At 49.3% G+C, this 88,585-nt stretch carries 77 protein-coding genes and 1 tRNA gene (1 of these 78 only partly in view); 30 read left to right on the top strand and 48 right to left on the bottom strand.

Going from position 1 to position 88,585, the window contains the following annotated elements:
- Positions 1-382: 382 nt before the first annotated feature.
- On the bottom strand, positions 383-919 hold the full coding sequence (locus tag Q1B04_RS06285; protein WP_299756941.1) for a hypothetical protein: 537 nt from the start codon (positions 917-919) through the stop codon (positions 383-385).
- A 182-nt stretch (positions 920-1,101) separates the two neighbouring features.
- Positions 1,102-2,556, bottom strand: coding sequence for a tyrosine-type recombinase/integrase (locus tag Q1B04_RS06280; RefSeq protein ID WP_299756939.1), 1,455 nt, complete (start codon positions 2,554-2,556; stop codon positions 1,102-1,104).
- A 154-nt stretch (positions 2,557-2,710) separates the two neighbouring features.
- On the opposite strand from Q1B04_RS06280, the gene Q1B04_RS06275 reads away from it, so the two are divergent.
- Positions 2,711-3,049 (top strand): hypothetical protein, encoded by a 339-nt coding sequence (locus Q1B04_RS06275; RefSeq protein WP_299756936.1) that lies wholly within the window; start codon positions 2,711-2,713, stop codon positions 3,047-3,049.
- A gap of 20 nt (positions 3,050-3,069) precedes the next feature.
- Here Q1B04_RS06275 and Q1B04_RS06270 read toward each other — a convergent pair whose 3' ends face one another.
- The 6 genes from Q1B04_RS06270 to mltG form a co-directional block, all read right to left on the bottom strand.
- A complete protein-coding gene (locus tag Q1B04_RS06270) occupies positions 3,070-4,284 on the bottom strand; it encodes a site-specific integrase (RefSeq protein ID WP_299756933.1) in 1,215 nt (404 codons plus the stop codon).
- Positions 4,285-4,535: 251 nt separating this feature from the next.
- Positions 4,536-4,620: transfer RNA gene (locus tag Q1B04_RS06265), tRNA-Ser, on the bottom strand.
- Between the two features lie 117 nt (positions 4,621-4,737).
- A complete protein-coding gene (locus Q1B04_RS06260; RefSeq protein WP_299756930.1) occupies positions 4,738-6,564 on the bottom strand; it encodes a DUF4153 domain-containing protein in 1,827 nt (608 codons plus the stop codon).
- An 84-nt stretch (positions 6,565-6,648) separates the two neighbouring features.
- A complete protein-coding gene (locus tag Q1B04_RS06255) occupies positions 6,649-7,623 on the bottom strand; it encodes a YihY/virulence factor BrkB family protein (protein WP_299756927.1) in 975 nt (324 codons plus the stop codon).
- Positions 7,623-8,033, bottom strand: coding sequence for a thioesterase family protein (locus Q1B04_RS06250; protein ID WP_299756924.1), 411 nt, complete (start codon positions 8,031-8,033; stop codon positions 7,623-7,625). The genes Q1B04_RS06255 and Q1B04_RS06250 overlap by 1 nt, the downstream gene beginning before the upstream one ends.
- 150 nt (positions 8,034-8,183) lie before the next feature.
- Positions 8,184-9,260, bottom strand: a complete 1,077-nt coding sequence (mltG, locus tag Q1B04_RS06245) for an endolytic transglycosylase MltG (protein WP_299756921.1) — start codon at positions 9,258-9,260, stop codon at positions 8,184-8,186.
- Positions 9,261-9,601: 341 nt separating this feature from the next.
- On the opposite strand from mltG, the gene Q1B04_RS06240 reads away from it, so the two are divergent.
- The 3 genes from Q1B04_RS06240 to Q1B04_RS06230 all read left to right on the top strand — a co-directional run bounded on the left by Q1B04_RS06240 (position 9,602) and on the right by Q1B04_RS06230 (position 13,304).
- The gene (locus tag Q1B04_RS06240; protein ID WP_299756918.1) at positions 9,602-11,161 is read left to right on the top strand and encodes an acyl-CoA carboxylase subunit beta; all 1,560 of its coding nucleotides are present in this window, start codon (positions 9,602-9,604) and stop codon (positions 11,159-11,161) included.
- Positions 11,162-11,271: 110 nt separating this feature from the next.
- Complete coding sequence (locus Q1B04_RS06235) at positions 11,272-12,342, top strand: M42 family metallopeptidase (RefSeq protein WP_299756915.1); 1,071 nt, start codon at positions 11,272-11,274, stop codon at positions 12,340-12,342.
- 164 nt (positions 12,343-12,506) lie between these two features.
- Entirely contained in the window at positions 12,507-13,304 is a 798-nt protein-coding gene (locus Q1B04_RS06230) for a helical backbone metal receptor (protein WP_299756913.1), read from the top strand.
- A 23-nt stretch (positions 13,305-13,327) separates the two neighbouring features.
- On the opposite strand, the gene Q1B04_RS06225 is transcribed toward Q1B04_RS06230, so the two are convergent.
- From Q1B04_RS06225 to Q1B04_RS06210, 4 genes are all read right to left on the bottom strand, one after another.
- Positions 13,328-13,846 carry a hypothetical protein gene (locus Q1B04_RS06225; RefSeq protein WP_299756910.1) on the bottom strand — a complete coding sequence of 173 codons (519 nt, stop codon included), beginning with the start codon at positions 13,844-13,846 and terminating at the stop codon, positions 13,328-13,330.
- 5 nt (positions 13,847-13,851) lie between these two features.
- Positions 13,852-15,081 (bottom strand): 3-phosphoshikimate 1-carboxyvinyltransferase, encoded by a 1,230-nt coding sequence (locus tag Q1B04_RS06220; protein WP_299756908.1) that lies wholly within the window; start codon positions 15,079-15,081, stop codon positions 13,852-13,854.
- Positions 15,078-16,118, bottom strand: a complete 1,041-nt coding sequence (gene aroB, locus Q1B04_RS06215; protein WP_299756905.1) for a 3-dehydroquinate synthase — start codon at positions 16,116-16,118, stop codon at positions 15,078-15,080. The genes Q1B04_RS06220 and aroB overlap by 4 nt, the downstream gene beginning before the upstream one ends.
- Positions 16,119-16,245: 127 nt before the next feature.
- A complete protein-coding gene (locus Q1B04_RS06210; protein WP_299756902.1) occupies positions 16,246-17,334 on the bottom strand; it encodes a bifunctional 3-deoxy-7-phosphoheptulonate synthase/chorismate mutase type II in 1,089 nt (362 codons plus the stop codon).
- Between the two features lie 223 nt (positions 17,335-17,557).
- Between Q1B04_RS06210 and Q1B04_RS06205 the strand changes: the two genes are divergently transcribed.
- The gene (locus Q1B04_RS06205) at positions 17,558-18,745 is read left to right on the top strand and encodes a proline dehydrogenase family protein (RefSeq protein WP_299756899.1); all 1,188 of its coding nucleotides are present in this window, start codon (positions 17,558-17,560) and stop codon (positions 18,743-18,745) included.
- Positions 18,746-18,912: 167 nt separating this feature from the next.
- Here the strand turns inward: Q1B04_RS06205 and Q1B04_RS06200 are convergent, their stop codons facing one another.
- Entirely contained in the window at positions 18,913-19,101 is a 189-nt protein-coding gene (locus Q1B04_RS06200) for a hypothetical protein (protein ID WP_299756896.1), read from the bottom strand.
- A 146-nt stretch (positions 19,102-19,247) separates the two neighbouring features.
- Between Q1B04_RS06200 and Q1B04_RS06195 the strand changes: the two genes are divergently transcribed.
- The 7 genes from Q1B04_RS06195 (at position 19,248) to Q1B04_RS06165 (ending at position 24,862) form a co-directional block, all read left to right on the top strand.
- Positions 19,248-19,820, top strand: coding sequence for a sigma-70 family RNA polymerase sigma factor (locus Q1B04_RS06195; protein WP_299756894.1), 573 nt, complete (start codon positions 19,248-19,250; stop codon positions 19,818-19,820).
- Positions 19,821-19,853: 33 nt separating this feature from the next.
- Positions 19,854-20,942 (top strand): S1C family serine protease, encoded by a 1,089-nt coding sequence (locus Q1B04_RS06190; RefSeq protein ID WP_299756892.1) that lies wholly within the window; start codon positions 19,854-19,856, stop codon positions 20,940-20,942.
- A 159-nt stretch (positions 20,943-21,101) separates the two neighbouring features.
- Entirely contained in the window at positions 21,102-21,842 is a 741-nt protein-coding gene (locus tag Q1B04_RS06185) for a fasciclin domain-containing protein (RefSeq protein ID WP_299756889.1), read from the top strand.
- A gap of 283 nt (positions 21,843-22,125) precedes the next feature.
- Positions 22,126-22,791 carry a fasciclin domain-containing protein gene (locus Q1B04_RS06180; RefSeq protein ID WP_299756886.1) on the top strand — a complete coding sequence of 222 codons (666 nt, stop codon included), beginning with the start codon at positions 22,126-22,128 and terminating at the stop codon, positions 22,789-22,791.
- 162 nt (positions 22,792-22,953) lie between these two features.
- Positions 22,954-23,490, top strand: coding sequence for a hypothetical protein (locus tag Q1B04_RS06175; protein WP_299756885.1), 537 nt, complete (start codon positions 22,954-22,956; stop codon positions 23,488-23,490).
- Between the two features lie 292 nt (positions 23,491-23,782).
- Positions 23,783-24,214, top strand: a complete 432-nt coding sequence (locus tag Q1B04_RS06170) for a response regulator (RefSeq protein WP_299756883.1) — start codon at positions 23,783-23,785, stop codon at positions 24,212-24,214.
- Between the two features lie 51 nt (positions 24,215-24,265).
- A complete protein-coding gene (locus Q1B04_RS06165) occupies positions 24,266-24,862 on the top strand; it encodes a DUF4142 domain-containing protein (RefSeq protein ID WP_299756881.1) in 597 nt (198 codons plus the stop codon).
- On the opposite strand, the gene Q1B04_RS06160 is transcribed toward Q1B04_RS06165, so the two are convergent.
- Together Q1B04_RS06160 and Q1B04_RS06155 are read right to left on the bottom strand one after the other, a co-directional pair.
- A complete protein-coding gene (locus tag Q1B04_RS06160; RefSeq protein ID WP_299756878.1) occupies positions 24,849-25,481 on the bottom strand; it encodes an arylesterase in 633 nt (210 codons plus the stop codon). The genes Q1B04_RS06165 and Q1B04_RS06160 overlap by 14 nt on opposite strands.
- Before the next feature lie 106 nt (positions 25,482-25,587).
- Positions 25,588-26,040, bottom strand: a complete 453-nt coding sequence (locus Q1B04_RS06155; RefSeq protein ID WP_299756876.1) for a PA2169 family four-helix-bundle protein — start codon at positions 26,038-26,040, stop codon at positions 25,588-25,590.
- Between the two features lie 246 nt (positions 26,041-26,286).
- Between Q1B04_RS06155 and Q1B04_RS06150 the strand changes: the two genes are divergently transcribed.
- Together Q1B04_RS06150 and ggt are read left to right on the top strand one after the other, a co-directional pair.
- Positions 26,287-28,395: a carboxy terminal-processing peptidase gene (locus Q1B04_RS06150; protein ID WP_299756873.1), complete on the top strand. Its 2,109-nt coding sequence runs from the start codon at positions 26,287-26,289 to the stop codon at positions 28,393-28,395.
- 233 nt (positions 28,396-28,628) lie between these two features.
- Positions 28,629-30,218 carry a gamma-glutamyltransferase gene (gene ggt / locus Q1B04_RS06145; protein ID WP_299756954.1) on the top strand — a complete coding sequence of 530 codons (1,590 nt, stop codon included), beginning with the start codon at positions 28,629-28,631 and terminating at the stop codon, positions 30,216-30,218.
- Here ggt and Q1B04_RS06140 read toward each other — a convergent pair.
- Together Q1B04_RS06140 and Q1B04_RS06135 are read right to left on the bottom strand one after the other, a co-directional pair.
- On the bottom strand, positions 30,215-30,619 hold the full coding sequence (locus Q1B04_RS06140; RefSeq protein ID WP_299756870.1) for a hypothetical protein: 405 nt from the start codon (positions 30,617-30,619) through the stop codon (positions 30,215-30,217). The two genes, ggt and Q1B04_RS06140, sit on opposite strands and share 4 nt — an antisense overlap.
- A 129-nt stretch (positions 30,620-30,748) precedes the next feature.
- Entirely contained in the window at positions 30,749-33,805 is a 3,057-nt protein-coding gene (locus Q1B04_RS06135; RefSeq protein ID WP_299756867.1) for an Ig-like domain-containing protein, read from the bottom strand.
- Between the two features lie 408 nt (positions 33,806-34,213).
- On the opposite strand from Q1B04_RS06135, the gene Q1B04_RS06130 reads away from it, so the two are divergent.
- Positions 34,214-35,242 carry a hypothetical protein gene (locus Q1B04_RS06130; protein WP_299756864.1) on the top strand — a complete coding sequence of 343 codons (1,029 nt, stop codon included), beginning with the start codon at positions 34,214-34,216 and terminating at the stop codon, positions 35,240-35,242.
- Between the two features lie 298 nt (positions 35,243-35,540).
- Positions 35,541-37,085, top strand: a complete 1,545-nt coding sequence (lysS, locus tag Q1B04_RS06125) for a lysine--tRNA ligase (protein ID WP_299756861.1) — start codon at positions 35,541-35,543, stop codon at positions 37,083-37,085.
- A gap of 72 nt (positions 37,086-37,157) precedes the next feature.
- Here lysS and Q1B04_RS06120 read toward each other — a convergent pair whose 3' ends face one another.
- The 3 genes from Q1B04_RS06120 to Q1B04_RS06110 all read right to left on the bottom strand — a co-directional run bounded on the left by Q1B04_RS06120 (position 37,158) and on the right by Q1B04_RS06110 (position 38,762).
- Entirely contained in the window at positions 37,158-37,601 is a 444-nt protein-coding gene (locus tag Q1B04_RS06120; protein WP_299756858.1) for a YtxH domain-containing protein, read from the bottom strand.
- 237 nt (positions 37,602-37,838) lie between these two features.
- On the bottom strand, positions 37,839-38,180 hold the full coding sequence (locus Q1B04_RS06115; RefSeq protein WP_299756855.1) for a YtxH domain-containing protein: 342 nt from the start codon (positions 38,178-38,180) through the stop codon (positions 37,839-37,841).
- A 153-nt stretch (positions 38,181-38,333) separates the two neighbouring features.
- Positions 38,334-38,762, bottom strand: a complete 429-nt coding sequence (locus tag Q1B04_RS06110; protein WP_299756852.1) for a YtxH domain-containing protein — start codon at positions 38,760-38,762, stop codon at positions 38,334-38,336.
- A gap of 185 nt (positions 38,763-38,947) precedes the next feature.
- Here Q1B04_RS06110 and Q1B04_RS06105 point away from each other — a divergent pair, with 185 nt between their 5' ends.
- A complete protein-coding gene (locus Q1B04_RS06105) occupies positions 38,948-39,184 on the top strand; it encodes a Kazal-type serine protease inhibitor domain-containing protein (protein ID WP_299756849.1) in 237 nt (78 codons plus the stop codon).
- Between the two features lie 24 nt (positions 39,185-39,208).
- Positions 39,209-39,580 carry a cupin domain-containing protein gene (locus Q1B04_RS06100; protein WP_299756846.1) on the top strand — a complete coding sequence of 124 codons (372 nt, stop codon included), beginning with the start codon at positions 39,209-39,211 and terminating at the stop codon, positions 39,578-39,580.
- A gap of 212 nt (positions 39,581-39,792) precedes the next feature.
- Here Q1B04_RS06100 and Q1B04_RS06095 read toward each other — a convergent pair whose 3' ends face one another.
- The 9 genes from Q1B04_RS06095 to Q1B04_RS06060 form a co-directional block, all read right to left on the bottom strand.
- On the bottom strand, positions 39,793-40,605 hold the full coding sequence (locus Q1B04_RS06095) for an SDR family oxidoreductase (RefSeq protein ID WP_299756843.1): 813 nt from the start codon (positions 40,603-40,605) through the stop codon (positions 39,793-39,795).
- An 80-nt stretch (positions 40,606-40,685) separates the two neighbouring features.
- Entirely contained in the window at positions 40,686-42,383 is a 1,698-nt protein-coding gene (gene recN, locus Q1B04_RS06090) for a DNA repair protein RecN (protein WP_299756840.1), read from the bottom strand.
- Between the two features lie 642 nt (positions 42,384-43,025).
- Positions 43,026-43,256: a hypothetical protein gene (locus Q1B04_RS06085; protein ID WP_299756837.1), complete on the bottom strand. Its 231-nt coding sequence runs from the start codon at positions 43,254-43,256 to the stop codon at positions 43,026-43,028.
- 72 nt (positions 43,257-43,328) lie between these two features.
- Positions 43,329-44,234: a DUF4835 family protein gene (locus Q1B04_RS06080; protein ID WP_299756835.1), complete on the bottom strand. Its 906-nt coding sequence runs from the start codon at positions 44,232-44,234 to the stop codon at positions 43,329-43,331.
- Complete coding sequence (coaBC, locus tag Q1B04_RS20000) at positions 44,227-44,889, bottom strand: bifunctional phosphopantothenoylcysteine decarboxylase/phosphopantothenate--cysteine ligase CoaBC (RefSeq protein WP_366524635.1); 663 nt, start codon at positions 44,887-44,889, stop codon at positions 44,227-44,229. Before coaBC ends, Q1B04_RS06080 begins: the two co-directional genes overlap by 8 nt.
- Positions 44,870-45,430: a flavoprotein gene (locus Q1B04_RS19995; protein ID WP_366524634.1), complete on the bottom strand. Its 561-nt coding sequence runs from the start codon at positions 45,428-45,430 to the stop codon at positions 44,870-44,872. The genes coaBC and Q1B04_RS19995 overlap by 20 nt, the downstream gene beginning before the upstream one ends.
- Positions 45,431-45,439: 9 nt before the next feature.
- Complete coding sequence (locus Q1B04_RS06070; RefSeq protein WP_299756833.1) at positions 45,440-45,769, bottom strand: DNA-directed RNA polymerase subunit omega; 330 nt, start codon at positions 45,767-45,769, stop codon at positions 45,440-45,442.
- A gap of 11 nt (positions 45,770-45,780) precedes the next feature.
- Positions 45,781-46,605 (bottom strand): outer membrane protein assembly factor BamD, encoded by an 825-nt coding sequence (gene bamD, locus Q1B04_RS06065; RefSeq protein WP_299756830.1) that lies wholly within the window; start codon positions 46,603-46,605, stop codon positions 45,781-45,783.
- Between the two features lie 70 nt (positions 46,606-46,675).
- The gene (locus Q1B04_RS06060) at positions 46,676-48,304 is read right to left on the bottom strand and encodes an OstA-like protein (RefSeq protein ID WP_299756828.1); all 1,629 of its coding nucleotides are present in this window, start codon (positions 48,302-48,304) and stop codon (positions 46,676-46,678) included.
- A gap of 124 nt (positions 48,305-48,428) precedes the next feature.
- Here Q1B04_RS06060 and tilS point away from each other — a divergent pair, with 124 nt between their 5' ends.
- Complete coding sequence (tilS, locus tag Q1B04_RS06055) at positions 48,429-49,760, top strand: tRNA lysidine(34) synthetase TilS (RefSeq protein WP_299756826.1); 1,332 nt, start codon at positions 48,429-48,431, stop codon at positions 49,758-49,760.
- A 152-nt stretch (positions 49,761-49,912) separates the two neighbouring features.
- On the top strand, positions 49,913-50,851 hold the full coding sequence (gene mdh / locus Q1B04_RS06050; RefSeq protein WP_299756825.1) for a malate dehydrogenase: 939 nt from the start codon (positions 49,913-49,915) through the stop codon (positions 50,849-50,851).
- Positions 50,852-51,496: 645 nt separating this feature from the next.
- Here the strand turns inward: mdh and Q1B04_RS06045 are convergent.
- The 4 genes from Q1B04_RS06045 to mutL form a co-directional block, all read right to left on the bottom strand.
- Positions 51,497-54,091: a BamA/TamA family outer membrane protein gene (locus tag Q1B04_RS06045; protein ID WP_299756822.1), complete on the bottom strand. Its 2,595-nt coding sequence runs from the start codon at positions 54,089-54,091 to the stop codon at positions 51,497-51,499.
- Between the two features lie 165 nt (positions 54,092-54,256).
- Complete coding sequence (locus Q1B04_RS06040) at positions 54,257-55,165, bottom strand: rhomboid family intramembrane serine protease (RefSeq protein ID WP_299756820.1); 909 nt, start codon at positions 55,163-55,165, stop codon at positions 54,257-54,259.
- Between the two features lie 6 nt (positions 55,166-55,171).
- The gene (locus Q1B04_RS06035) at positions 55,172-55,957 is read right to left on the bottom strand and encodes a rhomboid family intramembrane serine protease (RefSeq protein WP_299756818.1); all 786 of its coding nucleotides are present in this window, start codon (positions 55,955-55,957) and stop codon (positions 55,172-55,174) included.
- A 127-nt stretch (positions 55,958-56,084) separates the two neighbouring features.
- Positions 56,085-57,950 (bottom strand): DNA mismatch repair endonuclease MutL, encoded by a 1,866-nt coding sequence (gene mutL / locus Q1B04_RS06030; protein WP_299756816.1) that lies wholly within the window; start codon positions 57,948-57,950, stop codon positions 56,085-56,087.
- Between the two features lie 428 nt (positions 57,951-58,378).
- Here mutL and Q1B04_RS06025 point away from each other — a divergent pair, with 428 nt between their 5' ends.
- The 4 genes from Q1B04_RS06025 (at position 58,379) to Q1B04_RS06010 (ending at position 65,765) form a co-directional block, all read left to right on the top strand.
- Positions 58,379-61,327 carry a glycoside hydrolase family 3 N-terminal domain-containing protein gene (locus Q1B04_RS06025; RefSeq protein ID WP_299756814.1) on the top strand — a complete coding sequence of 983 codons (2,949 nt, stop codon included), beginning with the start codon at positions 58,379-58,381 and terminating at the stop codon, positions 61,325-61,327.
- A 73-nt stretch (positions 61,328-61,400) separates the two neighbouring features.
- Positions 61,401-62,537: an N-acetyl-alpha-D-glucosaminyl L-malate synthase BshA gene (bshA, locus tag Q1B04_RS06020; RefSeq protein ID WP_299756811.1), complete on the top strand. Its 1,137-nt coding sequence runs from the start codon at positions 61,401-61,403 to the stop codon at positions 62,535-62,537.
- A gap of 121 nt (positions 62,538-62,658) precedes the next feature.
- Positions 62,659-64,551: a phosphoglycerate dehydrogenase gene (gene serA, locus Q1B04_RS06015; RefSeq protein WP_299756808.1), complete on the top strand. Its 1,893-nt coding sequence runs from the start codon at positions 62,659-62,661 to the stop codon at positions 64,549-64,551.
- Between the two features lie 119 nt (positions 64,552-64,670).
- Positions 64,671-65,765 carry an aminotransferase class V-fold PLP-dependent enzyme gene (locus Q1B04_RS06010; protein ID WP_299756806.1) on the top strand — a complete coding sequence of 365 codons (1,095 nt, stop codon included), beginning with the start codon at positions 64,671-64,673 and terminating at the stop codon, positions 65,763-65,765.
- Between the two features lie 76 nt (positions 65,766-65,841).
- Here the strand turns inward: Q1B04_RS06010 and Q1B04_RS06005 are convergent, their stop codons facing one another.
- Positions 65,842-66,384, bottom strand: a complete 543-nt coding sequence (locus tag Q1B04_RS06005) for a hypothetical protein (RefSeq protein ID WP_299756804.1) — start codon at positions 66,382-66,384, stop codon at positions 65,842-65,844.
- A gap of 158 nt (positions 66,385-66,542) precedes the next feature.
- On the opposite strand from Q1B04_RS06005, the gene Q1B04_RS06000 reads away from it, so the two are divergent.
- Entirely contained in the window at positions 66,543-66,890 is a 348-nt protein-coding gene (locus Q1B04_RS06000; RefSeq protein WP_299756802.1) for an iron-sulfur cluster assembly accessory protein, read from the top strand.
- Between the two features lie 171 nt (positions 66,891-67,061).
- Here the strand turns inward: Q1B04_RS06000 and Q1B04_RS05995 are convergent, their stop codons facing one another.
- From Q1B04_RS05995 to Q1B04_RS05945, 11 genes are all read right to left on the bottom strand, one after another.
- Positions 67,062-67,943: a ChaN family lipoprotein gene (locus tag Q1B04_RS05995; RefSeq protein WP_299756800.1), complete on the bottom strand. Its 882-nt coding sequence runs from the start codon at positions 67,941-67,943 to the stop codon at positions 67,062-67,064.
- 96 nt (positions 67,944-68,039) lie between these two features.
- Positions 68,040-69,398, bottom strand: a complete 1,359-nt coding sequence (locus Q1B04_RS05990; protein WP_299756798.1) for an ABC transporter permease — start codon at positions 69,396-69,398, stop codon at positions 68,040-68,042.
- A complete protein-coding gene (locus tag Q1B04_RS05985) occupies positions 69,391-70,302 on the bottom strand; it encodes an ATP-binding cassette domain-containing protein (RefSeq protein ID WP_299756795.1) in 912 nt (303 codons plus the stop codon). Before Q1B04_RS05985 ends, Q1B04_RS05990 begins: the two co-directional genes overlap by 8 nt.
- A gap of 193 nt (positions 70,303-70,495) precedes the next feature.
- Positions 70,496-71,644 (bottom strand): molecular chaperone DnaJ, encoded by a 1,149-nt coding sequence (gene dnaJ / locus Q1B04_RS05980; RefSeq protein ID WP_299756792.1) that lies wholly within the window; start codon positions 71,642-71,644, stop codon positions 70,496-70,498.
- Between the two features lie 3 nt (positions 71,645-71,647).
- Positions 71,648-72,226: a nucleotide exchange factor GrpE gene (locus Q1B04_RS05975; protein ID WP_299756790.1), complete on the bottom strand. Its 579-nt coding sequence runs from the start codon at positions 72,224-72,226 to the stop codon at positions 71,648-71,650.
- A gap of 234 nt (positions 72,227-72,460) precedes the next feature.
- On the bottom strand, positions 72,461-73,453 hold the full coding sequence (obgE, locus tag Q1B04_RS05970) for a GTPase ObgE (protein ID WP_299756787.1): 993 nt from the start codon (positions 73,451-73,453) through the stop codon (positions 72,461-72,463).
- Positions 73,454-73,471: 18 nt separating this feature from the next.
- Positions 73,472-74,068 carry an adenylate kinase gene (locus Q1B04_RS05965; protein WP_299756784.1) on the bottom strand — a complete coding sequence of 199 codons (597 nt, stop codon included), beginning with the start codon at positions 74,066-74,068 and terminating at the stop codon, positions 73,472-73,474.
- 125 nt (positions 74,069-74,193) lie between these two features.
- On the bottom strand, positions 74,194-74,736 hold the full coding sequence (gene hpt / locus Q1B04_RS05960) for a hypoxanthine phosphoribosyltransferase (RefSeq protein ID WP_299756781.1): 543 nt from the start codon (positions 74,734-74,736) through the stop codon (positions 74,194-74,196).
- A gap of 136 nt (positions 74,737-74,872) precedes the next feature.
- Positions 74,873-77,089, bottom strand: a complete 2,217-nt coding sequence (locus tag Q1B04_RS05955) for a sodium-translocating pyrophosphatase (RefSeq protein ID WP_299756779.1) — start codon at positions 77,087-77,089, stop codon at positions 74,873-74,875.
- Between the two features lie 255 nt (positions 77,090-77,344).
- Positions 77,345-77,770: a hypothetical protein gene (locus tag Q1B04_RS05950; RefSeq protein WP_299756776.1), complete on the bottom strand. Its 426-nt coding sequence runs from the start codon at positions 77,768-77,770 to the stop codon at positions 77,345-77,347.
- Positions 77,771-77,816: 46 nt separating this feature from the next.
- A complete protein-coding gene (locus tag Q1B04_RS05945; RefSeq protein WP_299756774.1) occupies positions 77,817-78,731 on the bottom strand; it encodes a M20/M25/M40 family metallo-hydrolase in 915 nt (304 codons plus the stop codon).
- A 109-nt stretch (positions 78,732-78,840) separates the two neighbouring features.
- Here Q1B04_RS05945 and Q1B04_RS05940 point away from each other — a divergent pair, with 109 nt between their 5' ends.
- Complete coding sequence (locus tag Q1B04_RS05940; protein ID WP_299756771.1) at positions 78,841-80,088, top strand: tol-pal system protein YbgF; 1,248 nt, start codon at positions 78,841-78,843, stop codon at positions 80,086-80,088.
- A 75-nt stretch (positions 80,089-80,163) separates the two neighbouring features.
- On the opposite strand, the gene Q1B04_RS05935 is transcribed toward Q1B04_RS05940, so the two are convergent.
- Both Q1B04_RS05935 and Q1B04_RS05930 read right to left on the bottom strand, forming a co-directional pair.
- Positions 80,164-81,126 carry a UDP-glucuronic acid decarboxylase family protein gene (locus Q1B04_RS05935; protein WP_299756768.1) on the bottom strand — a complete coding sequence of 321 codons (963 nt, stop codon included), beginning with the start codon at positions 81,124-81,126 and terminating at the stop codon, positions 80,164-80,166.
- A 3-nt stretch (positions 81,127-81,129) separates the two neighbouring features.
- Complete coding sequence (locus tag Q1B04_RS05930; protein ID WP_299756766.1) at positions 81,130-82,485, bottom strand: UDP-glucose/GDP-mannose dehydrogenase family protein; 1,356 nt, start codon at positions 82,483-82,485, stop codon at positions 81,130-81,132.
- Positions 82,486-83,228: 743 nt separating this feature from the next.
- On the opposite strand from Q1B04_RS05930, the gene Q1B04_RS05925 reads away from it, so the two are divergent.
- Together Q1B04_RS05925 and Q1B04_RS05920 are read left to right on the top strand one after the other, a co-directional pair.
- Positions 83,229-84,122: an alpha/beta fold hydrolase gene (locus Q1B04_RS05925; RefSeq protein WP_299756764.1), complete on the top strand. Its 894-nt coding sequence runs from the start codon at positions 83,229-83,231 to the stop codon at positions 84,120-84,122.
- A 111-nt stretch (positions 84,123-84,233) separates the two neighbouring features.
- Positions 84,234-84,422 carry a hypothetical protein gene (locus Q1B04_RS05920; protein ID WP_299756762.1) on the top strand — a complete coding sequence of 63 codons (189 nt, stop codon included), beginning with the start codon at positions 84,234-84,236 and terminating at the stop codon, positions 84,420-84,422.
- Between the two features lie 83 nt (positions 84,423-84,505).
- Here Q1B04_RS05920 and Q1B04_RS05915 read toward each other — a convergent pair whose 3' ends face one another.
- Complete coding sequence (locus Q1B04_RS05915; protein ID WP_299756760.1) at positions 84,506-85,909, bottom strand: FAD-linked oxidase C-terminal domain-containing protein; 1,404 nt, start codon at positions 85,907-85,909, stop codon at positions 84,506-84,508.
- Between the two features lie 74 nt (positions 85,910-85,983).
- On the opposite strand from Q1B04_RS05915, the gene Q1B04_RS05910 reads away from it, so the two are divergent.
- Both Q1B04_RS05910 and Q1B04_RS05905 read left to right on the top strand, forming a co-directional pair.
- The gene (locus Q1B04_RS05910) at positions 85,984-86,613 is read left to right on the top strand and encodes a C40 family peptidase (RefSeq protein WP_299756757.1); all 630 of its coding nucleotides are present in this window, start codon (positions 85,984-85,986) and stop codon (positions 86,611-86,613) included.
- 136 nt (positions 86,614-86,749) lie between these two features.
- A protein-coding gene (locus Q1B04_RS05905; RefSeq protein WP_299756754.1) for a TonB-dependent receptor crosses the window boundary here: on the top strand, positions 86,750-88,585 show its 5' portion. Its footprint extends 1,353 nt past the window's final position; 1,836 of the gene's 3,189 nt are visible here — the first part of the coding sequence; the start codon lies at positions 86,750-86,752; its stop codon lies beyond the right edge, outside the window.

The raw sequence follows: 88,585 nt of genomic DNA, 5'->3' as shown, positions 1-88,585 counted from the left end.
TAGTAGTGGTGATAGAAGTGATTTGAAATATGTTGAATACTCTACTCCTAAACGGTTCTAAAACCGGGGAGCCGACAATAGCATGCTGATCACCCCAATAGGGAGTATTAAAATTGGCCAAAAACCAATAGAATCTATCAGTGGAATTGACACAACAAGCAAGGTTATAAGAGAAGCTGTTGCCAAAAGAATAAACCGAATCATTGCATCCCGCTTTACATACTCAAACCTATATACAGCCATACCATCTGGAATCATTGTTTATTTTTTTTAAGTTCACTTCTTGTTTAGACTTACTGCCAACGGATTGGTACAGGCTGTGAATGAGGCAAAGCCGAGTATGGAGCCTGTGCCTTGTTAGCAAGGGATATTCTTTGGTATTCTACAGTTTTCCATCAAACCTGCCTTCGGTAACGTGGATGACTTCACATCCATTCTTAGACAGTGTAAATGAGAACTTCCCTGCGATGATACCATTTTCTAAATCAAGTTTAGTAACTTCAAGTGTGCCGCTGCGTGTTACATCTGGACTCTTGTCGTAATCGCAATACTCGTTATAGAATCTTACTCCGCTTATCTCAGCATTATCGAATGTATAAACTCCTGCTTTATTAACTTGAGCCATAGCTATAACAAAATAATCGTACTCTGCGGGACTTTCTTTGGTTTCCCTGTAGGCTGCTATATTTAAAGTGCCACCTTTATAAGCAGGGTCGTAAATAACATTAAAATTTGACTGGAACGTACTTGGTCTGCCCTTTGGCAACCACACCTTTCCATTGACCATGGCTCCAAATGTGTTCTTGCCTTCCATGGTAACGGCTGGAAGTTCTTCCTTTGGATTTGCGTCCTTCTTCTTACAGGAGGAAAAAGATAGAAGAGCAAACAGGAGAAGAAAAGGTAAAGCTTGAGTTTTCATATAGTAAGGGTTGATTTATGATTTTATTCTTTGCTAACTATAGTGTATAAGGAGTTATTCCGGTTATTGGCCCTTTAGCTGGAGTGTTCGAAGCATTTTCTTTACTAGATCCGAGCATAATTTGGCAGGGTGTAGTGTCGGTTTCATCTTCTATACATTTTAAAGCTAAATATAGAACATTCCTATAAATTATCAAGCGGGCTGACGATACTTTCCAGCCCGTGGCTGGTGATGTGGGTGTAGATCTCGGTGGTCTTGCTGCTCTTGTGCCCCAGCAGCGACTGGATGTAGCGCAGGTTCGTGCCCTGCTCCAAGAGGTGCGTGGCAAAGGAGTGGCGCAACGAGTGGGGAGTTACCTTCTTTTGTAGACCAGCCTTCTCCATGCAGGCCCTAAAGACGTTGCGGATGCTGTCGGTGGTGTACTGCCCCCCGTACTGCCCTTCAAACAGCCACACTTTCGGCCTGTACTCCCTGTAGTAGGCCCTCAGGCTCTCCAACAGCTTCTGCGAGAGCAGCGTGGTGCGGTCCTTCTTGCCCTTGCCCCCGCGTATGAGCAGCAGGTTCCTGTCTGACTGCACATCGCTAATTTTCAGGTTGATCACCTCGCCGATGCGCAGCCCGCCCGCGTAGAGCAGCTGCAGCAGGCAGCGGTGCTTGAGGTTGGCGGTAGCGGAGAGAATCCGCTGCACTTCCTGCTTGCTGAGCACGGTGGGCAGCCGGTCTGCCTTCTCGGGCCGCTCCACCTGGCTCAGGTCCATGGTGTGCCGGCCCAGCACCCGGTGGAAGTAAAATTTCACGGCGTTGATGCTCTGGTTTACGAAAGAGTAGGAGTACTGCCGGCTCTGCACCATCTGCCGGTGGTAAGCATTGATTTCATTCACAGAAAAAGTGTTGATTGTCTCCAGTCCCTGCACGCTGTGCCCGTTAAGAAAGCGCAGCAGAAGCGAGTGGTACGTGCGGATCGTGTTTACGGAGTAGTTAAGCAGGTACAGCTTCTCCAGGTAGGGCAGCGGGCAGGTGACATAGCCGGCCGCCTTGCTATAGGTCTGCTCCCAGAGCCTGCGCATGACGGTCATGTCGTTTACCTTCATGGTGCCCGCGAGCCACACCTGCGCCGTGCCCTGCACATCGTCTAGCAGCTGGTGCAGGCTCGTGGCATCGGTGCCCACAGCAAAGCACCTCGGCTCCTGCAGCCACCGGCAGCAGGAGCTGCATCGCAGTGTTTTATAAATCAACTCATTATAAGGGAATGAGATTTGGATGAGCGTTTTGCCCCCGTGCTCCAGCGGCTGCAGGCGGATGATGGGGAGCTCCGGCAGCTTGGCCAGCGGATCAGACTGCAGGCTGCCGGATGTGACCACGGCCCCCATGGCTGGCCGAATTCGTCTGGGCCTGTTTAGATAACGCGTGTCCACCAGCGCCACCCCCTGAAAGTGCCTGTGCAGCAGCTCAATTGCCTGTGGCGTTTTGTGCGTCACATAGCACTTATACGTCTTGCTATACTTAACCATTTCGGCGCCTTTCAATAGTTTTGTAATGCGGTGATCCGGCCTGTACCACAGGCGGATGAACGGCTTCCCCTCGTGCTCGAGCGAGTTCAGGTACACGACGGGGGCGGTATGGTAAGTCTGCTGCATGGGGTCCGATGGTATTTTTGATCAAATGTAAACCCCGCAGGCAACTCATCCGTTTTTTGAGACACATAAATGCGTTTATAAACGCAACTATACGTTTCAAAAAACGGATGTTCTCATGAAGGAGGAAAAACTGTGCGAGCAGTGCGGCAGCAAAATGACCGGAAGACTCGACAAACGCTTCTGCTCCAACCAGTGCCGGGCAAATGCCCATAACGCCAACAGGCGTCAGAACAGCGGCGAGCAGCTAATCTTAAACATCAACTCCATCTTGCGTCGCAACCGCACCATCCTGCGGCAGGCCAGCCCGCTGGGCAAAACCACCACCTACCGGCAGGTGCTCGAGATAGCCGGGTTAGACTTCCGGTATTTCACCCACACCTACCGCACAAAGGGTGGCAACACCTACCACTTCTGCTACGACTACGGCTACCTCCTGCTGGAAGACGAGAAGGTGCTCATCGTCAACTGGCAGCCCTACATGGAGAAGAGCTAACTCCTCCACCAACAAGTGAATCACAACTTCAGCCGCTTCCGGAGCAGCCGCATATCCTCCCCCACCTTCACATCCAGGATCTTGGCATAGTGCTGGGTAGTCCTCAGGTTGGTGTGCCCCAGCATCTTCGAGACGCTCTCCATCGGCACCCCGTTGAGAAGCGTGACGGTGGTGGCAAAGGTGTGGCGGGCGGTGTGGAAGGTCATCTGCTTCTGGATCCCGCACAGGGCGGCGATCTCCTTCAGGTAAGCGTTCATCTTCTGGTTGCTCGGCACCGGCAGCACTCTCCCTTCATGCAGGCACTGCGGGTGCAGTCTGTATTTATTAATGATCCGAAGGGCTGTCGGCAGCAGGGGAATTCGGGAGGGCGTATCCGTTTTCTGTCTCTGCTTGCATAGCCACTGCTCCCCGTCAATACCCTTTTGTACGTCTGAGCACCTTAGTTTCTGCACGTCCACGTAGGCCAGGCCCGTGAAGCAGCTAAACAGGAAGATGTCCCGCACCTGCGCCAGGCGTTCTGTAGGGAACTCCTTTTCCGCCAGCCGCTGCAGCTCCTCCTCTGAGAGGAACACCCGCTCTACGGTCTTTATCTTGGACTTGTAGTTGGCGAAGGGATCCGAGGAAATCCACCCATTGGAAAGGCAGATGCGTATGATCTTGCCGAAGTTCTTGATGTACTTGACAGCCGTGTTGTTGGAGCACTTGCGTACGCTGCGCAGGTAGAACTCGTAGTCGGTGACAAAGGCGTGGTTTATCTCCCTGACCTCCATGTCCTCCACCCCATACTTCCATTGCATAAACTCCTGCGTGTGCTTGAGCGAGGTGGTGTAGCGCTCCAAGGTGCCGGGGGCAAACTCATCCCCGACCAGGGCCGCTACTTTGCTGTTGTGCTCGGAGAAGACCTCCACCAGCGTCCTGCCCTTCTCCACTTTCCCCAGAAACTTATTCTTGATGGCCTCTGCAGTCAGCGGCAGTCCTGCCTCCACGAGTTGGCGGTGTGCCTCGTACACCTTGGCCTGCAGGTTATCCAGGTAGGCGTTCAAGGACTTGGCTGCTGCCTTCGTGCCCTTTGCGCGCCCCGCGGAGGAAATCCACCTATCCGGCTCAACGGAACGGCTTGTGGTTAATTCGGCCCGCTTGCCGGCCACAGTGACACGCAGGTAGATCGGCACGGGGCCTGTTTGGTAGTTCTTCGGCTTCTTGAGGTAGAAGAGGATACTGAAGTTGATGCTCATAACAGTGACTTGAAAGGTTAAACAAAAGTAGCCTTGCAGTCAACCGCAGTCAAGATGTACAGCTTTCGTACACCTTGTTAATCAATTAGTTACACCCTTATTCGGTGAGTCATTGGAGGCGTTGGAGGAACTCACCGGACAACTCACCTAAAATACCTGAAAAGGGGCAAAATTAAGGAGTCCGGTAAAAACAAAAAAGCCTGCAAACTCTTGATTTGCAGGCTTTTAGCTGATTTTGGTATTCCTACCAGCAGAGAGTGAGGGATTCGAACCCCCGGACCTGTTACAGTCAACGGTTTTCAAGACCGCCGCGTTCGACCACTCCGCCAACTCTCTGTCTTATTTCGTGTACAAAAGTATGGGCTTGGCTTGATTTTACCAAATATCCGGCTAATATTTTTCACTAAACACTACCAACAAGTACGCAACCACCTGATTTACAAAGATAAAATTTTACTGATTCAGGCTAATTAAAAGTAAAACCTCCAGGTTTTGTATTTCATTGCCGGCTTTTCGCTTATTCCCGATCAGTTCTTTAAGTATGATTTTGACCTCTGCCTCCTGCCCTGCTAAAGTATAAGTCAGTTCTTGCTGGTTGCTGCTGATTCTTTCTGTCTCGGCTAATTTTTTAATGATCGGTGCTAAATCAAGCTGCAGTGTTTCCTTTTCCAAGGCAATAAAAAGTACTTCTTTTTCTAAAGTGAGCACGAGCGGGGTAGCACCTAACTTCAGTTCCTGCTTTTGCAAGTCTTTATGAAAAGCGGCTTCCACAGCATAATCATAACCGGCTATGGCAAATACTTGGCTGTAGGCAATGTAATCGTTAAGCCTGTATCCAAAGTATAATTCGGAATCAATTTTTACATTTAGGGTATACTCCAGACCCATCTGTGCAAGCACAGCGTTTCGCATGTTGGTTGGCCTTTGCCACACATCCCATTTCCCGGAGCTATCAACTTCAGCAACCTCGCTTAAATCAGAGGTAAACCAATCTTCTATTTCTTCAAAGCCGTGGTGGCGGGCCAGATAGTCAGTAATAGCGCTCACCTCTACCAGCGACTCTTCGGTTACTTTTTCCGCCATCGGCTTAATCTTGCCATCCACAAGTATGCCTTCCTGTAAAAGCAGCGTGCGCAGGCGTCTTACCTGGCTCCACTCCGACACCTTAAACATATTTACCGGCCCAAAAGCGGCTACCAACGCAATTATACTTAAAGTAACAGGTATAAACTTGATATTCTTGGCCTTGCTAAAAAGAAAGTATAAAGCAGTTAAGAAGAGCCAAAGAGCCAATGCCAGCACAATATAACGCTCCTCTGTGATGCCATACTCCGTCACGCGCCGCCAAATGGCCAGCCCTAGCAGGATTATCAACGGGAACAGCGCACGGAAATACCACTTCGAGAAGGTTCGTATCCAGGTGTTGCCCTCCTCGTTGCGGATAGGGTAAATGAGCAGCAGCGACAGGATACCGGCAATAGAAAAACACAGCACCAGCACCGACACCCAGCCTTCCGGCCATTCCCACTGCACAATGATTTTACCCAGGTATGCATACAAAATAAGCAGGTAAACAGTAACGAGCGGCAGCAGCACGAACTGCGTAAAAACTTTGAGACTTTTCGGGTAAGTATGCGCCTGCTCCAGTTCGGCTACGTTGGTTGGTACACCTGCCAAGAAAAACCAGGTATTAAACACCCCCACCATAAAGAACCAAAGCTGCCCGTACACTTCACCATCAATATCCATAGAGAAAAGCTGGTCAAGTGCCACGATGGCTACCACTAAACCCAAGTAAAGCACCCCGGAATAAAGCACAGCGGTGAGAATGCGCAGGAAGAGGTTTTTATTGAACTGCCAAAACGCATTCTCTATCCGTCGGTTTGCAAACATGGCATAGGAGGCAGCCAGGTGCAGCACCAGCAACAACGCAAACAGGCGCTGGTAGTGCCGCTGCTCCAGGTACTCCGGAAGCAGCCAGTAGTAGATCGTTAAAAAGGCCAATCCGCCGACCCAACTCAGCCAACGCAGTGGCTGCGCCCATTTATACTTACGCCCGAGCAACTCCAGCGTAAAGAACAGGATAAGGCCGAGTACGCTTACAAGTATGATTTTGGTCAGCCACAGGTTTTGCTCCCGCTGCTCATACTCTAACCCGACTTGGTAAATAGCCGCAGCCGTACCCACAAAAGCAGACAAGAGCACCAGCGGGAAGCGCAGAAATGTACTTGCGGCACCCTGCCACAGGTTTTGGAGAGATATGTTTTTGAAGAAGGCCATATATTATCCGGTTTGCAGCCACCGCTTACACGCAGCAGCCATACCCAAGGTAAGTATAAAACCCTAAAAGGTATAGTATAAAAGCTATACTTTAGCTCTTGCCATTTTACCCGAATGCGATGTGGGTATGCGCACCAAGCGTTTTGTCACGGTATCGATGCTGACGTTTATTTCGAAGCCAAGTATGAGGATCATGGAAACAAAATCGAGCCAGATCATCAAACCGATAAGGGCTCCGATGGACCCGTAAAACTTGTTATAGGTATCGAAAGCGCTGATGTAGAGCGAAAAGCCCATCGAAACCAGAAAGATAAGCCCTGTAGCCACCACGGCTCCCGCAGAAAAAAACGGCCACTTATCCTCAATGGCAGGCACAAAGTAATAAATAAGCGAGGTGGCCAGCAGAAACAGCATAATGATGGCGATATACTTCAGCACCACCAGCAAAGTATAAGTATAGCTTTCGGTTACGATTTCATAGAACACCAGCACATCCAGAATCCACTGCCCGAAGAAGATAGCCGCCACGGCTGTAAGCAGAATCAAACTGAGCACAACCGTCAGGATGGTGGCGATCATACGTTTGCGGAGGTAGGTACGCTTATAAAAAGTATGGTATTTCTTATCGAAAGCATCCATCAGCGACATAATGCCGTTGGTGGACAGCACCAGCGCAAATAGAAAACCGAAAGAAAGCAAACCACCGCGCGGCTTGTTTACGATGTCCTCAATGGTGCTATAGGTTACCGTATACATCTCCTCGGGCATAAAGTCTGCCAGGAAGTCCAGGATGCTCTCCCCCAGATCCAGCGAAAGAATGCTGGGAATGTACGGGATGAGCGTGAAAAGGAAGATGATGGTAGGAAAGGTTGCCAGCGTAAAGTTGAAGGCCATGTAAGAAGCCCGCTTGGTGATGGAGTCCAGGCGCAGCTCCCCTATCAGCACATCGGCCACATCATACACCGAAGACCTGCCACTGTTAAACCGCCATCGTTTCAGGAAAACGATGAACTTGCGATAGGCGCGGCGGCGCTTCAGGTATTGCTGGTTCAGCCTCATTAACTAAAATGCTCGTCTAACTTACCGTGTATGAGCGCTGGCACCTCTGTCGGTCGGCCGGTCTTCATATCCACGAAAACCATGATCGTTTCCCCGATCGTAAGCAGAGTACCTTGCTCGTTATACACTTCGTACTCAAACTTTATACGTGATCCGTGCGGTTTGCTTTTAAGCAACAATTTGATAGTCAGCAGGTCATCATACTTAGCAGGGCGAATAAACTTACTCTTCAACTCCAGCACCGGCATCATGGTGCCCGTGGCCTCCATCTCCTTATACTCTATGCCCAACCGGCGGAAAACCTCTGTGCGCGTTACCTCATAGTAGGCGGCGTAGTTGCCGTGGTATACATAGCCCATCTGGTCGGTTTCGGCATAGCGCACGCGTATCTGTACTTCTGATTCAAACACTGGTTTAATGGTTAAATTGTTGGATTGTTGATTGTTTGATAAATATACCCGCTGTGTAATTGATACTATGGTGAGGGCAACGGCATGTAAGATATTCTATGCGATTACCTTTTATAGAAGCCCAGCAATAAGCAATCAACACTTAAAAGTCTACTTCATGATATTACGCTCGTTTAGCGCACGATGGAAACGGCGAGCGTTGGCCTGATGCTCCGCTACGGTAGTGGCAAAGGCATGGTAGCCAGAGAAATCCTCCTTCGCGCAGAAGTAAAGGTAGTTATGCTGCTCCGGGTTTAGCACGGCATCAATGCTGGAGATAACCGGCACGTTTATAGGGCCCGGAGGCAAACCTTTATACTTGTAGGTGTTGTAAGGCGAATCGTGGGTGAGGTGCTTGTTAAGCACACGGCGAATCGTAAAGTCACGCACTGCAAAAACAACCGTAGGGTCAGCCTGCAGCAGCATACCGCGTTTCAGGCGGTTGAGGTACACACCGGCTACACGCGGTTTTTCATCGCTCTTCAGCGTCTCGGCCTGCACAATAGAGGCCAGTGTAGACACCTGCTGCTGCGTCATGCCGAGTTGCTCGGCTTTGGCTATACGCTCCGGAGTCCAGAACTTATCGTACTCGGTTTTCATGCGCTGCATCAGTTCCGGGGCCGTGGTGGTCCAATACACTTCGTACGTGTTCGGGATGAACATGCTTACGATACTGGTCGTGTCGAAACCCAGCGTTTGCAGGTAAGCGGCATCGTTGAGCAGGCTATCAAGCTCCTGCTCGCTTGCCTCCAGGTCGGTGGCCAGTTTGGCAGCCAGCTGGCTGCGCAGGCGCACATTGCTGAAGGTGAGGTTTAACGGCATTTGCTGCCCCAGGCGCAGCACCCCGATCAGCTGGCGATTGCTCCAGCCATGCTCCAGTTTGTAGCGGCCCGGCTTCACCAGTTCATCGTAATCCATTAGTTTAGACATAAACCGAAGCGATAATCTATCGATGATCACGCCGCTTGCCTCCACAGAATCCATTGCCTGCTCATACGTAGCGCCCGTCGGGATCAGCACGTATACTTCCCGCTCCTTTGTATCCACGTTTGCCGTGTACACGATCTGGTATGCGTAGTAAGAAAAGCTCACAAACAAGAACATAACCAGCGCAATAAGGCCGGGCACCACCATGCTTTTCGGCTTCCGCTTTCTGATAATTTTAGGGTTTTTGACTTCGTTGGCCATAGTTTAAATAAAAGGCTCGGAACAGAGTTTAGGTTCCGTTACCTTCTGTTCGAGATCCCAAAAATAGCACATCTGCAGTTAATTAAGAATCGAAGCGGCATAAATAACGCGATAGTGCTGCCACCGGTGCCTTAAAAGTATAAACTAAGCCTGCACCAGCTTCTCTGGCTGCACTTTTTCACGCAACCCGGAAGCATGGCAGCGCATCTGCAAAGCAGCATTATGCTGGCAGCAGCAGCCTGATATTCAAAAAATGCTACAACTGTACCGTAATTAGCGCCAGAGTTTATAAATTTGAGGAAACTAACATTCAGAACTGTATATATATTTATACCCTTCATATGGCAGGAGACATCAGACAGGCTCAGATAGAAACCCTAGAACGCAAAAACGCCGAAGCCTTACTTGGCGGTGGCAAAGAACGAATAGAGGGACAGCACAAGAAAGGAAAATTAACCGCACGCGAGCGTATTCACCTGCTGATGGATGAAGGCTCTTTCGAAGAAATCGGCAAGTTTGTAATGCACCGCTCCAAAGACTTCGGGCTGGATAAGCAGTATTACCTAGGCGATGGCGTGGTTACCGGCTATGGCACTATTAACGGCCGTTTGGTTTATGTTTTCTCGCAGGATTTCACTGTTTTAGGCGGTTCGCTCTCTGAAACGCACGCCGAGAAGATCGTAAAGATCATGGAACTGGCCATGAAAAACGGCGCGCCTATTATCGGCCTCAACGACTCCGGTGGTGCCCGTATTCAGGAGGGTGTGGTATCCTTGGGCGGGTACGCTGATATTTTCTACCGCAATACGCTGGCATCTGGCGTTATCCCTCAGATTTCGGCTATCATGGGCCCGTGTGCAGGTGGGGCAGTATACTCTCCGGCCATCACCGACTTTATCATGATGGTAGAGGATACCTCGTACATGTTCGTGACTGGCCCGAACGTGGTAAAAACCGTAACGCACGAAAACGTAACCTCCGAGGAACTGGGCGGCGCAAGCACCCACAGCACCAAAAGCGGCGTCACGCATTTCTCCTGCGCCAACGAGGTGGAGTGCATCACCTACCTGAAAAAACTGCTGAGCTATATTCCGCAGAACTGCGAAGAACTGCCGCCATCGCTGCCCTACGAGGCGCAGGCCGACGAAACCCGCCAGGTACTCGACACGATCATCCCTGAAAATCCGAACCAGCCTTACGACATCCGTGAGGTGATTGAAGGCATTATTGATGCGGACACTTTCTTTGAGGTACACAAGAATTTCGGCGATAACATTGTGGTTGGCTTTGCCCGCCTTGGTGGCCGAAGTATAGGTATTGTGGGTAACCAGCCTGCCGTACTTGCCGGTGTACTGGATATTAACGCCAGCACTAAGGCAGCCCGTTTCGTGCGCTTCTGCGATAGCTTTAACGTGCCATTGCTGGTTTTAGAGGATGTCCCAGGCTTCCTGCCGGGCACCGACCAGGAGTGGCGCGGCATCATTACCAACGGAGCTAAACTGCTTTATGCTTTCTGCGAGGCCACTGTGCCGCGCATTACCGTTATTACCCGCAAAGCTTACGGCGGCGCTTACGATGTAATGAACTCCAAGCACATTGGTGCGGATATGAACTTTGCCTGGCCAACTGCCGAGATTGCCGTAATGGGCGCCCAGGGAGCCGCGGAAATCATCTTTAAGCGTGAGATTGCCGCCGCCGAAGATCCGGAAGCTAAGCTGGCGGAGAAGGTGCAGGAGTATAAAGAGAAGTTCGCCACGCCTTACCGTGCCGCTCACCGCGGTTTTATTGATGAAGTGATCATGCCATCAGAGACAAGATCCAAATTAATCAAAGCATTTAAGATGCTGGAAAACAAAGCTGTAACACTTCCTCGTAAGAAGCACGGCAACATTCCGCTTTAAAAAATTATAGATTCAGAATTAGAAATCAGAAACGGCCCGTATACTTTAAAAGCTTTTTCTGATTTCTTCAGAATCATGATTTTTAATTTCTAATTCATAATTAGCAGCATATGCGTCAAGAATCTTTTGATTTTTTACAGAAATACCTGAATAACTCCGCCCCCACTGGTTTTGAGGCTGAAGGCCAAAAGCTTTGGCTGGAGTACCTGAAACCATACATTGATGAGTACTTTGTAGACACGTACGGCACGGTGGTTGGCGTTATCAACCCGGAGGCGGAGTACAGAGTGGTGATTGAGGCTCATGCCGATGAAATCAGCTGGTTTGTAAACTACATTACTCCGGAAGGCTATATTTACCTGAAGCGCAACGGCGGCTCAGATGCCCTGATCGCGCCTTCAAAACGCGTAAATATCTACACGGCAAAAGGCATTGTAAAAGCAGTGTTCGGGTGGCCTGCCATACATGTGCGCAAAGTAGAAAACGACAAAGCGCCAACGCTGGACACCGTTTTCCTGGATTGTGGCGCCAGCAACCGCGAGGAAGTGGAGAAGATGGGTATTCATGTAGGATGCGTGGCTACTTTTGAGGATGAGTTTACCGTCATGAACGACCGCTACTACGTAGGCCGTGCGCTGGATAACCGTATCGGTGGCTTTATGATTGCCGAAGTGGCACGCCGCCTAAAGGAAGAGGGTAAGCAGTTGCCGTTCGGCCTGTACATTGTAAATTCTGTGCAGGAGGAGATTGGCCTGCGTGGCGCAGAGATGATCGCGCACTGCATTAAACCGGACGTGGCTATTATTACCGACGTAACCCACGATACGCAATCTCCGATGTACGATAAGAAAAACAGCGGCGATATTCACTGCGGCAAAGGCCCGGTGATTGCTTATGGCCCAGCGGTACAGAACAACCTCCGCGATTTGATTATCAGAACGGCGCAGGAGAAAGAGATTCCGTTCCAGCGTTCAGCTGTTTCACGTGCAACAGGCACCGATACCGATGCCTTTGCCTACTCTAACGCTGGCGTGGCCTCTGCCTTAATCTCGCTGCCGCTTAAGTACATGCACACCACCGTAGAAACAGTACACAAAGACGATGTGGAGAACGTAATCAACATGATTTACGAAACAATACTTAAAATTGAAGATAAGCAGGACTTCCGCTATCTAAACTAATCTAGAATAATACTTTTAGCCAAGTATATGCAAACCTCACAGCGCGCTTTTTAAGGCCTGTGAGGTTTTGTTTTTCCAGCCGTAGTATATTAAGAGATACACGGCAGCCAAACAAGAACTTCCTTTACTTCAAGATTTTGAATTTGTAACTGAGAACTGACAAAATGATTTTTACCGACCAAATGGGCTATCAGGTTACGCTGCCGCACCCGCCGCAGCGAATTGTGTCGCTGGTACCTTCCCAGACAGAGCTTTTATTTGATTTAGGGTTAGCCGAGCGCACGGTGGGTGTCACTAAATTTTGCATCCACCCAAAAGAGCAGGTAAAGCACCAGGTAAAGGTTGGCGGCACCAAGAATTTCAACTTCGAGAAGATAGACGAACTGCAACCCGATCTGATCATCGGCAATAAAGAGGAAAACTATAAGGAAGGCATTGAGCAGCTGCAGCAAAAGTACCCGGTGTGGATGAGCAATATTTATACTTTGGCAGATGCGCTGGAGATGCTGCGGCAGGTTGGCCAGGTAACAGGCACAGAGGCGAGAGCCGCAGAACTGGAGCAACGTATAAAAACTGGCTTTAAGCAACTGCAGCCGGTGCAACCAAGTATAAAAACAGCTTACTTTATCTGGCGAGAGCCTTATATGGCTGTGGGCAGCCACAACATAATAGACCACATTCTTGGGCGCTGCGGCTTTACAAACGCCTTCGCTGACCTGGCACGTTACCCGGAAACCACTCCAGAGCAATTACAAGAGGCTAATCCGCAGCTTATACTTTTATCTTCAGAGCCTTACCCTTTTAAAGCAAAGCATATACAGGAATTTCAGGAAATATGCCCGCAGGCAAGTATAAAAGTGGTGGATGGCGAGATGTTCAGCTGGTACGGCAGCAGGTTGCTGCATGCTCCGGCTTACTTGCAGCAGGTAGTTGATGAGGTGAAGCGGGAGCTAAAAGTATAAGTATGAATGTGGCAGATCTGGAATTACAGCTGCAGCAGCCGCCGCGCCCTTTCGGACACCACCTCAAAGTATAACGTATCAGCCTGCACTTCCGCGGCAGTTTTCCCCAGCACCTCCCGTTTGTTTAGGGGGTCTATCAAGGAAGTTAGCGTGATTACTTTTCGCAGGCGCTGCTTTTGCTCTGTTCCCATACTTTGCAGGTCTGTTTCCTCCAGCCGCTGCACCAGCTGCTCCCTGAAATCCTTCTTCTCCACTGCCTCCTCCTCCAGCAAGCGCATGACAGCCGCCACAGCCTCGTCTTCAAAATCAGACGTTATCGCAGCTGTAATCAGCTCATCAGTGGTGGGCAAAGGCAGCTTTATAAGGAGTTGGTAGCCGCCGCCCTGCTCGCCTGCAGTGGTAAAACACTTCATCCAGAACCTTCCTGCAGCAGCATCCTTGTACACAGCCGCCCAGCCGCCAGCGGCCTCTTCCATCAGCTGCATCTGGCTCAGGCGCTCCTCTATCAGTTTGGCATCTCCATATAGTTTCCGGTCCTGCATTGGCGCTACTCTTTATACTTTACATCAAAACCAACTTTCTCCAGATCTTCCCAAAAACGCGGGTACGACTTGCGCACCACTCCCGGCTCCTGAATTTCGACGGGCTGCAGCAACCCAACCGGTGCAAAAGCCATCGCCATACGGTGATCCTGATACGTGCGGAACGACAAAGGTTTTTTCTGCATAATATCCGGCTTCAAACGAAATATGCCCGGTGTAATCTCTTGCAGCGACGCATTTAAGCTCAAGACCTCTATTTGCAGCGCCTGAATACGGTCCGTTTCCTTTATCCGCAGACTCTCCAGGCCTGTTATATCCACCGTTACACCTATGGCAGCGCATAAAGCCACCACCGTTTGCGCCAGATCTGGGCAGTCAGAGAAGTCTAAGGAAATGTGCCGCTCGTGCTCTTTTTTCAGCAGCCTAACGCCGTCTTTGGCAAATTCGGTATATACGCCTAATCGGTACATGATGTCCACTGCAGCGCGGTCGCCCTGAAAGGATTTCTCCTTTAGCCCCAGCAGCGTAACGTCAGCCTCCTGGGCCAAAGCCACCAAACTGTACCAGTAACTTGCCGCAGACCAATCAGACTCTACCGTAAACGCAGCGGATTTATACTTCTGAGGCTTTACAGTGATCATGTTTCCGGAGAAATCAGCGTCTACTCCAAAGTGCTTCATCAGCGAGAGCGTCATCTCAATATAAGGTCTTGAGCCGATCTTTCCCTCCAGCTCCAGCTCCAGCCCTTCGGGGAGCAGGGGCGCTATCATCAGCAAAGCGGAAATATATTGGCTGCTAATGTCGCTGCGCACTTTCAAGCGCTTCTGTCCGCTGCCGTTAAAGTCGTTTATTTTCAGGGGCGGATACCCTTCCTCGCCTACATATTCTATACTTGCGCCCAACTCACGCAGCGCCTCCACCAGTATTTTAATCGGCCGCTGGCACATCCGATCTGTTCCGGTTAATGTCTTTTGCTGTCCGGTTATAGCATAATAAGCCGTCAGGAACCGCATTACCGTACCAGCATCCGCTGCATCTATGGTTTCCGCATCGCTCTGCAGCAGGCGCTGAAGCAGCTGTGTATCGTTGGCCTCAGAAAGGTTGTGCAGCTGCGACTCCTGCCCCGACAGCGCCGCGATAATGAGGGCGCGATTGGCCTCACTTTTAGAAGCAGGCAATTTTATACTTCCGGCCAATTTGCCGTTAGGGTGACTTAGGGTGAGGCTCTGGCTCATAGTAAAGTATAGTAGCGTAATGATTCAATAATTTCCTGTACCGTTATTGGCTGGTCGTACACAGCTTTGCCGATGCCTTGCAGTAACGTGCAGTTGATAGTGGAGCGGGTGTTCTTTTTATCCTGAAGCGCCAGTTGGGCAATGTGCTGTATATCATCTTCCGATAGCCTTACTTTCTCATACACAGACACCAGAAAAGTTTCGATCTTATCCAGTTCCTCAGGCAAGAGCAAGTCATGTTTTTTACTGATCCAGGCTTCGCAGAGCATCCCAACTGCCACAGCCTCGCCGTGCAGCAACTTCCGCTCCGGCTGCTCCAGCAGATAACTTTCCACGGCATGGCCTACGGTATGCCCGAAGTTCAGGATCTTGCGCAAGCCGCCCTCCAGCGGGTCCTGCTCCACCACACCGGATTTTATACTTACCGAATGGCGAATTAACCCATCCCAATCCTCTGTGAACAGGCCAATGTGGCGCTGCTCCATAAAAGCGTTTTTGTCCGCTATCAGCCAGTGTTTGATGATCTCCGCATAGCCCGACTTTAGCTCCCGCTGTGGCAAAGTTTGCAGAAAAGCCGGGTTGATGAACACCGCCTGCGGCTCCTGGTATACCCCGATGTGGTTTTTAAGGCCATGGAAATCGATACCGGTTTTGCCGCCCACACTGGCATCTACCTGCGCCAGCAGCGTTGTGGGCACCTGCACAAAGAATATCCCGCGCTTAAAAACTGCCGCACAAAAACCGCCCATATCCCCAATCACACCGCCACCCAGGTTTACCAGCACCGACCAGCGGTCCAAGTTCAGCTCCGTCATGCGCTGCCAGATTTGCTCGCAGGTCTGCAGGGCTTTATGTTCCTCGCCGCTCTCAATTTGTATCAGGTCGTGCTCGGGTAAGTATGGCTTTAGTGTTGGGTAGCAGTGGTGCAGTGTGTTTTCATCTACCAGCACCGCCACTTTGCTGAACGCGCGGTTCTTCAGCAGTTCTGGCAGCTGCTCCTTTAGCGTATCCGGGCCTATATGTATAGCTTCAGTCATTTTGAGTTAGAAAGTTAGAGAGTTGAAAAGTTAAAAATTGTGGAGGTAGTAGTTGTTTGGCTTTTCTGTCAATTAATCCAATAAACCATCCATTTAACATTTAACAATACAGCAATTCAATAATTAATTAAACGCCGTCCAGGATCTGGGTTTGCTTACGGATAGATTCCACGTGGATCAGCTTATAAAGCTCTTCTATAAAGGCAGCATGCAGCCCGGCATCTTCGGCCCACTCGCCTCGGCTTCTGAAAATCTCCTTCCATCGCTCCAACTGCAGCACTTGTACGTTATTCTGCTTTTTATAATCACCGATCTGCTCTACCAAGGCCATGCGCTTGGCCAGCGCAGCGATAATATCATGGTCCGCAGCATCTATTTGCAGGCGCAGCTCTTCGGCGCGGTTCTCTAGCTCAACATCGTCGTAGTGGCTTTTGCGCACTTGCAGTTGGCCCAGTATTTCAGCTAGTCTGGCTGGGGTTACCTGTTGCTCCGCATCGCTCAGGGCCTGCTCGGGGTTAGGATGTGTTTCTATCATCACGCCATCATACCCCAGGTCCAGCGCCTTCTGCGATACCGGGAAAATCAGCTCCCGCTTGCCCCCGATATGGCTGGGGTCCACAATAACCGGCAGGCTTTGGTAACGGGCCTTCAGCTCAATCGGGATCTGCCACACCGGCACATTTCTATACTTTGATTTTTGATAAGACGAGAAACCACGATGGATAGCCGCCATATCACTCACGCCAGCATGGTAAATACGCTCTATTGCCCCAATCCACAGCGCCAGGTCAGGGTTTACAGGGTTTTTAATCATCACCGGCACCTTTACACCTTTCAAGGCATCGGCAATTTCCTGCACGGCAAAAGGGTTTACCGTGGTACGCGCGCCTATCCAGAGCACATCTACCTCCTGCTTCAGCGCCTCCTCTACATGGCGGGCAGTGGCGACTTCGGTGGTTACTTTCATGCCCAACTCCCGCTTTACACGGTTAAGCCAAAGCAGCCCTTCAGACCCCACGCCTTCAAAACTGCCGGGGCGGGTACGGGGCTTCCAGATGCCCGCCCGGAATAAATGTATACGCTGCTGCTTCAGCGCCTGTGCTGTCTGCATCACCTGCTCTTCAGTTTCGGCGCTGCACGGGCCTGCTATTACCAGCGGTTGCCCCTGCCCTGCCAGCAGTTCTGTAAAAAAAGAATGTTTCTGATTAAACTTCATCAATTGCGTGTATTGTTACAAAGGTAGCCGATGCGGCGCAAAAAGGCAGCAACAAAGTATAAATTACCGAGGCATATGCTCCAAATCGCCCTTACAGCTAAACAGCAAACCTGGGCCGGGTGTTTATACTTTGGGCAAAGTATAAATTTAGCTAACGCTCCTCTCCTTTAGGGTTGTGTACTAGGCCCGAAGCGCTATCTTTGCACCACTAATACTACCTTACATGAACCTGATTACCAAAGTGTCTTTCGACGATACAGCTGTCGCTTTCTCATCTAAATCCGACGCTGAGCTATATAAGATGTACCTGCTGTTTAAATCCATGAACAGCAACGTGTTTGTAAAGGCCGGCGGCGCTCTGCTAAGCACAGCCCTTACCCTGCACCTGCCGGTTAAGTTTATTATCAAGCCTACTATTTTTAACCACTTCTGCGGCGGCGAAACGATTGAGGAGTCGGAGCGTGCGATACAGGAGCTGGCAAAGTATAACATCGGCACTATTCTGGATTATTCTGTGGAGGGCGAGGGCGACGAGAAAAGCTTTGACGCTACCCGCGATGAGCTGCTGCACGGCATTGAAAAAGCACACGGCAACAAAAATATTCCGTTCTCAGTGTTTAAGATCACCGGCCTGATCGACATCAACCTGCTGGAGAAGGTGCAAAAGAAGCAGGAGCTTTCGGCAACCGAGCGCGCCGCTTTCGAGCGCGGCCGCGACCGTGTAAATGAAATCTGCAAAAGTTGCTACCAGCGTGATGTGCGCGTATTTATTGATGCCGAGGAAAGCTGGATTCAGGAGACGATTGACAACCTGACCTATGAGATGATGGAGCTCTATAACAAGGAGAAAGCCAACATCTATAACACCTACCAGCTCTACCGCCACGACAGGCTGGATGTGCTGCAGCAGGATTATGAGAATGCCATAAAGGGTGGCTACTACCTGGGAGCCAAGTTGGTTCGTGGTGCTTACATGGAGAAGGAGCGAAAGCGTGCGCAGCTGGAGGGCTACCCAAGCCCGATCAACCCTACAAAAGAGGCTTCAGACGAACTGTTCGATAACGCCCTTCGCTTCTGCATAAAGCACATAGACCGTATTGCTTTTTGCAACGGCACACACAACGAGGCCAGCTGCTACCTGCTCATGGATCTGATGGAAGAGTATAACATTGCCCCGAACGATCCGCGCGTGTACTTTGCACAGCTTTACGGCATGAGCGACAACCTATCTTACAACCTGGCAAACGCCGGCTACAATGTGGCCAAGTATGTGCCTTACGGCCCGGTGGTGGAGGTAATGCCATACTTGCTGCGCCGCGCCAACGAAAACACAGCCATAGCCGGCCAGAGCAGCCGCGAGTTCAGCTTAATAAAAAGCGAAATTGAGCGACGCAAAAAAGTAAAGCGCTAGCCACAGAATATAACAGGAGGGCCAGCTAAAGTATAGCTGGCCCTCCTGTTTTGAGGAAGAAGCATACTTTAGCTGGCCCATAAAAAGCAACGGGCCTTGCGCGTATGCACAAGGCCCGTTGATGTGTTTCAGAACTATAAGCTATTCGCTGTAGTTCTTAGCTATAACTACTGGATAACAGTAGAGTCAACCTCAACAGCAGCAGAATCTTCTACTACTACTTCTTCCTCAACAACTGGAGTTTCTTCTACAACCTCAGTCTCAACAGCTTCAGTCTCAGTAGTTGCTTCTTCGTTGCACGCAGTGAAAGTAACAAGAGCAAGAGCTACGATAGCGAATTGGAATAAATTTTTCATTTTTGTGTTTGTGATTAAGAGTTTTGGTTTCGATTTTGACCTTCATACCGAAAACGGGAAGAGGTAACCCTGCTTTCTGAAAGTTTTTAAAAATATTTTTTTGATGGGTTACAAAACGCCCGCTAGCGTATTAAAATTTGACTGGAATGAAGAAGAGTTTGTATGAGACGGATGAGGCGGTGATAGAGGGCATCCGGCGCAGCGACGAAAGAGCGCTCGCCCACCTGTACAAACTATACTTCCCGATGATCTCTCACTTTATTTTGAATAACAGCGGAACCGATGACGAGGCCAAGGACATTTACCAGGAGGGCGTCATCGTGTTTTACGAAAAGATTCGGGATAACAGCCTGGAGCTTACCTGCCAGATAAAAACCTACCTGTACTCTGTGTGCAGAAGGCTCTGGCTGAAGCGACTGGCAGAGAAAGGCCGCTTTGCCACCAAACTAGACGACTCAGATAGCTTTGTGCCCGTTGAGGATGATACCTTGCAGCACGAGGAGCAGGAAAGGCAGTTTGGCGTGATGGGCGACGCCTTGGAGCAGCTCGGGGAGCCGTGCCGCAGTTTAATTGAGGACTATTACATACGCATGCAAAACATGCAGGACATTACGGATAAGTTTGGCTATACCAATACAGATACAGCCAAGAACCAGAAGTATAAATGCCTGCAGCGCCTGAAGAAGATATTTTTTGCTACCTATAAGCCTGAGGTTTAATCAGGTTAACACTATTCTGGGAGAAAGACTAAGATGTTAGAGTACCGCGCATACGAAGAGATTGAACGCTACCTGAACGGGCAGATGGCCGCTGAGGAAAGGGCTGGCTTTGAGGCACTGCTGCGCACTGATGCACGCCTGGCTGAGCAGGTGCGCGAGCACAGGCAAATGCTACAGGCCCTAAAAGCCTTTGGGCAGCGCCAAGACCTGCGCCAGCAACTGAACACCATTCACAGCCAGATGGAAGTTGAGCAACAGCCGGCCACGCCAAACGGTTGGAAAGTGTTCTGGAACCGCCACAGGCAAACAGTTGCGGTAGCGGCCAGCGTTTCGTTGCTTTCGGTATTCGGTACGCTTTGGAGTGTGCAGCAGATGAAGGCGCCGGTGCAACAGCAAACTGCACGCTATGTAGAGCTGCGCCGCGAGGTGGAGCGCCTCAAAAAAGCGCAGACTGCCATCATCAATGGCATAAACGACGCCAGCAAACCGGCAACCCCACGCCCTGCAGCCTTTAGCGGTACTGGCTTTGCTATTTCTTCCGATGGATATGTGGTAACCAGCTCACACGTTGTGGAAGGCGCAGATTCTATTATGATAGAAAATAAAGCCGGCTCAAAGTATAAAGTTACCGAAGTTTACCGCGACGAGATTCACGACCTTTCTATACTTAAAGTTACTGAAGACACTTTTGAGGGCTTCGGAAAATTGCCTTATACTTTTAAAGATACAGAAAGCGAGCTTGGCGAGAAGGTGTTTACACTTGGCTACCCTCGCGAGGATATCGTGTTTGGAGAAGGCTCACTCAGCTCCTCCTCCGGCTTTGAAGGCGATACTACAGCCTACCAGATATCTATACCGCTTAACCCCGGCAACAGCGGCGGCCCTTTACTTGATGACAGAGGCAACCTGATTGGTGTAATCAGCGGCAAGCAGGCAGGTCAGGAAGGAGCAGCCTTTGCCATTAAATCAGCTTACCTAATGCAGCTGATTAACGAATTGGCTATTACAGGACAAGTGCAGCCTTTAATTTTACCAAAGAATAATACACTTTCTGCTCAAAACAGGCCACAGCAACTCAAAAAACTGAAAGAGTACGTATTTGTGGTGAAGGTGTATAATTAATTAGCGTAAGGCGGTAACCTTTAAGCCCACTTGCTTCTCAGCACACTTTAACACACACAAAATAAGCATCATAGCTCAACATTTTCAGCGCAATTCAGTTATATAATAGTTGAAATTATTACTCAACTATTTTGAGCAACTAATAAAAAACTGAAAGCTATGAAAAAGAGAATGATTATACCAATGGCTCTTGCCGCTACTATGCTGTTTGGCTTTGGCTGCGCGAGTTCAAATGATGCGATGAATGACACTACCGCCATGGACGATAACATGACCATGAGCGAAACCCAGACAATGGCCGGTACAACTTCCGACATGGAAGGAACAGATGATATGCGTACCGATAATATGGCTACATCTGATATGACGGCAACAGCAACATCAGCCGCTGCCTTATCAATGCAAAACACAGGCTCTATAGACGATATGTTCTCTGATATAGATGATACTGAGCAATACGATGTGCTATCGCTGGCGAAAATGGACCCTAACTTATCCACTTTTGTAGCGCTCATTGAGAAGAGCGACTTAGTAAGCGACCTGCAGCGACTAGACGAATATACATTGCTTGCCCCTACCAACGAGGCCTTTTCTAAAGTTCCGAAAGAAAAATTGGAGTCTCTTCTAAAAGAGGAAAATAAAGCCGTTCTGATGAGCGTACTGCAGATGCACGTTTTACCAAGTGAGGTATCCTCGCTACAGTTCCAGAACAACTCGCAAATTCAGGTTGGTGAAGATTCCTACATACCGGTACAGGTAGGTGTGAACAACACAGATATTCGTATTGGTGGAGCCCAGATTGTAAAAAGCAATATTGAAGGTTCTAACGGTGTTATTCATGTTATTGACAGTGTTATACTTCGTGAAAACACTCAAGACACCGATGCTATCGGATATTAATCCAGAGATTGATTTTATTTAATAAGCACGAAAGCCTTCTTTTAAAAGAGGGCTTTCTCTATTTACAGCGGTTATGCCTCCTCAAGTATAAATCAGAGTATTTCTAACGCAGTGATTTATACTTGCTATACATACCTGATTAGACCATCAGCTCAAACCACATTTCATACTAAATACCAGAGCATCAATCGCTTTTTATACTTTCATTTTCTAAAGTACAGTATAAACTGATTAACATTTAGCGGCACAATCATGTAAAATGACTGTACCATACTTATTTACTATGAAAACAATAAAACTACTCTCGGTCGCTTTTATGGCAGCATTGTTACTTTCGGGCTGTGCCAGTTCTGACACCAACGCCACTATGGATAATACAGTGAATGCTCCCGGCGATGCGACAGGCTCAACTACGGAAGATCAATCAGGGCTTGAATCATCCGATTCGCAGTCAACCATGGACCCTGACACAGATATGCCTGCTGAAGACCAGACAAGCGAAATAGTTTCGGCGGATAACCCATTGGGGCGAAAGCCAAATATTGTAGCGCTGGCACAACAAACCCCTGAGTTGTCTACTTTTCTGGAGCTAATTAAAGCGGCGGACATGGTAACTGTACTGGAAAGCCCTGCTCCTTATACAGTATTTGCACCTACCAATGATGCTTTTGCGGCTTTACCTGCGGGCACTGTAGAAGCGCTGAAGCGCCCCGGCAGTAAACCGGAGTTAAGGAGAATACTTCAGGCGCATGTGCTTCCAAACCGCGTACCTTCCAGCGAGATGAAAAACGGCATGCCGATGATAACAGCTCAGGGGGATGAAATTATAGTATCCAGGCAGGGCGATAATATTAGCGTAGGCGAAGCCTCTATATTGGTAATGGATGTGCAGGCATCCAACGGAATAGTACATATTGTTGACCGCGTGCTTGGGCCGCCTGCAGAATGAGCTTAATACAGCCGCTAATCAATACAAAACAGCTTATTAAGCATTCATTGGCTCATATTCGTAACTAACAGGAAAGCTTACCCGTTATACATTACAAAGTTGGCAGACACTAAAATAAGCTTGTCGGCTTTACATGATTATAAAACCAAAACTAAAAAAGCTATGGTAAATAAAACTGATAGTGCGGGCATGATGACCGTAATGTTTAGAGACAGAGAAAGTGCAGAACGTGCCTATGATGAATTAAGAGCACGTGGCTATGATAAAGACGAAATCAATGTGGTAATGTCTGACGAAGGCAGAAAGCGCCACTTCGGCGATGACGACGCTGATGACACTACTGAATTAGGAAATAAATCATTGGAAGGCACAGGAGCCGGTTCAGCAATTGGCGGTACGCTAGGCGCTATTGTAGGTGCTGTGGCAGCTATTGGTACTTCAATAGCAATCCCTGGCCTTGGCTTGGTAGTAGCTGGTCCGTTGGCGGCTGGTTTAGCCGGTGCTGGCGCAGGTGGCTTAACAGGTGGTCTGATTGGCGCACTGATTGGTGCCGGTATACCTGAAGAAAGAGCCAAAGTATATGAGACAGGCGTAAAAGAAGGTAATATCGTGCTTGGTTTCAAACCACACAACGCAGAAGATGCACGCTATTTCGATACGCATTTCCAGCAAAACAGAGGCGAGCATATTTATTATTAATATTTTTAAATAAATCGCTTAAAACCAAAGCGCCTGAAGCTACAAGTAGTAGTTTCAGGCGCTTTTTTTATGCATAAAACAAAAAGCTTTAAACATCCTTCATCCTAAGCATCTAATTTATTTTAGTATCTATTCAAGTATAAATATGCTGCATTGAACACTATTCTCCTTAACTTTGACGTTATAACACAATACCACCGCTACTAACCTTGAGCATTCTAAGTATGGCTTTGCTATTACTTTGTACTACTCAACTATAACTAATCATTAGAAAGCCCAATAGCAGCCAAAAATGTATAAACTGCAACATATTTTAATTATTGATGATGATCAGATCAATAATTTATTTTCTCAGATCATATTGGAGGATGCTGATGTCAGCGATTTGATATCTGTTTGCCACAGTGTGCCGGAAGCGCTGGAATTTCTTCATTCTATTGAGGTTACTAAAGATACTGCTTTTCCGGATCTTATCTTGCTCGATATCAACATGCCTTCTTTGGATGGGTTTGATTTTCTGGACCGTTACCATGCTTTAGGCTTTGCCCAACGCCATGATACGTTCATCTCGATGTTTACTTCCTCTGAGGAGGAAATGCACAAACAAAGAGCACGCAACTATGATGTGGTGGTTGGTTTCATTGCAAAACCTCTTTCCATTCCGTCACTTTCTAACATACTTGCCTTGCACAGCCACACCCGCACAGAAAACAATTTGCCATAGTTTCGTATGCACTAGGGTATAACATTTAATATTCTAATATAACAGCAAACTATGAAAAATGCGATGATAGCCATTTGGTGTGCGGCAGGCACTTTACTCTTTGCCTCCTGCGACTCCGGATCCGGCGAACAGAACACTGACACCAGCGCACAAACAGCCACCATAGCCGGCACTGATTCTACGCTTACAGAAGACAGGCAAGAGTTAATGGCCTTTACCGCCCGCAACAATATGCTGCAAATGGAGCTTGGTAAACTGGCTGCGGCCCAGGGCACATCAGAGGTACTGAGAAGCTACGGTCAGAACCTGGTAGACTGGTACTCCACTAAACAGGAAGAGCTACAAGAACTGGCGCAGGAGTACAAGGTAACGCTGCCTCAGCAGATAGAAGAGGAACATACAGAGCATCTCAACGAACTTCGCGAAGCCGAAAATTTTAACGAGGCGTACTGGGAGAGGTTAACAGAAGCTCAGCAAGATGCCATAGACGAACTTGACGGAGAGCTGAAAGATATGGATGAAGCCGAGGCAACGCCTTTCTCGTTTTGGGCGCGTAATACTTTAAAAGAGCTTCAAGCTCAGTATGAGCAAGCAAAAGGCAGAGAAGTAGAGCTTAAAAGACGCGACACCGGCATTACCCCCGAGTAGACAAGCATCCGCTATACTTATAAACAGAAAGCAGGAAGGCGAGGAGAAATCTCCTCGCCTTCCTGCTTTTATAACAGTTTTTCAGTTTGCCCCAGGTATGCTGTGCCAGCAGCTTCTGCCCCTCCGCGTTCGGGTGCACGCCGTCTGGCAGGTTCAGGTGCCGGTTGCCAGCCACGCCCTCTAGCAGAAAAGGTATAAAATGAATGTTGTTTTCAATAGCCAACTCCCGGAACAGCTTTCGAAATTCTGCGGCATAGCGCCCCGGCACAATATCAGGTATTTCCATGCCAGAAAGTATAATTTTCGCCTCCGGGTTTTTATGTCGCACTTTATTGATGATCTCCTGCAGGTTCTGCGTTGTTTCGCGGGCAGGTATGCCCCTAAGTCCGTCGTTAGCGCCTAAGGCAAGTATAAAAATAGCCACGGGTTCGTTTAGCCAACGGTCTACCCGGTGCACGCCGCCAGCAGTAGTATCGCCGCTGAGGCCACCGTTAAGCACCTTATAATCAGTATACCCCTCCTGCCGTAGCCGCTCCTGAATAATGCTGGGGTAGGCATGGGCGGCAGGCAAACCATAGCCAGCGGTCAGGCTATCCCCAAATATAAGTATGTTCTTCATCTAACTTCTATCTTCTAAAACAGCAAACTCGTTGTGCCACACTTCTTAAAACAAAAAGGGCTGCCATTAGTTGGCAACCCTTTTCAATCTTATGCTTGAACTACTGTTAATCAGCTGATTTTTCCATTTGGCGTAGGCGCTCACAGGTGGCAAGTGAGGCTTGTTTTTGCTTCTCAACCATCTGTACTACATTTTGCGGAAGCTCGGTTCTGTGGTCCAGCGCATCGTTATAAGCTTTCTGAGCCCACTCCTCGCCGGTAAGGTTAGCCTTTATCAGTGCTTCCTCGTCGTTGCCGGTAATTGTTGACTTTACGTCCATCCAGCCACGGAACACCTTACCCTTTGCGGTTGTACTGCTTTGCGTGTCTCCGCCCATGCTGCTAATGGTACTGTTTATCTCATTAGAGAACTGGCGGCTTTGGGTTTTCAGGTCGTTATAGTAAGACTGGTGCGCCGGGTCTTTTGTATGGTTGGCGGCACGCTCGTAACCTTCAATTCTATCGTTCACAAACTGATTCAGTTCCTGTAAAACATCTATGGTTCTTTCGTTGTTATTCATAGTTTTAAGTTAATGGTTTTATAATTTGTACATTATACTATCGGAAACGAAAAAAGCCCGCAAGGAGTTATAATATTAATTGCTGTACCACGTATGTAGTATTTTAAGCACTTGTTTTGTAGGATGCTGGCTTGCGCCACTATGATAAAATATTTTTTTCTCTTACATTACATATTAAATCCATGCGTAAGCCTGTAAGCGGCACCACTTTTGCAATCTAACCTTTAGTTCAACTTATTTAAATAGATGATATCATTGACAACTCGTTTCAAAATAATACTGTCGGTATTGGCTGTCATCCTTGTTACAGGATCATTCATACTCTATAAAAACGGTGCTACGCCAGAGGGTAAGAACGAGATTCTGATCAAAGCTTTGATGCAGGGTTTGAACTCAGGCCACTATCAGCCAGAGAAAGTAGACGATGCCTTTTCTAAAAAAGTATTCAAACTTTACCTGCAGCGGCTAGATTTCAACAAGAAATTCTTGCTAGAGCCAGATGTGCAGCAACTGCAGAAGTATGAAACTGCGATAGACGATGAGCTGAGACAAGGTACTTTTCAGTTTTTTGATCTGTCTGCAGACCTATATGAGCAGCGCATAAAGGATTCTGAAGGATACTACAAAGAAATTCTGGGCCAGCCGTTCGACTTTACCCAAAATGAGCAGATTGAGCTGGACGGCGAGAAGCTTCCATATGCCAAGAACAAGGAAGAGCTGAAAGAAGCGTGGCGCAAGCAACTGAAGTACCAGACACTGATACGACTGGTAGACATGCAGGAAGAGCAGCAGAAGCAGCTGGAGAAGGACCCTAAAGCAGAGCAGAAATCTTTTGAGCAGCTGGAGAAAGAGGCGCGTGAGAAAGTGCAGAAAACATACAGCGACCTTTACCAGCGCTTGGCTAAGATAAACCGCGAAGATCACCGTGCTACTTATATTAATGCGGTTACCAACGTGTACGACCCGCACACAGGATACTTCCCGCCTAAAGCCAAAGCTGATTTCGACATTAACTTTACCGGCCGCCTGGAAGGTATTGGAGCCTCTCTGCAGGAAAAAGATGGCCAGATTAGAGTAATGGAGATTGTGCCCGGTAGCCCCTCATACTTACAAGGTGAGCTAAAGCCAGGCGACATTATCCAGAAGGTTGGCCAGGGTGCAGAAGAACCAATCTTGGTGGAAGGTATGCGCCTGGACGATGCAATCCAGTTTATCCGTGGTAAAAAAGGAACTGAAGTACGTCTGACCGTGAAAAAGCCGGATGGTTCAAATAAGATTATCCCAATCGTGAGGGATGTGATTGTATTTGAGGAAACATATGCTCAGTCTGCCCTGATTGAGGATAAAGATAAAATCGGTTACATTAAACTGCCAGGCTTTTACGCCGACTTTGAGAACAAGAACGGACGCTTTAGTGGTGCTGACGTAAAAAAGGAAGTTGACAAATTAAAGTCAGCCGGCATGAAAGGCCTTATCCTAGACCTTCGCAATAACGGTGGCGGCTCTTTGGCCGATGCCGTGGAAATGGCTGGTTTGTTTATAGAACAAGGCCCGGTAGTGCAGGTTAAAACAGCCTCCGGCAAAGCCGTAGTACTTGATGACCGCGACACGCAAGTGCAGTACGGCGGCCCGCTGGTAATACTGGTAAACTCTAACAGTGCCTCGGCCTCAGAAATTTTGGCAGCAGCCATGCAGGATTATAAGCGTGCTGTAATTGTGGGCAGCTCTACTTTTGGCAAGGGCACCGTGCAGCAGTTCTTTGAACTGGATGAGGCGTTACCTGCACAATTTAACCCTTATAAGCCGTTTGGAGCACTAAAACTGACAACGCAGAAGTTCTACCGAATTAACGGCGGCACCACACAGCTGCGCGGCGTTACGCCAGATGTTGTGCTTCCGGATGCCTATGCTTACCTGGAGTTTGGCGAGAAGGAGCAGGATTTTGCCCTTCCGTTTGATGAAATATCTCCGGCAAAATATAAGCCATGGAACAACGGCAAGCTAAACCTGACGCAGGTAAAATCTCATAGCCAGCAGCGTGTATCAAACAACAACAGCTTTGGTCTTATAAAAGAAAGTGCGGAACGCCTGAAGAAGCAGTCAGACAACACTACCCGCTCACTGCAGCTGGAGAAGTATAAAACGGAGCAGCAAAAGGCAGAAGCAGAAGCCAAACGTCTGGAGGAAGCGCAGAAAGAGGTGCCAGTGCTTGATGTGAAGCGCCTGCAGCAGGATATGCAAGCCTTAGGCAGCGACACAGCTAAACTTGCCCGTAACAAAGAGTTTATTAAGAGCTTAAAGCAGGATGTATACGTGGAAGAGGCCGTGGCCATCATTCAGGAAGATCTGAAATAAGCGAAACCCATCTAGAAGAGAAACGCCAGCTATGTGCAATAGCTGGCGTTTTTTTATATCTTATGTGCCCAAACATCAACACGAACATCATGCACCTGACATCTCCTTTAACTGCTACGGCTAAAGTATGGCTGCTGCTTATAGCGCTGCTCCCTACCCTTTTCAGCGGCTGCGCCACCCTACCACCCAAGGAAACGCCTGAGGCCGCGCGTGGTTATACTTCTGAGAAGGCCATGGTGGTATCGGCACATCCGGATGCCTCACGCATAGGTATGGAGATTTTGCGCAAAGGAGGCAATGCTTATGATGCGGCCATAGCAACCCAGTTTGCCTTGGCAGTGGCTTTTCCGGTGGCAGGTAACATAGGCGGCGGCGGTTTTATGGTTGCCCGTAGCGCCTCCGGCGATATCGTAACCCTCGACTTTAGGGAGACAGCCCCTGGCGCAGCTACGGAAAGAATGTATCAGGATAGTATTGGCAAAGTAGTAGATGGCCTGAGCACTGACGGCCACCTTGCAGTAGGTGTGCCGGGAGCGGTGGATGGCATGGTGAAGATACACCAAAAGCTGGGTTCTCTGCCTTGGGCAGATTTGGTGCAGCCATCCGTAGACCTGGCCCGCAATGGCGTAGTACTCACTCAAAAAGAGGCGCAAGGCCTGAACAACTCAAAACAAAGCTTTATCAACAACAATAAGCACCTGCCTTACCTGGTGCAGGAACAGGAGTGGCAGGCCGGAGATACGTTGCGCCACTCAGACCTGGCCCGTACACTGGAGCGTATCCGCGACAAAGGCCGCGAGGGTTTCTATGCCGGTGAGACAGCTGATCTGTTCGTGAAGGAAATGCAGCGCGGCAACGGCATCATCTCGCATGAAGACCTGGCAAACTATACTTCTGTCTGGCGGGAGCCTGTCACGGGCAGTTACAAAGATTATAAAGTGATTTCAATGGGCCCGCCCTCCAGCGGAGGCATTGCGCTGCTGCAGCTTCTGAAAATGGTAGAACCTTACAACCTGCGCAAGTATGGCTGGCAGAGCACCGAAACCATCCAGCTTATGACAGAGGCAGAAAGACGTGTGTATGCAGACCGCGCTACTTACCTCGGCGATCCTGATTTTGTGGATGTACCGGTAAACGAACTGCTGGACGAGGAATACTTAAAAGCACGTATGGGCACCATGAGCCTGGCGCAGGCCACACCTTCCTCTGCCGTAAAAGCTGGTGAGCTGCCTGTGTATGAGACGGAGCAAACAACCCACTTCAGCATAGTAGACCCTGCAGGCAATGCCGTTTCTATCACCACCACACTTAACGGCGGATACGGCTCTAAAGTAGTGGTAAAGGGTGCTGGTTTTGTGCTAAACAACGAGATGGACGACTTTAGCGCGAAGCCGGGCGTGCCGAACATGTTCGGGCTGGTAGGCGGAAAAGCCAATGCCATTCAACCGAACAAGCGTATGCTCAGCTCCATGACACCCACTATACTTGAAAAAGACGGCAAGCTGTTTATGGTTGTCGGCACGCCCGGCGGCTCCACTATCATGACCTCGGTTTTCCAGACAATCCTAAATGTGGTAGAGCATAACATGGGTATGCAGCAGGCTGTAGCCGCACCGCGCTTCCACCACCAGTGGCTGCCCGACGAAATACAGCACACCGCCGATGCCATACCTGCCGCAGTACGCGCTGAGCTGGTAAGCAAAGGCTATATTTTAAAGCAGCGCGGTCAGTTTGGCCGTGTGGATGCCATACTTGTTTTGCCGAACGGTAAACTGGAAGGTGGCGCTGACCCGCGTGGCGACGATGCCGCAGCCGGTTTCTAGCCTTTGCTTTCGGCCTGCTTTCGCTTCTGAATAAAGCCTGCCACATATACGCCCACAGCGGCTATACCTGTTAACGTCATCAGCCCGAATATGCCGGCCCTGCGCTGCCGTACTTCGGGCTTAAATTTTTGCTTTGCTATTTCTGATGGCGCAATGGCTTTGGAAAAAAGCACACCCGTCATCACGCTCAGCAGCGAAGTCAGGCCAACTGCCGCATGCGCCACACTCTTATCCCCGGACTTGATTCTGGAACTGAGGAGCAGCAAAGTTCCGCCTGCCAACGGAGGAATAAGAGCGGTTTTAGGCCTGTTCTCGTTTAGGAAGTAGCTGGTTAGCCCTGCCCCTACAAGTACGGTGGCGTGTGTATTATTGGCAATTTGTGGTCTGTCTACGATGTTCATCTCAAAATAAATTTATACTTGGTTTACCGCCTTCAGCCCTACTTGGTTTCTCTTTGATTTTGCTGTAAAAACAAAGAAGCCCGCCACATTAGTGGCAGGCTTCTCCTGTAAGTATGGTAATAAATTAGCTTACTTTTTCAGCATTCGGGTTACAAATACCTCTTTACCAGCCTCAATTTTCAGGATATACATACCTTGCTTTAATGTAGCAGCCTCAGCGCTCAGCACCTGCTGCACACCCTCCTGAGAACCGTTTGCTGTAAACAGCACACGCCCATCTATGCCATAAGCAACCAAGGCGATGTTCTTGAAGCCGCGCACACGCTCCGGCAACGACAGTCTCACAAAGTTCTGCACCGGGTTAGGATACACACTAAACTGGCCTTTAGTGGCATCAGCAATGCCAGTTGGCGTTTCCTGCTCAGGGTCGTTGGTCACCAGCTGGAAGCGGGCCATTACCGGCAAGTGGTCTGACGTGGTGCTGCCATAGTTAGCAATGCTGTTCAGGAAATCGTTACGGATAACAATTGAGTTAGCAATGTACTCATCCTCCAGGCTCTGCGAAATCAGGATGTGATCCAGGAAGCTCTTATACGAGCCAACCAGGTTGTAAGCCCCTGTCAAGCTCAGCTCATAGGTGAGGGCTTTGTAGTTGCTATCGTCCACAAAAACTTTGTAAGACGACGGGCCGGCACCGGCCACTACAGATTCGTCAATATCATCATTGAAGTCGCCGAGCATAACCAGGTTGGTGTTGCCGTACTGGGCATCAAGCGAGTCTTTCAGCACCTGCACATCATACTTGCGTCTGTCGTACTGCGTAATGTCATCGCCGCTGTTGGCTTTGGCATGTATGTTAACTACGTTGATGTACTGGCGAACTCCGTTGATGTTGGTTTCGAACTGCACCAGGTACGGCAGACGGCCGCTTGCCCAGAAAGTTGAGCTACTAGAAGGATACCCTGGCAATGTTGTTCTACCGGCTTTGATATCAGCATACAATTTAGAAAGCAGCGTTTTCTCTTTTCTTACAGTAAGTATCTCTGGCCTGTAAAGTACTCCGGTGCGCTGTGAGTTGCTGTAGAGCCACTCCGTATCCATATCCTCATACTTATAGCCAAGCTCCTCTGCCAGTTGCTTGATTAGGTTAACGTCTACAATCTCCTGCACCGCAATTATATCAGCGTTCAACGCAGTTATGCCTTGTTTAGCGTTTTCGTACTGCAATGCCTCGTTGCTCGGCCCATTGCTGGTGGAGCCAAACCACTCCAGGTTCCAGGTGGCAATATCCAATGTGTTGTCGTAGCTTAATGCCGAACCCTGCAGCATACCGTGCTCCTTGTTCAGCTCGTTGCCGCTGGTAAAGGTAATAGCACCTGCAAACACTGCCGCCGAAGACGGTTTAAAGCGCACGTATACTTTGTTTTGGGCTGCAGCCTCCTCAGCAGTATAAGACAGGCTCTGCTGGAAGGCAACGTTGTCTTTGGACAGCTCGAAGCTGGCCGGAGCGGTAAGCACCACCTCCTGCGCATAGCCAATGGCGTTAAAAGTAAACTCCTGCGCCTCTGATGTGTTACCAACCGCCACAAGGCCAAAGTTGATATTCAGCTCATCCACAGAGAATATTGTGGAAGCATTTTCTATTTTGAAATTGTCCAGCGTCCAACGAGAAGCACCGGCATCGCTGTCAGAAAAGTATACAAAGGCAATGTGCGTACCTTCTGATTTATAAGCTGTCAGGTTGATGTTCTGCAGCAGTTTCCAGGTATCCGTGTTGTCCGACGGAAGCGTCAGCAGCTCTGTCCAGGTGGCCGCTGATGGGTCGCCGGTGCCGCTGTAGTTTGTTGATACCTTTACCTGCAGCGCAGCGCCGCTGTATTTGGTTGCGTAATTTACTGACATTGCCGGCAGCTCAAGGCCCTGCAGGTTATAGGCAGGAGAGATCAGCCAGTCTTCGTTTACTTTTACGCCGCCGTTGTAGCCGTTCATCTGCACACCGAAAGAGTTGTCAGCGCCATACTGGGTACAAGCCCACGTCTCAGATCCGGTTACGCTGTAGTGCATCCAGTTGCCTGATAGCGTTGTGCTGGCATCCGGAGAGCAGTTGTCAAAACTCTCAAAGTAGCTATCAGCCACAGGCATCCCTACTCCTTGCGTTGTGAAAGCCCAGTTGCCGGCTGCTATTTCAGCTGTAGAATTACCGGCTGCATCTTTAAAAGAATTTGCTGCCAGGGCTATACTATAGCTGGTTTCTGGTGCTAAAGTATAATTAACGGTAACGGCTCCGCCATTTATACTTACTTTATCAGCATCATTGGCAGCTATTTGGGTAGTAGTACCAGCTGTTACGTTGGTGATAATGATAACGCCTACCGCGTCTGCCACTACAGCTTCGTCGAACGTGAGCAACAGTTTACTGTTAACCGATACACCTTCGCCGCCATTTACCGGAGAAAGGCTTACCACTGCTGGCGCTGTTTCGTCTACGGGAATCGGCTCGTCGCTAGATGTAATTGAAAAATCATCCAACGCATACATACCATCACTTCCTCCATCATTAGCATCAGTCCAACGGATCCAGAGAGTAATACCTTCATTCCAGGTAACGCCTGCCAGACTTGCGGCAATACTGGTTTTATTTACATTGCCATCAACTCCTTCAGCTGTTGATGATGTTGTTAATATCTCAATTAGATTTAGTGCAGGCACAGGCACCCATGTAGCTGTCTCGTCATTGATAGAAGACGCATTCAGGCTGTATTCGAAAACAACCACCTCATTCACATCGCTACTACTGCCACTTCTCCATTGTTCTGCTACGCCAGTTAATTTAACTCCTGCTAAAGCAGCACCAGTATTATTAATAAAGCTGGCTCCAAAGCGAGGAACAGTCGATCCAGAGGCTAGCGTAGCCAAGGCACGGTCTGAACTGTTAGACGAACCTACGCTATATACAGATCCAGAGTTGTCTGATCCATCTGACTGCTTGGGAGTCAGTTCTGCTCCTGCTGTGCCACTACCTGAGAAACGAACAGCATTCCATCCGGCAGGTAACGAGGTAGTCATGCCGTCAAAATTCTGGTTGTAAGGGAGGGAATTAACGGAAGCCTGCCCCAGCACTTGTGTACTGCCAAGCATAGCAAAGCCCGCTACAAGAGCTCCTAGCTTTTGTAAATGTTTACTCATAAAATATTTGATTGATTTGGGTTGACAACAAATATGGCAACAGGCGCTGCTGCTGCAAAAAAAGGAAGTGCAAGACTGTAGGTATGGCGCCTGACATATCCTGCAAAATTAGAAATGTAAATGGTATGTTGTGTTATTAAATTCTTAACAAACCCCTGAGTACAACCTTTGCCCGCCTCAGCAGCTAATAAAATTATAAAAGTACAATTATTCAGCAATCTATAATAACAAGTTCAAGCACTAGAGCGGCTATAGTTAAGCAGCATCCAAAACGCTGCTGCAATGCTTTATTACGAACATTTCAACATCCCATACAACCAGCTGTAAACCAGTAATTTAATATCACCAAAACAGCCGTTATTTCCTGATTTTATGCAACTGATGCTGCCTCATATTTGTTTATTATATATGAAAGAGAGAGATGAAGAAAAGGTGCTTCCCCTGTATCAGGAGGAAACACAAAACACAGATAAAGTATGGCAGAAATCCATACCTGCACAGGTGTTTCTGAACTACTTTTTTGCGATAAACTACCACATCCAAAACTCTGGCACCGTGGCGCCGGGCCAACTGCCGGTGCTGCATGAGCAGAAGCCGGATCTAAACGAACAAGACTTGGAGGCTATAAAAAAGCTGTTGCTAAATAGCTGGAGCACTGAGTATGCTTTGCGTGCCACCGCCGAGCTTGGCGATGAGGAATACATGCGTAACGCGCTGCACTGGACTTTTCCGCAGGCTTATTATGCTGTGTTTGCGGGCTTGCAAGCGTTCCTGTACACGCGCGGCGTAAAAACAAATAATGAGGCTTGGGTGCTACGTGAAGCCGGGAGGTTGGTAGTAAAAAATGCGTACCCGCGGGCAATGGGCTTCTACGCATCAGGCCATTATGATGATTTTAACGTACACCGCCTGCCGCTGGCGCACTACAAGCCGGGCCTGCAGATTGCGGGAAAAGAGCTGGAAGCGCAGTCGCAGATAGGGCAGTTTTTGCGCACCACCCGCCGCCAACGCGCCAAGGCTGTAAGGCAGCAGGTGCAGGCCAACACCGCCACAGCTATCCGGAGCAGCAAAACCGGCGAGGTACTCCAGAAATTCGGGCCGCAGCACTGGCAGCAGCTAACCTGGCGCATAGGCTATACTACACTGTTTGACCTGATGGCGCGCCTGCGCATCTCCTCCTCTCATCGTGAGATTGAACGTTTCGTGCAGGCTGAGATCGACTTTAAACTGTTTCATGAGTCGCTGCTGCAGTTGGTAAGCTACCTGAACGGAATACACGAGTGCTATGTGGCGCAGGCTGTCGGCTTGCAAAAGTATGAGTCTTCTGTGCGGGAATTGCCGAAGCACCTGCAGGGTAACTTTGTAGAGGCAAGACTGCAACAACAGATAAAGCCGCTGCTTGGCAACGAAGACTACGAACTAGGTCAGGCGGCATAAAGCATACTTTCCTTCCTTGGCCCCAGCAGGTTTATACTTGCTGGGGCCTTTTTTTGCCTGCTGCTATAAGTATAAGTATCGTTTTCTGCACCTGAGCTTACACCTTAACTTGCTCTGCTATTTAGTTCTCACAAAGCATAGAATATGATGCGCCTCAGCAGATTACACGCATTATCAAACATAAAACCTGCTACAGCACCTCAGCAATTTAACAATCAGCAATTAACACTTTAAAAGCTGCCGATTATTTCCGAATTTTGCAGCTTGATTTGAACTTACCACATATAGTATAAATCGCATGCAACTGAGCGAACAGGAACTACGCAGACGCCATGAGCGCGAAGAACTGGAGAAAATGGGCATTAACCCATATCCGTCTGAGACATTTGAGGTTACGGCCACTGCCAAGGAGATAAAGGAAAATTTTGATAAGGAGAAAAACAACTTCCAGGAGGTAACGCTGGCTGGCCGTTTAATGAGCCGCCGTATTATGGGCAAAGCCTCTTTTGCGGAGTTGATGGACAGCACTGGCCGTATCCAGATCTATGTGTCGCGCGATGACATTGCGCCTGGCGAGAACAAGGACCTGTACAACACGGTATTCAAGAAAATGCTCGACATCGGTGACTTCATCGGTATTAAAGGCTATGCTTTTGTAACGCAGGTAGGTGAGATTTCTGTACACGTAACAGAGCTGAAGGTACTGACCAAATCACTGAGACCGCTGCCAATTGTGAAGCGCGAAGTAGATGAGAACGGCGTGGAGCACGTATACGACGCGTTTAACGACCCTGAATTACGTTATCGCCAGCGTTACGTAGACCTGATCGTGAACCCGCACGTGCGCGATACTTTTAAGAAGCGTACCAAGCTTGTTAACACCATGCGTAACTTCCTGACAGAGAAAGAATACCTGGAGGTAGAAACGCCTATACTGCAGCCTATACATGGCGGTGCCGCAGCGCGTCCGTTTAAAACGCACCACAACACGCTGGATATGACGCTGTACCTGCGTATTGCCAACGAGCTTTACCTTAAGCGCCTGATTGTAGGTGGTTTTGACGGTGTGTTCGAGTTTGCCAAAGACTTCCGTAACGAAGGCATGAGCCGTTTCCATAACCCGGAGTTTACTGTAATGGAGCTTTACGTTACCTATAAAGACTACAACTGGATGATGGAGCTGGTAGAGGAAATGGTAGAGAAAGTGGCTTTAGCCCTGCACGGCACTACAGAGGTTAAAGTAGGCGAGAACATCATCAACTTTGCCCGCCCATGGAAGCGCTACACAATGTATGAGGCCATCGAGCATTTCACTAAAATCGATATTTCTGAAATGGGTGAGCCAGAGCTGCGCCAGACGGCAGAGAAGTTGGGCATCCATACAGACCCAACAATGGGTAAAGCCAAGCTGATTGATGAGATTTTCGGGGAAACATCAGAGCCATACCTGATTCAGCCGACATTTATTACAGATTACCCTGTAGAGATGAGCCCACTTGCTAAGAAGCACCGCAGCAAGCCAGGTTTGGTAGAGCGTTTTGAGGCTATTTGCAACGGCAAGGAGATTTGTAATGCCTTCTCTGAACTAAATGACCCTGTAGACCAGCGTGCCCGCTTTGAGGAACAGCTGGAACTGGCCAGACGCGGCGACGTAGAGGCCATGGCTCTGGATGAGGACTTCTTACGTGCGCTAGAGTATGGCATGCCGCCAACAGCAGGTTTGGGTGTAGGTATAGACCGGCTGACCATGATCATGACAGACTCTAACTCAATTCAGGATGTACTGTTCTTCCCGCAGATGAAGCCGGAGAAGCAGGATAAGAAAGAGGACGAGCAGAAGTAAAACTCTCAGTATAAACCATAAAAAAACCGCCTGTTAATATTAACAGGCGGTTTTTTTATGGTTTATGTTCACCTACAGTCCAGGTGTGTTTCTGGCAGTGTTGGTCATATTTTTATTTTCCTGATCATCCCATTTATTAGGATCTGTGTATGGGCTTTTCTGTACTTTGCCTTGCATCTGGTTACCAGACTTATCGCCTTTAACCTTACTTGTCCAGTCGCTAACTTTGCCTTTGGTGCTGCTGTAGCCTTTGTTTACCTGCTCACCCAGCTTGCTTGCCTGGTTAGATACTTTTTTACGCATCACAGTGCCCTTGTCCGGGGCAAGCATCATTCCTGCTATAACACCTGCGGCTGCACCAGCAATTAGTCCTGCTACCACTTGGCCGCCACTGCTGCTCTTCGCTTTACCGGTTTTGTGCTCTGTTCCTTTCTGCTTAATCTGGCGTACAGATTCGTGTGTGCTATAATTAGATTTGTGCTCGCCAAGTGAGCGGCATTCCATATGGGTTCTCATAGTTTATTTCTGTTTTAATATTGATTTTTAAAAGACCTCTCTTCGGAGGCATTACTATATCAATTATAACGCGAACAAGCGTTTTAGGTTAACATAGCTGCTGCTTAAAGCAAAATCGCCTGCCCAGTTAAGGGTAGGCGATTTTTTAGATGACGCACTACTGGCCTCCTCAGCAAACAGCGGCACAAGGCCACAGTTTTGGCTGTAGTTTGTCTGAATTTAAATCTTTTACAGGGACTAAGCGTTTCCGCCTGTGCTGCCGGTTGCAGAGCTGCCACCTGTTGTAGCTGATCCTGCAGAGGCTGATGATGAGCCGGAAGATGCAGAGGTGCCGGTATTATCGTTACCGCCTTTGTTGCCTTCCGCAGACTTACCGAATGTATCGCCGCTCATCTTTTTAATCTCTTCCAGGCCGTCCTGAAGGTTTTTCTCAAGATCTTTGCTCATTTTGCCCGCCCATTTTTTAACGCTGCTACGGGTAACCTCACCTGTATCTGGTGCCATAAGTAAACCCGCAATAACACCGGCACTGGCACCAGCCAGCATAGCAAGCAAAACTTTTCCGCTATTGTCTTTCATAGTTTTTGTCTAATTTTTATGATCTTTAATCCTTAAACTCTTGTGTGCTGTTATAACGGCTACAACAGCATTAAGTTATACCTATACTATAAGATTCTATTATAGTTGCCGTATAAGCAACAAATTTATGAGAAAATAACAATTCTCAAAACCTTATAGTTTAAAGTTAAGGTCAGACAACATGCGCTTTAACTCATCTTTGGTTTTACCTATTCTTTGCTGCAAACGATCTAGCAGTTCGTTTTCTTGCCCTTGCTTGTAATCCAGGTCCTCCTCTGTCAGGTCGTCGTAATTATTGCGGAGCTGTCTCTTTACATCATCCCAGGAGCCGTGCATCACAAAATCATAGTCTTCGTCGGCTTGTGCGCCTGTTTTTTTGCTGCGTTTATTTTTGAGATCAGCCGTCCAGCGTTTCACATTATTATTAACATCTTCGCTGGCCTTGTTCAGTTGGCGCATTAACTCTTCGCGGGCGTCACGTCCTGTCTTTGGAGCTAGTAACACTCCTGCAGCCACACCTACACCAATACCGGCTAGCGTGGCTATCAAAATTTTATCACTGTCTTTATTGATCTGATTCATAGTTTTATATTAACGGTTGTTATAAGAAAGAAAAGGGTTTAAACAGACCATACCAAAAGACAGGCTGAATCCGTTCTTATTTCTATATTTTTGTAATTGCAGATACATACGCACTCAGCCTTTACAGGTTAGTGCTTGTGTGCTTTTCTGCCTTTTACGTAACTATTTTTAACCAACCAGAAACTATGAAAAAAGTACTTATCGCCTCGTCCTTCATACTTGCCAGCCTCGCCTCCTGCGTTAACAACAATACGCCGCAAACCACCTGCATCGATCCGGCAAAAATAGATCCCGAAGCTATCTGCACCATGCAATATGAACCAGTATGCGGCTGCGACGGCAAAACATACAGCAATTCCTGCATGGCCGATAAGGCTGGCGTTACCTCCTACACGCAGGGCGCATGCGCAGACAAGCAATAGCCTTATACTTAAACAGCGTTAACTATGAGCCAGAAAAAATATTTTAAGCAGACGAAGCCGTTTCAGGTACCAACCACCGATGGCAAACTGATAGAAGAGCATTTCGGAAACGCCTCCACGCAAACCAATGCCTTTAGCGTGGCGCACATGGTTGCGCCGCCGCAATGGGGAGAGCCGCACCAAACTCCGGAGTTTGATGAGATAACGATTGTTACCCGCGGCAAAAAACTGATTGAAATTGACGGTGAGGAAGTGGAGGTGAACGCCGGTGAATCTATACTTATAAAAGCCGGAGCCCGCATCCGCTACTCCAACCCCTACAATCACGAAACCGAGTACTGGTCTATCTGCATCCCCGCTTTTGATTTTAACGCGGTGCACCGGGAGGAGGAGTAAGTATAACCGGAGCTCAGCCGTAGGATGAAACATAGCTCCTCTCTCCGGCCACTACTTCAGTTTAGTAAACATAGGGTAGCTAAGTATACCTTTTACCTCTGCAGAAACTCCTCCTAAAGTAGGGAGAGTATTGGTTTCTCTAAAACAAAATAGCCTCTGCTACATCAGCAGAGGCTATTTTATATTTTATAAGTTGAGTATCCTGCTCAAACTTATTTAGAGATCATATCCACGATATCCTCAGAAACGCCCATGTAAGAGAATCCGCCATCGTGCATCAGGTTCTGCATTGTTACCATGCGGGTAAGGTCTGAGAACAGCGTGATAGCATAGTTGGCGCAATCTTCGGCAGAGGCATTGCCCAGCGGAGACATCTTATCAGCATAGTCGTAGAACGCGTCGAAACCACCCACACCTGTACCGGCTGTCGTTTTAGTCGGAGACTGAGAAATGGTATTTACACGTACATTCTTCAGCTTACCAAAACGGTAGCCATAGTTACGGGCAATAGATTCCAGAATAGCCTTGGCATGCGACATGTCAGTATAATCCGGGAATACGCGTTGCGCCGCAATGTAAGACAGCGCTACAATAGAACCCCACTCGTTCATGGCGTCCTGCTTCTCAGCCACGTGCATCACCTTATGGAAAGATAGCGCCGAGATATCCAGCGTTTTCTGGAACCAATCATAATTCAGGTCGCCGTACGCTTTGCCTTTGCGGATGTTCGGGCTAGAGCCGATAGAGTGAAGTACAAAGTCAATTTTGCTGCCCAGGATCTCCTGCGCCTTTGTGAACAGGTTTTCCAGGTCCTCTACCGATGTAGCGTCAGCCGGGATGATCTGCGCATTGCAGTGCTCGGCCAGTTTGTTGATCTCACCCATACGCATAGCGATCGGTGCGTTTGTAAGAACAAACTCCGCACCTTCTTCTTTGGCACGCATGGCTACCTTCCAGGCAATAGATTTCTCATCCAGCGCACCGAAAATGATCCCCTTCTTTCCTTTTAAAAGATTATAAGACATGTCTTTTGTTATTTTATTGATTGCCTAATCCAATGTTACCGGCAAGCCCGGAAACGAAGCAGCAATATAGCAATTCCTATTTAGAGTGAAAGCAACTCTTTGGCACTTTGATAGGCATTATCGCTTGGGTTGGCACCGGCAATCATGTGGGCAATCTCGTTGATGCGCTCCTGATTATCCAGCTTCTTCACCCGGCTGATGGTGCGGTCTTCCGTGTCGTGCTTGTACACAAAGTAATGCGAGTTGCCTTGTGCCGCTATTTGTGGCAAGTGCGAAATAGCAATAATCTGGTGCTTCTGCGCCATCTGCTGCATCATTTTGCCTACCTTCACGGCCACCTCTCCGGAAATACCTGTATCTATCTCGTCGAAAACGATGGTTGGCAAGGCAGTTTTGTCGGCCAGCATATACTTTATACTTAGCATCAGGCGAGAGAACTCACCACCCGAGGCGGCCTTGATCAGCGACTGCGGCTGCGCACCTTTGTTGGCGCTGAAAAGTATACTTATATCATCGGTACCGGTTGCCGATGGCGTTACCTCGTTGTGCTGAATTACGATGCGAGCGTTCGGCATGCCCAGCTCCGCCAGCAACTTGTACAGTTCTTCCTCAAAAGTGCAGAATGATGCTTTCCGGCGCTCCGAAAGTATGGCTGCCTTCTCCAGCACCTCCTGCTCTGCGGCCTTCATGGCCTTTTCAGTGTTGGTGATAGCGGTGTCCAGGTTAAGTACGCTGCCAACCTTCTCCTCCAGTTCCCGCTGAATTTGCAGTAGCTCTGCATTGCTATGTACCTGGTGCTTGCGCTGCAAAGTATAAATCAGGTTCAGGCGCTCCTGTACCTCCAGCGTGCGCTCCGGATCGGCTTCGGTGTTGCGGTCGGCGTCCTCCAGTTCTCCGGCAATGTCGTTCAGCTCTATCATGCAGCTTTCGGTGCGGCTGCGAAGCTCCTCATACTTAGTAGAGAAAGCCGACAGTTGGCTTAATGTATGCACAGTGTCTTTTAGTGCAGAAGTGATGTTAAACTCCGATTCTGTAAGACTCTGTACTGCCTGCGTCAGCTTTAGTTTGATGTCCTCAGCGTTTTCCAACTGCTTTAGCTCTCCCTCCAGCTCCTCCTGCTCGTTCTGCTGCAGGCCAGCCTCGTCCAGTTCGTTCAGCAAAAAGGCATGGTAATCGTGCTCCTTCTGCGCCTGCGCCAGTTGGTCGGTCAGCTTTTTATAATCACTTTCCAGCTTCTTGTACTGGCGGTAGCTCTCGTTATACTTGCGCAGGTACGATAGATTTCCGGCATAAATATCGAAAGTAGTATTGCCCATAGAGGACGTATTGCCTGCATAAATATCCAGGATGTTTAGCTGATAGCTGGTGTCGCCGAGCTGCAGTGTATCGTGCTGCGAGTGAATATCCATCAGGTTCTCACCTATTTTGCGGATTACGTCCAGCGTTACCGGCGTGTCGTTCACAAAGGCACGGCTCTTGCCGCTCGGGCTGATCTCGCGGCGCAGAATGCACTGGTTATCAAAATCCAGATCCTCCTTAGTAAAAAGCTCCTGCAGGTTATAGCTCGAGATATCGAACACGCCCTCAATCACACACTTTTCCGCTTGGTTAAAGAGCAGCTTGGTATCGGCGCGGTTGCCCAGCAGCAGACCAATAGCGCCCAGCATAATGGACTTACCGGCACCTGTCTCGCCCGTAATAATGTTGAGCACCGGCGACGGATTCATCTCCAGTTTCTCGATCAGGGCGTAATTCTTTATTTTAAGATCTATCAGCATATACTAATCACACATGACTATAGACATAAGAAGTATTTTGGCCTATGCTAAAGTTCGTTAATTCTGTTCTTTTTTTGAAGTATGGAATCTGACTTTTACTGTTGCTCCTGACGCAAGCATTTCAACACTGACCTGCCGCTGGCGCGAGTTTGCAACTCGTGCCTTCTATGGTGTAGGGTTTGCAACCCGACTGCCTTGAAAAGCCATATTTTATACTTTGATTTAGTATTGAATTCAAGCTATACTTATCAAACTACTGCTGATCCTCCAGCCCCACGAGCGTCTCATTTCATTTCCGGCTTTGGCGCTCTCAAGGCCGAGTAGGCTCATCCTTGGGCATCGCGCTGGGAGCTTTTCCTGCCCTCGTACCTCGGGCTGCCTGCGGCACCGTAAAACCTCGCATAGGCGCTCAACCCAAGGATTGGGATTAGTTTTCTTTTTCCAGCAATATTACGGTAAAGCATACTTCTATACTTGCACGAACTGTTACTTCCAGTAATTCCGCTCTTTCGGATTTGCAATCCGGAAGTATGGAGCCGCGGATTATAAATCCGGAACAGCAGTTCTTTTATCTTCAGCATTTATACTTTCCCATTTATTTCTAAAGTATAAGCTCCCAGTAAGCTGGCTATACTTCATACTTCAGTACGGAGCCTCCACATCATAGATGATCTCCTCCACCTGCTCCAACGGAAAATTGTGGTAGTTGAAACGCAGGTCCTGCAGTTCTGCCCCACTTTCATCTAAACGCTTCAACTTGCCGGTCAGCACTACTTTGGAGCGCAACACTACCTGCACGGCAGGGCTTTGCAACAGCTCAAAACGGTGGTTTAAAAGTTTAGTTTTGAAAATGCGGATCTGGCGTTTTCCCATGGGCGCAAGTATAAAGTCGGCAACAAATTTTGCTCCGTGAAGATACGCGCTTTTAGCGAAATTCTAAAAATTTTAGCGTTTTAGCAAAATCTCGTATTTGCTGTTGTTGGTAGGGTCTACCTGCGATAGGATGGAGAATGCCTGCTGCTTCTGCGCCGGTGCGGCGGTCTTGAACATATTGGCTAGCTCATCGGCCTTCGCATCGAAGAAGGCACGAAGTATGGCGGCGTTTGGTTTCTGCTGCTGCAGGCGCTGTATGCTGGTGAGCATGCCGAGCACGTTCTGCCGTGCCTCCTCCGGCTTCTCAGCCATTTGGTCCAGCCCCTGGCGGTGCATGGTATAAAGTCCTTCCCGGAACGGCAAAAACTGCGGGTCCTGCACATTGTCGATCAGCCAGTAGCGATTGCGGTTGCTATCGAATGCTTTCCAGCCTGGGTAGCCAGCACCCTGCGAGGCAGCGATGTTAAGTATGGCCCTGGCTTTATCAAAAGACGGCGAGCCTCCTAAACGGCCAAAGCTGTCGTTATCCATCCCGATGATCATGTAGGCATAAAAAGCCAGCATCGAAGACAGGTTGGATGTATAATTGTTCTCGGCAAACTCTAGTGGTTGGGCGGCATTAAACTGGAAGGTCCAGTCTTTATCAATAAAAGAGAAAAGTACGGATTCGTAGCCGGTGCCATACGCCGGCCTTACCGACAGTACCTGCACGTTTGCCCTAAAAGAGCCGATTTCCGGCATCTCCGTCAGGTTGATGAGGATGCGGCATTTGATTCGTTCATCAGAGCCATAAGGCTGGCTGGTCCAGCGGCGGTTATTCATAAACTCAAAAATGCGCGTCTGCATTTCTGTAAATAATTGCCGGTCTGTGTACTGTACTTGCTCACTGTTTACCACCACATCGCACTGCAGTTCCTGCGCCTTGGCACTCCAGGCAGTAAAAATCAGCATCAGCAAAACAAGTACTTTCTTAGCCATGTATTCGCTCCAAAATTAGGTTTACAATATCCTCTGCCACCTCGCTTTTCTTTTTGAGGTCAAAAGCATGCGTGGCGTTTTCTTCTATGATGGTGATTTTGTTGGTGTCATGCGCGAAACCTGCCCCAGGGTCGTTGAGCGAATTCAGCACGATCATGTCTAGGTTCTTCTTACGGAGTTTTCCGCGTGCGTTATCGCTTTCGTTATCAGTTTCCAGGGCAAAGCCTACCGAATACTGCCACTCCTGCTTCTGCTTGCCTAGCGCTGCCGCAATATCAACGTTTTTCACCAGCTCTATTGTCAGTTCGTCGCCATCTTTCTTGATTTTTTTAGCGGCAACAGTTTTGGGGCGATAGTCTGCCACGGCAGCCGCAAACACCCAAATATCAGCAGCATCGGCATACTTTAGAACTGCCTTATACATTTCGCTGGCTGTGGTTACCCGCTTTACCTGTATGTTGGCGTGGTGCGTGTGCAGGTTGGTTGGCCCCGACACCAGCACAACTTTTGCCCCGTACGCAGCAAACTGTTCTGCTAATGCGTAACCCATTTTACCTGTAGAGTGGTTCCCGATAAAGCGTACCGGGTCTATGGGCTCGTGCGTAGGCCCTGCCGTGAGCAGGACTGTTTTACCTTTAAACGATCTTTCTGTCACCTGAAAAAAAATTCTGAAGCACCTGCACTATCTCCTCCGGCTCTGCCATACGCCCCTGCCCTACCAGCCCGCTGGCCAGTTCGCCGTAGCCCGCTTCTATAATGCGGTTGCCGTAGCCCTGCAGTTTGGTAAAGTTGTTTTGCACCGACGGATGGCGGTACATATCCAGGTCCATGGCTGGGGCTACAAAAACAGGGCAACGCGCCGACAGGTAAATGGCGCTGAGCAGGTTATCGCAGAAGCCGTTTGCGAATTTGGCCACTGTGTTGGCACTGGCCGGGGCCACTACCAGAGCATCGGCCCAAAGCCCAAGATCCACGTGATTGTTCCACGTGCCGGTTTCGTCTTTCACAAACTGGCTTAGCACTGGCCGTTTGGAGAGGGTGGCCAGCGTTAAAGGGGTTATAAACTCAGAAGCAGAAGCAGTCAAAATGACCTGTACTTCTGCTTCTGCTTTTATGAGTTGGCGGACGAGTATGGCAGCTTTGTAGGCTGCTATACTTCCGCAAACTCCCAATATGATTCTTTTACCTTTCAGCATCCGCCTGTTTTACAGGTTGATGTCCTCCTCGGTTTCTTCCTCTGGCTTTCTTACGTATACCTTTCCTTCTAAAAACTCCTCGATAGCAAGGTTGGTTGGCTTAGGCAGACGCTCGTAATACTTGGAAATCTCGATCTGCTCGCGGTTTTCGAACACCTCCTCCAGGTTGTCTACCGTAGTGGCAAACTCAGCCAGCTTGGAGTTCAGCTCTTCTTTCAGCTTTACAGAAATCTGGTTTGCTCTTTTAGAGATAACAGACACAGACATGTACATGTTGCCGGTTTGCTCTGCAAAGTCGGCCATGTTGCGGGTAACGATTGATGATGGAACTGATGCCATATATGTATACTTTATGAATTCTGTTGTTTTGATTTTCTCATATCTGCCAAAGCCGATTGCACTGAATCGAACACACGCTCGGCATCGCGCTTATACCTGCTCTCCGGATACATGTCTACAAAAGACTGGAAGTAATCCAGTGCCAGGTCATAACGCTCTTCCTGCTTGCTCGGCACGCTTTCCAAAGCAAAGCGGTACTGTGCGTCAAACCTTAGGTAAGCTGCTTCCTCGGCATAAGGCGAAGAGGCGTGCTCCTGCAAAAAGTTGTTCAGAGCTACTGCAGCTGAGCGCCAGTAACGCAGTTTATAGTATAGTTGGGCTTGGTTAAAGTCTTTTCTATCGAGTTTGGTGTACAGTTCTTCCAGTACTCTGTTTGCCTCAGTAGCTCTTTCGCTGGTTGGGTAACGGATCAAAAACTCCTCGTACGCCTCAATGGCCGTTATGGTTGGCGTCTGGTCTTCTTCGTAGCTCGGCGACTGCTCATACAGCGACTGTGCCTGCAAAAACATAGCTTCCTCGGCAAAAGGGCTGCGTGGGTAAACCGTGTAGAAGTTTCTGAAATAGGCATCGCTCAGGATGTAGTTGCCTTGCATAAAGTGAGACTTAGCACGGTAAAACAGTGCCTTTTCAGCCTCCTCCGTACCAGCCAACAGATCGGTTACCTGGTCAAAAAGCTGAGAAGCGCGGTAAAACTCATCCTGCTCATAATACTCCAGCGCAGCTTTATACTTCTTGCTGACGTCGTTGCTTTTCAGCAATTGCTGAAAGTTACTACAGCCAGTGGCCAGCAGCAACAGGCAAAACAGTGCGATACTATGGAAAAAGCCTCTATTCATGAACAGGCAAAATTATAGAATATCCGTTTGATTTACAAAAGAGATTAGGCAATGGCGACAGCTTTCTTTCTTACTGCTTGTTTTTCTGCCTGGCCGCACGTTTTTTAGCCTTAGCAGACGGAACAGCTGGTGCTTTTTTAGGCGCTGCGGTTACGGCAGGCTGCAGCTGTTTTGCCAGCACCTGCTGCTTTGTTGGCCGCAACTCTGCCATCCAGTTGAAACCCTCTAAGCGCCTATCGGCTTCGTTTAGCTCATGGGGCGGCACGAAACTGGCATCCGGCTGTACCAGAAACGAGATTGTCTGCAGTTTATTTTCCGCGAACTTCAGAATCATATCGCTGCAGATGGCTTTGTTCATTCCCGTCAGCACCGAGTCTCCCTCCAAGGCAAAGTATAAGCTCTCGCCGTTGCCGTTCACGTTTACCCGCTTAATTTTCCCATCCTGAAAATAGGCTGTCATGTCGCGCCCCTTTACCTGGTTGTAATTTTTCAGCGAGTCTTCAGAAGTAATAAAAGCATTGCTGTACATGTACATGCGGTCGATGGTTTGGTTGCGCAACTGTATATGGATGGTATCAGACACCAACTGGCTCTGCTCGTTCCAAAGTACCGGTTTCACATTCATGTGCATTACAGAGTCGGTGCGGTTGTAGCTCAGCGAGTCGGATTTGCCCTGCAGGTCCGATTTAAATATTTTAACGTCGGGATAGGCGTAAATCATACTTGCGGTTCTGGCTCCCTTTGTCTCCTGAGAGTATAGCGTATCTGCAGACAGAAAAAGCGTATCGCCTTCCATGACCGTTTCCATGGTCGGGCTGCCGTATACTTTGGCCTCGCCCCTGTCGCGCCAGTAGCGCCCGATTTGGCCGCGTATGGTTACATCATCCTTCAGGGCGCGCAGCGACACGTTTTTCTCTGCGTAGCCATAGCCTTTGCTCTGGTCATAATACAACTTATCACCGCCCAAACGATACTCCGGGGTAAGTATGTAAGCGTTACGGCCAAAGTTCGATACCTTCGTGATAGTGTTGTAGGTGCCCTCTTCAGCATAAAGATCCCCCTGCTCGCCGTCTATAAAGGTTGGCCCCTGAAAGTACACCACTTTTGTGAGCGTGTTGTACCTCATATTCTGAGCCTTGATAGTATAATCAGCAGTTTTTACGTTCACGTCCTGCTGAAAGTCAAACATTTTAGTCTTGGTATTGTAGGAGCCGCGTTTACTTACTAGTCGGTTTTCAGGGTCTACAATGGTGCCGCCCTCAGTATAGGTTGCGGTGCGGGTATTTAGGTTATAATCCAGGCTTGGTGTGGTCAGGGTCATGCGGGGGTCGCGCATCACTACGTTACCGATTATTTTCGCTGAGCGGGTGTCGCCATTATAGGTAGCTCGGTCTCCGGTAATGTTTACCGTATCAGCCTGATTGATACGCACATTACCAAAAGCCTCCAGCACGTTTTGCTCTTTATACTGATACACAGAGTCAGCGTAAAGCGTGCCGTCTTTCTGCTTAAAGATCACGTTGCCGATGAGCTTATCGATGCGCTGCCCGTTAAAGGTACCGCCGATCAGGCTGTCGGCCTGCTGCAGGTCTACAGGCATTTTCTCTGCCTGGCCCTGCCTCGGGCGCTGCTGTTGCCCGAAAACAGTGAACGCAAGCAGGCTAAAGACGAGAGAAAAGAGTAGTTTTGTATAGTTCATTTAGATTGTAGACAAAGTACTAGAGACATCACGACAAAGGATTCCGATTCTATTGTCCTTTGCTTAACAGTCTTTCGTCTATTTTATACTTCAAAATTAGAAAAAAATTACCAGCCGCTGCTTTATGCTACAGAAAGTTTCAGGTTTCATACAATCGCAAGGCCTTTGTGCGCCTACGGATAAAATTTTAGCAGCCGTTAGCGGCGGCATCGACTCAGCGGTGCTCTGCGAAATACTGCACCAGCTTAAGTATGACTTTGCGGTGGCGCACTGCAATTTCGGGCTGCGCGCCGAGGATGCCGAAGCCGACCAACTGTTCGTCAAAAAACTGGCCAAAAAGTATGATGTGCCGTTCTTTACCGAAAACTTCGCCACCCGTGCCTTTGCCGAGCAGGAGAAGCTATCAACCCAAATGGCTGCCCGCACCCTGCGCTACCAGTGGTTTGAGCAGGTGCGCCAACAGGAAGGCTATCAGTATATTGCCACAGCCCACCACAGTAACGACCTGACCGAAACCATATTGCTACACCTGACCAAAGGCACCGGCATTGCGGGTCTGCACGGCATTCCGGCCAAGAACGGCCACATTATCCGCCCCATGCTTGCGGTTACCAAAGACGATATTTACGAGTACGTGACGGAGCGCAAGATCATCTGGCGCGAAGACAGCTCTAACGAAACCACCAAGTACCAGCGCAACAAAATACGCCACGAGGTGATTCCGGTGCTGAAGGAGATAAACCCGAGCCTGGAGGAAACCATGCAGCACACCGCCGAGCGTGTAAGCCATGCCGAAAGCATTGTAGCCGCTTACATTGAGAACCTGCGCGAGCAAAGTGTAAAAGAGTATGAGAATGCCACCTACATCTCGCTGGTGCCGCTGCAGAACGTGACGGGCCTGCCGGTGGTGCTGCACGAGCTGCTGCGGCCTTTCAACTTCAGCTATAGTGTGGTGCTGGAGCTGGTGGAGGCGCTGGAGGGTATTTCGGGCAAGCAGTTCGACTCGCCGAGCCATACGCTGGTAAAAGACCGCGACCAGCTGGTAATTACACTGCGTAACCTAAGCAGCTTCGGAAGTATACTTATACAGGAAGGCGACACGGAAGTTGAAGCCGGAAACCATACTTTCAGCATTAAATACATTGATGCCGACAAGTATAAACTCAACACAAAACCATACGTGGCTGCCCTGGATGCCGATCAGCTGAGGTTCCCCCTGAAGCTGCGCAGTTGGCAGGAGGGCGACTGGTTTGTGCCGCTGGGCATGAACGGTAAGAAAAAAATCAGCGATTTACTGATCGATAAGAAAGTACCCGCCAACCTAAAGGGCCAAACGCTTGTATTAGTCTCTGACCAGTCTATTGCCTGGGTAGTGGGCCAGCGCCTGGATAACCGCTTTAAAGTAAATGAAAAGACTGAGCGGGTGGTGGAGATTTCGCTAAAAAGCATCGCATAGCGCGTATCAGGTATCACGCGCATTTTGAAGTCAAAAAAGCCGTGGTGCGTGTGTCGTGATACTTGATACAAAAACGAAGTTTTTTACAATAGATTTTTCTACTTTTACAGGACTTAAACGAATCTCAAACTATAATAAAACTATATCCGAACATGAAAGTAACCGTAGTTGGAGCAGGTAACGTTGGGGCTACATGCGCCGATGTGCTGGCTTACCGCGAAATCGCGAACGAAGTAGTACTAGTGGATATTAAAGAAGGATTTGCTGAAGGCAAAGCTCTGGATATCTGGCAGAAGTCGCCAATCAACCTTTACGACACACGCACTGTAGGTGTAACAAACGATTACAGCAAAACCGCAGATTCTGACGTGGTGGTAATCACATCGGGCCTTCCTAGAAAGCCAGGCATGACCCGCGACGACCTGATCTCTACCAACGCAGGTATTGTGCAGTCGGTAACCGAGAACATTGTAAAGCACTCTCCTAACGCCATCATTATTGTGGTTTCTAACCCACTGGACGTGATGACGTACGCAGCCCATATTACCTCTAAGTTGCCACGCACCCGCGTAATGGGCATGGCCGGCATCCTGGATACGGCGCGTTACCGTGCGTTCCTGGCTGAGGAGCTGAACGTATCTCCAAAAGATATCCAGGCAGTACTGATGGGTGGCCACGGCGACACCATGGTTCCGCTTCCGCGTTACACAACTGTTGGTGGCATCCCGGTAACTGAGCTGATCGAGGAAGATAAACTGAACGCAATCGTAGACCGCACCAAGAACGGTGGTGGCGAGCTGGTAAAACTAATGGGTACTTCTGCCTGGTATGCACCGGGTTCCGCAGCTGCTCAGATGGTAGAGGCTATCGTGCGCGACCAGCGCCGTGTGTTCCCGGTTTGCGTGAAGCTGGAAGGCGAGTATGGCATTGACGGCGTATACTTAGGCGTGCCGGTTATACTTGGCAAAAACGGTATCGAGAAAATCATCGAGCTGCAGCTGAACGAAGACGAAAAGCAACTGCTTGAAACATCGCGCGGCCACGTAAAAGAAGTTATGGATGCTTTAGACAACATGTCTGCCAAAGCATAAGTAACGCATACTTATTGATACTGAAATCGCCGCTTCTTTTCAGAAGTGGCGATTTTGTTTTTACAGGCCTCGCAGTGTGCGAAGCTTCTGCAAGTGTCAAAATATATAAGTTAGAGTAGATTACCCTCCTGGCGCAAGTATTTATACTTGTGCCTTTTTATGATGTTGAGTTTGTAACTCAATTGGCTTGAAAAGCCATATTTTATACTTTGGCTATACTTAATGCCTGTCATCTATACTTTAGCCACGGCTTCCATTAGCTTAAAATAGGCTATAATTGCTAGCTACTTTTCATTCACGGTTTTACAACCTGCTCGTTTCATTTCTGGCTTTGGCTCCCTCCAGGCCGGGAGGCCTCGTCTTCCCGCATCGCGCTGTGTATTGAAGCTGCCATCGCTCCGCTGCAGGCTGCCCCTCGGGCACCGCATCAATACAAGGCGCTCAACGGAAAGACTGGGATCAGATCGATAGCCCCTGCTGATGCAACTAGAACCGAACTCCTTCCCCTGTTTTTAGAGGAGGGCCGGGGTGAGGTGAAAATGCACTCGCCTTAGACTACCTAGAACGAGAGTTAGAAGGTGGCGAGCATAGCTCTGGGCCAGGAGTGATTGGACTCAGTGCTTCTCACCGCATTTCTAAATAGGCTTAAAACCTAAACCCTACCGAAAAGTATGGCAGCACGCCATCTTCTGAGAAGCCGACAACGCCGTGCAAAAGTATAAGTTCGGCAGGCAAGACATAAAAGCCTCCGCCAAAGCCATGATGCAGACCGCCGCCGTCTTCGCCTCCCTCTGCCCAAACACGCCCTACATCATTGAACCCGATCAGGCCAACAGAACCCGGAAACAAGTATGATTTAAAGTCGAATAGTTTGAGGCGCAGCTCCAGGTTATGAAACAGCATCTGCTCCCCCGCAAAGCGATAGTTTCTGTAGCCGCGAAGGTTATCCGTGCCGCCCAAGTATAAAAGCTGGAAAAAAGCAGGGTCTCCGTAGGTGGTGCCGCCGCCAACCCGATTGGCTACTACAAAGTTTTCGCTCAGTTTAAAGTATATACCTACCTCAGAGCGTAGCTGCGTGTACTTTTCCTTTTCGTTGTTTAGCTGCCCTACACTGCGCAGGTTTGCACTCCAGTACATCCCTTTGGATGGCTGTATACTATTATTGCGTGTATCTAATGTAAAGCCGCCAACCAAACCGCTGTAGTATTTGCTTGTAAACAGGGTTTCGTCCGGGTTTTGCTCCTGATACAGGTTAATAAAGCGCCCTTCATTGTCGCCGGGTTGCATGCTGAAAAACTGACCCGTAAGGCCGCCATATACCTGAAACCGTTGCGTAAGCTGCCGCCGTAGCACCACCTGCGCCTCCACAAAATCGTAGCGGGTGCGGTAATAGCGTATAGGCCGGCTTCCGGTGTCTATAAAATCGGTGTTGTTGCCCACACCGAAAAAGTTGCTGGTGTTGTTAGGAGCCTTGGCATCAATCTTTACGCCTAAGTCCAATTTGCCCAGCAGTTGCGGAAAATCGCCTTCGTAGCTCCCGAAAAAAGCATTGGTTGCCAGCGCATGGCCAACCATAAGCTTATGCTGCGCCGCATAGGGCTCTTTTCTGAAACCGTGTTTGGTGTACCTAAATCCCAACCCCAGCAAAATACCGTCGTCAAAGTTATACCCTACAGTACCTAGCGGCATGAGCTGGTTATACTTAAAACTGCGCGGATCATAGTTGTTTACACTTGTATCGGTAGATACCCGCAGCTTTGCCATACTTTTATTAGGCAACGTATTTTCCTGGTCAGATCGGTCGTAGATCAGCAGCTTGCCTTTGTTCCGAAAATCACTGGCTATGTTAAATGTATCGGCACTTCCGCCCCCGATTAACCGTGTTTTTATACTTGATTTACCGTTACCCTGCACCGTGAAGACATCCTCATCGCCACGCCCGTACAAACGCAATTCATCGGTAACCTTTGGGTTGAAAGTACGATCCAGCAGCAACCGGTCGCGCGTGCCTTCTTTCAGTATCTTGTATACTTTAAGGTTGATGTCGCCGTTTGGCAGGTAGTTCAGCACAAACTCCTCGTGCTTATCAGAGCCTGGTATATCCACAGCCTTTGCCAGAAAACGATAGTAAGTAACTGCCTGCTCCTGCAAGTTATCGCGACGGGCCTTTATAATGCGTGCTATTTCCGGCCCGCTTTGCTCATATACCGGAGATGGCATACTGCGCACGGCCCTGTCAATTAGATTATCAGTTAGCTGCTGCTGCACAAAACGCACCTGCTCTAACCAGTCTTCCTCACTCAGGTGCGACATAAACATGCGGTCGAAGTAGCGGGCATTAAAGTTAAAGCCCTCAATACCGCGTATCTCCTCATCAAATCCTTGAAATTTGGGCATAATCCACTTCCGTGAGCCGATCTTTGGGATAACACCTTCGTTTTTAAAGAAAATCTGATCGCGGTCTCTGGGAATAGGATCGTAAAGTTTTCCGATTTCATCCTCCAGATCGCGCCAGCGCCACTGATCCTCATGGCGGTCCCAGTCGCCGACCACCATATCCAGCAGCCTTGCCCGCAGCACGGCGTGTTGGTTTACACGGTCATCATTGTCATCTTCCAGCTTCTCCAGCACTGTTTCTGTGTTGTCGGTATCCACACCGTTGCGAATCGGCTCCCGCTCCTCAAAAAGGTATACGGCATTGGCATAATAGGCCAATGAGTCTGCTGCTAGCGCTGGGCTATCGGGCAAGTATACTATCTCAGGGTTGGTGTGCAGCACATTCAGCGCCTCGGCCAGCGGGGGCACAACCAGGGCTCCAAAAGGATGTGACGCAGAAATCTGGTCCTGCACAATATCTTTGGCCACAGTTTCGCGCAGGTTCTCCGGCAGGGCTTTTTCCGGATCTTTCTGCACCGTGCGCAGCACCCATTCTCGGCCTGTTGCGTCCTGCAGGCGCAGTGATTTGGTTTGCTGCCCACCACCGCGCTTTAGAATCCTCATTCCGCCCTGCTCCTCATCAAGCCTGAATACCCGCATTTTTACAGGTGTAGCCCAGAGGTTACGGTAATTGTAGCCAAACCAGAAACGGTGGCGCTTGGTCACATCATCGTACTCAGGGGCGATGGCTACCGTAATGCTATCCTGTTGGGGTGATATGTTTTGTGCAGCGGCCACATGGCAGCACAGCCAGCAGCTGAGCAGCAGGCCCCAAAAATTGCACTTCTCTATACTTGGTTTCATAAAATCTTTGTGATTGCAAGATTATACTTAACTGCCGCTGTAGGGTTTTACCTAATGCTGCAGTTGCAGCAGCTATATCGAGCTAACACGCCTATACTTACCTACTCACCAAGTATGTGCATAAAAAAAACGGCACCACTTTGGGAGCGGTGCCGATTTTAAAATTTAGTCTTTCTGACTTGCCTGGAAGAGTTTCTGTTTTTCCTCTTTGGAGAGGCTCTCGTAACCAGAGCTGGATATTTTATCTAATATGCGGTCTATTTCGTGCTGGTCTGGCGTGCCGGGCCGGCTGCTGCTCCTGCCGTTGGGTTTGGTTTTAGCCCCTCCGGTAAAGCGGCTATGGGTAACCCTGAGCGTAGGCTTGCGCTTAAACAGGTTGGCGAAAAAATCGAAAACAGCCATTATTGGGCGCCCCATATCGTTGCCGCGCTGCAGCTGCTTAATAAACAGCCAGCCTATCACGGCCCCGCCAATGTGTGCAATATTACCTCCTGCGTTATCGCCTACAGCGCCTGATATAGAGAGCAGCACCAGAAAAGCCGCAATATACTTTATCCTGACAGGGCCTATAAGTATAAGGTTGAAGGCAAAGTTAGGCAGCAGCGTAGCCGCACCTACCACAATAGCCAACACACTTGCCGAGGCCCCGATCATAAACGAAAAAGCCGCCCGGTCTGCAAAGTATGGTATAAAGTTGTAGCTCAGCATGTACAGCACACCACCCGCTATACCGCCCAGAAAGTAGAGGCTCAGCAGCTTTCTATCGCCCAGGTACTCGCGCAGCAACTGACCAAACCAGTAAAGGTTCAGCATGTTAAAGATGATGTGCAGAAAACCCTCGTGCGTAAAGAAATACGTTATGAGCGTCCAGGGGCGGGTTATAAACAAGAGCGGGTCAGAGTTAAGCGCCATAAAGCGCATGATCAGATTATAGACCCAGGTGCCGCTCGTCAGGATCAGGATGGTGCGCGTCACGATCAGCACCACAAACACAATCACGTTGATGAGTATGAGCTGCTTGAGCGTGTTGTTGGGCTGCCGGAAAGCGTTTTTTATATCGTTGGTTATACTCATTATACCTTAGTAGTTACTGTAATCGTTGCGCTGCCACATTCTTACAAGTATATACGCGAACAGCATGCCGCCGAGGTGTGCAAAGTGTGCTACGTTGTCGCCGGGTACTCGGTTGAATCCGGCATACAATTCATAGGCCCCGTAGAACAGCACAAAGTATTTGGCCTTTATAGGAATGGGCAGAAAGAGCAGGAACAGCTCCAGGTTCGGGAATAGCAAGCCGAAAGCCATCAGAATACCGAAAACAGCCCCGGAGGCACCTACAAGTGGACTATTATAGATAGCAACGTATACTTCCTTTACCTGATCTATAGTTGCTTCTATGTATCGCGGATCGTTAACATTCTTTTTATAGGCTACAGCAAGGTCACGTCTAAAGCCTTCATCTACGTGTTCATCCATATAATTAGCAAATGCCAGGGGAGATGGATTTTCAATATAGTATACTGTTTCTTCTTCTAATTTATTTAACTCATACGCTCTTACGCCTGTGTAGAGAATACTTGCTCCCAATCCTGTTATTAAATAGAAAATCAAGAATCTCTGCGCTCCCCAAAACCTCTCAAGCATTGGCCCAAAAATAAAAAGGCTAAACATGTTGCTGAAGATATGTCCCCATGAACGTGTGTCATGCATAAACATATGAGAAAGCAACTGAACAGGCTTGAAGTAGTCTGATGCAAAATAGTGCAGTGCGAAATCGCGTACGCCTATTACTCCGCTAAGCTGCAATAAATAAACGACCACGTTGATGATCAGGAGGTTCCTGACCATAGGGGTGATATTGAACATGCTTTTATCGTTAGTTAAAGTATAAACCCTGCGTTAGCTTAACTTCAGGTTTGCACTTTAGATCAATAGTAGATTCGGATACCCAGCCTTTGCCGGAAAAACAACCTTTTAACAACCAGCTGTCAAGTTAGTTTTTCAGGAAAAGATCATGCAGCTGGCTCAGCTCCATAATAACCAGTGTCTTTTGCCCGCCAGGCGTATAATTTGGCACCTGGCACGCAAAAAGCTTGTCTACGAGCGAATTCATTTCAAGGTCGCTCATACGTGCCTGCGAGCGTGTCGATAACCTTTTTGCCATGGCGCGGGCCAGATTTTCCCGTTTATCAAGCTTTAACGTAGCCGAGTTGTTTTTGTATTGCTCAATCAGCTCCTCCAGCAACTCTTTCTCGTCAGCGGCATGCACATCGGCAGGTATACCGTTCAGTATGATGGTGTTGCCGCCAAAATCCTCGAACTGAAAACCCATATCCTTAAACTCTGCCGCCAGTTCTTTTATCAGCACAGCATCCGTAGCCGAAAGCTCCACGGTTTGCGGAAACAGCAGCGCCTGCGAGGCCCCGGTTTTTTTCTGAAGCGACGCGATATACTTTTCGTAAAGTATACGCTCCTGCGCCGCCTGCTGGTCTATCACCATCATACCCGACTTTACCTGCACCAGCAGGTACTTCTGGTGTATCTGAATTGCTTTTTTAGTGGAGGCAGGCGCTGTGTCAGCAAAGGCATCGCTCAGCAAGCCTGTTTCTGAGCTGGCCATACTTATACGCTCCTCCTGCTGCGCCTCCTTTGGCGGCTCGTACAGCTGCTCCCAACCCCTGGAGGTGGCGCGCTTTGTAGTAGTGGCCGGAGGCGTAAACCCCGGAAACGAGGTACTGCCGCCACTGCTCCTGCCGCTACCTAAAGATTTGCGTTCCGGCTCAAACTCGCTGTTAAAGCCGCCCTGAAGGCGTATAGGCTGTAACGGTGCATAATTTACGTCCTGCTCAAAATCCAGCGAAGGGGCAATATTGTAGGCTCCGAGGGCGCGCTTTACGGCTGCATGCACAATGGCATACACGGTTTTTTCATCCTCAAACTTTATTTCTGTTTTGGTAGGATGTACGTTGATGTCGATCTTCTCCGGGTCGATGTCGATGAAGAGCACGTAGAACGGGTGATTGTCCTTAGCCACTAGTCCTTCAAAGGCCGTCATCACGGCATGGTTCAGGTATCCGCTCTTCACGTAACGGTTGTTCACGAAGAAAAACTGCTCTCCGCGTGTTTTCTTAGCATGCTCAGGTTTACCCACATAGCCTTTTACCACCAAAAAGCCTGTGTCCTCCTCGCAGTATGCCATCTGGTTTTTATAGGTGCTGCCAAAGATGCTTACAATGCGCTGGCTCAGTTTGGTGGCCGGCAGGTTAAACACCTCCATTTCGTTGTGGTGCAGCGTAAAGGTAACATCCGGGTAGGCAAGGGCTACTCGCTGGAACTCCTCCAGAATGTGGCGCATTTCCACTGCGTTGGATTTCAGGAAATTACGCCGGGCAGGCACGTTGTAGAACAGGTTCTTTACAGCAATAGAGGTACCCTCGGGCGTTACCACCGGCTCCTGCAGCACCACCTCTGATCCCTCTATCAGCAGTTTTGTACCAGTATCGGCACCGTGCGGCATTGTTTTAAGCTCTACCTGCGCTACCGCACCTATAGAAGCCATGGCCTCGCCCCTAAATCCCATCGTCCGGATCCGGAAGAGATCTTCTGTGCTCCGGATCTTGGAGGTGGCATGGCGCTCGAAGCACATGCGGGCATCCGTCTCGGTCATACCTAAGCCGTTATCCACCACTTGCACCAACTGCTTGCCCGCCTCCTTCACAATCAGCTGCACGGTAGTAGCCTGCGCATCAATCGCGTTCTCCAGCAGCTCCTTCACCACGGAGGCAGGGCGTTGCACCACCTCACCAGCTGCAATCTGGTTGGCAAGGAAATCAGGCAGTAAATGTATGATATCAGGCATCCGCTTTTCTAACTCCTTATTACTATATAGTTTTTTTCATTCTAAATCAGCCTGTTCTGCCATTGTGGCTAAATATTTGCTTATACTTATTTGTAAATACAGAACTAATTTAGGATTAAAATTATTATTAAATTACAGACTGCTGCCAGTCAGAGGCTGGGGCAGCTGCTAACTGATTCGCCTCTCCTTTCATCTTAAAAAGTATGGCGATAAGTTGTATCATTGCCGGGGCACGTGGCGTTAGCAAAACAAGGCTACCCTTTGAGGCCACAATAGCTGCAGATAGGCTGTCAGGAAGTTTTCCTTCTTCTTATCAGGCCAGTTAATAAAAAAGCCGGCTATCAGACTTTTATTTCTGTATTTCCGAACCGCCTAATGCAAAATTAGGCTTAATTTTGACTTGTTCCAATTAATAAATAGTAGCGTAGATGTTGAAGAGTTTTAGTGTAGGTGTGTTGATTCTTGTTTTCCTTGTCATGGGGCCCCTGATGTCATTTAATCCATCAGAGGAGATTATTGCGCCCCCTCGGGAACAGCAATGGGTCGACAGTGTGATGACCTCGCTTACTCCTTCACAACGCATTGGCCAGCTGTTTATGGTGGCCGCCTACTCCAACAAAAATCAGCAGCACATAAGTGAGATAGACTCGCTGGTGGGCCAGTATGGCATTGGCGGCATTATGTTTATGCAAGGCGGACCTATGCGCCAGGCCAAGCTTACCAACCGCTTCCAAAGCCAGGCTAAAGTACCGCTTTTAGTGGCCATGGATGCTGAATGGGGCCTGAACATGCGTCTGGACAGCAGCATGCACTTTGCCCGCCAGATGACGCTCGGAGCCATGCATGACGACCGCTATGTATACTTAATGGCCCGTGAGATTGCTTTGAAGATGAAGCGCCTTGGCGTGAACGTGAGCTTCTCCCCGGTTCTGGACGTAAACAACAATGCTAACAATCCTGTTATCGGTACCCGCTCCTTTGGGGAGACTAAAGAAATTGTGAGCAGGTATGGCATCGCCTATATCCGTGGTTTACAAGACCATGGTGTGATGGCTGTGGCCAAGCACTTTCCCGGACACGGAGACACCGATACCGATTCCCACTACAACCTTCCTGTTATCCAGCACAACATGCAGCGCCTGACAGATGTGGAGCTATACCCGTTTAAGCAGTCTTTCGATGCCGGTGTAATGGGTGTGATGGTGGCGCATTTATACTTGCCTTCCGTAGACTCCACCAAAAACCAGGCTGCCACGCTTTCTAAACCCATAGTTACCGGGCTCTTAAAAGATAAGATGAAGTATAGAGGCCTTGTTTTTACCGATGCCTTAAATATGCAGGGCGTTAGCCGCTACTATAAACCAGGCGAGGTAGACTTAAAAGCGCTACTAGCTGGTAATGACGTACTTCTGTTTCCGGAAGATGTTCCCACTGCCGTAGATAAAATATCAAAAGCTGTAAAAAAAGGACAGATTACCCAAGCTGAAATAGACCAGCGGGTGCGAAAAATCCTGCACGCTAAGTACTGGGCCGGCTTAAACAAGTATAAACCAGTAAAGCTGGAGAACCTGCAGGAAGAGATTGACCGCCCAACCAGCCGAGTGATTCAGGAGCAACTTTACGAGCATGCTGTTACGGTAGTAGAAAACAAAAGCAACCTTATTCCTTTCCGCAACCTGGATACGCTCAGCATTGCCTCTGTGGCCATAGGCACTTCAGCGGATAATACTTTTCAGGAGGCAATGGCCAATTATGCACCTGTTAACCGTTTCAGCATTCCGAACCGCTACGCCCCTGATTCTGCCTTTACCAACATTATACCGCAACTGCAGCATAACAATGTGGTGGTGGTAAGCATCCATGGCATGAACAACACGCCTGCCAAAAACTTTGGCATCGGAACAGGCACACTCGCTTTTATCCAGTACCTGCGCGAGCGCACCAACAAAAAAGTAGTGGTGGCCGTGATGGGCAACGCCTATAGCCTGAAACTTTTTGAGGGCAATGAGTGGCTGGTAAGCGGCTACGAAGACAATCCTGTGTCGCAATCCTTGGTGCCGCAGGTGCTGTTTGGTGCCCGTGCCGCACAAGGCAAGCTACCTATCTCGGCCTCCGCGAAGTATACTGCTGGCACAGGCCTGCCTACCGCTACGTTAGGCCGCCTGAAGTATGGCGTTCCGGAAAGTGTGGGCATGGACTCCAACACACTTGCTCAGATTGACAACATTGCCACAGAGGCTATTACTTATGCCGCTACGCCAGGTATGCAGGTGCTGGTGGTAAAAGATGGTACTGTGGTGTACAATAAAACCTACGGGCACTATACTTACGATGCGGTTAAGCCCGTAACCAAAAACACCATTTACGATATTGCCTCTATCACTAAGGTGGCCGCTACCCTGCAGGCAATCATGTTTCTGAAAGATCAGGGCAAAATTAATCTGGACGAGAACCTGGCCACTTACCTGCCTGAAGTAAAAGGCACGAACAAAGCCAACCTTAAAATGCGTGATATCCTGGCGCACCAGGCCGGCCTGAAACCTGGTATCCCTACCTGGCAGAAAACGATAGACAACCGCAAACTGAAGCAAACCTTCTACGCCAGCACACAAAACGACATGTACATGAACGAGGTGATACCGGGCGTATACTCCATAAACTCCATGGAAGACTCGCTTTGGTCCTGGACGGTGAAGACGCCGCTGCTACCCAAGCAAAAAAGCGGTACTTACAACTATGCCTACAGCGACCTTGGTTTCTATATTATGAAGCGGGTGGCAGAAACCATGCTAAACCAGCCTATTGAGGAGTTCCTGGACCAGAACTTTTATGCTCCGCTTGGCCTTAGCACGCTAACCTATACACCGCTGCTTAGACACCCGCGCGAAATCATCGCTCCGACAGAAGACGACAATTACTTCCGTAAAAACCTGATTCGCGGTACGGTGCATGATCAGGGTGCCGCCATGATGGGCGGTGTGGCAGGTCACGCGGGTTTGTTCTCCAATGCCAACGACCTGGCCATACTCATGCAGATGAACATGAACAACGGCAACTACGGCGGCCACAGATACTATACTTCTGATGTCGTGTATGAGTTTGCAACGCGGCAGTTCGACACCAGCCGCCGTGGTTTAGGCTGGGACAAACCCGCCCCAGACGGCAATGGGCCAACATCAAGCTTAGCCTCGCAGAGTACGTTTGGGCACACCGGCTTTACCGGAACAGCCGCCTGGTCAGACCCAGAGAACAAGCTGATCTACATCTTCCTGTCTAACCGGGTATACCCGGATGCCAGCAATAACAAGCTTGTAAAGTATAACATCCGTACCAGAATACATGATGTGATCTACAAGGCGATGGTGCCTAAAACATAAAAAAAATCAGTAGTTTAGCGAGTGCAGCAACAAAAAGGGGCTGCACTTGTTGTTTTGCCATACATCCTGAACTATGAGAATCGGTATAGTCTGTTACCCTACTTTTGGCGGCAGTGGCGTGGTAGCCACTGAGCTTGGTAAAGAACTTGCCCTGAAGGGCCACAAAGTACATTTCATTACCTACAGCCAGCCTGCCCGCCTCGATGTTTTCAACGAGAATCTTTTCTATCACGAAGTATACATCCCTACCTACCCGCTGTTTCAGTACCCGCCTTATGAGTTGGCGCTGGCAAGCAAGATGGTAGATATTGTGCGGTTCGAGAAGCTGGACGTGCTGCACGTGCATTACGCTATCCCGCATGCTTCGGCGGCTTACATGGCCAAGCAAATTCTGCGCACAAAGGGCATCAACATCCCTATTATCACCACGCTGCACGGCACGGACATTACGCTGGTAGGCAAAGACGCCTCTTTTGAGCCGGTGGTTACCTTCAGCATAAACCAGTCTGATGGCGTAACGGCGGTTTCCGATAGCTTACGCTCCGAAACCTACGATTTTTTCCAGATTGAGAAAGACATTGAGGTTATCCCCAACTTTATAGACCTGGAGAAGTTTAAGCGGCAGAAAAAAGAGCATTTCCGCACTGCTATAGCAGCAAGCAACGAGAAATTACTGGTGCATACCTCCAACTTCAGAGGAGTGAAGCGTGTGGAAGATGTAATCCGGATTTTTGCAAAAGTACACAGCAAAATACCGAGCCGCCTGCTGCTGGTAGGCGATGGCCCCGAGCGCCCTAAAATGGAGAAGCTATGCCGCGAGCTGCAAATTTGCCAGGATGTGCGCTTTTTAGGCAAGCTGGAGGCTGTGGAGGAGGTGCTCTCTATTGCCGACCTCTTCCTGATGCCATCTGAAAAAGAAAGCTTCGGTCTGGCAGCCTTAGAGGCCATGTCTTGCGAGGTGCCGGTTGTTTCCTCTAACGCAGGCGGTATACCGGAGCTTAACATTAACGGCGTAACAGGTTTTGCAAGCCCTGTAGGTGCTGTGGATGAGATGGTTGAAAACGCCCTCCACATATTAGACGATGAAAACCTTCCAAAATTTAAAGCCAACGCCCTAATACGCGCCAAGGACTTCGACATCAAGAAGATCGTACCTATTTACGAGCGTTTCTATCAGCGCATTATAGATGAGCAACTGGCAATACTATAAAGGCTTACACGCTACAAAAGCTTAATTTCAAAAAGAACCGGCCTGCTGCTGCAAGGTCGGTTCTTTTTTTATACCTTACAAGCTTAATCTCTCCTTAAGCCTTTTTAAGCTATTTGTATTTATGAGTAAGGATAAATACTTCATCATTGATTTTGACAGCACCTTTACACAAGTTGAGGCACTAGATGAACTGGGGGCTATTTCGCTCCAAAACCACCCGGAACGCGAACACATACTGGAACAGGTAAAGCAGATTACCGACAGTGCCATGGCCGGCCAAAGCTCCTTCTCGGAGGGGCTGACGCAGCGCCTTAACCTCCTGCAGGCACACCAAAACCACCTGCCGCAGCTCATCAGCACGCTTAAAGACAAAGTATCAGAGTCCATCCGCCGCAACCGCGATTTTCTGCAAGCCTACGCCGACCAGATATTTATTATCTCCAGCGGGTTCAAAGAATTTATTGTCCCTATTGTAACAGAGTATGGCATTAAGGAGGAGAATATCTACGCCAATACGTTTGAGGTAGACGAGCAGGGCAATTTAGTTGGTTTTGATGAAGCAAACCTGCTGAGCCTGGATAAAGGCAAGATTAAACTGCTGGAACATTTGGCCTTGCCTGGCGATGTTTACGTGCTGGGCGACGGCTACACCGATTATGAGATAAAAGAAGCCGGACTGGCAAATAAATTTTACGCGTTCACAGAAAACGTGGCCCGCGAGAGTGTAGTGGCTAAAGCAGAACATATTGCCCCAAGCCTCGACGAATTCCTGTATCAAAATAAATTACCCATGGCCATATCATATCCTAAAAACCGCATCAGCGTGCTGCTGCTCGAAAATGTGCATCCGCAGGCTGTTGAGCTGTTCCGCAGAGAAGGCTATCAGGTAGAGACCATCAGCGGAGCCCTGGATGAGGACGAGTTGTGCGAGAAGATCAAGAACGTGTCTATACTTGGTATCAGAAGCAAAACCCACTTAACGCGTAAGGTGCTGGAGCATGCCAACCGCCTGATGTGCGTGGGCGCCTTCTGCATCGGCACAAACCAGATTGATTTAGATGCCTGTCTGGAGGCCGGTATTACGGTTTTCAATGCTCCTTATAGCAACACCAGAAGTGTGGTGGAGCTGGCTTTGGGCGAGATTATCATGCTGAGCCGCGGCGTAGTGGACAAGAGCAGTAAAATGCACCTGGGCCAGTGGGATAAATCGGCAAAAGGCAGCTTTGAGGTGCGCGACAAAAAACTAGGTATTGTGGGCTATGGCAATATCGGGGCGCAGTTATCGGTGCTAGCGGAGGCCATGGGCATGGAAGTATATTATTACGATGTGGTAGAGAAGCTACAGTTAGGTAATGCCCGCAAGTGCAGCACCCTGCGCGAGCTACTGGAGAAAGCCGATATCGTAACACTGCACGTGGATGGCCGCCCAGAAAACAAAAACATGTTTGGGGCAGCAGAATTTGCCGCTATGAAAGACGGCGCCATCTTCCTGAACCTGAGCCGGGGCCATGTGGTGGATATCGAGGCGCTGGTGCAAAGTATGAAATCAGGTAAGATAAGCGGTGTGGGCGCGGATGTGTTTCCTGAGGAGCCTGCCACCAACAGCGACCCGTTTGAGAGCGAATTGTGCGGATTGCCCAATGTCATACTAACGCCGCATGTTGGGGGCAGCACATCGGAGGCGCAGGTTAACATCGCCAATTTTGTTCCGAACCGTATCATGGACTATATCAACTCGGGCAATACCTACGGCAGCGTAAACTTCCCGAACCTGCAGCTGCCGGAGCTGAAGAACGCACACCGTCTCATACACATACATGCCAACGTGCCGGGTGTGCTGGCAAACATCAACCAGGTGCTTGCCAAAAACCAGGTAAACATCTTGGGCCAGTACCTCAAAACAAACGAACATGTAGGCTACGTAATCACTGACATTGATAAGGCTTACGACAAGCAAGTAGTAGGTGACATGAGGCAGGTGCCGCACACTATCAAATTCCGCATACTATATTAGAGTTAATTCAGGTTGATTTTATACTTTGAACAAGCAGCTTTACCATCTTTCCGGAAAAGGAAAACCTTTCATAAGTAAAAAATCAGCCTAAGCCATAACATCATACTTTAGCAGTAGCCATGAACAACAAAGTATACTTTACCCCTGGCCCATCGGAGCTTTACCCCACTGTGCCGCAGCACCTGCAGGAAGCAATGGCCCAGAAAATCGGGAGCATTTCGCACCGCAGCAAGCAGTTTCAGGAGATTTACGCTAGTGCGGAAAGCGGACTGCGCGAGTTGTTGCAGTTGCCGGATGAGTATGAAGTATTCTTTGTGTCGTCGGCTACGGAGGTTTGGGAGCGGGCTATGCAGAACAACGTGCGCCGGGAGAGCTTCCATTTGGTAAACGGCTCTTTCTCGAAGCGATTTTATGAGATGGCGCAGGAACTGGGCCGTGAGGCGCAGCAGCACGAGGTGCCGTTTAGCCAAGGCTTTGAGCTGGAAAGTATACATGTGCCGGAAACGGCGGAGTTAGTGGCCCTGATCCAGAACGAGACAAGCTCAGGCGCTTGCCTTCCGGTGGAGGATATCAGCAGATTCAGGGGAAAATCACCGGCGGATGCGCTTATTTATGTGGATGCCGTATCATCGCTCCCCTACCCTGCATTCGATTATTCTAAGGTCGACTCAGTTTACTTTTCGGTGCAGAAGTGCTTCGGCTTACCGGCGGGTTTGGGCGTATGGCTTGTAAACGACCGCTGCATGGCCAAAGCCCGAGATATGCAGGAGAGCGGCATTTCTATCGGCTCTTACCATACGTTACCCTCGCTCCAGGAGAAGGCTCTGCAAAACCAGACCGTAGAAACTCCGAACGTGCTCAATATATACTTGCTGGGCAAAGTACTGGAGGACATGAACCGCATTGGCATTGCTACTATCCGGCAGGAGACAGAGGCCAAGGCAGCAGCAGTATACGCTTTTCTGGAGCAGAGCAGTATCTTTTTGCCAGCCGTGCAGAAACCGGAGCATTGCTCTAAAACCACTATTGTAGCCAACACCACTATTCCAGCCTCTGAAGTAAACAAGCACTTAGCCAAGTATGATTTGCAGGTAGGCAGTGGCTACGGTAAGTATAAAGAGAGTCAGATCCGTATTGCCAACTTTCCGGCGCATACTATGGAGCAAGTGAAGAAACTGCTAGAAAAGCTGCGGGAGTTAGAGGGTTTAGCATAGCACAAACCAATGTTTGCGCCATAGACTTTGGTTTGAAAAGTCACTTTTTAACTCTCAAACTCCTAAACTATCTAACTTAAAATGTTTGCCTTACCTCCTGTTTCACAAAGTTGATAGCCTGAGCTGTAGGATCCTGCTCATTTACCAGCACAGTTTCCAGCACGCGTTTGGCCAGGTCAGTGCCACGGGCACCTTCGGGTAGCTCCTGGTACGTTTTGTTGATGAGCTTCACCACATCTTCGCGGGCGTGGTTTACCTGCTGCCAGGCCTGCTCGCTCATATACACCTGCTGCGACATGTTATGGTTAAACTCGTTTCTTATCTCGGAGAGCAGCAAACGGTGGTATTCTGCAGCAGTTTGTCCGGCTGGGCTTACCCGCAGCAGCAGGTTGCTAGGCGTTATACGCTCCAGCAGCAGCACCACCCGCTCGTAAGCCTGCAGCCTAATGGGCGTAACTACTTCTGATTCTTTGCTATTTTTTTGCTGCACATGCTCCGCCCGCAGTCGTTCTTCGCGCTCATAGTGTTTCTGCAGTAAATAATACAATCCGCCTACCAGCACCAGCGCAGGCAAAGCAAGTTTTATAAGTTCTATCAGTAAAGCGAAAAAGTCAGCCATATTTTCAGTGTTTGAAAGTATAAATATCGCAAAAAATTAATTCTAGATGCATGAATCATTTCATAGCTTTGCCTGTTTACTAAGTACAACGTAGCGTTGGCAAGCATCTTTGTAGATAATTGCTTAAGTTTGTGGCTACAAATAAAGACATTTATACTATGGCAACAGAAACCAAAACTGCACCTATAACCCTGACACCAAAAGCCTTGGAAGAGGTGAAGAATATATTGAAGGAAAAGAACGTACCAGCTGAGTATGGTCTGCGCATTGGCGTGCAAGGCGGTGGCTGCTCCGGACTTTCTTACTTGCTTGGCTTTGATAAGCCGAAAGAGTCTGACGAAACGTTTCAGTTGGACGGCGTAACTTTGATTATGGACAAAAAGCACGGCATGTATGTGATGGGCATGGAAGTGGATTTCCAGGACGGCCTGAATGCACGCGGTTTTACGTTTAACAACCCACAGGCTACCAGCACCTGCGGCTGCGGAAGCTCATTCTCAGCTTAAAAAAGAAACCTTCTTTCTCTCTAGATAGACAAAGCCCGGCTGTATAGCCGGGCTTTGTTGTTTTATACCAGATGCTCGTAAGTTTTCAATATTACTTCTATACAGGTCTCCAAAGTATAAAGCTTTGCACTTCTCCTCACTTTCTAACTCTTTAACTTTTAACTTTCTAACTTAAAAGGTTCTCGTCATGCTTTCAGGCACTACAAGTATAAAGTCAGCTTTATTTTGGTGCTCCTCTGCTAAATTCTCCAGATCTGCCTGCAGCACGGTGGTAATGGTGCGGGTTTTTACCTGCGGTCTTAGCTGTTTCAGGTACCAGCCGATGCCCTCGAAGTTATCAGAATGGTAAGCGCCGTTCAGGTGAAGCACCTGCCGCCCCTGCTGCACCTGCCCAAGTATAAAATGAGCCATGGTAGCATCTTTCAGCGCCTGCGCCTGCACAATGTTCTGGCTTTTGGTATTGCCGTGCGTGCTGCTGCCAAACATGCGCATCATACCTTTGTAGCCTGGCAGTTCCATATCTACAGTAATCGGAAGCGGAGCAATGTACTGCTTTGCTTCCTCCGAAACATCTTCTAAAGCCGCCAAACCTCCTGCTGATACCATGGCGGCATAGCGGCGCGGCACGTTGGTAGCGACAAACGGAATTTTCTGCTCTCTGGCAAAGCGAACAACAGGCCTGTAGTCGGTGGCGTAATTTGGCCACGGCCTTGCCTCTTGCTCAAAATTCTTCTCCGGTGCCTGGCCTGCCAGGTACTCGTTCAGCACCAGTTGCACATCAGCTTCAAACATCTCGGCTCCAATGGCAAAGTTCTGCCGGTTTGCCTGGTGCAGGTCTTTTGCCACCTCCAGCTGCAGCCAGTGCGCAATCGGGTCGTTGTGCTGCTCTCCGAAGAGTACTACCTCCGCCTCCTGCAGCTCTTTCAGCATTTTGCCGTAGTTTATACTTTTGCCCTCCGCCGTAAACAGGCGGTAAGCCGGTTTTTCCTTTTTCTGGGCCATGCCTACAGTTGTAATCGTTATTAAAATAAGCGCCAGGAGTTTATACTTCATTCTTATTTGAGTCTGATTTATACTTCAAGATAACAAAAATAGCCAGCACCTAGGGCACCGGCTATCTTTATACTTTGCTTTACAAGGCACAAACACTTACACCCTATAAAACAACCACTTAGACAGCTCCTTATAGTTCACTTTTTTGCCATACATCAGGATGCCCACGCGGTAGATGCGGCTGGCGATCCAGGTGGTGAACACGAAGCCGGCTACCAGCAGCCCCATCGAGAGCAGCAGTTCCCAGGTAGGCACGCCAAACGGCACCCGCACCATCATCACAATCGGTGAGGTGAGCGGAATCATCGACATCCAGAAAGCTACAGGCCCGTCAGGGTTTTTGAGCACGATGGAGTAAGACATAATGAAGGCGATGGCCAGCGGAATGGTGATGGGCATCATGAACTGCTGCGTGTCTGTTTCGTTATCCACCGCTGCCCCTATTGCCCCAAAAAGCGACCCGTAAAGCAGATAGCCACCCAGGAAGTAAAACAGGAAGCTGAAGAAGATCAGCGCCACCGGCAGGTTGGCGAAGCTCGTCTTGATGTCGTTGAAAGTGCTGGCAAACTCATCCTGCCCCTCGGGGTTTTCCATGGATGCAGGGTCTTTCAATGCGGTTTCCTCGCCCTGCGCTGCCACTTGCCCCGCCGCATACTGCGCCGCCGGCGAGGGTGCTGCATCCACCCCAAACGCTGCCGACACAGCCGTTACAGCCATAAACGAAAGTATAACCCAGAGCAAAAACTGCGTCAGGCCCACCGCAGCAATGCCCACAATCTTGCCCATCATCAACTGGAAGGGCTTCACCGACGAGATCATCACCTCTACAATGCGACTGGTCTTCTCCTCTATCACCCCGCGCATGATCTGCACCCCGTACAGGAAGATGAAGAAGTAGATGATCACGGCCCCTGCCACACCGGCCACCGAGGTAATGATGGCATTGTTGTCTTTCTCACCCTGGTCGCTCAGGTTAATGGCCGTCAGGCTTACGTTGGCCTTTATCTTGTCCAGGGTTTCGCGGTCCAGGCCGGAGGCCAGGTAGCGCTGGTTCTCTATCTCCTTCTCCAGCATGTTCTCCAGCCGCACCTGCGTCTGGATGCTGATGTTCTTCTTGCCGTACACCACAAAGCCCTCCGGGTTGCTCAGGTCCATCTCCGGTATGTAGAGCAGGGCCGTGTTATCGGTTTCCTGGTAAAGCATCTTGGCCTGGTCCAGCGAGCCAGCCAGCGGGATGAACTTGACGTCCTTCTTGTCCTGCAGTTTGCCCTCAAACAGGCCGCTCTCGTCCAGCACCATCACCGTCTCCGCCTCATCCGACATGGTAATCAGCAGGCTCGGCAGGATCATGAACGCGGCCAGCAGCAACGGCGTGAGCAGCGTCATGATGATGAAGCTCTTCTTGCGCACACGCGTCAGGTACTCTCGTTGTATAATCAGCCAGATTTTATGCATGGTGTGTTTCCTTTACTTTTCGGATGAAGATTTCGTTTATACTTGGCACCAGTTCCACAAAAGAGTGCACCTCTACGCGCTGGATCAGGTAGCGCAGCAGGTCGTTGGGTGAGGTGTTGTTCAGTAGCCGTACGTTGGCCCTGAAGATGCCGTGGTTGCTATGCTGCTCCAGCACCTCAAAGTCAGGCGAGGTGATCATGAGCTGCCCGTTGCCGATAATTTGGTAGGTATCGGTTTTATACGTATCCCGTATCTCCTTCACCGGCCCGTCCAGCACTTTCTGCGCACGGTTAATTAAAGCAATGTTATCGCAAAGTTCCTCCACCGACTCCATACGGTGCGTGGAGAAGATAATGGTAGCGCCCCGCTCACGCAGGCTCAGGATCTCGTCTTTTATCAGGTTGGCATTAATGGGATCAAAGCCCGAGAAAGGCTCATCCAGAATAATCAGCGAGGGTTCGTGCAGCACGGTGGCGATAAACTGCACTTTCTGCTGCATTCCTTTAGACAGATCCTCGATGTTCTTATCGAGCCACTCACGTATCTCAAAACGATCAACCCACGCTTTTATACGCGCGGTAGCCTCGCTTTTGCTCAGGCCCTTCAGTTGCGCCAAGTATAGTAACTGTTCGCCAACTTTCATTTTCTTATACAGGCCGCGTTCCTCTGGCAGGTACCCCATTTCTTTAATATGATCGGGCTTCAGGCGCTCGCCTTTAAAGTATACCTTGCCGCTGTCGGCGCCGGTAATTTGGGTTATAATCCGGATGAGGGATGTCTTGCCTGCACCGTTGGGGCCAAGCAAGCCGAAAATGCATCCCTGCGGAATTTCGAAGCTCACGTTGTCGAGGGCAGTGTGGTTGGCGTAGGTTTTGGTTACACCATCAATCTTCAGAATACTCAAGGGTGTTTGGGTTTAGTTTACTCAAATATAAATATTATGGCGCAGATATACCTGTTAGGCTATACTTATTCGACAAAGCCAAGTATAAAACGGATGAATCCGAGATTTAAGCCGGAAGGCACGATAAAAAAGAAAGCCCGGCCTTCCGTTTATACGGAAAACCGGGCTTAAATCTATAGTTACGGAAGGTCCTTTACTGGAAGTAATCCTTCACCTTCTCAAAGAATCCTTTCTCGTTCTTACCGGGGTTCGGGGTAAAGTTGCTGGAGTAACGCAGGCCTTCCAGCACTGCTTTCTCGTCGCTGCTCAGGCTCTTCGGCGTCCATACATTTACGTGGATCAGCTGATCGCCTTTGCCGTAACCGTTGATGTCCTGGATACCTTTGCCGCGCAGCCTGAAGATCTCACCGCTCTGCGTACCTGGCTTTATGTTGATCTTCACCTTACCTGAAATTGTCGGTACTTCTACCTCAGCGCCCAGGGCCGCATCTACAAAGCTGATATATTGCTCAAAGATCACGTTGTTGCCTTCGCGCTTCAAGGTTGGGTGCGGCTCCTCCTCAATCTGTATCAGCAGGTCGCCTGGCACGCCACCGCGCTCCGGCACGTTGCCCTTGCCGCTCATAGACAGCTGCATGCCGTCCATTACGCCGCCCGGCACGTTGATCGAGATCACCTCTTCCTGTAGCTCTCTTCCACTACCATGGCAAGCTTCGCAGTTGTTGGTTACAATGCGGCCTTCGCCGTTACAGGTAGGGCAGGTTGCCGTAGACACCATCTGGCCGAGCATGGTGTTTACCACCTTTCGCACCTGACCCGAGCCTTGGCAAGTGCCGCAGGTTTGCATGTCAGTGCCGTTCTTGGCGCCATTGCCACCGCACGTGCTACACGCTACATAGCGCTTTACCTTTATTTTCTTCTCTACGCCGTTGGCTATCTCCTCCAGGTTCAGTTTTAGCTTGATGCGTAGGTTAGAGCCTTTGCGCTGACGGCGACCACCGCCACCACGACCGGAACCACCGAAGAAGCTCTCAAAGCCACCGCCGCCAAATATATCGCCGAACTGCGAGAAGATATCGTCCATGTTCATGCCGCCGCCGCCGCCGCCGAAGCCGCCGTTCATACCCTGATGGCCGAACTGGTCGTAACGCTGGCGTTTCTGCTGATCGCTCAGCACCTCGTAAGCCTCCGCTGCTTCTTTAAACTTATCTTCAGCAGTGGGGTCGTCCGGGTTCTTGTCTGGGTGGAATTTTATGGCAATTTTGCGGTAAGCCTTCTTTATCTCCTCCTGCGTGGCGCTTTTGCTTACCCCCAAAATCTCGTAATAATCTCTCTTAGCCATAGCTTACGCTCCTATTACAACTTTCGCGAAACGGATCACCTTTTCGTTAAGTGTGTATCCTTTCTCAATTACATCTACTATTTTGCCTTTCAGCTCTTCAGACGGAGCCGGAATCTGCGTCACCGCCTCGTGCAGCTCGCTGTCAAATGCGTCGCCTGCCTTTGTCTCCATCGGCTTCAGCCCTTTCTGCATCGTCACGTGCTTCAGTTTATGAAACACCAGCTCCAAACCCTGCAGCATGTTGTCCAGGTCTTTGGTTGCCTCCATCGACTGGCGCGCGCGCTCCATATCATCCAGCACTGGCAGCAGCTCACTCATAGTGTCCTGGTTAGCTGTTTTTATCAGCTCCAGGCGCTCCTTGGCGGTACGGCGGCGAAAGTTCTCAAACTCTGCCATTAAACGCACAAACTTATCTTTCATCTCTGCCAGCTGTATGGCAGTATCGTCTTCCTCAGTTTCTATTGAGGCGGCTTCTTCTGCTGTTTCGTCCGCCTGGTTCAGTTCTTCATCAGTGGTAGCATTGGCAGTGTTATCCTGCAATTCCTCTTGTTCCTGCTCCTTTTTAATATTTTTATCTGACATAATGCCTTAAAAAAGTTAGGTTGATTGGTCTATATTGTCTTGTCAATTGTCTTGCCAAACCACTGTTCGTGCCAAGTTGGCATTAACTAAATTGTCGGGTTGCTAAATTGTTGATTGCTGAGATTTTTCTTGATTAACAATACAGCAATTCGAGCTGCTCCCTCATCAAAAAAAATCGGTAGCAAGCTTTGCAGCCTCTACCGATCCTGGTTGTATACTTTATCGGGCTGTGCTCTAATTATTGAGTGCCTCCCAGATCATGTCTTTTAGTTGCGTAATGTTTTTGCCTGTGATGCTGGAGATAAACACCGTCGGGAGTCCTTCTGGCAAGGTTTCGCGCATTTCCTGCTCCAATTCATCATCCAGCATATCGGATTTAGTAATGGCAAGCACACGCTTCTTATCCAGCAGTTCCGGGTTATAGGTTTTCAGTTCGTTCAGCAGCACCTGGTATTCCTCTGCAATATCAGCGCTCTCACATGAAACCATAAACAGCAGCATGGAGTTCCGCTCAATGTGGCGCAAAAAGCGCAACCCAAGGCCTTTGCCTTCCGAGGCTCCCTCAATAATACCCGGAATGTCGGCCATTACAAAGGATTTGTAGTCGCGGTAGGCCACTACGCCTAAGTTAGGCTCCAGCGTAGTAAAAGCGTAGTTGGCTATTTTAGGCTTAGCCGCCGACACTACAGAAAGCAGCGTGGATTTACCGGCATTCGGGAAGCCAACCAAACCAACATCGGCCAGCAGTTTCAGCTCCAGCACCACCCACTCTTCTACACCGGGCTCACCTGGCTGCGCATAGCGCGGCGTTTGGTTAGTCGGGGATTTAAAGTGCGCGTTGCCTAGGCCACCTCTGCCACCTGGCGTAAGTATGATTTCCTGCCCATCCTCGGTAATTTCGCACATTACCTCACCGGTTTCGGCGTTACGGGCAATGGTACCGAGCGGCACCTCCAGCACTTCATCTTTGCCCTGTGCTCCGGAAGAGTGGCTTTGACCACCGTTCAGGCCGTTTTCGGCAATAATGTGCTTGCGGTACTGCAGGTGCAGCAACGTCCAGAGTTGGGAGTTGCCGCGAAGTATAATATGCCCCCCACGGCCACCGTCGCCCCCATCAGGGCCGCCTTTTGCCGTCATTTTATCCCGGTGCAAGTGTGCGGAACCTCCACCACCATGCCCGGAACGTGAGCAGATCTTAACGTAGTCTATAAAGTTGCTTGATGCCAAATCTTGTAAGCTTGAGGCTTATTTTTTCTCTTCTTGCTTTTCCTTCAATGCATCAACGTGCTGGCACAGGGCTTTAAAGATATCTTCTATCTCGCCGATGCCATCCACTGCATAGTATTTACCTTGGCCGGCATAGTAGTCGGCTACTGGTTTTGTTTTGGTGTTGTACTCCTGCACACGCTTACGGATCAGTTCTTCGTTCTGATCGTCAGGTCTGCCGGACGTCTGCCCGCGCAGCAACAGGCGCTTTGTCAGCTCCTCGTCGTCCACTTTTAGGGCAATCATAGCGGAGATTTCCGTCTCGTTGTCCTGCAGCAGCTTGTCTAGCCCCTGGGCCTGCGGCACTGTGCGCGGAAAACCATCGAAAATAAAGCCTGCCGCCTGGCGGTGATCTTTTACCTTGTTCTCGATCATACCGATTACGACCTCATCCGGCACTAGCAGACCATTGTCCATCAGCTGTTTCGCTTCCATGCCAAGGGCTGTGCCAGCAGCGATCTCTGAGCGCAGCAAATCTCCAGTGGAAAGGTGTATAAGGTTGTATTTATCTAACAGTTTTTGACTTTGGGTACCTTTACCAGCACCTGGAGGGCCAAACAAAACGATGTTAAGCATATCTTATAGCTTTTTATAAAGAGCAAATATAAGTATAAATTTTATGTACTTTCTGATTTTCTAAGGACCTGCAGCGGCTGCACCTCCTGCTTTGAAAGCCTGCTAACGCTACTTGTACTGCAGGGTTACGATACAATTTTATAAATATCGCGCAGGTTTCGGCCTAAGGCATTGTAGTCTAATCCGTACCCTACCACAAAGTCGTTCGGAATAGACCGGGCGACATACTTTACGTCCAGCGGGTGCTGCAGGCAATCTGGTTTCATTAAGAGCGTGGCTATTTCCACAGAGGCGGGGTTACGCTCTTTTAGCTGCTGCAGCAGGCCGTGCACAGTATGGCCTGTATCCACAATATCCTCCAGCACTACCACGTGGCGGCTTTGCACATCTTCGGTCAGGCCCAGAATCTCCTTCACCTTACCGGTGCTCTGCATATCCTGGTAGCTGGCCAAACGGATGAAAGAAATCTCACAGGGTATAGAAACACGCTTCAGCAAATCAGACACAAACATAAAGGAGCCATTTAGCACTGCCAGAAACAAAGGCTGCTTGTTTGCATAATCTTTGTCAATCTGCTCTGCCAGCATGGTGATGCGGGCAATGATCTCCTCTTCGAAAATATAAGTGCTGAATTCACAATCGTGAATCTGAATGGTACGCGGTTCCATGTAAACTTGGGTTGATCTTGAACAAAGGTAAGTATAAATTAAAAAATAAGCCCAACCTAAAGTCGGGCTTATCCTGTAATCTGCCTGTAGGGCCTAATTTACTGCATTAGCAGGCAGCGCTACCACTGTATTATGCTTATTTATAACTTGCGGTAGCTGGCGTTACATCCTGCTGCTGCATGTTGATATGGTCCAGCTCGATTGGCGGCTCCGGAATTGGCGGCTCCTGCTCCAGCGCAATGTGGGGCGCTATCACCAACGACACGATAGACATCAGCTTGATCAGGATATTCATACTTGGCCCGGAGGTATCTTTGAACGGGTCGCCTACGGTATCGCCGGTTACAGAAGCTTTATGCGGCTCAGAGCCCTTGTACTCCATCACGCCGTTAATCATCACGCCTTTCTCAAAAGACTTCTTCGCGTTATCCCAGGCACCGCCGGCGTTAGACTGGAACATGGCCATTAGCACCCCGGAAACCGTTACGCCAGCCAGTGTGCCACCCAATACCTCCGCCGAGGAAGTATCCGGGAACACATCTCTAAAGCCAAAACCAATGATAATCGGCACCAGAAGCGCAATAGCGCCTGGCAGCATCATTTCCCGAATGGCTGCTTTAGTGGAGATAGCCACGCACTTTTCATACTCTGGCTTGCCTGTCCCCTCCATAATACCCGGAATCTCGCGGAACTGCCGACGCACCTCCTGCACCATCGCCATGGCCGCTCTACCAACTGCAGAAATGGCCAAAGCCGAGAAGATGAACGGAATCATGGCACCTATAAAGAGGCCTGCAAGTACAGGTGCTTTGTACAAGTCAATGGTACGAATGCCGGCTATGCCTACAAAGGCGGCGAAAAGCGCCAGCGAAGTAAGTGCAGCAGAGGCAATGGCAAAGCCTTTACCGGTAGCGGCAGTAGTGTTACCTACAGCATCCAGGATATCGGTGCGGCCGCGCACTTCTTTCGGCAATTCGCTCATCTCGGCTATACCACCGGCATTGTCGGCTATCGGGCCGAAAGCGTCGATGGCCAGCTGCATGGCGGTGGTCGCCATCATACCGGCCGCTGCTATAGCCACGCCGTACAGACCTGCCGCTGCATAGGAAAGCACAATGCCCGCCGCCAGCACGATAATTGGCAGCACTGTGGAGTGCATACCCACCGCCAGACCGGCAATGATGTTGGTAGCATGCCCGGTGGAGGACTGCTGCACAATTGAGTTAACAGGCTTTTTCCCCATAGCAGTATAGTACTCCGTGATGATGCTCATCAAAGTACCCACTACCAGGCCGACAATCACGGCCATAAATACGCCGTTGTTGGTAAACTCAAAGTTGCGGAGCACCAGGTTTTCGGGCAGCAACCAATGAATTACAAAATATGAGGCAACAGCGGTTAGTATCACTGATATCCAGTTTCCGCGGTTAAGGGCCGCCTGCACATCGCCTCCCTCCTTCACGCGCACAAACAGTATCCCGATAAAAGAAAACACAATACCCAGGCCTGCCGTCAGCATTGGAAGTATGATAGGTGAAAGCCCGCCAAAATTATCCGACACCTCTACCTCCCGGCCTAGCACCATGGTAGCAAGTATGGTAGCCACGTAAGAGCCAAAAAGGTCCGCACCCATACCGGCTACGTCGCCTACGTTATCGCCTACGTTATCGGCAATGGTGGCAGGGTTACGCGGGTCATCCTCCGGGATACCGGCCTCTACCTTACCTACCAGGTCAGCGCCCACATCGGCAGCTTTTGTATAAATACCGCCGCCCACACGAGCAAACAAGGCGATACTTTCAGCACCCAGCGAGAAACCTGTGAGCACTTCCAGGGCAATTTCCATCTCTATGCCACGCGCATTGCCGCCTGTGCTGAGCACAAACATGTAGTAGAAAAATATGAACAGCGAACCCAGGCCCAGCACAGCCAGACCGGCCACGCCCATTCCCATTACAGAACCGCCTACAAAAGAAACATTAAGCGCCTTGGACAGGCTGCTTCTGGCGGCCTCTGCGGTGCGCACGTTGGCTTTGGTGGCAATACGCATCCCTATAAAACCAGCCAGTGCCGATAAAAACGCGCCTATAACAAAGGCTCCCACAATTAGCGGGTGAGACTTTTCACCGGTGTAGCCCAGGTAGAACAGGAAGACAGAGGCAATGATAACAAAATAGGTCAGCACCTTGTACTCGGCTTTCAGAAAGGCCATGGCTCCATCAGCAATGTGGCGTGCAATCTCCGTCATGCGCTCATTGCCACTTGGCTGCTTCGTCACCCAGGCCGACCTTATGGCTGTATACAGCAGGGCCGCCAATCCAAAGGCAGGAATTGCGTAAAGAATAGGTTCCATTCGGTTTTATTAAGGGTTAAGGGATATTAATATATAGTTATTAAAGAAAAGTGATTCTGTAGACTTTTCCAAATATCTCTATCCCTTTCCTGCTGCTGCTCCTGACGCCTATTTCTTTAGGGACTAACAAGTTACAACATCAATCTACAAAACAGGCCTGTCTATATACTTTCAGCTGCATTACCGACTCTTAGACGACAGAAAAGCAGCTTTCAGGAGTCGCTTTTCTGCATCAAATTCCTCAGCCATAATTGGCTAGAAGGTATTCTCATCCAGTGTTAAAGTATAAGTTGCCTTAAACCTGCTGTGCTTGTCATACTTCCAGCGGCTGGGGCGGTTCAGGTTGCCTCTGGCGCTCCTTCCATTACTTTCTGCAGATACTTTAATCCAGTATAGCTCCGGGTTTCCCTGCTCCTCATCATAAACCTCGTCCGTAGCAAATCCAGAAGTAGCCCAGACCTCTGCTGTTTCTCCTGGCGCTAAAGTATAGTAGCGTTTTGGGTCCCCAACAATGTTTACGCTCGGGTTCTGCTTTATCTCCACCACCACTTCTACAGTGGAAGAGGCTGTATTTTCAATCCTGTACCAATAATCTGCCTCTTTGTCAGATACCTGCTCACAGGCAGGGAGCGCAACAGCCATCAGGAATAACAGAAAAGCCAGGTATGGGTTCTCTTTCATATATAGGAAGGTTTGGTAAGTATAAGTATAGCTTGTTGATTTTTCCCTACAACTTCTCCATCAGCACCTTGTAAAGTGCTACCATACTTTCGATGTCTTTCTTGTGCACGATCTCGTTAGGCGTGTGTACATTATCTTCCGGAGCACCCACAAAACACCAATCCCAGGGGTGAGCGCTACGCTGCAGCTCTTTGGCATCGCTGCCACCTGCTCCTTCTACCTCCAGCTGGTAAGGCACACCGGCCTCTTTGGCAAGCGCAATAATGCGCTGCACGTAAGACCGACGGGGAATAAGGCTATCGCGCAGCGAAATAACCACGCCCTTGCCGGCATGCACGCCTTCGGTTACCCAAGTAATGTCAGAGATAAGACCCTGTGTTACACCATACTGCTCATGAATGTAACGGGCCAAGTATGCCACCGATCCACCACCGTGCTCCTCCCAGCAGCAGAACGCGATAATGCCGTTTTCCATGGCTTCAGCCACCTGCAGCGCCGACCACACACCTAATCGGTTATCCATATAGCAGCTCTGCACCGTCTCCTCCGTCTCTCTAAAATCGCATTTAAACACAAGTTCTGTGCCTCGCTCTATCTCCCGCTCATACTCGTAGCTTAACTCGTGGGTCTCTTCGTCATACTTTAAGGTGCACTCTATTTTTCCCTGAGAGTCTTCACCCACCAAAGTATAGCCACTCTCCAGATCTGGCCCCCCGATCCTCACCAGTTGCTTACCGTAGCGAACAGTAAAACCTATGGAATCCATGTGGGCAAAAATTGCACTCCTTGGCTTACCGAACACCAGCAAAATACAGTCCTGAAAGCCTTCTCCGTGCAGCACAACAGGTTGCGTTTTCCAGCTCAATTTATGTTCTGTTATGTAGTTTAGTAAAAAACTGGTCAGGTTTTGTTCATTGCCTGATGGGGCATGTATGTGGCACAGCGTTTCAAGAAGTTTCATAATTATTTTATCTTTATGGAATTCATAATAATCAGATTTGTTGTACTTTTATAATTAGCAAAGCCACTAGTATAACAGGCACGAACAAACTTACAATTTTTGGCCTTTCATGAAGAACTTAATCTCCGCCATCTTCACGCTCTTTTTCCCACTTTTAGCAGTAGCGCAACTCCCTGCCCAGCCTACTGATTCTACGGCCATGCGGCAGGTTGTTATGAGCGAGGTAGAGGTGTTGCCGGCCGCAGCCAAGATAAAAGGCATGTTGCTTCTGAACAAAGACCTGCAGTATGAGTTGGAGGGCGCAGTGGACAACATGTATAACTTTAAGTATGCACGCGCTGAAAAGCAGTTCAAATCCATTCGCCGCCGTTACCCAGACCACCCGCTTCCTTACTTTCTGATGGGCCTTAGCCAGTGGTGGAAGATTGTACCGACCAATATACAGACGCTGAAGTATGATGACCTCTTTTTTGCCTACATGGATACCACAATCCAGAAAGCGGAGGCCATGTATGATCGGGATGAGAATAACGTTGAAGCCGCCTTCTTTCTAGCTGCCTCCTACGGCTTTACAGCACGCCTGCACTCTGAGCGCAGCAACTGGCGCAAGGCTACTGTAGCCAGCAAGCGCTCTCTGGACTTTTTGGAGAAAGCCAAAGCCGGCAACGGCCTGAGCCCTGAGTTCCTTTTCGGAGAGGCTCTTTTTAACTACTACTCCGTATGGATTCCGGATAATTACCCCATGCTGCGCCCTGTGCTAGTCTTTTTTCCTAATGGCGATAAGCGTTTGGGGCTAAAACAGCTTTCTTACGTATCTAAGACAGGTTTTTATACAGGTACAGAGTCTAAGCTTTTCCTGATGAAAATACTGGCTAACGAAGAGAAGCAAATGTACGAGGCGCTTGAAATTGCCGAAGACCTGGCACTGAAGTATCCTGACAATGCTTATTTTCAGCGCTTTTATGCCCGCCTTCTGTTTGTGAACGGTCATTTTACCAAAGCAGAGCGTGTGTCTGAAGAAATCTTAAGCAAGCTAGAGCAACAAATGCCAGGCTATGAGCCTGTCAGTGGCCGGTATGCCTCCTATATTCTGGCTTATATCAACCAGCACAAGTACCGTGATTTTGACAAAGCTAAAGGCCACTACAAAAACGCGATCATGTATGCTGAGATGACAAATGAAAGAGATTCGGGCTATTTTGTAAATTCATACCTTAACCTGGCCCGTATTGCCAAACAGCAGAAAGATAAAGCAGCCGCTAAAAACTACTACTCCGTTGTATTGAAGACCAGCGATAAGAAATCAGCTAACTATAAGGAAGCAAAGAAATTCCTGAAGGAGAACAGAAAAGGATAAGCATATATAAAAGTATAAAAAGAAGGGGCTGCCATATTAATGGCAGCCCCTTCTTTTTATACTTTCTTGCACCGGCTAGGCGTTCTGCTCTGCCGGGCTCAGGATCTTCTCTTTGAAGAACTCCAGCGTGCGCTTGAGCCCCTCGGCACGGTCCACCTGCGGCTCCCAGTCCAACACCTGCTTGGCAAGCGAAATGTCCGGCTGGCGCTTCTGCGGGTCGTCCTTCGGCAACGGCTGGTAGTCCACCTTCAGCTCCACCCCCGTCAGGCGGCAGATCTCCTCGGCAAACTCCCGGATGGTGATCTCGGAGGGGTTGCCCACGTTCACCGGCAGGTGGTAGTCGCTCAACAGCAGGCGGTAAATGCCCTCCACCAGGTCGTCCACATAGCAGAAGGAGCGCGTTTGGCTGCCGTCCCCGAAGATGCTTAGCGGCTCGCCACGCAGCGCTTGGCTCAGGAAAGCAGGCAGCACGCGCCCGTCGTCCAGGCGCATCCGCGGGCCGTAGGTGTTGAAGATGCGCACGATGCGCGTCTCCAGGCCGTGGTGCATGTGGTAGGCCATGGTCATGGCCTCTTGGAAGCGCTTGGCCTCGTCGTAGCAACCTCTGGGCCCCACCGGGTTCACGTTGCCCCAGTAGTTCTCCTGCTGCGGGTGCACCAGCGGGTCGCCGTACACCTCGGAGGTGGAGGCGATCAGCATGCGCGCATTCTTAGCCTTGGCCAGCCCCAGCAGGTTGTGCGTGCCCAGCGAGCCCACCTTCAGCGTCTGGATCGGAATCTTCAGGTAGTCAATCGGGCTGGCCGGCGAGGCGAAGTGCAGGATATAGTCCAGATGGCCCGGCACGTGCACGAACTTGGATACGTCGTGGTGGTAGAACTCGAAGCTTTCCAATTTGAACAGGTGCTCGATGTTCTCCAGGCTCCCCGTGATCAGGTTGTCCATGGCTATCACGTGGTAGCCCTCTTTTATGAATCGGTCGCACAGGTGGGAACCGAGGAAACCGGCCCCTCCCGTGATGAGTACTCTTTTTTTGCTCATAGTTTACAGCGTTGCGTCAATTTTCTGGGGCACCTGCTGCTTCACGCCGATGCCGTAGTAGGTGAAGCCCTTCTCGGAGAGGTCGGCCCCCTCGTAGATGTTTCTGCCGTCGAAGACGACCCTGCCCTTCATCAGCTTGCCGACAACGGCGAAGTTGGGCGAGCGGAACTCGGGCCACTCGGTCACCAGCAGCAGCGCGTCGGCGTCGATGAGCGCCTCGTACTCGTCCTTGCCGTACTCGATCGTCTCGCCCAGGCTGTGCCTTGCCTCGGCCATGGCCACCGGGTCGTAGGCCTTCACCCTGGCCCCCTCGGCCAGCAGCTTCTCGATGAGCACCAGCGAGGGCGCCTCGCGCATGTCGTCGGTCTTGGGCTTGAACGAGAGGCCCCACACGGCGAACGTCCTGCCCGCCAGCTCGCCCGAGAAGTGGGCGCGCACCTTGTCGAAGAGCACCGACTTCTGGTTCTCGTTCACCTCCTCCACAGACTCGAGCACGCGCATGCGGTAGCCGTTCTCGGAGGCCGTGCGGATCAGCGCCTTCACGTCCTTGGGGAAGCAGCTCCCTCCGTAGCCGATGCCCGGGTAGATGAACTTGTTGCCGATCCTGGCGTCCGAGCCGATGCCCTTGCGCACCATGTTCACGTCGGCGCCCATCAGTTCGCACACGTTGGCGATGTCGTTCATGAAACTGATCTTGGTGGCCAGCATGGCGTTGGCCGCGTACTTGGTCATCTCGGCAGAGGGAATGTCCATGAAGATGAGCGGGTGGCCGTTCATCAGGAAGGGCTTGTAGAGCTTCTTCATCACCTGCTCGGCCCGCTCAGAGGCCACCCCCACCACGATGCGGTCGGGCTTGAGGAAGTCGGCGATCGCGGCCCCCTCCTTCAGAAACTCCGGGTTGGAGGCCACGTCGAAGTCGATCTGCTCGCCGCGCGCCTCCAGCTCCTCCTCGATGGCCTGGCGCACCTTCCGGGCCGTGCCCACCGGCACGGTGCTCTTGGTCACCACCACCAGGTAGCCACTCATGCTGCGGCCGATCTCGCGGGCCACGGCCAGCACGTACTTCAGGTCGGCCGAGCCGTCCTCGCCCGGGGGCGTGCCCACGGCGATGAAGGCCGCCTCGCAGCCGCAGCCGCCGATCACCTCCCCAAGGTCGGTCGAGAACGAGAGGCGCTCCTTCTGGAAGTTGCGCGTCACCATCTCCTCCAGGCCCGGCTCGTATATGGGCAGGATGCCGCGGCGCAGGTTTGCGATCTTCTTCTCATCAATGTCCACGCACGTCACGTCGATGCCCACCTCGGCAAAGCACGTGCCCGTCACCAAACCAACGTACCCTGTGCCAACTACTGCTATTCTCATAAGTGTTTTCTCTAAAGGCTAAAAATTCTATAATTCAGAAGCTCCAACCGCTCTTTTTGCTTCTGTTTAAATATGTTTATCTACTTTTCTTTACCACAATCCGGTTGATGGCATCTACATACATTTTATGACCCATGTAGTGCCACTGTTTTAGAACTCAGGCTCTAATAACTATGCAAGTACAGAAATATCCAGTTGCAGCACAAATTTATTACTTATAAAAGTCCGCCCCATTCCTGCTAAGTTTAAGTGCAGCAGCAAGATCAGGTTAAGTTTTTCACTTTACGACAGGTTATACTTTTATTACAACTACGGGATATTTGTATCTAACTGGCTAGCAAATTTGCTGAACATCTCAAGGATTGAAAATTAATGTTGGAGTAACATCAGGTACTGCATCTTCTACAGCTCGCAAAAAATACGTACAGCAAAGTATAATAGTTATCTAATTTTCAATCAAACTTTCACTATAAATTGCCTTTGCCACACTCCATACCCTCATAACTAAATCATGTTCAGAGCATAAAGCTTTTAAGTTTAGCATAATCATAAATTTCAGGCAGGTAACACTATCTATAGCAAACAATTAAAGAACAAGCTCCCCAATATTAAGGCTCATTTATAAAAGCTACTGGAATTATCAATTCGCGTTCAAAATTTATCTGAATGAGCCTGTTTTTTGAGTGAAAAAACAACCTGCCTCCTGTTTAGAAGTATAGTTAATTAACAATCACCCTAAAGCTATGAAACCAGATTGGCTGGATAAGAAGGAGTATCCCTTCAAATCTAAATATATTGAGCTGGAGGCAGGTAAGATGCACTATATTGATGAAGGCGCTGGTCCTGCAATCGTTATGGTTCACGGTACACCATCCTGGTCCTTTATGTACCGCAACCTAATTAAAATACTGCGCAAGAGCCACCGCTGCATTGCCCTCGATATGATTGGTTTTGGCTTATCGGACAAACCGAAAGACTGGAGCTATAAGCCACGGGCACACGCCATCAACTTTGAGCAATTAATGGAGCATTTGCAGCTGAAGGATATTACGCTGCTGGTGCACGATTTCGGGGCTCCCATTGGGCTGGCATACGCTATAAAATACCCTGAAAACGTACGTGGGGTAGTTATGCTTAACTCCTGGACGTGGTCGCTTTCCAAACACCAGAGTTTTACCAAGGCCAGCAAGTATTTAGTCGGGCCGCTAGGTAAGTTCCTGCACTCTAAGCTAAATGTTTCCAACAACACACTCATCCATGAGCTTTTTAAGGATGAGGATGACTTGCCAGAGCCAATTAAGGAGCATTACATGAACGGACTCGGAAACCCGGAAGAGCGTGTGAAAAACCTTGCCTGCGCCCGCGAACTAGTTGGTGTGAGCAGGTGGTACGATGAGCTGTGGAAAGAGCGAAAGAAAATTCAGGACATACCGACACTTATACTTTGGGGCGAACGCGATAAGCTGATTAAGATAGAGGCACTGCAACGCTGGAAGAAGTTTTTCCATGAGTGCTATGTTATTCCGTTTGAGGATGGCGGCCACTTTCTGCAGGAAGAGAACTCTGAGGAGATTGCTGGCTACGTGAGTAACTTTATTAAAGAAGAGCAGAAAAAAAATGAATTAGTAAACGAATAATAGATAACCACTGAAAGAGAAATGAAAACTGACAAACCTATAGATGAAGCAATTTTAAGAGCGCACGGCTCATCAGAACAAGAATCACAATCACAAGAAAAATTATACGCTATGAGAGTTCCGCAAACAACCACCCAACCCAACCACCCAACCCAAGAAGCACCGTTAAACGAATCGCACGCTAACCTGATGCAATCGTGGCAGAACCTGCGCGGCCTGGACGATAAGCTGGCCCAAACTAAATTCTCGGACTTGGCAAGCAGCAGCCATAAGTCTACAAAAGGCAAACACAAAGTATGACAGCGTTTTTACCGCTTCCGAAGCACAGCATATTTAGCTACACAAAACAGGCGCAGATTTTTTAAACCTGCGCCTGTTTCTTTTTAGAATATCTTGCCCGGGTTAAGTATACCTCTCGGGTCAAAAAGCTCTTTTATGCCGCGCATAAGCCGCAGCTGCACCTCGTTTAGGGCAATGTTGATGTACTGCCGCTGCACCAGCCCAATGCCGTGCTCACCCGAAATAGTGCCGCCTAGCTCCACACAAAGCCTGAAAATCTCTTTTATACCTTCCGGTAGCTTGTTATTCCAGTCCTCATCGCTCATATCACCTTTCACAATGTTTATGTGCAGGTTTCCGTCGCCAGCATGGCCGTAGCAGACAGACTTAAAATTATATTTCTTCCCTATCTCCTTCACGCCGCGTAACAACACTGGAAGTTCGGCACGTGGCACAACGGTATCTTCCTCTTTATAGATAGAGTTGCTTTTAACGGCATGACCGACATTACGGCGCAGGCGCCACAAATCTTCCTTCTGCTTTTCAGTGTCAGCAACCAATATTTCTCCTACATCAAAGCTCTCCAGTACTTCGTATACGCGCTCTGCATCTTTAAACAGCAGATCCATATCATTGCCGTCCAGTTCTATCAGTAGGTGCGCCTGCTCGTCGGCTGCCATCAGCACATCCAAACCAAGGTAGCGGCTCGTCCACTCAATAGCTTCGCGCTCCATAAACTCCATCGCCGACGGCACAATGCCCGCCATAAATATTCTGGATACTGCCGCACAGGCTTCTTCCTCGCTTCGGAAAGGCACCAGCATCACCAGGTTCTGCGGAGGGTACGGGATCAGTTTGAACACGATTTTAGTGATGATTCCGAGGGTGCCCTCGCTACCGACCATCAGCTGCGTCAGGTTATACCCTGTGGCATTTTTCAGCACGTTAGCTCCCGTCCAGGTTACTTCTCCGGTTGGCAGCACCACCTCCATGTTCAGCACATAGTCTTTGGTTACGCCATACTTCACAGCTCTTGGTCCGCCGCTGCTCTCGCTCAGGTTGCCGCCTAAAAAACAGCTGCCGCGGCTAGATGGGTCTGGTGGGTAAAAAAGGCCCCGTTCGATAACTGCCTCCTGAAAAACCTGTGTAATTACACCCGGCTCAACAATTGCCTGCAGGTTGCGCTCATCTATAGCAATAATCTGGTTCAGGCGCTCCGTGGAAAGTATAACACCCTTATGAATAGCCAGTGCACCGCCGCTTAATCCTGTTCCGGCCCCTCGCGGAGTAACCGGAATTGTATTTTCGTAGCAGTACTGCATAATACGGCTTATCTCAGCAGCGTTAGCAGGTTTGAGCACTACCTCCGGCTCATAGCGCAGGTCTTCTGTCTCGTCGTGGGTATAGCGCAGCATATCTTCGGCGGCGGCAGGCAGCAGCATGTGCTCCTGGCCGACTATTTCTGCAAATGCTGCTATGGCTTCGGGTGTGATTGGATTAAATTTCATTTTAATAAAGCTGTACTAATCCTTAAATTAGCCAGTCGAATTTGTGTTGTTATACTTGGTTGCTAAAATACGCTTTGAAAACACTTTATACTACTTCTGCCCTCTTTATCTTTTTCCTGCTGCTGATGGCTTCCTGCCAATCTACGCAGCCTACCTTTAGCAAACGCGGGGAAGAGTACAAATCTGCTCGTGAAATTGCCGCCGCGAAACGCGCTGCAAAAAAGGGAAACCGCCGGGGCGAGAAGTATGCAAGCGGTGTTAGCGGCACTTCAAAAGACCGCACCAGCCGCACCCGTATGCCCAACCGCAATTTAGATAGGGATGTAGCCACTGTAATTGAGGCAGCACGCTCTTACACAGGAGTTCCATATCGTTGGGGTGGCACTACCCGCGTAGGCATGGACTGCTCCGGCCTGCTCTGCACCTCCTTCCAAAGTATAGATGTGGCGCTGCCTCGTACCTCAGAGGAGCAAAGCCAGTACGGCACCGAAGTTAAAACAAAGGATTTGCGCGAAGGCGATCTCGTGTTTTTCGGATCCAGCAAACGAAACATCACACACGTTGGCATGGTAACCGAGGTTATTAGCCGCGACGAGATCAGGTTTATTCATGCCTCCACCTCCTTAGGAGTAATCGAAAATAACCTTTATGCACCGCACTACCAGAAGATCTTTGTGAAGGCTGTTCGCCCGCCGGTATTTTAACTACACCTGGTGTTATATATAAACAGCATTATATAACTATTATCATTTTATACAATAAAATAACATTACAAAAAGTATAAATCTCGTACTTAAAAACTAAAAGAATCCATTGTTATTCAATTAGTTATTAAGCATTATGAGACTTTTCTACAGATTACTACTTTTTGGATGTTACTGTTTACTTCCTGTACAGCTATTGTGGGCGCAAGGCACTACCACATCTGCCATGAACGGCGTGGTGCAGGACCAGAGCGGCACATCTTTGCCCGGTGCAACAGTAATTGCCGTTCATAATCCTACCAACACGCAATATATAGGCAATACCAACTCAGAGGGTCGCTATAATTTCCAGAATATGCGCGTGGGCGGGCCTTACACCGTCCGGACTTCCTATGTGGGGTATCAGGAGCAGGTGGTAGAGAACATTAACCTGGCTCTTGGCCAAAATTTCAGGCTGGACCTGACTCTGAACGAAAGCACCACCACGCTTGGAGAGGTACAGGTAACCGCAGCGCAAGACAAGGTAATTAACTCAGAAAGAACAGGCGCCGCCACAAACGTTTCTACGGAGCAGATAGAGTCCCTGCCAACCATCTCCAGAGGCTTAGAAGATTTTACGCGGTTAACGCCGCAGGCTTCTACGGCAGGTACAGACGGGATTTCATTTGCCGGCCAGAACAACCGATTTAACAACTTCTCGATTGATGGCACAGTCAATAATGATGTGTTTGGCCTCTCTGCCACCGGCACCAACGGCGGCCAAACAGGTGTGCAGCCTATTTCGCTGGATGCAATAGAAGCGATTCAGGTGGTGATTGCTCCATTTGACGTGCGCCAGAGCGGTTTTACAGGTGGCGGTATTAATGCCATTACCAGAAGCGGCTCAAATAAATTCAGCGGCTCAGCCTACTATTTCTGGAACAATGAAAACCTGGTAGGCAAAAGCCCTGACGATGAAAGGACTCGACTGCCGGATTATTCTGACTACCAAGTGGGTTTTAGAGTTGGAGGGCCGATTATCAAAGACAAATTATTCTTTTTTGTAAACGGCGAGAAAACTAACCGAACGCAACCGCTGCTGTTTGAGCCAGGCACTCCTACTTCTAACATCACTGTAGAAGAAGCGCAAAGGGTATCAGAAGCAGCAAACCGGCTTGGGTACGACCCGGGCAGTTTTAGAAGTATAGAAGACGAGACAAAAAGCGACAAAGTTTTTGCCCGCCTGGACTGGAACATTACCAACAACCACCAGCTTACGCTCCGCCACAGCTATGTATATGGCGAAAACCGCGACAACAGCCGCAACCCCAATGCGCTTCGCTTCGCTAACAATGCCGAGTATTTCCCGAGCACAACCAACTCCAGCGTATTGCAAGTAAGAAGCCAGTTTGGAGGCGATTATGCCAACGAGTTTATCTTTGGCTACACACGCGTGCGCGACGACCGTGATATTATCGGAGACCCTTTCCCTAACGTTACGCTCAGGTTATCCGGCGGCAGAACTATTTCTTTGGGCAGTGAGCCGTTTTCGGTACAGAACCAGCTGGACCAGGATGTATTTACTATCACAGACAACTTCAACATCTTTAAAGGCAAACATACAATCACATTAGGCACGCATAACGAGTTTTATAAAACGTTTAACCTGTTTATCCGCCAGGAATTCGGCGCATATGAGTATAACTCCATCGAAGCATTTGAGGCTATCGGCACAGAAGATGAAGAAGCTCCCTCGGCTTTTTTCAGAAACTACTCCCGTACCGATGTGCGCCAGCAGGGTGCAGAGTTTACGGCTTACCAGCTAGGATTTTACGCGCAGGATGAATACGCTGCACTCAATAACTTAAAATTCACTTTAGGTTTGCGGCTGGATATTCCAACATTTAACGATGACCCCGCCGTTAACGAAGAGTTTAACGAAGCCTTTGCAGACCGCGGGCTGGCTACAGATAAAACACCCGGATCGCAGTTT

The sequence above is a fragment of the uncultured Pontibacter sp. genome (genome assembly GCF_947495565.1).
Classification (GTDB): Bacteria; Bacteroidota; Bacteroidia; order Cytophagales; family Hymenobacteraceae; genus Pontibacter.
Note: the sequence above shows the minus strand (reverse complement) of the source record. Positions and strands in the feature narration are given on the sequence as shown.

What these genes read in the sequence shown, in the direction of transcription:
- Q1B04_RS06285 (WP_299756941.1), bottom strand. Translation starts at nt 919, where the DNA reads ATGAAAACTCAAGCTTTACCTTTTCTTCTCCTGTTTGCTCTTCTATCT.
- Q1B04_RS06280 (WP_299756939.1), bottom strand. Translation starts at nt 2,556, where the DNA reads ATGCAGCAGACTTACCATACCGCCCCCGTCGTGTACCTGAACTCGCTC.
- Q1B04_RS06275 (WP_299756936.1), top strand. Translation starts at nt 2,711, where the DNA reads ATGACCGGAAGACTCGACAAACGCTTCTGCTCCAACCAGTGCCGGGCA.
- Q1B04_RS06270 (WP_299756933.1), bottom strand. Translation starts at nt 4,284, where the DNA reads ATGAGCATCAACTTCAGTATCCTCTTCTACCTCAAGAAGCCGAAGAAC.
- Q1B04_RS06260 (WP_299756930.1), bottom strand. Translation starts at nt 6,564, where the DNA reads ATGGCCTTCTTCAAAAACATATCTCTCCAAAACCTGTGGCAGGGTGCC.
- Q1B04_RS06255 (WP_299756927.1), bottom strand. Translation starts at nt 7,623, where the DNA reads ATGAGGCTGAACCAGCAATACCTGAAGCGCCGCCGCGCCTATCGCAAG.
- mltG (WP_299756921.1), bottom strand. Translation starts at nt 9,260, where the DNA reads ATGGCCAACGAAGTCAAAAACCCTAAAATTATCAGAAAGCGGAAGCCG.
- Q1B04_RS06240 (WP_299756918.1), top strand. Translation starts at nt 9,602, where the DNA reads ATGGCAGGAGACATCAGACAGGCTCAGATAGAAACCCTAGAACGCAAA.
- Q1B04_RS06235 (WP_299756915.1), top strand. Translation starts at nt 11,272, where the DNA reads ATGCGTCAAGAATCTTTTGATTTTTTACAGAAATACCTGAATAACTCC.
- Q1B04_RS06230 (WP_299756913.1), top strand. Translation starts at nt 12,507, where the DNA reads ATGATTTTTACCGACCAAATGGGCTATCAGGTTACGCTGCCGCACCCG.
- Q1B04_RS06225 (WP_299756910.1), bottom strand. Translation starts at nt 13,846, where the DNA reads ATGCAGGACCGGAAACTATATGGAGATGCCAAACTGATAGAGGAGCGC.
- Q1B04_RS06220 (WP_299756908.1), bottom strand. Translation starts at nt 15,081, where the DNA reads ATGAGCCAGAGCCTCACCCTAAGTCACCCTAACGGCAAATTGGCCGGA.
- aroB (WP_299756905.1), bottom strand. Translation starts at nt 16,118, where the DNA reads ATGACTGAAGCTATACATATAGGCCCGGATACGCTAAAGGAGCAGCTG.
- Q1B04_RS06210 (WP_299756902.1), bottom strand. Translation starts at nt 17,334, where the DNA reads ATGAAGTTTAATCAGAAACATTCTTTTTTTACAGAACTGCTGGCAGGG.
- Q1B04_RS06205 (WP_299756899.1), top strand. Translation starts at nt 17,558, where the DNA reads ATGAACCTGATTACCAAAGTGTCTTTCGACGATACAGCTGTCGCTTTC.
- Q1B04_RS06200 (WP_299756896.1), bottom strand. Translation starts at nt 19,101, where the DNA reads ATGAAAAATTTATTCCAATTCGCTATCGTAGCTCTTGCTCTTGTTACT.
- Q1B04_RS06195 (WP_299756894.1), top strand. Translation starts at nt 19,248, where the DNA reads ATGAAGAAGAGTTTGTATGAGACGGATGAGGCGGTGATAGAGGGCATC.
- Q1B04_RS06190 (WP_299756892.1), top strand. Translation starts at nt 19,854, where the DNA reads ATGTTAGAGTACCGCGCATACGAAGAGATTGAACGCTACCTGAACGGG.
- Q1B04_RS06185 (WP_299756889.1), top strand. Translation starts at nt 21,102, where the DNA reads ATGAAAAAGAGAATGATTATACCAATGGCTCTTGCCGCTACTATGCTG.
- Q1B04_RS06180 (WP_299756886.1), top strand. Translation starts at nt 22,126, where the DNA reads ATGAAAACAATAAAACTACTCTCGGTCGCTTTTATGGCAGCATTGTTA.
- Q1B04_RS06175 (WP_299756885.1), top strand. Translation starts at nt 22,954, where the DNA reads ATGGTAAATAAAACTGATAGTGCGGGCATGATGACCGTAATGTTTAGA.
- Q1B04_RS06170 (WP_299756883.1), top strand. Translation starts at nt 23,783, where the DNA reads ATGTATAAACTGCAACATATTTTAATTATTGATGATGATCAGATCAAT.
- Q1B04_RS06165 (WP_299756881.1), top strand. Translation starts at nt 24,266, where the DNA reads ATGAAAAATGCGATGATAGCCATTTGGTGTGCGGCAGGCACTTTACTC.
- Q1B04_RS06160 (WP_299756878.1), bottom strand. Translation starts at nt 25,481, where the DNA reads ATGAAGAACATACTTATATTTGGGGATAGCCTGACCGCTGGCTATGGT.
- Q1B04_RS06155 (WP_299756876.1), bottom strand. Translation starts at nt 26,040, where the DNA reads ATGAATAACAACGAAAGAACCATAGATGTTTTACAGGAACTGAATCAG.
- Q1B04_RS06150 (WP_299756873.1), top strand. Translation starts at nt 26,287, where the DNA reads ATGATATCATTGACAACTCGTTTCAAAATAATACTGTCGGTATTGGCT.
- ggt (WP_299756954.1), top strand. Translation starts at nt 28,629, where the DNA reads ATGGTGGTATCGGCACATCCGGATGCCTCACGCATAGGTATGGAGATT.
- Q1B04_RS06140 (WP_299756870.1), bottom strand. Translation starts at nt 30,619, where the DNA reads ATGAACATCGTAGACAGACCACAAATTGCCAATAATACACACGCCACC.
- Q1B04_RS06135 (WP_299756867.1), bottom strand. Translation starts at nt 33,805, where the DNA reads ATGAGTAAACATTTACAAAAGCTAGGAGCTCTTGTAGCGGGCTTTGCT.
- Q1B04_RS06130 (WP_299756864.1), top strand. Translation starts at nt 34,214, where the DNA reads ATGAAAGAGAGAGATGAAGAAAAGGTGCTTCCCCTGTATCAGGAGGAA.
- lysS (WP_299756861.1), top strand. Translation starts at nt 35,541, where the DNA reads ATGCAACTGAGCGAACAGGAACTACGCAGACGCCATGAGCGCGAAGAA.
- Q1B04_RS06120 (WP_299756858.1), bottom strand. Translation starts at nt 37,601, where the DNA reads ATGAGAACCCATATGGAATGCCGCTCACTTGGCGAGCACAAATCTAAT.
- Q1B04_RS06115 (WP_299756855.1), bottom strand. Translation starts at nt 38,180, where the DNA reads ATGAAAGACAATAGCGGAAAAGTTTTGCTTGCTATGCTGGCTGGTGCC.
- Q1B04_RS06110 (WP_299756852.1), bottom strand. Translation starts at nt 38,762, where the DNA reads ATGAATCAGATCAATAAAGACAGTGATAAAATTTTGATAGCCACGCTA.
- Q1B04_RS06105 (WP_299756849.1), top strand. Translation starts at nt 38,948, where the DNA reads ATGAAAAAAGTACTTATCGCCTCGTCCTTCATACTTGCCAGCCTCGCC.
- Q1B04_RS06100 (WP_299756846.1), top strand. Translation starts at nt 39,209, where the DNA reads ATGAGCCAGAAAAAATATTTTAAGCAGACGAAGCCGTTTCAGGTACCA.
- Q1B04_RS06095 (WP_299756843.1), bottom strand. Translation starts at nt 40,605, where the DNA reads ATGTCTTATAATCTTTTAAAAGGAAAGAAGGGGATCATTTTCGGTGCG.
- recN (WP_299756840.1), bottom strand. Translation starts at nt 42,383, where the DNA reads ATGCTGATAGATCTTAAAATAAAGAATTACGCCCTGATCGAGAAACTG.
- Q1B04_RS06085 (WP_299756837.1), bottom strand. Translation starts at nt 43,256, where the DNA reads ATGGGAAAACGCCAGATCCGCATTTTCAAAACTAAACTTTTAAACCAC.
- Q1B04_RS06080 (WP_299756835.1), bottom strand. Translation starts at nt 44,234, where the DNA reads ATGGCTAAGAAAGTACTTGTTTTGCTGATGCTGATTTTTACTGCCTGG.
- Q1B04_RS19995 (WP_366524634.1), bottom strand. Translation starts at nt 45,430, where the DNA reads ATGCTGAAAGGTAAAAGAATCATATTGGGAGTTTGCGGAAGTATAGCA.
- Q1B04_RS06070 (WP_299756833.1), bottom strand. Translation starts at nt 45,769, where the DNA reads ATGGCATCAGTTCCATCATCAATCGTTACCCGCAACATGGCCGACTTT.
- bamD (WP_299756830.1), bottom strand. Translation starts at nt 46,605, where the DNA reads ATGAATAGAGGCTTTTTCCATAGTATCGCACTGTTTTGCCTGTTGCTG.
- Q1B04_RS06060 (WP_299756828.1), bottom strand. Translation starts at nt 48,304, where the DNA reads ATGAACTATACAAAACTACTCTTTTCTCTCGTCTTTAGCCTGCTTGCG.
- tilS (WP_299756826.1), top strand. Translation starts at nt 48,429, where the DNA reads ATGCTACAGAAAGTTTCAGGTTTCATACAATCGCAAGGCCTTTGTGCG.
- mdh (WP_299756825.1), top strand. Translation starts at nt 49,913, where the DNA reads ATGAAAGTAACCGTAGTTGGAGCAGGTAACGTTGGGGCTACATGCGCC.
- Q1B04_RS06045 (WP_299756822.1), bottom strand. Translation starts at nt 54,091, where the DNA reads ATGAAACCAAGTATAGAGAAGTGCAATTTTTGGGGCCTGCTGCTCAGC.
- Q1B04_RS06040 (WP_299756820.1), bottom strand. Translation starts at nt 55,165, where the DNA reads ATGAGTATAACCAACGATATAAAAAACGCTTTCCGGCAGCCCAACAAC.
- Q1B04_RS06035 (WP_299756818.1), bottom strand. Translation starts at nt 55,957, where the DNA reads ATGTTCAATATCACCCCTATGGTCAGGAACCTCCTGATCATCAACGTG.
- mutL (WP_299756816.1), bottom strand. Translation starts at nt 57,950, where the DNA reads ATGCCTGATATCATACATTTACTGCCTGATTTCCTTGCCAACCAGATT.
- Q1B04_RS06025 (WP_299756814.1), top strand. Translation starts at nt 58,379, where the DNA reads ATGTTGAAGAGTTTTAGTGTAGGTGTGTTGATTCTTGTTTTCCTTGTC.
- bshA (WP_299756811.1), top strand. Translation starts at nt 61,401, where the DNA reads ATGAGAATCGGTATAGTCTGTTACCCTACTTTTGGCGGCAGTGGCGTG.
- serA (WP_299756808.1), top strand. Translation starts at nt 62,659, where the DNA reads ATGAGTAAGGATAAATACTTCATCATTGATTTTGACAGCACCTTTACA.
- Q1B04_RS06010 (WP_299756806.1), top strand. Translation starts at nt 64,671, where the DNA reads ATGAACAACAAAGTATACTTTACCCCTGGCCCATCGGAGCTTTACCCC.
- Q1B04_RS06005 (WP_299756804.1), bottom strand. Translation starts at nt 66,384, where the DNA reads ATGGCTGACTTTTTCGCTTTACTGATAGAACTTATAAAACTTGCTTTG.
- Q1B04_RS06000 (WP_299756802.1), top strand. Translation starts at nt 66,543, where the DNA reads ATGGCAACAGAAACCAAAACTGCACCTATAACCCTGACACCAAAAGCC.
- Q1B04_RS05995 (WP_299756800.1), bottom strand. Translation starts at nt 67,943, where the DNA reads ATGAAGTATAAACTCCTGGCGCTTATTTTAATAACGATTACAACTGTA.
- Q1B04_RS05990 (WP_299756798.1), bottom strand. Translation starts at nt 69,398, where the DNA reads ATGCATAAAATCTGGCTGATTATACAACGAGAGTACCTGACGCGTGTG.
- dnaJ (WP_299756792.1), bottom strand. Translation starts at nt 71,644, where the DNA reads ATGGCTAAGAGAGATTATTACGAGATTTTGGGGGTAAGCAAAAGCGCC.
- Q1B04_RS05975 (WP_299756790.1), bottom strand. Translation starts at nt 72,226, where the DNA reads ATGTCAGATAAAAATATTAAAAAGGAGCAGGAACAAGAGGAATTGCAG.
- Q1B04_RS05965 (WP_299756784.1), bottom strand. Translation starts at nt 74,068, where the DNA reads ATGCTTAACATCGTTTTGTTTGGCCCTCCAGGTGCTGGTAAAGGTACC.
- hpt (WP_299756781.1), bottom strand. Translation starts at nt 74,736, where the DNA reads ATGGAACCGCGTACCATTCAGATTCACGATTGTGAATTCAGCACTTAT.
- Q1B04_RS05955 (WP_299756779.1), bottom strand. Translation starts at nt 77,089, where the DNA reads ATGGAACCTATTCTTTACGCAATTCCTGCCTTTGGATTGGCGGCCCTG.
- Q1B04_RS05950 (WP_299756776.1), bottom strand. Translation starts at nt 77,770, where the DNA reads ATGAAAGAGAACCCATACCTGGCTTTTCTGTTATTCCTGATGGCTGTT.
- Q1B04_RS05945 (WP_299756774.1), bottom strand. Translation starts at nt 78,731, where the DNA reads ATGAAACTTCTTGAAACGCTGTGCCACATACATGCCCCATCAGGCAAT.
- Q1B04_RS05940 (WP_299756771.1), top strand. Translation starts at nt 78,841, where the DNA reads ATGAAGAACTTAATCTCCGCCATCTTCACGCTCTTTTTCCCACTTTTA.
- Q1B04_RS05935 (WP_299756768.1), bottom strand. Translation starts at nt 81,126, where the DNA reads ATGAGCAAAAAAAGAGTACTCATCACGGGAGGGGCCGGTTTCCTCGGT.
- Q1B04_RS05930 (WP_299756766.1), bottom strand. Translation starts at nt 82,485, where the DNA reads ATGAGAATAGCAGTAGTTGGCACAGGGTACGTTGGTTTGGTGACGGGC.
- Q1B04_RS05925 (WP_299756764.1), top strand. Translation starts at nt 83,229, where the DNA reads ATGAAACCAGATTGGCTGGATAAGAAGGAGTATCCCTTCAAATCTAAA.
- Q1B04_RS05920 (WP_299756762.1), top strand. Translation starts at nt 84,234, where the DNA reads ATGAGAGTTCCGCAAACAACCACCCAACCCAACCACCCAACCCAAGAA.
- Q1B04_RS05915 (WP_299756760.1), bottom strand. Translation starts at nt 85,909, where the DNA reads ATGAAATTTAATCCAATCACACCCGAAGCCATAGCAGCATTTGCAGAA.